This is a genomic window from Cyclobacterium sp. 10D3-21 (genome assembly GCF_055809755.1).
Genome location: NZ_CM147924.1, coordinates 1,153,431 through 1,268,773, shown reverse-complemented (window position 1 = coordinate 1,268,773; position 115,343 = coordinate 1,153,431). Strand labels below are relative to the sequence as shown.

88 protein-coding genes and 1 tRNA gene (2 of these 89 cut by a window edge) are annotated in these 115,343 nt (G+C 39.7%); 38 read left to right on the top strand and 51 right to left on the bottom strand.

Annotation, left to right across the window (positions count from 1 at the left end):
* From AC0L7T_RS05340 to AC0L7T_RS05325, 4 genes are all read right to left on the bottom strand, one after another.
* On the bottom strand, positions 1–280 hold the start of the coding sequence (locus AC0L7T_RS05340) for a Smr/MutS family protein (protein ID WP_473341451.1). The gene continues 683 nt to the left of window position 1, outside the view; only the first 280 of its 963 coding nucleotides appear in the window; it begins with the start codon at positions 278–280; the stop codon falls past the left edge of the window.
* 226 nt (positions 281–506) lie between these two features.
* Positions 507–3,281: a leucine--tRNA ligase gene (gene leuS / locus AC0L7T_RS05335; RefSeq protein ID WP_473341450.1), complete on the bottom strand. Its 2,775-nt coding sequence runs from the start codon at positions 3,279–3,281 to the stop codon at positions 507–509.
* A 126-nt stretch (positions 3,282–3,407) separates the two neighbouring features.
* Complete coding sequence (locus tag AC0L7T_RS05330; protein ID WP_473341449.1) at positions 3,408–4,352, bottom strand: hypothetical protein; 945 nt, start codon at positions 4,350–4,352, stop codon at positions 3,408–3,410.
* 85 nt (positions 4,353–4,437) lie between these two features.
* Complete coding sequence (locus AC0L7T_RS05325; protein WP_473341448.1) at positions 4,438–5,334, bottom strand: mechanosensitive ion channel family protein; 897 nt, start codon at positions 5,332–5,334, stop codon at positions 4,438–4,440.
* A 211-nt stretch (positions 5,335–5,545) separates the two neighbouring features.
* Here AC0L7T_RS05325 and AC0L7T_RS05320 point away from each other — a divergent pair, with 211 nt between their 5' ends.
* The 4 genes from AC0L7T_RS05320 to AC0L7T_RS05305 are packed head-to-tail and all read left to right on the top strand — an operon-like array spanning position 5,546 to position 10,162.
* Positions 5,546–7,087, top strand: a complete 1,542-nt coding sequence (locus tag AC0L7T_RS05320) for a GNAT family N-acetyltransferase (protein WP_473341447.1) — start codon at positions 5,546–5,548, stop codon at positions 7,085–7,087.
* Positions 7,069–7,632: a KdsC family phosphatase gene (locus AC0L7T_RS05315; protein ID WP_473341446.1), complete on the top strand. Its 564-nt coding sequence runs from the start codon at positions 7,069–7,071 to the stop codon at positions 7,630–7,632. The genes AC0L7T_RS05320 and AC0L7T_RS05315 overlap by 19 nt, the downstream gene beginning before the upstream one ends.
* A 23-nt stretch (positions 7,633–7,655) precedes the next feature.
* Positions 7,656–8,504, top strand: a complete 849-nt coding sequence (gene kdsA, locus AC0L7T_RS05310; protein ID WP_473341445.1) for a 3-deoxy-8-phosphooctulonate synthase — start codon at positions 7,656–7,658, stop codon at positions 8,502–8,504.
* Positions 8,501–10,162 (top strand): L,D-transpeptidase family protein, encoded by a 1,662-nt coding sequence (locus tag AC0L7T_RS05305; protein ID WP_473341444.1) that lies wholly within the window; start codon positions 8,501–8,503, stop codon positions 10,160–10,162. The genes kdsA and AC0L7T_RS05305 overlap by 4 nt, the downstream gene beginning before the upstream one ends.
* A 29-nt stretch (positions 10,163–10,191) precedes the next feature.
* On the opposite strand, the gene AC0L7T_RS05300 is transcribed toward AC0L7T_RS05305, so the two are convergent.
* Positions 10,192–10,914: a murein L,D-transpeptidase catalytic domain family protein gene (locus AC0L7T_RS05300; RefSeq protein ID WP_473341443.1), complete on the bottom strand. Its 723-nt coding sequence runs from the start codon at positions 10,912–10,914 to the stop codon at positions 10,192–10,194.
* 593 nt (positions 10,915–11,507) lie between these two features.
* On the opposite strand from AC0L7T_RS05300, the gene AC0L7T_RS05295 reads away from it, so the two are divergent.
* The 6 genes from AC0L7T_RS05295 (at position 11,508) to AC0L7T_RS05270 (ending at position 14,914) form a co-directional block, all read left to right on the top strand.
* Entirely contained in the window at positions 11,508–11,918 is a 411-nt protein-coding gene (locus AC0L7T_RS05295) for a 6-pyruvoyl trahydropterin synthase family protein (protein WP_473341442.1), read from the top strand.
* A complete protein-coding gene (gene folE, locus AC0L7T_RS05290) occupies positions 11,878–12,579 on the top strand; it encodes a GTP cyclohydrolase I FolE (RefSeq protein WP_473341441.1) in 702 nt (233 codons plus the stop codon). Before AC0L7T_RS05295 ends, folE begins: the two co-directional genes overlap by 41 nt.
* A 181-nt stretch (positions 12,580–12,760) precedes the next feature.
* A complete protein-coding gene (locus tag AC0L7T_RS05285; RefSeq protein ID WP_473341440.1) occupies positions 12,761–13,441 on the top strand; it encodes an SDR family NAD(P)-dependent oxidoreductase in 681 nt (226 codons plus the stop codon).
* Between the two features lie 103 nt (positions 13,442–13,544).
* Entirely contained in the window at positions 13,545–13,784 is a 240-nt protein-coding gene (locus AC0L7T_RS05280) for a hypothetical protein (RefSeq protein ID WP_473341439.1), read from the top strand.
* Positions 13,785–13,841: 57 nt separating this feature from the next.
* Entirely contained in the window at positions 13,842–14,285 is a 444-nt protein-coding gene (locus AC0L7T_RS05275) for a hypothetical protein (protein ID WP_473341438.1), read from the top strand.
* Positions 14,285–14,914 (top strand): flavin reductase family protein, encoded by a 630-nt coding sequence (locus AC0L7T_RS05270; RefSeq protein ID WP_473341437.1) that lies wholly within the window; start codon positions 14,285–14,287, stop codon positions 14,912–14,914. The genes AC0L7T_RS05275 and AC0L7T_RS05270 overlap by 1 nt, the downstream gene beginning before the upstream one ends.
* Before the next feature lie 92 nt (positions 14,915–15,006).
* Here AC0L7T_RS05270 and AC0L7T_RS05265 read toward each other — a convergent pair whose 3' ends face one another.
* Positions 15,007–16,467 (bottom strand): S1C family serine protease, encoded by a 1,461-nt coding sequence (locus tag AC0L7T_RS05265; protein ID WP_473341436.1) that lies wholly within the window; start codon positions 16,465–16,467, stop codon positions 15,007–15,009.
* A gap of 251 nt (positions 16,468–16,718) precedes the next feature.
* On the opposite strand from AC0L7T_RS05265, the gene AC0L7T_RS05260 reads away from it, so the two are divergent.
* The 4 genes from AC0L7T_RS05260 to hslU all read left to right on the top strand — a co-directional run bounded on the left by AC0L7T_RS05260 (position 16,719) and on the right by hslU (position 23,281).
* Positions 16,719–17,882, top strand: coding sequence for a 1-deoxy-D-xylulose-5-phosphate reductoisomerase (locus AC0L7T_RS05260; protein WP_473341435.1), 1,164 nt, complete (start codon positions 16,719–16,721; stop codon positions 17,880–17,882).
* Positions 17,883–17,885: 3 nt separating this feature from the next.
* A complete protein-coding gene (rseP, locus tag AC0L7T_RS05255; RefSeq protein ID WP_473341434.1) occupies positions 17,886–19,205 on the top strand; it encodes an RIP metalloprotease RseP in 1,320 nt (439 codons plus the stop codon).
* A gap of 194 nt (positions 19,206–19,399) precedes the next feature.
* Complete coding sequence (gene lon / locus AC0L7T_RS05250) at positions 19,400–21,886, top strand: endopeptidase La (RefSeq protein WP_473341433.1); 2,487 nt, start codon at positions 19,400–19,402, stop codon at positions 21,884–21,886.
* Between the two features lie 12 nt (positions 21,887–21,898).
* Positions 21,899–23,281, top strand: a complete 1,383-nt coding sequence (hslU, locus tag AC0L7T_RS05245) for an ATP-dependent protease ATPase subunit HslU (protein ID WP_473341432.1) — start codon at positions 21,899–21,901, stop codon at positions 23,279–23,281.
* 169 nt (positions 23,282–23,450) lie between these two features.
* Here hslU and AC0L7T_RS05240 read toward each other — a convergent pair whose 3' ends face one another.
* Together AC0L7T_RS05240 and AC0L7T_RS05235 are read right to left on the bottom strand one after the other, a co-directional pair.
* Positions 23,451–25,583, bottom strand: coding sequence for a xanthine dehydrogenase family protein molybdopterin-binding subunit (locus AC0L7T_RS05240; protein ID WP_473341431.1), 2,133 nt, complete (start codon positions 25,581–25,583; stop codon positions 23,451–23,453).
* Positions 25,580–26,041 carry a (2Fe-2S)-binding protein gene (locus AC0L7T_RS05235; RefSeq protein WP_473341430.1) on the bottom strand — a complete coding sequence of 154 codons (462 nt, stop codon included), beginning with the start codon at positions 26,039–26,041 and terminating at the stop codon, positions 25,580–25,582. The genes AC0L7T_RS05240 and AC0L7T_RS05235 overlap by 4 nt, the downstream gene beginning before the upstream one ends.
* A gap of 300 nt (positions 26,042–26,341) precedes the next feature.
* Here AC0L7T_RS05235 and AC0L7T_RS05230 point away from each other — a divergent pair, with 300 nt between their 5' ends.
* The 7 genes from AC0L7T_RS05230 (at position 26,342) to AC0L7T_RS05200 (ending at position 36,351) form a co-directional block, all read left to right on the top strand.
* Positions 26,342–27,343, top strand: coding sequence for a beta-ketoacyl-ACP synthase III (locus AC0L7T_RS05230; RefSeq protein ID WP_473341429.1), 1,002 nt, complete (start codon positions 26,342–26,344; stop codon positions 27,341–27,343).
* A gap of 17 nt (positions 27,344–27,360) precedes the next feature.
* Positions 27,361–27,924, top strand: a complete 564-nt coding sequence (gene efp, locus AC0L7T_RS05225) for an elongation factor P (RefSeq protein ID WP_473341428.1) — start codon at positions 27,361–27,363, stop codon at positions 27,922–27,924.
* Positions 27,925–28,037: 113 nt separating this feature from the next.
* Entirely contained in the window at positions 28,038–28,487 is a 450-nt protein-coding gene (gene accB / locus AC0L7T_RS05220; RefSeq protein ID WP_473341427.1) for an acetyl-CoA carboxylase biotin carboxyl carrier protein, read from the top strand.
* Between the two features lie 29 nt (positions 28,488–28,516).
* Complete coding sequence (accC, locus tag AC0L7T_RS05215) at positions 28,517–29,869, top strand: acetyl-CoA carboxylase biotin carboxylase subunit (protein ID WP_473341426.1); 1,353 nt, start codon at positions 28,517–28,519, stop codon at positions 29,867–29,869.
* A gap of 527 nt (positions 29,870–30,396) precedes the next feature.
* Positions 30,397–32,712 (top strand): PSD1 and planctomycete cytochrome C domain-containing protein, encoded by a 2,316-nt coding sequence (locus AC0L7T_RS05210; protein WP_473341425.1) that lies wholly within the window; start codon positions 30,397–30,399, stop codon positions 32,710–32,712.
* Between the two features lies 1 nt (position 32,713).
* Positions 32,714–34,171, top strand: coding sequence for a DUF1501 domain-containing protein (locus AC0L7T_RS05205; protein WP_473341424.1), 1,458 nt, complete (start codon positions 32,714–32,716; stop codon positions 34,169–34,171).
* A gap of 38 nt (positions 34,172–34,209) precedes the next feature.
* On the top strand, positions 34,210–36,351 hold the full coding sequence (locus tag AC0L7T_RS05200; RefSeq protein WP_473341423.1) for a c-type cytochrome domain-containing protein: 2,142 nt from the start codon (positions 34,210–34,212) through the stop codon (positions 36,349–36,351).
* 28 nt (positions 36,352–36,379) lie between these two features.
* Here the strand turns inward: AC0L7T_RS05200 and prfB are convergent.
* The 9 genes from prfB to AC0L7T_RS05155 all read right to left on the bottom strand — a co-directional run bounded on the left by prfB (position 36,380) and on the right by AC0L7T_RS05155 (position 46,051).
* Positions 36,380–37,484, bottom strand: a protein-coding gene (gene prfB, locus AC0L7T_RS05195; protein ID WP_473341422.1) for a peptide chain release factor 2 whose coding sequence is annotated in 2 segments (ribosomal slippage) — positions 36,380–37,423 and positions 37,425–37,484 — 1,104 coding nt in all. Because the reading frame shifts where the segments join, the coding sequence is not laid out codon by codon here.
* A 309-nt stretch (positions 37,485–37,793) separates the two neighbouring features.
* A complete protein-coding gene (locus AC0L7T_RS05190) occupies positions 37,794–38,309 on the bottom strand; it encodes a hypothetical protein (RefSeq protein WP_473341421.1) in 516 nt (171 codons plus the stop codon).
* A 43-nt stretch (positions 38,310–38,352) separates the two neighbouring features.
* Positions 38,353–39,420: a branched-chain amino acid aminotransferase gene (locus AC0L7T_RS05185; protein ID WP_473341420.1), complete on the bottom strand. Its 1,068-nt coding sequence runs from the start codon at positions 39,418–39,420 to the stop codon at positions 38,353–38,355.
* Between the two features lie 6 nt (positions 39,421–39,426).
* The gene (locus AC0L7T_RS05180) at positions 39,427–39,975 is read right to left on the bottom strand and encodes a cob(I)yrinic acid a,c-diamide adenosyltransferase (RefSeq protein WP_473341419.1); all 549 of its coding nucleotides are present in this window, start codon (positions 39,973–39,975) and stop codon (positions 39,427–39,429) included.
* Between the two features lie 6 nt (positions 39,976–39,981).
* Positions 39,982–40,698, bottom strand: a complete 717-nt coding sequence (locus AC0L7T_RS05175; RefSeq protein WP_473341418.1) for an ABC transporter ATP-binding protein — start codon at positions 40,696–40,698, stop codon at positions 39,982–39,984.
* A 78-nt stretch (positions 40,699–40,776) separates the two neighbouring features.
* On the bottom strand, positions 40,777–43,554 hold the full coding sequence (locus tag AC0L7T_RS05170; RefSeq protein ID WP_473341417.1) for a tetratricopeptide repeat protein: 2,778 nt from the start codon (positions 43,552–43,554) through the stop codon (positions 40,777–40,779).
* Positions 43,554–43,841 (bottom strand): Asp-tRNA(Asn)/Glu-tRNA(Gln) amidotransferase subunit GatC, encoded by a 288-nt coding sequence (gene gatC / locus AC0L7T_RS05165; RefSeq protein ID WP_473341416.1) that lies wholly within the window; start codon positions 43,839–43,841, stop codon positions 43,554–43,556. Before gatC ends, AC0L7T_RS05170 begins: the two co-directional genes overlap by 1 nt.
* Positions 43,838–44,593 carry a lysophospholipid acyltransferase family protein gene (locus tag AC0L7T_RS05160; protein ID WP_473341415.1) on the bottom strand — a complete coding sequence of 252 codons (756 nt, stop codon included), beginning with the start codon at positions 44,591–44,593 and terminating at the stop codon, positions 43,838–43,840. The genes gatC and AC0L7T_RS05160 overlap by 4 nt, the downstream gene beginning before the upstream one ends.
* Before the next feature lie 90 nt (positions 44,594–44,683).
* The gene (locus tag AC0L7T_RS05155; RefSeq protein ID WP_473341414.1) at positions 44,684–46,051 is read right to left on the bottom strand and encodes an NfeD family protein; all 1,368 of its coding nucleotides are present in this window, start codon (positions 46,049–46,051) and stop codon (positions 44,684–44,686) included.
* 146 nt (positions 46,052–46,197) lie between these two features.
* On the opposite strand from AC0L7T_RS05155, the gene AC0L7T_RS05150 reads away from it, so the two are divergent.
* From AC0L7T_RS05150 to rpmF, 4 genes are all read left to right on the top strand, one after another.
* The gene (locus tag AC0L7T_RS05150) at positions 46,198–47,343 is read left to right on the top strand and encodes a DPBB and LysM peptidoglycan-binding domain-containing protein (protein ID WP_473341413.1); all 1,146 of its coding nucleotides are present in this window, start codon (positions 46,198–46,200) and stop codon (positions 47,341–47,343) included.
* 194 nt (positions 47,344–47,537) lie between these two features.
* On the top strand, positions 47,538–48,557 hold the full coding sequence (gene pdxA / locus AC0L7T_RS05145) for a 4-hydroxythreonine-4-phosphate dehydrogenase PdxA (RefSeq protein WP_473341412.1): 1,020 nt from the start codon (positions 47,538–47,540) through the stop codon (positions 48,555–48,557).
* A 69-nt stretch (positions 48,558–48,626) separates the two neighbouring features.
* Complete coding sequence (locus AC0L7T_RS05140) at positions 48,627–49,184, top strand: YceD family protein (RefSeq protein ID WP_473341411.1); 558 nt, start codon at positions 48,627–48,629, stop codon at positions 49,182–49,184.
* An 18-nt stretch (positions 49,185–49,202) separates the two neighbouring features.
* Positions 49,203–49,394 (top strand): 50S ribosomal protein L32, encoded by a 192-nt coding sequence (gene rpmF, locus AC0L7T_RS05135; protein WP_020891741.1) that lies wholly within the window; start codon positions 49,203–49,205, stop codon positions 49,392–49,394.
* Between the two features lie 55 nt (positions 49,395–49,449).
* Here rpmF and AC0L7T_RS05130 read toward each other — a convergent pair whose 3' ends face one another.
* Positions 49,450–51,033 (bottom strand): hypothetical protein, encoded by a 1,584-nt coding sequence (locus AC0L7T_RS05130; protein ID WP_473341410.1) that lies wholly within the window; start codon positions 51,031–51,033, stop codon positions 49,450–49,452.
* A 139-nt stretch (positions 51,034–51,172) separates the two neighbouring features.
* Between AC0L7T_RS05130 and AC0L7T_RS05125 the strand changes: the two genes are divergently transcribed.
* From AC0L7T_RS05125 to AC0L7T_RS05115, 3 genes are all read left to right on the top strand, one after another.
* Positions 51,173–52,324, top strand: a complete 1,152-nt coding sequence (locus AC0L7T_RS05125) for a 2-isopropylmalate synthase (protein WP_473341409.1) — start codon at positions 51,173–51,175, stop codon at positions 52,322–52,324.
* 150 nt (positions 52,325–52,474) lie between these two features.
* Positions 52,475–53,749 carry an amidohydrolase/deacetylase family metallohydrolase gene (locus AC0L7T_RS05120; protein ID WP_473341408.1) on the top strand — a complete coding sequence of 425 codons (1,275 nt, stop codon included), beginning with the start codon at positions 52,475–52,477 and terminating at the stop codon, positions 53,747–53,749.
* A 14-nt stretch (positions 53,750–53,763) separates the two neighbouring features.
* A complete protein-coding gene (locus AC0L7T_RS05115) occupies positions 53,764–54,792 on the top strand; it encodes a metallophosphoesterase family protein (protein WP_473341407.1) in 1,029 nt (342 codons plus the stop codon).
* Positions 54,793–54,820: 28 nt separating this feature from the next.
* Here AC0L7T_RS05115 and AC0L7T_RS05110 read toward each other — a convergent pair whose 3' ends face one another.
* A complete protein-coding gene (locus AC0L7T_RS05110) occupies positions 54,821–55,135 on the bottom strand; it encodes an ArsC/Spx/MgsR family protein (protein ID WP_473341406.1) in 315 nt (104 codons plus the stop codon).
* Between the two features lie 574 nt (positions 55,136–55,709).
* Between AC0L7T_RS05110 and AC0L7T_RS05105 the strand changes: the two genes are divergently transcribed.
* Positions 55,710–58,829, top strand: coding sequence for a DUF5107 domain-containing protein (locus tag AC0L7T_RS05105; protein WP_473341405.1), 3,120 nt, complete (start codon positions 55,710–55,712; stop codon positions 58,827–58,829).
* Between the two features lie 58 nt (positions 58,830–58,887).
* Here the strand turns inward: AC0L7T_RS05105 and hemL are convergent, their stop codons facing one another.
* The 3 genes from hemL to guaA form a co-directional block, all read right to left on the bottom strand.
* Positions 58,888–60,174, bottom strand: coding sequence for a glutamate-1-semialdehyde 2,1-aminomutase (hemL, locus tag AC0L7T_RS05100; RefSeq protein ID WP_473341404.1), 1,287 nt, complete (start codon positions 60,172–60,174; stop codon positions 58,888–58,890).
* Positions 60,175–60,178: 4 nt separating this feature from the next.
* Positions 60,179–61,837, bottom strand: coding sequence for an ABC transporter substrate-binding protein (locus tag AC0L7T_RS05095; protein ID WP_473341402.1), 1,659 nt, complete (start codon positions 61,835–61,837; stop codon positions 60,179–60,181).
* 150 nt (positions 61,838–61,987) lie between these two features.
* A complete protein-coding gene (guaA, locus tag AC0L7T_RS05090) occupies positions 61,988–63,517 on the bottom strand; it encodes a glutamine-hydrolyzing GMP synthase (protein WP_473341401.1) in 1,530 nt (509 codons plus the stop codon).
* Between the two features lie 549 nt (positions 63,518–64,066).
* Here guaA and ltrA point away from each other — a divergent pair.
* Entirely contained in the window at positions 64,067–65,584 is a 1,518-nt protein-coding gene (gene ltrA / locus AC0L7T_RS05085) for a group II intron reverse transcriptase/maturase (RefSeq protein WP_473341400.1), read from the top strand.
* Between the two features lie 490 nt (positions 65,585–66,074).
* Here the strand turns inward: ltrA and AC0L7T_RS05080 are convergent, their stop codons facing one another.
* The 8 genes from AC0L7T_RS05080 to AC0L7T_RS05045 form a co-directional block, all read right to left on the bottom strand.
* Positions 66,075–66,746 (bottom strand): hypothetical protein, encoded by a 672-nt coding sequence (locus AC0L7T_RS05080; protein ID WP_473341399.1) that lies wholly within the window; start codon positions 66,744–66,746, stop codon positions 66,075–66,077.
* Positions 66,747–66,801: 55 nt separating this feature from the next.
* Positions 66,802–67,521 carry a hypothetical protein gene (locus AC0L7T_RS05075; RefSeq protein ID WP_473341398.1) on the bottom strand — a complete coding sequence of 240 codons (720 nt, stop codon included), beginning with the start codon at positions 67,519–67,521 and terminating at the stop codon, positions 66,802–66,804.
* A gap of 4,366 nt (positions 67,522–71,887) precedes the next feature.
* Positions 71,888–72,292 carry an HIT family protein gene (locus AC0L7T_RS05070; protein WP_473341397.1) on the bottom strand — a complete coding sequence of 135 codons (405 nt, stop codon included), beginning with the start codon at positions 72,290–72,292 and terminating at the stop codon, positions 71,888–71,890.
* 63 nt (positions 72,293–72,355) lie between these two features.
* The gene (greA, locus tag AC0L7T_RS05065) at positions 72,356–72,829 is read right to left on the bottom strand and encodes a transcription elongation factor GreA (RefSeq protein WP_020893299.1); all 474 of its coding nucleotides are present in this window, start codon (positions 72,827–72,829) and stop codon (positions 72,356–72,358) included.
* A gap of 141 nt (positions 72,830–72,970) precedes the next feature.
* Positions 72,971–73,903, bottom strand: coding sequence for a 2-hydroxyacid dehydrogenase (locus AC0L7T_RS05060; RefSeq protein ID WP_473341395.1), 933 nt, complete (start codon positions 73,901–73,903; stop codon positions 72,971–72,973).
* Positions 73,904–73,910: 7 nt separating this feature from the next.
* Positions 73,911–75,278, bottom strand: coding sequence for a magnesium transporter (gene mgtE, locus AC0L7T_RS05055; RefSeq protein WP_473341394.1), 1,368 nt, complete (start codon positions 75,276–75,278; stop codon positions 73,911–73,913).
* On the bottom strand, positions 75,266–76,048 hold the full coding sequence (gene rsmA, locus AC0L7T_RS05050; protein WP_473341393.1) for a 16S rRNA (adenine(1518)-N(6)/adenine(1519)-N(6))-dimethyltransferase RsmA: 783 nt from the start codon (positions 76,046–76,048) through the stop codon (positions 75,266–75,268). Before rsmA ends, mgtE begins: the two co-directional genes overlap by 13 nt.
* Before the next feature lie 364 nt (positions 76,049–76,412).
* Positions 76,413–76,931, bottom strand: coding sequence for a septal ring lytic transglycosylase RlpA family protein (locus tag AC0L7T_RS05045; protein ID WP_473341392.1), 519 nt, complete (start codon positions 76,929–76,931; stop codon positions 76,413–76,415).
* A gap of 508 nt (positions 76,932–77,439) precedes the next feature.
* On the opposite strand from AC0L7T_RS05045, the gene AC0L7T_RS05040 reads away from it, so the two are divergent.
* Together AC0L7T_RS05040 and AC0L7T_RS05035 are read left to right on the top strand one after the other, a co-directional pair.
* Positions 77,440–78,672, top strand: a complete 1,233-nt coding sequence (locus AC0L7T_RS05040; protein ID WP_473341391.1) for a metallophosphoesterase family protein — start codon at positions 77,440–77,442, stop codon at positions 78,670–78,672.
* Complete coding sequence (locus AC0L7T_RS05035) at positions 78,669–81,707, top strand: AAA family ATPase (protein ID WP_473341390.1); 3,039 nt, start codon at positions 78,669–78,671, stop codon at positions 81,705–81,707. The genes AC0L7T_RS05040 and AC0L7T_RS05035 overlap by 4 nt, the downstream gene beginning before the upstream one ends.
* A gap of 67 nt (positions 81,708–81,774) precedes the next feature.
* Here the strand turns inward: AC0L7T_RS05035 and AC0L7T_RS05030 are convergent, their stop codons facing one another.
* The 5 genes from AC0L7T_RS05030 to AC0L7T_RS05010 all read right to left on the bottom strand — a co-directional run bounded on the left by AC0L7T_RS05030 (position 81,775) and on the right by AC0L7T_RS05010 (position 88,244).
* The gene (locus AC0L7T_RS05030; RefSeq protein ID WP_473341389.1) at positions 81,775–82,977 is read right to left on the bottom strand and encodes a glycoside hydrolase family 57 protein; all 1,203 of its coding nucleotides are present in this window, start codon (positions 82,975–82,977) and stop codon (positions 81,775–81,777) included.
* Positions 82,978–82,980: 3 nt separating this feature from the next.
* Positions 82,981–84,261, bottom strand: coding sequence for a glycosyltransferase family 4 protein (locus AC0L7T_RS05025; RefSeq protein ID WP_473341388.1), 1,281 nt, complete (start codon positions 84,259–84,261; stop codon positions 82,981–82,983).
* A gap of 11 nt (positions 84,262–84,272) precedes the next feature.
* The gene (locus AC0L7T_RS05020) at positions 84,273–86,189 is read right to left on the bottom strand and encodes an amylo-alpha-1,6-glucosidase (RefSeq protein WP_473341387.1); all 1,917 of its coding nucleotides are present in this window, start codon (positions 86,187–86,189) and stop codon (positions 84,273–84,275) included.
* A gap of 555 nt (positions 86,190–86,744) precedes the next feature.
* Positions 86,745–86,821, bottom strand: a tRNA-His gene (locus AC0L7T_RS05015).
* A 79-nt stretch (positions 86,822–86,900) separates the two neighbouring features.
* Positions 86,901–88,244, bottom strand: coding sequence for a dihydroorotase (locus AC0L7T_RS05010; RefSeq protein WP_473341386.1), 1,344 nt, complete (start codon positions 88,242–88,244; stop codon positions 86,901–86,903).
* Positions 88,245–88,314: 70 nt separating this feature from the next.
* Between AC0L7T_RS05010 and AC0L7T_RS05005 the strand changes: the two genes are divergently transcribed.
* Positions 88,315–89,670, top strand: coding sequence for a DEAD/DEAH box helicase (locus tag AC0L7T_RS05005; protein ID WP_473341385.1), 1,356 nt, complete (start codon positions 88,315–88,317; stop codon positions 89,668–89,670).
* 78 nt (positions 89,671–89,748) lie between these two features.
* Here AC0L7T_RS05005 and AC0L7T_RS05000 read toward each other — a convergent pair whose 3' ends face one another.
* Positions 89,749–90,612: an alpha/beta hydrolase gene (locus tag AC0L7T_RS05000; RefSeq protein WP_473341384.1), complete on the bottom strand. Its 864-nt coding sequence runs from the start codon at positions 90,610–90,612 to the stop codon at positions 89,749–89,751.
* Positions 90,613–90,796: 184 nt separating this feature from the next.
* Between AC0L7T_RS05000 and AC0L7T_RS04995 the strand changes: the two genes are divergently transcribed.
* Complete coding sequence (locus AC0L7T_RS04995) at positions 90,797–91,753, top strand: sugar phosphate isomerase/epimerase family protein (protein ID WP_473341383.1); 957 nt, start codon at positions 90,797–90,799, stop codon at positions 91,751–91,753.
* Positions 91,754–91,794: 41 nt separating this feature from the next.
* On the opposite strand, the gene AC0L7T_RS04990 is transcribed toward AC0L7T_RS04995, so the two are convergent.
* The 3 genes from AC0L7T_RS04990 to AC0L7T_RS04980 form a co-directional block, all read right to left on the bottom strand.
* A complete protein-coding gene (locus AC0L7T_RS04990; RefSeq protein ID WP_473341382.1) occupies positions 91,795–92,250 on the bottom strand; it encodes a DinB family protein in 456 nt (151 codons plus the stop codon).
* A gap of 164 nt (positions 92,251–92,414) precedes the next feature.
* Positions 92,415–93,002, bottom strand: coding sequence for a hypothetical protein (locus AC0L7T_RS04985; RefSeq protein WP_473341381.1), 588 nt, complete (start codon positions 93,000–93,002; stop codon positions 92,415–92,417).
* A 315-nt stretch (positions 93,003–93,317) separates the two neighbouring features.
* Positions 93,318–94,817 carry a M28 family peptidase gene (locus AC0L7T_RS04980; protein WP_473341380.1) on the bottom strand — a complete coding sequence of 500 codons (1,500 nt, stop codon included), beginning with the start codon at positions 94,815–94,817 and terminating at the stop codon, positions 93,318–93,320.
* Between the two features lie 176 nt (positions 94,818–94,993).
* Between AC0L7T_RS04980 and gcvP the strand changes: the two genes are divergently transcribed.
* Positions 94,994–97,882: an aminomethyl-transferring glycine dehydrogenase gene (gcvP, locus tag AC0L7T_RS04975; protein ID WP_473341379.1), complete on the top strand. Its 2,889-nt coding sequence runs from the start codon at positions 94,994–94,996 to the stop codon at positions 97,880–97,882.
* Positions 97,883–97,952: 70 nt separating this feature from the next.
* Here gcvP and fumC read toward each other — a convergent pair whose 3' ends face one another.
* The 5 genes from fumC to AC0L7T_RS04950 form a co-directional block, all read right to left on the bottom strand.
* Positions 97,953–99,353, bottom strand: a complete 1,401-nt coding sequence (gene fumC, locus AC0L7T_RS04970; protein WP_473341378.1) for a class II fumarate hydratase — start codon at positions 99,351–99,353, stop codon at positions 97,953–97,955.
* 262 nt (positions 99,354–99,615) lie between these two features.
* Positions 99,616–100,098 carry a hypothetical protein gene (locus tag AC0L7T_RS04965; protein WP_473341377.1) on the bottom strand — a complete coding sequence of 161 codons (483 nt, stop codon included), beginning with the start codon at positions 100,096–100,098 and terminating at the stop codon, positions 99,616–99,618.
* 27 nt (positions 100,099–100,125) lie between these two features.
* Positions 100,126–100,506: a RidA family protein gene (locus tag AC0L7T_RS04960; RefSeq protein ID WP_473341376.1), complete on the bottom strand. Its 381-nt coding sequence runs from the start codon at positions 100,504–100,506 to the stop codon at positions 100,126–100,128.
* 76 nt (positions 100,507–100,582) lie between these two features.
* Positions 100,583–101,272 (bottom strand): response regulator transcription factor, encoded by a 690-nt coding sequence (locus AC0L7T_RS04955; protein ID WP_473341375.1) that lies wholly within the window; start codon positions 101,270–101,272, stop codon positions 100,583–100,585.
* On the bottom strand, positions 101,269–102,984 hold the full coding sequence (locus tag AC0L7T_RS04950) for a sensor histidine kinase (RefSeq protein ID WP_473341374.1): 1,716 nt from the start codon (positions 102,982–102,984) through the stop codon (positions 101,269–101,271). Before AC0L7T_RS04950 ends, AC0L7T_RS04955 begins: the two co-directional genes overlap by 4 nt.
* 196 nt (positions 102,985–103,180) lie before the next feature.
* On the opposite strand from AC0L7T_RS04950, the gene lysA reads away from it, so the two are divergent.
* Complete coding sequence (lysA, locus tag AC0L7T_RS04945; protein ID WP_473341373.1) at positions 103,181–104,413, top strand: diaminopimelate decarboxylase; 1,233 nt, start codon at positions 103,181–103,183, stop codon at positions 104,411–104,413.
* A gap of 380 nt (positions 104,414–104,793) precedes the next feature.
* Positions 104,794–105,033 carry a hypothetical protein gene (locus AC0L7T_RS04940; protein ID WP_473341371.1) on the top strand — a complete coding sequence of 80 codons (240 nt, stop codon included), beginning with the start codon at positions 104,794–104,796 and terminating at the stop codon, positions 105,031–105,033.
* A gap of 711 nt (positions 105,034–105,744) precedes the next feature.
* Here AC0L7T_RS04940 and AC0L7T_RS04935 read toward each other — a convergent pair.
* The 7 genes from AC0L7T_RS04935 to htpG all read right to left on the bottom strand — a co-directional run bounded on the left by AC0L7T_RS04935 (position 105,745) and on the right by htpG (position 114,120).
* A complete protein-coding gene (locus tag AC0L7T_RS04935; protein ID WP_473341370.1) occupies positions 105,745–106,167 on the bottom strand; it encodes an energy transducer TonB in 423 nt (140 codons plus the stop codon).
* Positions 106,168–107,289: 1,122 nt separating this feature from the next.
* A complete protein-coding gene (locus AC0L7T_RS04930) occupies positions 107,290–107,871 on the bottom strand; it encodes a precorrin-2 dehydrogenase/sirohydrochlorin ferrochelatase family protein (protein WP_473341369.1) in 582 nt (193 codons plus the stop codon).
* Between the two features lie 7 nt (positions 107,872–107,878).
* Positions 107,879–108,655 (bottom strand): uroporphyrinogen-III C-methyltransferase, encoded by a 777-nt coding sequence (cobA, locus tag AC0L7T_RS04925; RefSeq protein WP_473341368.1) that lies wholly within the window; start codon positions 108,653–108,655, stop codon positions 107,879–107,881.
* Positions 108,652–110,754: a nitrite reductase gene (locus AC0L7T_RS04920; protein ID WP_473341367.1), complete on the bottom strand. Its 2,103-nt coding sequence runs from the start codon at positions 110,752–110,754 to the stop codon at positions 108,652–108,654. Before AC0L7T_RS04920 ends, cobA begins: the two co-directional genes overlap by 4 nt.
* A gap of 36 nt (positions 110,755–110,790) precedes the next feature.
* Positions 110,791–111,516 (bottom strand): phosphoadenylyl-sulfate reductase, encoded by a 726-nt coding sequence (locus tag AC0L7T_RS04915; RefSeq protein ID WP_473341366.1) that lies wholly within the window; start codon positions 111,514–111,516, stop codon positions 110,791–110,793.
* A gap of 129 nt (positions 111,517–111,645) precedes the next feature.
* Positions 111,646–112,062, bottom strand: a complete 417-nt coding sequence (locus tag AC0L7T_RS04910; RefSeq protein WP_473341364.1) for an RrF2 family transcriptional regulator — start codon at positions 112,060–112,062, stop codon at positions 111,646–111,648.
* Positions 112,063–112,236: 174 nt separating this feature from the next.
* A complete protein-coding gene (htpG, locus tag AC0L7T_RS04905; protein WP_473341363.1) occupies positions 112,237–114,120 on the bottom strand; it encodes a molecular chaperone HtpG in 1,884 nt (627 codons plus the stop codon).
* A gap of 208 nt (positions 114,121–114,328) precedes the next feature.
* Between htpG and AC0L7T_RS04900 the strand changes: the two genes are divergently transcribed.
* Positions 114,329–115,343, top strand: the beginning of a protein-coding gene (locus tag AC0L7T_RS04900) for a glycoside hydrolase family 95 protein (RefSeq protein ID WP_473341362.1). Its footprint extends 1,406 nt past the window's final position; the window shows 1,015 of its 2,421 coding nt (coding positions 1–1,015); it begins with the start codon at positions 114,329–114,331; its stop codon lies off the right edge, out of view.

Here is a 115,343-nt window from a genome sequence, read left to right as displayed (position 1 = left end):
CATGCAACTGATCATTATAGGGAACATAGGCTAAATAAACCCCATCCACTACGTCAGAGACTTTATTTTTTGGAACGCTGGAAAGGAAAGCTTTGGCCTTTTTTGGCTTTGGATCAAAATAAGCTTCTTCTGCCTCGTTGATAAGAACCAACTCTGATTTTAACACAGGGATTCTAAACCCATCTTCAATTTCAATTTCAACCTGCCCACCAGAAGAAATCTTGGTAATTACACCTTCCTCCTTTCCATGCAGTAACCTAACCTTATCCCCTATGTTCATATTCCAAATTTACCAAATAGATTGGGGTATTCACAATTAATCCCTTTTGATTCCCCGAATTCATTTTATATCTATGTTTGAAAAAACATCCACATACTGTCTCAGGACTTTTCTCAGACAAAGAAAATTATGCATAAAAAAGCCCAATTCAGATTAAATTGGGCTTTTTGAAATTTTAAATTTGAACGAATCTTTAGCAATAGTAATCACTATTACCTATATCGACTTAAACTACAATGTTCACGATTTTACCAGGGACGACGATAACCTTTTTAGGTTTCTGACCTTTTGTCCATTTCTGGATATGTTCATCAGCAAGTGCTGCTGCTTCTATTTCTTGTTTTGATAGGCTCAATGACAATTCAATTTTCGCCCTCATTTTCCCATTGATAGACACTGGATATTGGTGGCTATCTTCTGTGAGGTATTTCTCCTCTGCTTGTGGAAACTGGGAATTAATAATTGAATCTTCATGCCCCAGACGTTCCCATAATTCTTCAGAAATATGAGGTGCATAAGGAGACAATACCACCAATAATGGTTCCAAAACATCCTTGTTATTGCACTTCAAGGCTGACAATTCATTTACACAAATCATAAATGAAGATACAGAGGTATTGAAAGCATGTCGTTCTATGTCTTCCTCCACCTTCTTCACGGTTTTATGCAGGGATTTCAAGGCCTCTTTGGAGGCAGGTTTGTCTGAAACATTCCACTCTCCATTTTGGTCATGAAAAAGTCTCCACAGTTTTTTCAAAAACTTAAACACCCCATCTATCCCGTTGGTATTCCAGGGTTTAAACTGTTCCAATGGGCCTAGGAACATTTCATAAAGCCTTAAAGTATCTGCACCATAGCTTTCAATGACATCATCTGGATTGACCACATTGTACTTGGACTTGGACATTTTTTCAACTTCTGCACCGCAATTGTACTTACCATCTTCAAGAATGAATTCAGCGTCTTTTAGGTCAGGTCTCCAGTTTCTAAAAGCATCCAGGTCCAGCTGATCGTTGTAAACGATGTTTACGTCCACATGCATAGGGCTTACTTCATGCTCCCCTATCAATCCATGACTAACAAAAATATTGGTACCTTTCTTACGGTAGACAAAATTGGACCTGCCTTGGATCATCCCCTGGTTTATCATTTTCTGAAAAGGCTCATCAATAGAGACTAAGCCTCTATCAAACAAAAACTTTGTCCAAAATCTTGAATAAAGCAGGTGACCTGTAGCATGTTCAGCACCTCCTATATACAAATCAACAGCGCCCCAATAATCCGCCGCAGTTTTACTAACAAAGGCCTCTTTATTATTGGCATCCATGTACCTGAAAAAATACCAACTTGAACCTGCCCAACCTGGCATGGTACTCATTTCTAATGGATAATTGCCGGTATCCGTTTTATAAGTCCAGTCTTTTGCCCTACCTAATGGTGGGGCCCCATCTTCAGTAGGTAAATATTTATCCACTTCAGGTAGCCTTAAAGGCAAATCACGCTCATCAATAAGATAAGGCAAATCATTTTTGAAATATACGGGAAGTGGCTCACCCCAGTACCGTTGTCTGGTAAAAATAGCATCCCGCATTTTATATTGGATTTTGCCTTTTCCTATTCCTTTTTCCTCAAGAAAAGAAATGGCTTTGTCCATAGCAGGCTGCATTTTCATTCCGCTTATAAAACCTGAGTTCATGATAGTCCCGCCTTTGCCAGGAAAGGAACCATTGGACATGTCCCCCTCTATAACCTGTCTTTTCTCTAAGCCAAAGTGATTGGCGAAATTAAAATCTCGTTCGTCATGAGAAGGTACAGCCATAACCGCCCCTGTACCATAACCAGCCAAAACATAATCAGCAATCCAGATTGGAATACTTTCTCCGTTGAATGGATTTTTTGCATAGCTACCAGTGAATGCACCTGAAATGGTTTTTACATCCGTCATTCTATCCCTCTCCGACCTGTTTTTTGCTTGGGCCACATAGTCAAGGGCGGTCTCTTTTTGATCCTCTGTAATCAACTTTGCTACCAACTCATGTTCAGGAGCAAGCGCCAGGTAGGTCACCCCATAAATGGTATCAATCCGGGTGGTAAAAACCTTAATTTTCTCATTTTGCCCTTCTACATCAAATACCATTTCGGCACCCAATGACCTGCCAATCCAATTTCTTTGCATTTCTTTGACAGGGTCCGGCCAGTCTAAGCCTTCCAATCCGTTGAGCAAACGTTCTGCGTAGGCAGTTATCCGCATGCTCCATTGGATCATGCGTTTTCTTTCTACCGGGTGCCCTCCTCTTTCAGAGAAGCCATCCTTGACTTCATCATTTGAAAGTACCGTACCCAAAGCACCACACCAGTTGACAGTAGTTTCAGCTAAATAAGTTAGCCTGTACCTTAATAGTATCTTTTGTTTCTCCTCGTCAGAATATTGATTCCAATCTTCCTTGCTGAAAAGCTCAGTATCATCATCGCAAGCTGCCTTAATGCTTCGATTTCCATCTTTCTCAAAAACGGAGATTAGATGACCTATCGATTGGGCTTTATTGGCCTCCAAATCATAATAGCTATCAAAAAGCTGCATAAAAATCCACTGCGTCCATCGATAGTATTCAGGATCTGAAGTCCTTACCTCTTTGCTCCAGTCAAAGGCAAAACCTATATTTTTAAGCTGCTCGGTATATCTTTTAATGTTCTCTTCCGTTGTTATTGCCGGATGTTGGCCAGTTTGTATTGCATATTGCTCAGCTGGTAGCCCAAAAGAATCATACCCCATTGGGTGCAATACATTAAAGCCTTTTAACCTTTTATAACGTGTAACGATATCAGAAGCTATATACCCCAATGGATGTCCTACATGTAATCCTGCTCCTGATGGATAGGGGAACATATCCAAAGAATAAAATTTTGGCTTATTTGTTACTGGGCTGGCATTGAAAAGTCCCGTTTTCTCCCAACGGTCCTGCCATTTTTTTTCAATGGTGCGAAAATTATATTCAGACATTTTCAGTAATTGTAAAATTATTGGTCATTTCAATTCCAAAAGTATAAAAAATATCCCTATTCATTTCGAATATGAATCACTATATGCGAATCCTTCAATAATAAACAAAAATAATCGGGGGTAATATTACCAAAACCTATATCCCCTGCCTCTATTACGGAAAATCCAGTTGTCCCAAATATCCGTGGAAAAATAAATTTCTACACCAACATTCAAGGTAAAGTAACCATCATACCTTGCATCAGGCTCATTAAGTCGAGGATCTCCACTGCCCCTTCGGGCACTTCCTCTGGTATTTCGGATTAATTCAATATTGGGCTCTCCATTTGGAAGCAAAAATCTGTCTTGACGGATAGAAAGACGCAACCTATCAGGGTCTATTCCCGATACGTAATCATCAATCAGCTCTTCATAAAATCCTGAAATATTGTAGGAACTGACATCATCAAGATAGTCAGAGAAGGTAAACCGGTAGTTACCTTCCATGAAAAAATCCATGTAAACATTCGCTTTGTACTTAAACCCAAACCCCATGGGAAAAATGGCTACTATGTCATCATAAAGTTCATTTTCAGTTCTTAAAGGGCGCAGATTTATCCATTCTCCCTTATAAAGTGTTTGTGGGTTATTGGTAGAAGCCCCTATACCAAAAAAAACATAAGGATTAAAAAACTCTCTGGTGATATTGTATACTTTTACCGGTTTCAGGTAATACTCAACCAATAACGCAGCTTCCCAGTTTCTACTCCGAAAATTCAAATTTCGGGGTATCCTCCCACTCACAGGATCTGCATGATCATCCTGTCCGGAAATCTGATAAAATCCAATATCCCCTCTGGCTTTTAAGTTTGTTCCAAAAACATACCTGGCACTAAAACTTGCATTATAATCTGGTTGAACCCCTTCTTTGTATTGCCACAAGGCATATAGGTCACCAAAATATTGAGAAGGGCCACCCTGAATAGAGAATGACCATGGTTCTTCAAACCTAAACCTAAAAATACTCTGGGCAAATGTTTGTGATGAAATTGTTATTAAAAAAAATGCTATAAAAAATATCCTCCTGGTCATCTTTCTCTCGTACCTTCTTATCCATTGCTATTAACCTATTGGCAATAACCCCCATAAAGGTAAATAGAATAGGGAAATAAAAAAATTAGTCAGGTGCAATTTTATCTAAACCCGACCGGATATGTAAATCTCTCTGAGGAAAGGGTATCTCTACGTTCTCCTCACCAAACTTTTTGAAAATCTCGTAATACAACTGACTTTTCAATACTCCTGGCCTATTAGTATACTCAGTTGTCCATACCCGGAGATTAAAATCTATACTGCTATCATTGTATTTATCAAAAAGGACATCAGGTTCTGGTTTTGTTAGCACACCTGAATTTCTTTTCACCACTTCCAGTAAAATCCCCTTTATTTTTTCAGGGTCTTCCCTATAAGACACCCCTACAGGTATGTTAAATCTGATATTGCTATCATTGTGCGACCAGTTGATCACTGGGTTATCGATAAATTGACTATTTGGTACTATAATTGAAATATTATCATTGGTAAGTATAGTGGTAGATCTTGCAGAAATTGTCACCACATCACCATATACATCATCCACCTCTATTCTGTCACCTATTTTTATTGGCCTTTCCAAAAGTATGACCAACCCACTTATAAAATTATTTGTAATATTCTGAAGCCCAAAACCAATACCCACACCAACAGCTCCAGCCAGAATACCAAGGGCACTTAAGTCTACATTGCTATTTTGCAAAATGGTCACTAAACCAATAATGATCAAAAGGTATTTAAAGATTGTTGCAATCGATTGGCGAATGCCAACTTCCAATTTGTACTTGGTTAAAACCTTATTGGCTATAAATTTTCGCGCCAATTCAGAAACGACGAATACCAGAATAATTGAAACTGTTAAGCCTAAAAACAAACCTATGGTTAATGTTGTTTCTCCAAACATTAATATTTTCAAATTGAGAAACTCGTTAATCTTCTCAAGGAAACCACCATTTTTCACATCTTGTAAGACTTCATTCATATAACGTTGATTAAACCGATTAGACCTGATAAAGCTACTTGTAAGCTACGGATAATTAAATAAAAATTCTTAATTGTTTATCCGTAAACTAACCCGCTTAGGAGCAAAAAGTTAAATTAAATTTATCGAAGGTTAAAATTCCATTTAAATTTTCTTATCTACTCCTTTAAAAGCGCGCAATTTAGGTACATTTGTTGCTAATTTTATTCCCATGAGTAAACAAAAGGAAGAACTCGAACATAGGCTTAAACTCAGAAACATCAAACATTCTGATTTTAATGATATCCGTGAAATAATGGTTTCTACTTATAAGACCCAGGCCATGTCCTGGACTAAGGAGGAATTCAAAAATCAACTTAATGCCTTTCCCGAAGGGCAAATTTGTTTGGAGGACAATGGAAAGGTGGTAGCCGTGGCAATGAGCCTTATAGTAGATTACGCCAAATATGGTGACAGCCATACTTATGGCCAAATCACTGGATTTGGAAAATTTGACACCCACGATTCAGAAGGAGACACCCTTTATGGTACGGATGTATTTGTAGATAGAGAATACAGAGGTTTGCGTCTGGGCAGAAGGCTTTATGATGCGAGGAAAGAACTTTGCGAAAACCTTAACCTCAGGTCTATCATCGCTGGTGGTAGAATTCCTGGTTACAGTAAATTTGCGGATCAAATGTCTCCCAGAAAATACATAGAATTGGTAAAGAACAAGGAAATATTTGACCCTGTCCTTTCCTTTCAACTGGCGAATGAATTTCACGTTAGGAAAGTCATCACCAAATACCTCCCTGAAGACACTGACTCCCGTGCCTACGCCACCTTATTGGAATGGATCAATATATATTATGAAAAAGACGAGAAATTAATTGGCAATAAAAAAACCATTGTAAGACTAGGACTGGTTCAATGGAAGATGAGACGATTCAATGATGTCGACGATTTGATGCAGCAAGTAGAGTTTTTTGTTGATACTGTTTCTGATTACCAGTCTGATTTCTGTTTATTTCCTGAATTTTTCAATGCACCGCTATTGGCTGGTTTCAATAAAATGGATGCTTCTGAGGCAATTAGAAACCTTGCCGATTACACAGAGGAAATTGTAAACCGAATGCGGGACCTGGCATTGTCTTATAATGTCAATATTATTGCTGGAAGTATGCCGGAATATGACGGGAAAAAACTCCGTAATGTAAGTTACCTCTGCAGAAGAGATGGCACCATGGACAAACAGTACAAACTACACATTACGCCTGATGAACAGTCCTACTGGGGTCTCCAGGGAGGCAATGGCATAAGGGTATTTGATACTGATGCCGGAAAAATAGGGATACTTATCTGTTATGATATAGAATTCCCTGAATTGGGGCGTATTTTGGCAGAGAAAGAAATGGACATTCTTTTCGTGCCATTTTGGACAGACACCAAAAACGCCTATTTAAGAGTAAGTACTTGTGCTAAAGCCAGGGCCATTGAAAATGAATGTTATGTCGCCATCACCGGTTCGGTTGGCAACCTGCCTCGTGTTGAGAACATGGACATTCAACACTCCCAGGCTGCCATCTACTCTCCTTCAGACTTTTCTTTTCCACATGATGCAATTATAGCAGAGGCCTCTCTCAATACGGAAACTACTATAGTAGCAGATGTGGATTTGGGACTATTGACCAAATTGCGTAAAACAGGTAGTGTCCGAAACCTTGAACAACGGAGGTTGGACTTGTATTCCATACAATGGAAAAACAAGAGATGACAGATTACTTTAATACGAATTTTGAAGACGTCCTTAATAAAGCCAAAAATATAAAACTTCTCGTAACAGATCTGGACGGCGTACTTACAGACGGAGGAATCCTATTGGATGACAATGGTATGGAGTACAAAAAATTTCAGGTGAAGGATGGACAAATCATACCCTTCCTACGCAAGTCTGGTATTAAAACTGGAATTATTACTGGTCGAAATGTATCCGTATCCAAAATCCGATGTGAGCAAATGGGGGTAGATTTCCACCTACATGGCATTCGGGAGAAGTGGCCAACTTTATCGGAAGTAATAGCAGAAATGGAATTAAATCCGGACCAAGTTGCCTATATTGGAGATGACATAATCGACCTGGAATTATTACTAAATGTTGGTTTTTCGGCTGCTCCTTCTGATGCAATACATTATGTTAAAGAAAAAGTAGATTATATCACCTTAAAAAAGGGAGGACAGGGAGCCTTTAGGGAATTGGCTGATTTAATCCTATTTTCTGGTGGGAACCTACCATCAGATGCATCCCAAGACCGTACATAATAACCCAATAATTAAAGTAAAAAATGAAAAGAAGTCAGCATACCATGGCCATAGGTAAAACGCTAAAATTAGGTGGAAATCAACCTATTTTATTTTCTGGTCCTTGTGCAGTCGAAAGCCTGGATATTTGCCTGGAAATAGGGAGCACTATTAAGAAGCTTGCGGAAAAACACGGTTTTGGATACGTCTTTAAAGCTTCATTTGACAAAGCCAATCGAACCTCTACTGATTCCTACAGGGGTATTGGCTTTGAAAAATCCTTGCAGGTTCTTCAAACAGTTGGCAATACGCTTAATGTACCTTTGGTGACAGATGTTCATGAAAGTAATCAGGTAGATGCAGTGGCCGATGTAGTCGATGTTTTGCAGATTCCTGCATTTCTATGTAGGCAGACAGATCTTTTACTAGCTGCCGGAAAAACCGGTAAAGCCATCAAAATAAAGAGAGGTCAGTTTATGGCTCCTGAAGACATGCAATATGCCGTGGATAAAGTTCGGTCTACTGGAAATAATAATGTAGCACTCACTGAAAGAGGCTTCTCACTTGGCTACCATAACCTTGTGGTAGACATGCGTGCACTTCCAATCATGCGGCAATTTGCTCCTGTAATATTTGATGTTACCCATAGCGTACAACAGCCGGGAGCCAATAAGGGAAGTAGTGGGGGGCAACGCCAAATGGCACCCTATCTCGCAAGAGCTGCCGGAGCAGCTGGAGTCGATGGCTTTTTTATCGAAACCCACCCAAACCCATCTGAAGCTTTGAGTGACGGCCCAAACATGGTCCCTCTTGATGACATGGACAACTTTCTTGCCATGCTTAAAAGTGCTTGGATACTCGGAGATCAATTTAAAAATTATTCGCTGTCATGAGAAAAGTAAAGTTCAGTTTCTATCTTCTGCTGGTATTCCAATTGGCTTTTCTAAGGACCGCTTTTTCTCAAAGCCAACTGGTGGCCAATGAAATCAGAACGATACTCGAAGGAGACAGCACTTTTTTGAACACACTTTTTGACGAAAGCCCCCTACATTCAAGAACAGAATTATTTACCTTTTATTCCGACAGGGCTTTTGAACCAGGATGGTCTGACGACCTAATATTGAACTGCAATGCCCTGGAATTGCGACTACTTATACATCATGCTGCATTTGAGGGATTAATCCCAGAAGACTACCACATTGATGCTATCAATGGCTTCTTTGAAAAATATTTCACAGGAACCCCCTTAACAACACACGAATTGGCCAAGGTAGATTTTTTGCTTAGTGATGCATTTATCGTTTATGCCAATCATATTTATGGAGGGAAAGTCAATCCGGAACATATTAATGATTCCTGGGAAATCATGCAAAAAGGAAATGCGCCTGAGGTTTTGGAAAAACTTAACCTTGCTGTTTCCCAAGACAATGTCAGGGAACAGCTATTTAGTCTCCAACCCAAGTTTGCCATTTACACCCGCATGAGGCAATCCATGATAAAGTACATAGAACTTCAAAAAAAACAAGCTGCTAAAGACTGGGAAATCCTAACAGTAAAGGAATCCATTGAGCTTGCACAGACAAGCCCGTTGGTGAAAATTATCAGGGAAAGATTATTGTTTTGGGGTGATTTAAAGGCTTCCGCCAATCAATCTGAAACTGAGGAAGTTTATGATTCTCTTTTATTGGCAGGTGTCAAGCTTTTCCAAGAAAGAAATGGCCTAAAGGCAGATGGGGTCCTGGGTAAAGCTACCATCGAGGCATTGAACAAGAGCCCTAAAGACCTCATCAAGCAGGTCGGTGTAAATATGGAACGCTTAAGGTGGCTTCCGGATACTACGGTTCAAGAAATGATACTTGTGAACATTGCCAATTACGCCATGGATTATATCAGTAAGACGGATACCTTGCTGCACACCAATGCTATTGTAGGTAAATCGTATAGAAAAACACCTGTCTTCAATGCCCCTATGTCCTATTTGGTATTTAGCCCTACTTGGACAGTACCTCCTACAATATTAAAAAATGATGTGCTTCCATCAATTAAGAAAAATCGGAATTATTTAGCGTCCAAAAACATGCGGATACTTGATTATTCAGGAAAGGAAATCAATCCCTCTGAAATCAACTGGAGTACCGTAAACAGCAAAAACTTCAAATACATCGTAAGGGAAGATCCCGGAGAGAGCAATTCTCTTGGGAAAGTGAAGTTTATGTTTCCAAATAAGCACAATGTTTACATTCACGATACTCCTGCAAGAACGCTTTTTTCCAAAGAGGAAAGGGCTTTGAGTTCGGGATGTATTCGTATCCAACAGCCATTTGAGTTGGCCAGGTTATTACTTGCAGACCAACCTTTATGGACAGATGAGCTAATAAAAAAGGCAATGGCAGCGAATAAAGAAAAATCTGTTACCCTTACAAGAAAAATCCCTGTCATTATCCTTTACCTTACTTTCTGGACAGACAGCAAAAATACCGACCAGGTTAGAAAAGATATTTACTCAAGAGATGATGAACTTTTCGATTTATTGCAGAAGCCTTTGAAGTAAACTTTTCAAGATCAAGTTGGCAATGGCATTTATCCTGCTGATAAATGCCCGATATAAGCAGATTGATTTTTATAGGTACCTTCGCTGGCATGAATAAACAGGCAGCTTTTATTTTTTATCAACTCAACGATTTCCTCAAAATTATCATCGGGTAGTGCAGGACAGCCCAAGCTTCTGCCCAGCCTACCATGAAGCTTAACAAATGAATTCTCCGCATAGTTGGCGGCATGCATTACTATTGCCCTAAGTCTAGCATTGTCATTGATTCCTTTTTCCATCCCATCCAGCCTTAAGGATTTGCCATGCTTTCCTATATAGGCTTCACCAGTAAGATAAAATCCAAGGCTACTCATATAACTTTCCGGAACATTCGAGAATTTTTTGGCATGAAGTTCACCGGAGTTTTTACCATGAGCCACCAAGGAAACATATTCCAAACCTTGATTTCGGATGTCTATTATCCAAAGCCTTTCCTCTGAGGAGGGCAAATCAAAATCAATAATTGTCAATGGTTTTCCTTCTTCAAGCAAGCCATCATTTACCATTTTTTGATAACCTTCGTAGGCCATCAACAACACCTCTTTTTTCAACGACTTTTGGTCCGACCGGATACTGTCCCAAATTTCTTCTATTGAAGACGCTACCTTATCTGATGCAGGTGCTGCTTTCTTAAAAAATTCATGTAACTGGGTGTCTTCGAAGGAGAAAACCGGAAATACAATAAGAAGGGTAAAAGCGATAATTTTAATCATAAATTAATTTATTGAAAAGAAAATTTACACACTATCTAATGTAAAATTGGAGAAACAATATTTGTGAATGAAAGGCTGAATTAAAATCTAAACCGTTCCGTGCAGAAACAAATTCTATTTCTTCTTATTTGTAACAGCACTAAACGTAGTAAAATTCCCGCTTTTTGGAAATAACCTAACCCTGAAAGATCAGGTATTCAAAGACTAAGCTACAAATCTTCCAAGATTACAACAGTTTTTCATGAAAAATATTTCACTTCTATTAAAAATTATTATTCGGCTTTATGGCTCCAATTTTTATTTAATTCAGGTGAAAAACTTTAACCTCAATTAATCTTTGCCACCCCTAAAACGGTCCCCTTGACCTCCCTTATCACCTGATTAAACTTAACCAATGGAATAACATTCCCCATAATTTAATTAATTTTGAACCGATAACCCCTAATTATTTGTTCTTTCGGTTGGAATAAAAAAAGGGGGGATTAAAGCGAGTTACAATACTTTTAACAAAAAAGCTACTTAACGTTTTTATTCCATTGGTGGTTGAATACTATCAAAACAAACAAAAATGCAGACCGTCTGTTAGAGAATTTATGAAAGTAGCCATCTACCGAAAGGAACATTTTAATGCTGCCCATAGGCTTCATAACCCAAAGTGGTCGGAGGAGAAAAACGATGCCGTTTTCGGGAAGTGCAACAATCCCAGCTATCATGGTCACAATTATGATTTAGTCGTAAAATTGTCAGGTCCTATTGACCCTGACACTGGCTATGTCTACGACATGAAAAAACTGAAGGATTTAATTAAGGAGCACATAACAAGTAAATTTGATCACAAAAACTTAAATTTAGATGTCGATGAATTCAAAAACCTTAATCCAACTGCAGAAAACATTGCTGTGGTTATTTGGAATATTTTGAGAGAAGAAATTGAATTAAAATACGACTTAACAATTCGATTATATGAAACAGAAAGAAACTTTGTTGAATTCAGCGGGGATTGATCTCAATCAAACCATTGACGACTTAGGAGACGAACATATTTCTTCCTCCCATGAGACACCATTGAGGGAAGATGCTTTTGAAATGGACGATGACCTAAAAATGGAATTGATTGAAAACCATTTTAAAGGAATCATGAATATCCTTGGGCTGGACCTCAAAGACGACAGTCTTAAGGGAACGCCCAGGAGAGTAGCGAAAATGTTTGTAAAAGAAGTTTTTTCTGGATTAGACCCTAAAAATAAGCCAGAGATAAAATTATTTCAGAATAAATACCGGTACAATGAAATGTTGGTAGAGAAAGACATAACCTTTTTCTCCCATTGCGAACATCATTTTGTACCCATTTATGGAAAGGCGCATGTAGCATATATTTCCAAAGGAAATGTAATCGGGTTGTCTAAAATCAATCGTATTGTCCAATACTTTGCTAAAAGGCCTCAAGTTCAGGAGAGGCTTACTGTGCAAATTGGCAATGAACTAAAAGACGCACTGGGAACAGATGACGTAGCAATAATACTGGATGCGGACCATATGTGTGTATCCAGTAGAGGAGTAAGGGATACTACGAGTAGTACCGTCACCTCATTTTATAGTGGTCAATTTGAAAATGATCCTCAAAAAAGAAATGAGTTTCTGAAATACATTTCAATGACAAGGTAATTTGTCATAAGCTACCCCAATAGCCTTCAACAAGCTTCATTAGCAAAGCTGCCACCCCTGGAAGATGGCAGCTTTTTTTGTACCCCTATTTTTTTTTTAGTGGTCTATTTACTTTTTTTAAGGAGATTATTAAACAATTTGATCATTAATTCATTCTTATAGGTAAACAATGAATGAATAGATGAAGGGAAAGAACATCGTAATTATTGGGGGAAACAGTGGTATTGGTGAAAAAGTCGCCGAAATTCTTGCCAGCGAAGGGGCCAATGTTTATTCCTATTCAAGATCTAAAACAGGTCCCAATCAATTGGATGTATTGGATGATTTTGAAGAAATACCGAATTTACCTGAGCTTGTACACGGCTTGGTATACTGCCCCGGCACAATCAACCTTAAACCTTTTAAGCGGCTCAAGATAACAGAATTCAGACAGGATATTGAGATTAATTATTTGGGAGCAATTAAAACACTTCAATGTTTAGAGGCCAGGTTAAAAAAAGTTAAAGCTGCCTCTGTAGTTCTATATAGCACTGTGGCAGTGCAGTCAGGCTTAGGTTTTCACAGCTCGGTGGCTGGAGCCAAGGGAGCCATAGAAGGGCTTACAAGATCTTTGGCTGCTGAGTGGGCAACTTCAGGGATTCGTGTAAACGCTATTGCTCCATCCCTTACTGACACTCCCCTAGCAAATGCTTTGCTTTCAACAGATGAAAAGAAAGAAGCTGCTGCTAAAAGACATCCTCTAGGAAGATATGGAACAGTGGAAGACATTGCCTCTTCAACCGCATTTTTATTGTCAGATAAATCATCCTGGATTACTGGTCAGGTATTAAAGGTAGATGGCGGTATGTCAGTAATTAAATAATTATTTAGTTCATTCTATTAATGGATCGATAAAAGTGAAGATAGTAAGGGATCGTCCCTAATACCAAAATAGCAGAGAAATGAGGACTCCACCGGAATCATATTTGATTTTTAAAGCAGAATTAAAAAAGGCAAAGCTTGAAAAAGAGCAATTAAGAAAAGAGTATGAAGAGAATTTGGCTGAGATTAACCGGGAGCTTTCACGACTAAAGGAACAAATTTTAGCTCAACAAGAATTGATGAAAACCACTATCAATTATGCAATAAAGCTGGAAGATGATCTAGGGAATTTCAAAAAGGAAGTTGAAAGCAATAAAAAAAATACTAAAAGCGCTTTTCATTAAATCTATTACTCATTTTAATCGTAGAACAATAGGTAACAGGCAAGCAATTAACCAATTATGACCGACACCTTAAATAAATCTGCACTGCAAAATTTTGAAGTATCTTTTGAAGAAAAGTACGCTCAGGTTTTAACGAATAAATCCAAGGGGATAATCATTTGTACACTATTGGTAGACTATGTCCCTATAGCCGATTTTAAAATAATTTTCCACCAAATTTCTTCATTAATTAAAAATGGTAACTATCATAAATTTATTTTTGACAAAAGAGCTTTAAGAGCATTTCACCAACCTAGTATGGAATGGTATTTTCTGGACTGGAAAACGGAAGTTTATCAATATGGAATCAAAACCCATAGAAAAATATTACCCAATGAAACCTGGTTTGTAAAAATGGTTATGATCGCAAAAAAACAAATTTTAGAGGATCATCCAGGAAACATAATCAATGATCTGGACATAAAATATTGTGATACTTTAGAAGAGGCAATCCTAAATTGATGAAACATTATACCAAAGAAGCACTGCTAGAGGCGGGAAAATCTTATAATCGAAATTTCGTAAATAGCTTAAGCGGGTATAAAAGTTTAAATTTAATAGGAAGCATCAACGAAGATAGTTCAGAAACCAACCTAGCGCCATTTAGTCAGGTTTTCCATGTTGGCGCCAATCCTCCAACGATAGGCATTTTATTTCGTCCACATTCAGTGGAACGGCATACCTTGGAAAACATCCTTCAAAACGGTCATTTCACGCTCAACCATGTATCGGAGTCTTTTTACAAAGAAGCACATCTTTGTAGTGCCAGGTGGAGTCAGTCTGAGTTTAAAGCAACAGGCCTTAAGGAAGCGTACTTGAACAATTTCAAAGCTCCTTTTGTGAAAGAAAGCCCATTAAAAATCGCTTGCTTATTGAAGGATAAGATCACATTGGCTGTAAACGAAACAATTTTAATTATCGGAACCATTGAAGAAGTGTGGGTAACGCCAAATGCCGTAGAAGAGGATGGTTTCATCGCGCTTGACAAACTGGGGACCATCACCATTTCAGGATTGGACAGCTACCATACTGTAAATAAACTAGGCAGATTGGCCTATGCCAAACCTTTTCAACCGACCAAAGAAATATGACAAATCCTTATCGGGGTTTAATTTTGATAACCTCGATAAGGATTTGAATTACATAGCTTTCAATTTATTAAGAGGAAGGGATAGCTTTATGATTACCTGACAGAATAAGATTGAGCAAAAGAACGACCTCCCGGAGTAAGCCCTTCCACTCTCAATTGTCCACTAAAATCTTCTAAAAACTTGCCAACAACTTCAGGGTCTTTTGCAGGTTCATCGTTAAGACTGGTAAGGATAAAACCTTCTCCAAATCCTAAATCTCTCAGGTATCCCCGAGTCATCGAGCTTAGTTTTATTCCATAAGGGATCCCATAACGATCCATTTCAATTGCATTGATGGTTTCTAGTTTGGCTCCTAAAAGTGGGGAGGAATAAAAAGATCTTTTGATCACACCAGTCCCCCCTAGGAGATTTTGTAAAGTAACCTGGACATTGTTCTGTTTCCCTCCTCTTAGGTAGCCAATTGTCACCTTATCACCAGGGTAATAATAAGACAAGGCCTCCTCAAAGCTTCCTTTACCAGATATTGCATTCCCACCAACCTCAACAATCACATCATTTACCTTGATTCCGGATTTCTCTGCCGCTCCGTTTCTGATAACGTGGGAAACTATAACGCCATCTAAAGATTTAAGGTCCATTTCGTCTGCACGATCCGGAGTAATGGTTGCGACTTCAACCCCTGGTATGGCTTTTTGAACTTCGCCAAACCGAATAAGGTCATTGGCGATTTTGGTAGCGATATCTACTGGGACGGCAAAGCCATACCCAGTATAAGAACCTGTTCTACTCAAAATTGCCGTATTAATCCCCACCAATTCACCTTTTATATTCACCAAGGCTCCTCCTGAATTCCCTGGGTTTATAGGGGCATCTGTCTGAATGAAGGATTCCAGAGGAAATTCCCCACCCATTATATTGATTTGTCTTTCTTTTGCAGAAACAATCCCTGCCGTCACTGTGGAAGTAAGGTTAAACGGGTTACCTACTGCCAAAACCCACTCTCCTATCTTCAAAGAACGACTGCTACCGATTTCAATGGCTTTAAGATTTTCTGCTTCAATCTTCAGCACCGCGATATCGGTATTGGCATCAGAGCCTATCAAACTTGCCTTATACGTTCTCTTTTTATGGATTACTTCTATGGTTTCGGCTTTATCTATTACATGGTTATTGGTAATAATATATCCATCGGCTGAAAAAATCACACCCGACCCCGTACTGACGGTTTGTTGCGACATTCCCTGACCGAAAAAATAATCAAAGACACTGTACCTTCGGGAATCTGTGCCTGAGAAATTTTTAATGAAAACGACTGAGTTGGTACTGTTTTCTGAGGCATCCACAAATGAATCCGGCATCAGGCTCATTTGTGACACCGAAGGTCCATTTGAATGAGCCAAATTGGTAAGTTTTGGGCTTGGGTTTTCCTGAATCGAAGTATAATTCTCAGTTTTATCAATTAACAAATCTTTACTTAAAATCTCTTGAAACACCCATGCACCTATTATCCCACTAATAAAGGCCACAAAAACTAATTGAACATTTTTTAACATAACTAAAAACATTGAGTCCATTACCAAATACGACTTTTCGCTTTTTTAAGTCAATTTATTTAACATTTTTTAAACAATTTAGGGTAAAAAAAATCAAGGCATACCCTTTTTCAAATTTGCATCAAAAAAACATCTTCTTTAAAAAGTATGAAAAAAACGGGAATACTGGTTTTACCTTGTAAATTTGTAGGTAGAAGATAACGTAAAGTGCCATGTTCAGCACTGTGCTTTTTTGAAAGTAAAAAATTTCCATGTCTACAAATAAACGTGTGGCCATCTTAGGCTCAACAGGTAGTATAGGTACCCAAGCTTTAGATGTAATTCAGCAACATTCTGATAAATTTCAAGTAGAAGTACTTACTGCTCAAAATAACAAAGACCTCCTAATTAAGCAAGCGATTGCTTTTCAACCAAATGTTGTAGTTATTGGCAATGAAATTCATTATCAAGAAGTAAAAGAAGCACTGAGTAATCATCCTATCAAAGTATATGCTGGCGAAAAAGCCATTGCATCGGTAGTAGAAATGGAAACGATTGACATTGTCCTGACAGCTTTGGTAGGCTATGCAGGATTGATGCCTACGATCAAAGCCATTGAAGCTGGTAAACCTATTGCCTTAGCCAATAAAGAAACTTTGGTAGTTGCAGGAGACCTTATCACTAAGCTTGCCAAAGAGAAAGCGGTTAATATCTACCCAGTGGATTCAGAGCATTCTGCCATCTTTCAGTGCCTAGTAGGGGAATTTCATAACCCAATCGAAAAAATCATACTTACTGCATCAGGCGGGCCTTTTAGGGGTAAAGGCCGTGATTTCTTAAAAAATGTCACCAAAGAGCAAGCCCTTAAACATCCGAATTGGGATATGGGTGCGAAAATCACAATAGATTCCGCATCTTTGATGAACAAAGGACTGGAAGTAATAGAGGCAAAGTGGCTTTTTGGATTAAAAGCAGATCAGATTGATGTAGTAGTTCACCCGCAATCAATCATTCATTCGCTGGTACAATTTGAAGACGGATCGATAAAAGCGCAACTTGGACTCCCGGATATGCGTATTCCTATTCAATTTGCCTTATCTTACCCTGATAGGATTAAATCTAATTTTCAGCGGTTTGATTTTATGGATTACCCAAGCCTTCAATTTGAAAAACCAGATAGGGAAACATTTAAAAACCTGGACCTGGCATTTGCAGCCTTAAAAAAAGAGGGAAATGCTGCTTGTTCTTTAAACGCTGCCAACGAAATAGCAGTGGCAGCATTTTTGCAAGACAAGATCAAATTCCTAGAAATGTCTGATCTTATTGAACAGACCATGGATAAAATTAGTTTTATTAAAAAACCAAGTTTGGACGACTTAATTGCGACCGACAGAGAAACAAGAATAATTTCAAAAGAATTAATTAGTAGAAAATAAAGAATGGATACATTAATAATGGTAGCGCAATTGCTACTCGGCTTGTCGATTTTAGTAGGCCTACATGAGTTGGGACACCTTCTAGCAGCAAAAATGTTTGGAATGAGGGTTGAAAAGTTCTCCATAGGATTTCCCCCAAAAATAATCGGTTTTCAATGGAAAGAAACTGAGTATTCAATAGGCGCAATTCCTTTGGGAGGCTTCGTCAAAATCTCCGGAATGGTAGATGAATCACTCGATGCAGAACAAATGTCTGCTGAACCTCAACCTTGGGAGTTTCGCTCCAAGCCTGCATGGCAGAGACTGGTAGTAATGCTGGGAGGTGTAATTGTAAATGTAATAACTGGAATTATCATTTTTGTATTTCTGGTATACAGTAAAGGTGAAACCTATTATTCCAGAGATCAGGTGATTGAACATGGTATTGTAGCTTATGATATCGGTGAGCAAATAGGATTTCAGGATGGAGACAAAATACTGGACATCAATGGACTACCTTATGAATCCTTAAACGACCTGAGTGGCGGAAATGCCTTGCTTAGCTCTGATGGCTATTATACGATCGAAAGGGATGGAGAGCGTATGAAAATTAATATCCCCCGAGGTTTTATAAATTCCTTTTCAAATGAGGAAAGCATGTCAAACTTCATTAGCATTCGTTTTCCTTTTACAATTCTAGAGGTGAATCCTAAAGGAACAGCTGTGAAAGCAGGAATTCAAAAGGGTGATAAAATAATTGCCGTCAATGATCAACCTATTCAATATTTCAATGAACTTCAAAAAGCGCTCGGGGAACATAAAGGCGAGTCTGTTGATTTGACATTGGTGAGAGATCAGCAGGAGATCATTACCAGTTTGGATGTTATGGAGGATGGAACTGTTGGTATTGCCGCAGACAACTTAATTGAACCGGTAGTTAAAAAATATACTTTTGCTCAATCCATTCCAATTGGAACAGAAAGAGCTTTTAGCGTGGTAATAATCAACGCAAAGGCCATGGGTAAAATGTTTACTGGTGAAGTATCTACAAAAAATGTCAGTGGACCAATAGGGATGGCTAAAATTTATGGTTCTACCTGGGACTGGACCAAATTCTGGTCCATTACAGGTTTGATTTCCATGATATTAGCCTTTATGAACTTGCTTCCTATTCCCGCATTAGATGGTGGTCATGTAATGTTTTTATTGTATGAAATGGTTTCTGGTAGAAGCCCCTCTGATAAATTTCTTGAAAATGCGCAAAAAATTGGAATGGTCCTTTTGTTAGCCATCATGGTATTTGCAATAGGTAATGATATTCTTAAGCTTTTCACAGGTAGCTAATAAGCAAATTTCTTTATTATGGGGAAATAAAATATCCCCATTTTTAATTTGCCCCTAATTTTTATTGCCTGCCAATTTGTAAAAGGAAATAAATTGGCATAGGCCTTGGACTAGGCTTATTTAATAACCTGTTTAATAGGGGTTTTTCTTATTTCAATAAAATAACATGACACATTATCTGTCATAATGTCTGTATGAACAATAACGACAATCAATTATATCATTCACTTATGTTGGGGGATTTTTCGGGAGAAGGAGATCTTATTCAGTTAATCACTGATGACGAAGATGAAAACAGCATAAAAGAAGAAAACTACGCAAAAGAAATACCCATACTCTCCGTAAGAAACACGGTATTGTTTCCTGGTGTAGTTATCCCGATCACTGTAGGAAGACAGCGATCCATAAAGCTTATAAAAAAAGCCCAAAAAGGGGATAAACTTATCGGGGTGTGCGCCCAAAGAAATCCCAATATTGAAGATCCCTCATGGGATGATATTTATCATGTTGGTACCCTTGCTAAAATTGTAAAAATGATCGTTCTTCCAGACGGAAATACCACCATCATTATACAAGGCAAAAAACGTTTTAAAATCGAGGAAGAGTTAACAGAAGACCCTTATTTTCAAGCAAGTGTAAGTTATTTAGATGAGACTTTCCCTAAGGATGACAAAAAAATAGAAGCCCTAGAGCAATCGCTTAAGGAGTCAGCATTTAAAATATTGCAGTTAAATCCTGAAATACCCAGAGAAGCTCAGGTAGCACTTGACAATATTGACAGCACTTCTTTTCTTACACATTTTCTTTCATCAAACATCAATGCACCAGTAGAATCAAAACAAAAACTGCTGGAAATAAATGATGGCATAGAACGGGCCACCCTATTGCTTGAGTTTATGATGAAAGACATTCAGATGCTCGAACTTAAAAATGAGATCCAAAAAAAGGTGCATACTGATATTGACCAGCAGCAGAGGGATTATTTTTTAAGGCAGCAGATGAAAGTCCTTCAAACAGAATTAGGAGATGAAGGGCCGGATAAAGAAGTAGAAGAACTAAGGCTTCGGGGCAAAAAGAAAAAATGGCCCAAAGATGTAGCTACTCAGTTCAACAAGGAACTGGATAAAATCATGAGGATGAATCCTGCTACTGCAGAATATCCCATTGCCATCAATTACGCTGAAGTATTGGTTGATCTTCCCTGGAATGAATTTACTACCGATAATTTTGATCTGAACAGAGCCAAGAAAATTCTAGACAGAGATCACTCTGGACTAGATAAGGTGAAAGACAGAATTATTGAATACCTCGCGGTGCTAAAATTAAAACAGGATCTTAAAGGTCCTATCTTATGCCTTTATGGCCCTCCAGGAGTTGGTAAGACTTCATTGGGCAAGTCTATCGCCAAAGCATTGGGGAGAAAATACGTGAGGATGTCTCTGGGTGGACTACATGACGAATCAGAAATAAGAGGGCATAGAAAAACGTATATTGGAGCCATGCCCGGCAAAATTATTCAAAACATGAAAAAGGGAAAATCCTCAAACCCTGTTTTTGTTTTGGATGAGATAGATAAAATAAGCACAGACTTTAGAGGAGATCCATCTTCCGCATTTTTGGAGGTTTTGGATCCTGAACAAAACAGTGCATTCGTGGACAATTACGTTGAAGTAGACTACGATTTATCCAAAGTACTCTTTATTGCCACTGCCAACACCCTTGAAAATCTTCAACCTGCTCTTAGAGACAGAATGGAGATCATAGAGGTTACAGGGTATACAATGGAAGAAAAGGTAGAGATTGCCAAAAAGCATTTGGTCCCCAAACAAAGAAGAGAACATGGTCTTAAATCTAAAGACATCTCTTTTTCCAATGACGCTTTAGTTAAAATCATAGAAGATTACACCAGAGAGTCTGGCGTTAGAAGCTTGGAAAGGCAGATCGGTAAAGTAATTCGAAACATCGCCAAATCTATAGCGATGGAGGAACCTTACCAAAAAAAGATAACCACTGCTTCTGTAAGGAAAATTCTTGGTGGAGAAATATTTGACAAAGAGATTTATCAGGACAATTCTATTGCTGGAGTAGTTACAGGACTGGCTTGGACTTCAGTAGGAGGAGAAATTCTATTTATTGAAGCAAGCATTAGCAGAGGTAAAGGTAAACTGACGCTTTCGGGTCAGTTGGGTGATGTCATGAAGGAATCAGCCATGACCGCCATATCTTATTTAAAATCCCATGCAGACATGCTGGACATAGATTATCGTGTATTTGATCAATATGACTTGCATATACACGTGCCCGCTGGTGCAGTACCGAAAGACGGGCCATCAGCAGGGATTACCATGCTTACAGCTATAGCCTCCATATACACCCAACGAAAAGTCAAACCCAAGTTGGCAATGACAGGTGAAATTACGCTAAGAGGTAAGGTAATGCCGGTAGGTGGTATTAAAGAAAAAATCCTAGCCGCAAAAAGGGCTGGAATTGAAGACATCATCCTTTGTAAAAGAAATCACAGAGACATTGAAGAAATCGATGATTCTTACCTAAAAGGGGTACAGTTTCATTTTGTCGATCAGGTAAATGAAGTTTTAGCTTTGGCTCTTCTCGACGAAAAAGTATCTAATCCTGTGAAGTTCACCTTTGATGATGGGGGAAAGAAATCTGAAGCATTGTAAAGAATTGAAAAAATGAATGATTTAACACCAAGGCAAATTGTTGCTGAACTGGATAAATATATCATTGGCCAAACGGAGGCCAAAAGGAATGTTGCCATTGCTTTAAGAAATCGGATTCGCCGACTAATGGTGAAATCTGATCTCCAAAAGGATATTGTGCCAAATAATATACTAATGATTGGCTCTACGGGTGTAGGTAAAACAGAAATTGCCCGAAGACTGGCTAAAATTGCCAATGCCCCATTCACAAAAGTGGAAGCTTCCAAATTTACTGAGGTTGGCTATGTAGGGAGAGATGTGGAGTCTATGGTTAGGGATTTGGTAGAACATGCTGTCACCCTTGTTAAAGAAGCTAAGAATGAAGAAGTAAAGGAAAAAGCGGCAATAATCGTGGAAGACATGCTTCTGGATATATTGATTCCTCCTGTTAGAGGCACGGGTTTCAGTACCTCTAATCAAAAGGAGGATTTCAACCCCGACAATGCCAGCGAACAGGAACTCAATGAAAAGACGAGGGAAAGGTTCAAGGAAAAATTAAAAAATGGAGAACTGGAAGAAAGAAAGATTGAAATCAACGTGAAACAATCTTCTCCAGCTGGTATTGGCATGGTAGGCAATGGCATGATGGACGAAGCCAGCATGGCTGGAATTCAGGACATGCTTAGCAATATGATGCCCAAACGTACGAAAAAAAGGAAAGTCACCATCTCTGAAGCCAGAAAAATCCTAATGGAAGAAGAGGCTGCCAAGCTGATTGACTTTGACGAGGTCAAGGAACAGGCAATACATCTAACTGAAAACAACGGCATAATATTTATTGATGAAATAGATAAAATAGCCTCCAGTTCAGGTAAATCCGGTGGCCCAGATGTAAGCAGAGAGGGTGTACAAAGAGATTTGTTACCAATAGTAGAAGGAAGTGCGGTCAATACTAAATACGGCTTGGTACATACAGACCATGTATTATTTATCGCAGCAGGTGCTTTTCATGTAAGCAAGCCATCTGACTTAATTCCTGAATTGCAAGGAAGGTTCCCTATTAGGGTTGAATTGACCAGCCTCACGCAGGAGGACTTTTATAAGATATTGAAAGATCCGAAAAACGCCCTAACGAAGCAATACCAAGCTTTGTTTGAGTCAGAAGAAGTCTACTTGGAATACACAGACGATGCTATTCAGGAGATTGCTGCCATAGCCTTTAGCATCAATGAAGAAGTAGAAAACATAGGCGCCAGAAGACTTCATACAGTTATGAGTCATTTATTAAATGACTACTTGTTTGATGTACCAGATAGTATTGGCCCAAATAGCAAGATCATGATTACAAAAGAGCTGGTCAATGAAAGACTAAATTCTTTGGTGAAAAACAGGGATCTTTCACAATACATATTGTAACAAAACTATTGTTCGGAATAGGCAATTGAGACCTTAAATGCTTGGACCTTTCACAAATAATGAAAAGACCCCTTGGTGCTATTATCAATTGATAGCTAGTCTCTAAGAGGCCTCATAAGGTAAGCGAACAGCTTTTCCTATTTCGGATGAACCATGTGGTAAATTGCCATCAGGTATTGTCAGGCACAATACCTGATGGCAACATTGGTAGCTTATAGAGCTTAACCCCCGATGCATCATCAATAGCATTGCGCAAAGCCGGGGCTATACACACTATGGGGGCCTCACCTGCTCCCGAAGAAGGCAAATCGGCTCGATTCAAGAGTACAACTTTCATTTTAGGGACATCTTTAAACCTGGGCACCCTGTAGGATGTCAGACTAGCATTGGTCAGGTTTCCGTCTTTATAATCCACCGCCTCAAAAAGAGCTCCACCTAATCCCTGCAGTACACAGCCAGTAACCTGGCTTTCCAAATGCCTGGGATTAATGATCACTCCGCACTCAAAAGCCGTCACCACCTCTCGAAGAATCAATTTCCTGGTTTTCTTTTCGACTTCAACCTCGACAAACGTAGCGACAAAGCCACCTTTAACGGTCCCACAGGCCATTCCATACCCAATATTGTCTTGTGCCTTTTGTCTTTCCCAATCAAAGGCTTGAGCAGCGGCTTTAACGACGGCTATTAACCTGGGATTTTCCAGATGTCTTAACCTAAATTGTAAGGGATCTTCACCTATTCCAATGGCCAGGTCATTTACAATGGACTCCATGGCAAAAACGTTAGCGGTAGAGGACAAAGCCCTGTAAGAGCCTTGCCTTAGAGGGGAAGAAGAGCGGTGAAATTCAAGATGTTCCTTAGTTCCTAAATAAGGGAAATCAATTCCAGCGGATCCCGAATTAAAGTTGTGAAACTCCCAGGAAGAAATTTTACCTTCGTTTAGTGATGCCCGGACTTGAATTAACCCAGCAGGTCTAAAATAAGCCCACTTAAATTCTTCCTCTCTGGTCCAACATACTTTCACTGGCTTTCCAACATGTTTGGCCAACCTGGCGGCCTCCAGTCCTACCTCACTTGTTTGTTTCCCTCCATACCCTGAACCTGTATCAGGCACGTAGACTCGAATGCTATCAACAGGCAAATCAAATGTTTTCTGTAAATCTTCATGTAGCCCAAATGGTCGTTGCGTTCCCGCCCATACTTCCAATTGTCCATTTTCCCAAGAAGCTAAACCTGCTCTGGTCTCTAAGGGTACATGGGCGATATAGTCTATCTCAAAACTTTTATCCAACTTAATCTCGGCGCTTTCATAGGCATCAACAACCGCTTCACTCACCATTTTCTTCTCCGCAGCAGTATTGACTAAATGTTCAAAGAGTTCTGACCGTCGTATAGGAGCGCTACGGTCCCAGGTACTCTCAATGGAGGCCAGAGCAACAGCGACTGTTAATGTATCCGCTGCTGTAACACCAATAAAATCACCTTCCCTTACTACATTGACCCCAGGGATTTTTTCAGCTGCGCTAGTATCCGCATCTAGTAGTTTCGCTCCATAGGCGGGTGGCCTTAGCACCCTGCCAAAAACCATATCCGGCAAAACCATATCAGAAACATAGCGGTGTTTCCCTGTTATAAAGTCCCTACCATTAATTTTGGGGATTGAGTGGCCTGCAACCTTCCATTCTTCTGGAGCTATTGTCTTTACATTTTTATTGACCTTACTCAAAAGTTGCTTTCCCTTCACCAAGTCCCCAAAAGACAAGCTCTTATTCGACATAGCATCGATGACCATCCCCTCTCTTAAGAATAGATTGGAAGGCCCAATTCTCCATGTCTTTTGCGCTTCTTCCAGTAATATCTCTCTAAGACTTGCTCCAGCCATTCTTAATATGGGAGAAATCTGGAGAGTGGTAAGGCTTCCGTAGGTTCCTCTGTCATATGGGGTCAGCGCAGTATCCCCCATGATCATATTTATAGCATCAGGGGCAACAAATAGTTCTTCTGCCACCACCTGACTTAGCGAAGTCCTTATATTTTGACCAATTTCTACCTTTCCGGTGAAAACGGTAATTTCACCTACGGGTGAAATATGAATCCAGGATGAAATAAGATCCTGGTCAGGAAAAGCAAATTGCTTTTCCTTGGCTTGCACAGCTGATGCGACAAAGACATCCGACCAAACGATGTAGGTGGCTATCCCTGTTCCCATATATTTAAAGAAACTTCTTCTGGTAATGCCACCAATAGACGGTGAGGGTTTATTGATTTCTTCGGATTGCTTTTTGTTTGCTTTAGATTTCATTGTCCACCCTCTTTTTGACTTAATTTTTCAAGTGCATTGATTATAGCCGGGTAAGTACAGCAGCGACAGATATTTCCGTTTAACCCATCTATTAATTCCTGAACCTTAGCGTTTGGTTGTTTTTTTAGCAAAGCGGCGGCAGTAATGATCATGCCCGGTGCGCAATAGCCACATTGAAAAACATCCTCTTCCAGAAAAGCTTTTTGTACTGGATGAAGTTCGCCATTCTCGGCCAAACCTTCTATGGTTATGACCTTTTTACCTGAAACTGATGTAACCGGCGTAATACATGAGGGAGTAGGAATGCCATTGACTAAAACTTTACAAGCGCCACAAGCCCCTTCGCCACAGCCATATTTGGTCCCTGTAAGGTCCAATTTATCTCTCAGGATTTCCAGTAGACTTGGGTTATTAATCACTTCTACCGAATATTCTTTATTATTTACACTTATTTTCATTATAAAATCTGGAATTATTGCAATGATTTATAATTTATGAAATTTTTCATACTATAACAACAAGCAGGTTATATCCGTTAAAATATTGATTCTCATTGTGATTTATTTTTCACATATCCTTGAATTCTTTGGTGGACAAGCACATTTTAAATAATTTTGGGATTCGAAATTTTAATACTGTACACATTTTCTAACAAAAACAGTATAATTTAACATGGGATTTGCCCTAAACTAATTTCAATAAAAAATCGCACGAAAGACAGGACAACCCGTTTCCAATGTGAGAATAGAACCAATCAGATGAAAAAAAGAGCTGTTATTACAGGAGTGCATGGCTGGGTACCCGATTATGTACTTGACAACAAAGAACTGGAAACCATGGTAGATACCAACGACGAATGGATCACCAGTCGTACAGGTATCAAGGAAAGGAGAATTTTGAAAGGGGAAAACCAAGGGACTTCAGTTATCGGTACAGCAGCAGTAAAGGGTTTATTAGAAAAAACCAATACCAACCCAGAAGATATCGATTTGATAATCTGTGCAACCGTAACTCCGGATATGCTATTTCCTGCGACAGCCAATATCATTGCACACAATGTAGGTGCGAAAAACTGTTACAGCTTTGATATTTCTGCTGCATGTTCAGGCTTTTTATATGCGCTGACTATGGGTAGCCAATTTATCGAAACTGGTGCACACAAAAAGGTCATCATCATAGGTGCCGATAAAATGTCCTCAATTGTTAACTACCAGGACAGGTCAACCTGTATTATTTTCGGTGATGGCGGTGGTGCCGTATTGTTAGAATCTACTGAAGAAGATCTTGGAATTATGGACTCTATGCTTCATACTGATGGATCAGGGGCCAATTACCTACGAATTGAAGCAGGTGGAAGTAAAAAACCAGCGACAATAGAATCAGTTACTGCCAGGGAGCACTTTGTTTTCCAGGAGGGTTCAACCGTGTTTAAATTTGCTGTAACCAATATGGCGGACGTAAGCGCTCAGATCATGAAGAAAAACAATTTGACGGCTGAGGACATCGCATGGCTTGTACCCCATCAGGCAAACAAAAGAATAATTGATGCTACCGCAAAAAGAATGGGCGTTGGTCCTGAGAAGGTTATGCTAAACATTGAAAAATATGGCAATACTACTGCGGGGACGCTTCCATTGTGTTTGTGGGATTACGAATCCAAATTAAAAAAAGGAGACAATCTTATTTTAGCTGCTTTTGGTGGTGGATTTACCTGGGGAGCAGTATATTTAAAGTGGGGATATGACCCTAAAAGCGTTTAATCAAAAACAAAGCAAATATGGCAAGTACTGCTGATTTTAAAAATGGCCTTTGTCTGGTGTTCAATCATGACATTATGACAATCGTTGATTTCCAACATGTAAAACCTGGGAAAGGGCCAGCATTTGTTAGGACAAAGCTAAAAAGTCTTACCAATGGAAAAGTCCTTGATAAAACTTTCAATTCAGGCGAGAAGGTCACAACAGCTCGTGTTGAAAAAAGACCCCATCAATACATTTACAGTGATGATATGGGTTATCACTTCATGGATACTACAACTTTCGAACAAATTCCAATTGAGGAAAAACTAATTGAAAGGCCAGAACTATTAAAGGAGGGGCAATTGGTAGATATTCTAATCCATGATGAAACAGAGACTCCTTTAGGCGTGGAGCTTCCAGCATTTGTAGAATTAATGGTGACCTATACAGAACCTGGCATCAAGGGTGACACAGCCACTAATACACTTAAACCTGCCACACTTGAAACCGGAGCAATAGTAATGGTTCCATTGTTTGTAGATCAGGACATTATGATCAAGGTAGACACCCGTGACGGATCCTATTCAGAAAGAGTGAAATAATACTCTTAACGTAAAAATTATTCATTAATTTACATAGTTTTACTTAAGTTAATAATCAAGTATATTTGAAACAGGGTTGCTAAACATTGGGCTACTCTCAAAGAAATAGATTTATGAAAGCAAAAGAGATACAAGAATTAATTGACTTTATTTCCAATTCCGGACTAGCAGAGGTCAAAATAGAGACGGACGAGTTCAAGCTTTCCATCAAAAAGAATTCGGATACTCCTGTAGTTAAAAACTCAGAAAACCATATCCCTCAATTCACCCAGGCAGCTCCTCCCGCCCCTGTAGAAACAATTAGTGCACCTGCAACAAACTATCTAGAAGTAAAGTCACCTATGATAGGTACCTTTTACAGGTCACCTAACCCTGATGCTGAATTCTTTGTGAATGTGGGTGACTCCATTCAAAAAGGGCAACCTGTTTGTATCATTGAAGCGATGAAACTATTTAATGAGGTAGAATCAGAAGTTTCAGGTAAAATCGTGAAGATTTTGGTGGATGATGCTTCCCCTGTAGAATATGACCAACCTCTGTTTTTGGTTGAACCTCAGAATTGATTGTTTTCTAACCAAATCGACTTTATATAGTGTTTAATAAAATATTAATAGCAAACAGAGGGGAAATTGCCTTAAGGATCATTCGTACCTGTAAGGAAATGGGAGTAAAGACTGTCGCTGTCTATTCCACTGCCGATAAAGACAGCTTACACGTACGCTTTGCAGATGAAGCGGTATGTATAGGTGCCCCCCCAAGCAAAGATTCCTATTTGAATATCCCCCGAATTATTGCTGCTGCAGAAATTACAAATGCCGATGCCATCCATCCTGGCTATGGTTTCCTTTCTGAAAATGCTGAATTTTCACGGATTTGTGAAGAATACAATATAAAATTTATTGGAGCCAGTCCTGATATGATCAATCAGATGGGGGATAAAGCTACCGCTAAAGCTACAATGGCTGCAGCGGGCGTACCTACTATCCCTGGTTCAGAAGGCTTATTAGAATCAGTAGAAAAAGGACTTCCTTTGGCCGAAAAAATTGGTTACCCTGTTATTCTCAAGGCCACAGCCGGTGGGGGTGGTAGAGGTATGCGAATTGTAAAGGATCCTTCTGGATTCAAAAAAGCATGGGATGATGCCAGACAGGAATCGGCAGCTGCATTTGGAAATGCCGGATTGTATCTTGAAAAATTTGTAGAAGAACCAAGACATATTGAAATTCAGATCATTGGTGACTCTTCAGGAAGAGCATGTCATTTGTCAGAAAGAGATTGCTCCATTCAAAGGCGCCACCAAAAGTTAGTGGAAGAAACACCTTCTCCTTTTATCACAGATGAATTGAGGGAAAAAATGGGCACAGCAGCAATCAAAGGTGCTGAGGCCATCGCTTATGAAGGTGCAGGTACTATAGAGTTTTTAGTAGATAAAAACAGGGACTTCTACTTTATGGAAATGAATACCAGAATACAGGTAGAACATCCGATAACTGAAGAAGTTACTGATTTTGATCTCATCAAGGAACAAATTAAAGTGGCTGCAGGAGAAAAAATTAGCGGAAAAAATTACTTCCCTAAATTATACGCAATGGAATGCCGGATAAATGCTGAAGATCCTGCAAATGGTTTCAGGCCAAGCCCTGGGAAAATTGTAAATCTTCACCTTCCAGGTGGCAAGGGAGTACGGATTGACAGTCATGTATATGCTGGATACGTTATCCCGCCGAACTACGACTCCATGATCGCCAAACTTATAGTAAGTGCTCAATCCAGACAGGAAGTTATTGTGAGGATGAAACGTGCTTTGGAAGAATTTGTGATTGATGGTATCAAAACCACTATTCCATTCCATTTGGCTTTACTGGAAGACCCTGAATTTATTGCAGGAAATTTCACAACCAAATTTCTGGAGGACTTTGATTTCTCTAAGATAAAAAAATCCTAACTGTATTAAAGTATTATAAGTCCTAGAAATCCATTGAAAAGGAGAAGTTTAAAACTTCTCCTTTTCTTATTTTACCAATTTTTATTTTTTTCAACCGAAAACACAATCATTCGAGGCTTAGCACCTCTGAATGGTCAAAACAATGAGCGTCTTCAATAAAGGAGAACTACCACACCTTTTCCACCGTCAGCAATTCTCAGGAAGGTATCGCAAGCTCGACTTAACTAATTTTGGCGAACTTCAATTCCACCCATGTAATGACCCTATATACTCCCCTGACTTATCACAGACAATCTATTAATCATTAGAAAACAAAATATTGGAGGAACTGAGCCCACTTTAAGGCTATATTAGTAATGATCGACTGAGTTTAATGCTATTCCCTGCCATTCCAGTTGATCCATTGCCTATTTTGATTAAAAAACCACTAATAAAACTCTGAGACACAATATTAAATATTGCTTGTATATTCAGCATTAAATTAGGAAATTGTTCATTATTAACAATTTAAGCAAGGCAGGATATATATGCTTAAGCACTTAACCCAAATATTACTAGTACCCATTGTAATTTTCACCTCTTGTTCAGAAAAAGAATCAGAAGCTGATGTATTGACAACTGGAGATCAAATCAGTTACAATTTTCACATCAGACCTATTTTATCTGACAATTGTTTTGCCTGTCATGGGCCAGATGAAAACAAAAGAGAGTCAGGTTTAAGGCTTGACAGTGAAGAAAGCGCTTATGCGGCTTTAAAAGAAAATCCTGGTGCACACGCAATCGTACCAGGAAAACCAGCACAATCAGAGGTAGTCTACAGGATTGAAACATCAGATGAGGCTGAAATGATGCCACCACCTGAATCAAACCTAAAACTCAGCAGCAGTGAAATTGAAACCATCAAAAAATGGATCAAACAAGGTGCTAAATACCAACCGCATTGGGCCTTCGTTCCTCCGTCCAAAACCAGCCTACCCAAAACTTCAGATACCGAATGGCCAAACAATGAGATTGACCATTTCATATTGGCCAAGCTCGATCACTTAGGTCTCAAACCAAATGATGCGGCGGAAAAAATGCTCCTATTAAAGAGGCTAAGTCTGGACATCACGGGCCTACTTCCAACATTGGAAGTAATGAAGGCGTATGAAACGGACAATTCGGAGGACGCAACTGAAAAGATCATAGACAAGCTACTAAATAGCCCATCCTTTGGAGAACGAATGGCTGTATTGTGGATGGACATTGCACGTTACTCAGACTCTTACGGCTATCAAGACGACAATATCAGGACACAATGGCCTTATAGGGATTGGGTCATTCACGCGTTTAACAAAAACCTTCCCTACGATACATTTATCACCTGGCAGTTAGCCGGTGACTTGCTGCCCAATCCGAATAAAGAGCAGATACTAGCGACCGCTTTTAATAGGAATCATAAATACACCGAAGAAGGAGGCGTAATACCTGAAGAATATAGGGTTGAATATATTCTGGACAAGACCAACACCTTCAGTAAGGCAATAATCGGAATGACCGTGGAATGTGCACAGTGCCATGACCATAAATTCGACCCAATTTCTCAAGCGAATTATTTCCAGATGTATGCTTTTTTCAATAATACGCCTGAACAAGGCTATGAAGGAGATGTGAGTGTTTCCAAACCTGCAAAACATCCCATCATGTGGGTAGAAAAAGAAGACTTGGATGGCATACTGGATTTTGTCAATCATCAAGATACCAGCAAAATTATGGTTTCTGTAATGGATGATTATAAGGACACCTTAAGGCATACTTATGTACTAGACAGGGGTGTTTATGATCAACCGACTACTGAAGTCTTCCCTTCCACCCCAGAAGCCATTCTTAAATTTGACGAGAACAAATATGCCAAAAACCGCTTGGGTTTAGCAGAGTGGACTTTTTCAGACGACAATCCATTAACCGCTAGAGTATTTGTCAACCTTATGTGGCAGGAGTTCTTTGGTGCAGGGATTGTGCGATCAGCAGGCGATTTTGGAATGCAGGGCAAATTACCTACGCATCCGGAATTGTTAGATTGGCTCGCGGTGGATTTCCGTGAAAGTGGTTGGGACGTAAAATACTTGATTAAAAAGATCGTGAGTTCGGCCACCTATCAGCAATCTGCTACGATAGAAAAAAAGAAAGCTGAGAAGGACCCCGACAATTTTTATCTGGCCAGATACCCAAGAATAAGGTTAAATGCCGAAAACATTCGTGACATGATTATCGCTAGCAGTGGCCTAATGTCTAAAGAAATCGGCGGACCTAGTGTCAAACCTTATCAACCCGAAGGCTTATGGGAAGCAGCCACCTCTGGCAGAGGAGAACTGGCAGAATACCGACAGGACAAAGGGGGTGACCTTTACAGAAGAGGGCTGTATACTTTCATCAAGCTGACCTCCCCGCCTCCTAAGCCTATAATTTTTGATGGTAGCAATAGGGATGTGTGCGAAGTAACTAGAAACAGGACCAACACACCATTGCAAGCATTGGCAATGCTAAATGACCCATTGGTACTTGAAGCATCACGTGTTCTTGCCAATAATTTGATAAGTGAAGGGAAAGAAAATGAAGCAGCGATAAAAGAAGCCTTTTTCAGAATTTTATGTCGTACGCCTAAAGAAGAGGAGATGGAGCTTTTACTTCAATACCATCAGGAGGAATTAAAAAGATTCAAACAAAAGCCTGAAACAATACTAGAAACAGTGAAAGCTGGAGAGTTCCCCTTGGATCAATTTAGTGACACACCCGAAACAGCCGCCCTAATGCAAGTAGTGGTAGCCATTTATAATGTAGAAGAAGCGATTACCAAAACCTGATATGGAAAAAGAAATTGTAGAAAACGGATTAAATGAAAATAGAAGGAAATTTCTATCCAAATTAAGCCTTGGCTTAGGCAGTGTTGCCTTGGGATCTCTATTAATCCCAGATCTCTTTACTGGAAATGCCCAATTAGACACCGATAAATTAATGGCCAGTATACCTCATTTTGCTCCAAAGGCGAAAAGAGTTATTTACATGTTTCAAAACGGAGCTCCAAGCCAATTGGAATCTTTCGATTACAAACCCATGCTTAACAAAAGAATTGGGGAAGAACTTCCCGATTCGATTCGACAAGGGCAGCGGCTAACCGGTATGACTGCCGGACAATCGTCCTTTCCTTTGGTAGGTTCTGCTTATGGATTCAATCAATATGGGAAATCAGGGGCTTGGGTGAGTGATCTTTTTCCTCATACTGCTAAAATTGTAGATGACATTTGCATCGTAAAGTCTATGCACACTGAAGCCATTAATCATGACCCTGCGCTTACCTTCTTTCAAACAGGGGCCCAGGTGGGAAACCGGCCAAGTATGGGCGCATGGCTAAGCTATGGACTTGGAAGTGAAAACAATAATTTACCGAGCTTCTGTGTACTCTTGTCAAGAGGAAAAGGAAACGGACAGGGGGTTTACTCTAAGTTATGGACCAATGGATTCCTGGAATCGGTCCATCAGGGGGTGCAATTTTCTAGTGGTGATGACCCAGTGCTATATCTCAATGATCCCGAAGGCATGAGCAAGGTAGACAGGAGAAGGATGCTGGATAAAATAGCAGCACTTAACCAAATTAACTACAAATCATTTGGAGATCCTGAAATTAGTGCTAAAATCCAACAGTATGAAATGGCATACAGGATGCAGACTGCAGTTCCTGAAGTCACAGATGTAAGCAAAGAGCCTGATAGCATTGTCAAACTTTATGGGCCTGAGTGCCTTGTTTCCGGCACCTATGCAGCCAACTGCCTACTGGCAAGAAAACTGTCTGAAAATGGTGTCCGATTTGTGCAGCTTTATCACCAGGGATGGGACCAGCATGGGAACCTACCAAATGAAATGGCAATGCAGGCTAAAGACACCGACCAGGCATCTGCCGCTTTGATTACCGATCTAAAGCAAAGGGGTTTACTGGATGAAACCCTGGTCATTTGGGGAGGCGAATTTGGAAGAACCAATTATTGCCAAGGGAGGTTTTCTGCAGATAACTACGGAAGAGACCATCACCCCAGGGCTTTTTCCATGTGGATGGCAGGTGGAGGAATAAAACCTGGGACCACTTATGGTGAAACAGATGAGTTTGGATACAATATTGCTAAAGATCCAGTACACGTTCATGATTTTCACGCAACCATGTTACACCTACTTGGAGTAGAACATGAAAAACTCACCTTTAGACATCAAGGAAGAAGGTACAGGCTTACTGATGTTGCCGGAAATTTAGTCAATGGCATCTTGGCCTAACAATTTAAAAGCTTGGTAAAAAATCTATTCACCCCTTTATGTTAACATCCAAATTGAAGGCCATACTGGGCCAGGTACTTTTTACAGTTAATATTTTTGTATTGTTCTTAGTGCTGGCAGACAACCATGTATTGATCCCTGACTGGCTCCACGTATTTGGCAGGATGCACCCTCTATTGTTGCATTTTCCAATAGTAATAATTTTATTGGCTATCTTACTAGTAGGGGTTCCTGACCTTTTATCGAAGAAAGAAGATAGCCAACTATACGGCACAGACTTATTATTGATAGGAGCGCTTACAGCCGGGTTTACAGTCATCGCTGGATTATTGCTCTCCCATGAAACAGGTTATGTGAAAGAAGCCCTTTTCTGGCACAAGTGGACAGGCCTGAGTATCTTCTGGGGATCCTCCCTACTATACTATTTTGTCGATAGTCAAAAACACCTGGTGATCAAAATATCAGCCGCATTTCTAGCGCTGATTGTCATCATATCGGGCCATTTAGGTGCCTCTATTACCCATGGTGAAAATTTCATTACTGCACCTATTGAAAACAATGAGGCGGTGATAGTTAGCCTGGAAGAAGCGGAGGTTTTCCCTCACCTGATCTACCCTATTATTGAAAACAAGTGCCTCAGTTGTCATAAAGCTTCCAAACAAAAAGGGGAGCTAAGAATGGATACTCCTGAAAACCTAATGAAAGGTGGTGAATCAGGACCGGCCGTTGAGCCTTTTGACCTGGAAAACAGCCTGATGTCCCATAGGATAAATCTTCCTGAAGAAGATGAGGATCATATGCCTCCAGAAGGCAAACCACAGCTTACCGAAGAAGAAATATCAATTTTAGACGCTTGGATTAGCTCAGGAGCTATCATTGACAAAAAGGTTTTGGAACTTTCAGACACAAGTAGTGTCTACAAATTGGCGGTTCAGAAATTTGCTGCTGCTCCAAAAGTCTATGAATTTGACGCAGTTTCTAATGAAAAATTAGACGCACTTAATAATTTCTACCGTAAGATCCAGCCTCTGGGAATTGAATCCCCAGCCCTATCTGTTAGTTATTTTGGAAGAGCGAACTTTGACCCTGCCTCTCTGAATGAGCTTTCTGAAGTCAAGGTGCAAACCATTTCCATTAATTTAAATAACATGCCGGTTAAGGATGAAGACTTGGCTACACTTAGTTCATTCCCTAATCTTGAAAAACTATATTTGAATTTCACAGAAATCAAAGGACCCGGTTTACAGGCACTCGTCGGCCTTGAAAACCTCTCGTTACTTTCACTATCCGGAAACAATTTAACGGAAGAAGCGATAGAACCCCTTTCCCAACTAAAGAATGTAAAAAAGCTCTTCCTTTGGAATACAGGCCTATCCAAAGAGTCGTTGGAAAAATTAATGACTGCATTGCCTCAAACCACCATTGAAATTGGCACTGAGGAGAAGTCAACGTTACTGATGTTAAATCCGCCAGTAATTCGTTTCGACAAAGCCTTTTTCAAGGATAAACTTGAGGTTAAACTCACCCACCCAATTGGCACTACAAGTATCTACTACACTTTGGATGGTACAGAGCCCGATAGTAGTAATTTTTTGCTTTATGAAAATCCTCTTGAAATTAAAGAAAATGTATCCATCAAAGCCAGGGCTTTTGCTGAAGGCTGGATTGGCAGTACTGTATCAGAAGCTGAATTTATCCGCGCTACAATCAGTCCTGCTTCCTATGAGATGATTACCCTTCCAGAGGACAGGTATAAGGGAGATGGAAAAGAAAGCCTCTTTGATAAAAAGAAAGCCATTCCCGATGTATGGAATCTAAATTGGTTGGGCTTTTTGAACAACCCACTAGAAGTGGAAATGGAATTTGAAGAACCCACAAATATTTCAGCCATGGCGATCTCACTTTGGCAAAACTTAGGGTCAAGGTTTTTCCCTCCTCAGGAAGTAGAGATATGGACAAGGCCTGATACAAACCAGGATTGGAAACTTTCAAAGACTTTTAGCCCTAAAGCACTTCAAAAAAATGACCCTAGTTACTTGCGACAGGTGCAAATACCCTATGCTGAAAAAGGAGTACAATACCTCAAAATCGTAGCTAAACCAATAGAGAAGCTACCCTCCTGGCACAGTTCTTCAGGAAGTAAAGCCTATCTTATGGTAGATGAAATTGTATTGAATTAAAAAAGGCCTGAAAATTCAGGCCTTTTGTTTAATCTTTGTCTTTTACTTCTTCCTCGCTTTGGGCCAAAAGGTAGGACTTGATAAATTCATTAAGGCCTCCATCTAACACCGCCTGAACATCTGAAGTCTCATGGCCAGTACGTGCATCTTTCACTAGTTTGTATGGGTGCAATACGTAGTTTCTGATTTGTGAACCGAAATCTATTCTCATTTTGCCAGATTCTACCTTGGCTCTTTCTGCATTTCTTTTTTCCATCTCCAGTTGGTACAACCGGGATTTCAACATCTGCATGGCCTTTTCTCTATTCGCCAACTGTGAGCGTTCAATTTGGCACACTACTACGATTCCCGTAGGCTTGTGGGTAAGTTGAACTTTGGTTTCTACCTTATTCACATTTTGCCCTCCGGCTCCACCAGAACGTGAGGTATGTAACTCTATGTCTGCAGGGCTGATATCAATGTTTATGGTATCATCTACTACAGGATACGTGTACACAGAGGCAAATGAAGTATGTCGTCTACCTCCACTATCAAAGGGAGAAATTCTCACCAATCGATGTACGCCACTTTCTGATTTTAAAAACCCGTAGGCAAGCGGCCCTTCAAATTCCAAAGTAGCAGATTTAATCCCTGCAACTTCACCTTCCTGGAGATCTACTTCTCTAACTTTATAGCCATTTTTCTCACCCCACATGATATACATGCGAAGGAGTATGGAGGCCCAATCATTGCTTTCCGTTCCTCCTGCACCTGGATTGATTTCCAACATTGCACTGAGTTGGTCCTCTTCACCACTGAGCATTTTTTTCAATTCCAGGTCCTCTACTAACTTGAGATTCTTGTCAAATTCAGCATCCAATTCTTCAGCCGAAACTTCCCCAGCATTATAAAACTCAAACAGCACCTCCATGTCCTGGATTCCTGTATCGATGGTTTCATATTGAGTTGTCCAGGCCTTTCGAGCCTGAATTTGTTTCATTACTTTTTCTGCTTCTTCAGTATCATCCCAAAAACCTGGTTGTGTTGAAATGGCTTCAAACTCTTCTATTTCTGATTTCTTACGATCGTAGTCAAAGATACCTCCTCAAGGCCGTTACTCGGGCCTTCAAATCTTTCAATTGATCTGATGTCATAATGATTACTTTATTTATTAATTAAATTAAAATGCAAATTTGCTCAATTACTCCTCAATAACCAATTTAAACGCGGATTTTGCAACAGCAATAATAGTGTAGGGCACAATCTTTAGAGCGTCAATAGGTTGTAACACGAAACAAACCTTACATGCATTGTCTAAGGAATAATTGGTAAAACAAGTCGGTTATCTCGGCGCTGAAAAACCTACACAAGGCCCATGAAAATCAGCATTTGAAAAACTGATTTATCCCTTGTAATTATTAACTCAATAGGATGAGAGGATGGGTAGCTGATTTTTTCATCCTTTACTCCAACTTCACATCAGTAATGACCATTAATTTTCTCCTTCCCCCTACTTTGAATTTCTTGTACCTAACGGATTTAAGTATAAGTCCTGCACCTATCAGTGCCGCAGAAGTTACCCAAACACCCGTGCTATAATGGATATTTCCATCATCGGCCAAACTATTAATCCCTCCTGCAAGCAACAATAATGTACCGCTGGCAATTGGAAGCACTGTTAAATTACCTAACGTTTGATTTCGCTCATCTTTATTTCTAATGTCTATTGCTTGTATTTGTTTTAAGCTCAGGACATTTTCCTTCAAGGCAATGTAATCTTTATTAATCTCAAGTATTACGTCCCGAATATAGTAGTCATTGCCCTCTTGCAAATAAATAAATGCATCCCCTACTTCGTAGGTGATACGTGATTTTTGATTGGATCCTTTTTGCAAGGCCAAATAATTCTGAGCGAATAAATCAGCTTGAATCAGATAAAACAAACCAATTAGGGTGATAACCCTAGTAAGGACAATCATAAGCTAAATAAAAATCAAAGGCCAATTAAAAGGTTGAGAATTTTTAGTACTTCATTATCCAGTTGAATTTATCTGGAACTATACCATACTTGATATTGTCCAACGCCTCCAAAATCTGAACTGAAAATGCATTGGGTGAAACTTCAGGTAAATCATAGTCCTTACCATGGATATTAATTAACCTGATAAAGGCTACCGTGGCTGCCGTACCTGTACCAAAAGCTTCTTCCAATTTCCCGGAATTAAGTGCTTCTTCGAGCTCTATCACCGTTAAAAATCGCTCTTCAACAGGCATTTCCATCTCATTAGCCAAGGTCAAAATACTGTCTCTAGTAATCCCTTTGAGAATGGTGCCAGTGGTAGTGGGCGCTGTTATTAATACTCCATCTATCACGAACATCACGTTCATGGTGCCACTTTCTTCGACATATTGATGGGTCTTCCCATCTGTCCACAAAAGTTGGTCATAGCCGTCTTTTTGAGCTTTGAGTGCTGGATAAAGTGACCCAGCATAATTCCCAGCTGCTTTGGCAGCACCTGTCCCTCCTTCTATTGCCCTGGCAAACCTGGTCTCCACCTTTACCGCTACAGGTTTTGCATAATACTTCCCTACGGGAGAAGCAAGGATCATGAATTTGTATTTCTTTGAAGGTCTGATCCCTAGGTAATCATCTGCTGCAAATACAAAAGGCCTAAGATAAAGAGAGCAGCCTGTTTGCTTGGGCACCCATTCTCTGTCCACCTTGAGTAATTCCCGCATTCCCTCCATAAAAAATTCCTTTGGAACTTCAGGAATACACATCCTTTTGGCAGATTCATTTAGTCTTTGTTGATTGGCATCACCTCTGAAAACCAAAATCTCACCTTTCTCATTCCTATAGGCTTTCAGTCCTTCAAAAACCGATTGTCCATAATGCAATGTGGCATTCGCAGGATTTAGCTGAAGCGGACCATAGGGTACTATTTTTGGATTTTGCCAAGCTCCGTCTATATAATCGGCCACAAACATGTGATCACTAATAATCTGTCCAAAAGCAAGCTCATCAAAATTGGTTGTATCCAATTTTGATGTTGAAGCCTTTGTTATATCTATATTTAATGTCTTCTCCATAGCTACTTACTCACTTGGATGCCAAGTGATTTCATTTACATTTAATTCCTTTGCCAACTGCCTTCCTAGTACAAACAGAAAATCAGATAGCCTATTGATATATTCCAGCAATATTTCATCCACCGGAGAACTTTCGGACAGCATAACCATTGCTCTTTCAGCCCTTCTGCATACTGTACGTGCAATATGAGCCGAAGAAACCACTGGATGCCCGCCTGGTATAATAAAATTTTTTAAGGGAGAAAGGTTTCCTTCCATTTCATCAATCTCCAATTCAAGAAAAAAAACATCCTCCTTCTTTATAAGAGGAAGCTTCCCCCCTTTTTTTTCAGGATCACAGGCCAAAATAGCACCAATGACAAAAAGTCTGTCCTGCACTTTGTACAGTACCTCTGAAATGGTTTCATTAGAAATCTGGTCTCTCAACAATCCAATATTTGCATTTAATTCATCGATGTTCCCATAGGCATCAATTCTTAAATGTGACTTTTTTACTCTGGTCCCTCCAAAAAGGGATGTTTTGCCTTTATCTCCCGTTTTGGTATAAATTTTCATTTGTTCTCACACAATGGTTTTATCTATAACAGTAGGATTGGGATTTTTTTCATCAGATTCTACGAGTCCATCTCTAAGCCGAATTACCCGATGTGCATAATGGGCAATATCATCCTCATGCGTAACCATAATAATGGTATTCCCTTTTTGATGCAAGACATGGAAAAGATCCATTATTTCATAGGAAGTTTTACTATCCAAATTACCCGTTGGTTCATCTGCCAGAATGATACTAGGGTCATTTACCAAAGCCCGGGCAATGGCTACCCGTTGTCTTTGCCCACCAGACAATTCATTTGGTTTGTGATGAATACGATCATCCAAGCCAACGCTTTTTATGGCAAGAAAAGCCTTTTCCTCCCTATCAGCCTTGTTATATCCAGCATATATTAATGGCAATGCCACATTTTCCAAACAAGTTGCACGTGGTAATAAATTGAAAGTTTGAAAAACAAAACCGATTTCCTTGTTCCTTATTTCTGCCAACTCATCTTCAGTCATGTCACTTACATCTTTGCTATTCAAGATGTATTGTCCCGCACTGGGAGTATCAAGACAACCAATGATATTCATCAAAGTAGACTTCCCTGAGCCAGAAGGACCCATAAAAGCCACATACTCTCCTCTGTCTACCTCAATGCTTACCGATTTCAGTGCTTGCACTTCCTCAGTCCCCATTCTGTAAACTTTACGTATTTCCTTGGTTCTAATAATTTCTGGCATAGATTGGGATTTAAAATGTGAAGATAGGGTATATTGCTCAAAAACAGGAATTCAACTTGTTAAATTATACCAAAGGGTTTATAGGAATTTCAACTGTAATTCAGTCAAGTCCTCTGGACTAATCCATTCACTCATAAGCCTTAGGTTAGCGCTTGCGTATTGATCTAATCCAATTATACGGCAATATTTAACTAACGTTATCCATAAAATTGGATCCTTGTTAAATTGGCAAGCTCCCTGTAGCATTTCATACCGCTTTTCATTGTCCTTCAATTGGTTGACTTTTGCCAGAACAAGAGGAGTTAAGTAGGGATTAAGCCCTTCTCCCCCAATGTTTTCAGTATCTTCCTCACTACCGACTTTTACAGCTTGTAGGAAACTTTCCAAGTAAAAATCCTGACCAGTGGCTTGCTCGTAACTTTTAGCCATTGTAAGCAACCTTTTGATCTCATCTTCATCAAGCCACTGTGATTTTTTTTGTAATATCTCTTTGGCAAGAATGCCTTTATTCATTTCATTTTTCAGGGAAGCCAGGGAAGGAAGTAATTCTTGACCAAGCATTTTGGGTAAAAACGCCAAGGTTTGGTAGAGCTTTACGGTATCATTGGGCAATAATTGCCCTGAATTATCAAAACCCATCCAATCTGGAAATTTCACGTTTTGAGTTCCAGAAATAAAAGTTGCTTCTTCTTTCATTCCCCCGAAGTACAAAAAGGGCAAATGGGCTGGAATAAATTTTGAATAACCCTTTAAGGATGCCTGTTTCCATTCAATTGCCGCTTTTTCAAAATCACCCTGCTCAGAAAGCACCCATCCTGCAAAGGCATGATAAAAGCCCGCATACTGGTTAAATCTAAAAGCCATGCCGTTTAAGTGTTCAAGCAATACCTTGATGTCCCCTGAGTTATATTTAAATATTAAGGCCGATTCTTTTAAATTTTGCTCTATAGAAAGCGGGAGATTTTCTTGCACTAACATGGAGTCTATTTGAGCGCTGAAAGCAAATCCAGTATTCCCATCTCTGGTATTGGTTAGGTAATTCCTTAGCAGTGACCTCCCTACCACATCATTTGCAAGGGAACGATTATCCAACTCAAGCTCAAAAACCGAAGTATTGCCCCCCTTATTATCCGCTGCCAAGAGGTTAATTTCATTCTTCAACCCTCTCATGAGGGTGTTTTCTTCCTTCAGGGGAACATCATGGGCAACCATTATCCCAGTAGCATTGAGTGTTCTAACTTCCTTAAACCCATCCATTTTATCCAGCGTATTTAAGGCCTCTTTCGGAAGATTCATTCTATGGTAAGTCAAAGCAAGATTATTGGCTAAGTAAGGGTTCCCTGGATAATACTTTAATCCTTCCTCCAGGTAAAAAACAGCTTCATTAGTCCTGGATCGCTTTTCTAACAACCAACTCAATAGCAAGATATCAGTTACCTGTGGGTTATGTTCAAAACTTCGCTCCAATGTTTTCAAGGCCAAAGTGGGTTGATTCTGCTCCAGGTAAATATTGCTTACTGCATAAAGTGCTTTGTCATTTGCCCGGTACCTATCGAAAGCATTTTCGTAAAGGACGGATGCTTCAACAGGCCTTTTAGTAGTATAATAATAATCAGCAGACAGCTGTGTAGACGAAGTGCTGAACTGTATAGCTATTATCCCTTGCGCATAAACCATCAAAATTAACACCGCCATAATTCCTCCTAGTCTCATGTGAAAATAAGGGAAAAAGGGAGGATTATACATTATTTTTTCAATGGCATTTCCACTGTTCATGATAGCCGAGAAATTTACCCAGATGTACAATGTAAACAACAGACCAAAACCCAATTGGCTATAGGCAAACACATGGTGTAAAAAATCAACCATGGGTGTATTAACTGAAAGTTCCGCTTTAAAAAGTACCAGTAGACAGATAGCAAAGCCCCCTAAATAAAAAGACTTGCCTATCCATGCTTCACTGAAAGTCTGGGGAGAATATTTGATTTTATAGTGCGTGTCAAAGAAGCCAATGACACCTATCAAAACGAGTAAAAGTTGAAAAGGAGGTAATGGCCATTTAATCCAATCACCCGTAACTTCCAGGAATACCAAGGCCATAAACCCCAAATATAGGCTTGAAATAATAGCAAAGTGCCACCCGATTTTGATACCAATATCACGATTCAACCTGGACAGAACCAAATAAGTCCCTGACACAAAAGAGTGCCCCGTATAGAGGATAAAAGCGCAGGCCATAACAAGGGCCATCAAAAATATATTTTCAGAAAATAAATAAGTTGGCGAGGGAGCTTGAGCAAAGTAAATCAAAACTGCCAAGCACATAATGCCCATCCCTAAAATCAAAACCATTCTGAACCTTAATGACAGATAATCGAAGAAGAGGTGGACAATAGCTGCTGGAGCCAAAAGAAAAAGCAAACAAATGGCCATGGCATAATTGGTGCCTACTCCCCCAATGTTCAAGCTATTCACGCCACTAATGCTTAACAATAAAATCAACAGCCCTGCTCCGATCAAAAAAGCCTGCCGTTTAAGCAATGTTATTAATACAATAAACAATATCAAAAGGGCCCACACACCAAGCCCCATCACCTGGGTTAAGACCGGAAAAGTAAGGGGGGGCACAGCCTGGAACTGATCAAAGAGAAGGAAATTCTGAACCTCCAATTCAATAAACCCAGAGGCCGAAAGGAACTTACCCAAAGGAACATCGACCCCCTCCGAGAGGGTTAAAAGTTCAATCGACTGAAAAGCACTCCCCGATGTAACTATCCAAAGCAGCCCAGCCCCTGAACCAATAAGTACAACCAGAAAGATAAAAAAAATTGAGCGCTGCCAAATCGAGCGCCGCATTATTCCATAACTTTTGGAACACGGAAATAATCAGAATCTCTTTGGGGAGCATTTTTCAATCCTTTTTCGTGTTCCAGGTGAGCTCCAACTTCATCCTTCCTCATGATGTTTTCTTCAGATGACATGGTAATCAAGGGCTCCACATTACTGGTATCCACCTCATTTAGTTTTTCAACCCAGTCCAAGATTTGAGTCATGTCAGCTGTCATTTTTTTCGCACTATTTTCGTCAAACTCAAGCCTGGCTAAGTGAGCAATTTTTTTAAGAGAATTGATATCTAGTTTCATGAATCGTCTTTTTTATTCGCTAATCGATTATTGTCTTTGTTAAGCTGTTCCTGTATAACACTGAAACACTGTCGCTTAAGCTCATTTACTTCTTTTGTCCCATATCCTTCAACGAGAATGGGCTCATGTAGGATTACTTTTATTGGCTTGCGGCGCAATAAAAACTTCCCATCGTCCGGCAAAATTAAGTGATTGTAAGATAAAGTGACAGGAATTATTGGAATTTGTTTGTCCAAAGCCAATTTAAAAGCCCCATCCTTAAACTTAGCCATTGTTGGAGGACGTTCACTATAAATACCCCCTTCAGGAAAAAAAACCACACTCGCACCCTCATCCAGTACTTTTCTAGCCTTCAATATCGATTCTCCCCTACTTCTTATACTGTCTCTATTCACTCCAATGTGTAGGTTTCGAAACATATAACCAAAAAGCGGTAGTTTATTAAGTGAACTTTTCCCAATAAATACCAGATCAAATGGGATTAAACCTAAAACAGGGATATCCAAATAAGAGAAGTGATTGGCAACGAAAATAAATTGGTCACTTTTCTTCAAATGATTTCGATTCTCAATTTCCACTTTAAAAAAAAGCATTCCAAAAAACAATTTGGACCAAATTCTATTGAGTTTTCTGCCTTGATTTTTTTTACCTGAAATCTCTATGGTATATATAAATATTGGCAACAATATGAGGAAAGCCATAATAAACCCGATAAAACCATAGATAGAATAAATCCTTCTAATAAATTTCATTCTGTAAAAGATGGTTTAGTTTCAGGGATTTTGTAAAATCAAGGGGCATGGGCAAAAAAGCAGGATTTTCCTCCCGAATAGATAGTAAGATTAAGCCTCTATTTTTTTTATTCTCAACGAGGTTCCCTCAGTACTTATCACCTTAATTTTTTCTCCCTTTTCAATAAATTCACCTCTGGAATAGGCATCATACAACTCATCATCTATGATCACTTTTCCACTGGGCATCAAACGAGTATGAGAGACCCCTACTTTCCCAAGCAAATCCTGACCATACGAAGTGGCCGTATACCCATCGGATTTCTGTTGGGTATCTGCTAATGAGATTCTGCTAAAACTTTCCCATTGATTGATTTTTGGCGTCAAGGTAAAAATCAATACGGTGGCAATTGTAGCTGCTAAAATCACCGTTAATAAAGCAGCGAATAGTTTCCCGGAACTAACGAAAGTAAAGTCAAACTGCTCATTTGGCAGCATTCCCATCGTTAATCCGGAAAGAATACAGACAATCCCCAGGATTCCAAAAACACCAAATCCTGGCACTACAAATATCTCCAAAGCCAACAAAACTATTCCCACAATAAAGACCACCAACTCCCAGTTACTGGCAAGCCCTGTAAGGTAATAGGGGATAAAATAAAGTATTATCGCTATTGCACTCGCTGCAAGTGGAAAACCTATACCTGGCGTTTGTATTTCAAAATAAATACCCGCAAATATGATCAGGATCAAAAATCCGCTTACGGCTGGGTTAAGAAAAAGCGAGATAATGTCTTCAGTTGCCGATGGAGAATATTCGTAAATTTCATAATCCTCAAACCCATACCGCTCCACAATTTGTTCAATTGAGGAGACTTCAGCCTCACAAAATCCATTCTCAATAGCCTCTGAAACTGAAAAGGTAATGACTTCACCCTCTTTAGACACTCCTTCCACCTCTATATTTTCATCGACCATGGCTTCCGCAATTTTAGGATCTCTGCCCCTTGCCTCGGCGGTACTCCGCATCATGGAGCGCATATAAGATTGGTATTTGTCCGGCGCTGCTTCACCCGATCCTCCCATCACCACGGTGGCTGCACCAATGCTTCCACCCTTTGCCATATAAATACTATCACATGCAATGGAAATCAAAGCGCCAGCGGATGCCGCATCTTTGTCTATAAAAGAAACGATGGGGATTTTTGATTCCAAAAAGAGTGTTCTAATATCATCAGCATCGTTTACTGCCCCTCCATAAGTATCCATATGAACGATAATCAATGCTGCTTTTTTCTCTGCAGCATCCTCCATAGCCATTCTTACTTTCCTGTTCATTCTAGGGTCTATATCGTCCTTCATTTCAAACACATATACTGTCTGAAGAGAGTCCTTAGATTGTTCAGATTGTGCCAGCGCAATGGGGGTTCCAATAAAATTGAATAATATATAGAGGAATAAACCGAAAGAGAGTTTCATTTATAATACCTGTTTAATATTTCTGTATGAATATACCAATAAAAATGGTCATCGCCCCTATTGGTATAAAATGGAGTTGCAATTGATAAAATAAATATCAAATTTGCATGATTATTAGAAATTTATTGTTAAAAACCGTTAGTAAAATGAAGTGCTGGATATTGATTATTGGGATGATTGGTGTTGCTGTCCCGTCTAAAGGAGCATTACTTGTGGAATCGGATTCTGTGGGGATAGAAAAAATAGGAGGTAAAACCTTTATTATTCACCAGGTAGACCCGCAAGAGACTTTGTTTGGGATTTCAAGAAGGTACAACACCCCAGTAAATGATCTCGTCCAAAACAATGACAATTTAAAGGATGGTCTGAAAATCGGGCAACGCATTAGGGTTCCTTATATTGAGGAAAAGATGATTCCGGAAGGTGCAAAAGTCCACCATGTAACACCAGGTGAGACCTTGTTTTCCATTGCCAAATCCTATAATATCGGCATGGATAAATTGATGGAAGCCAATGGACTGAAAGGAACTGACCTTAGTGTTGGACAAGCACTTATAATAGAAGGCGTTAAGGACACCCCAAAACCTATCGTAGAGGAAAAGGTAGAAGAAACGGCTGCTATAGCTGATCAAACAGTTGCTGTTGCCACAGAAAAAATAAATACCCCAAAAAAACAACCGAAGGAAAAAACTGAAAAAGCACATGTCCCTGTGGTCACGAGCCCATCAGTGCTGGCTTCTCCAACAGTCTCTACTACGGGCAATTGGATTTCTCATCAAGTGATACAGGGTGAAACATTGTTTGCCATAGCAAGGAAGTATGAAGCCAATGTAGCCGACATCATCAAGTGGAATGGACTCTCTTCTAACAATCTGTCCGTGGGACAAACCTTAAAAGTAAGTAGGGAGACCAATGCAAATATCCCCGTTACTCAATTACCAGGTAACAGCACATCTACCTCTGAACAGACCAAGACCGAAACTGCTTCAACACCACCAACAAATAACGTCAGCACATCCACCGCTTTCAAAAATGTTAGTGAAAGTGGTCAGGCAGAGGTGATCGAGGGAACAGGAAACCACAAGAAATTTCTGGTTCTGCATAGAAATGCACCAGTAGGAACTATCATGAGGGTTAGAAATGAAGAAAATGATGTGACAGTTTTCGCAAGGGTAGTTGGTGTATTACCTGAAACAGGTGATAACAGTAAATTACTGATCAAATTATCTAAAGCAGCTTTTGATCAGTTAAAAGCAGTGAACTCTCGCTTCAGAGTTGAGGTATCTTATTAATTATTTATTTTGTCTAATTAAACAAGAGGCTTAGTTAATTAATACTCACCTTGTCTAAGAAAGAAGGGAAGATCTATAGACGATCACCAGCCATTTGTATATGGACAAAGGTTCCAAATTGGTAAAACCTACTGTATTAGAATCAGGATTAAATTATCATATAATTTTGTCATTTAGCCAAAGATAAAAAGGCCATGAGCATAAAAAAGAATAAACCCGTAATAGGAATTAGCATAGGTGATATCAATGGAATTGGTGCAGAGGTTACCATGAAAGCTTTGTTGGACAACAGGCTTCAAAAAATGATTACACCTGTCATCTACGGCCATGGCAAGGCGCTTACCTATTATAGGAAAGCATTGGATATGAATGATTTTAATTTTATTCAAATCAAGAGTATTGAGGAGATCCACCATAGAAAAATCAATGTCATTAATGTTGTACAGGAATCACCTGAGGTCATGCCTGGTGTAGAAACCAGAGACGCGGGCACCATGGCGTTAGCCGCCATAGATCAAGCCATAGTGGACCTAAAAAGCGGTCAATTGGATGCTTTAGTTACTGCTCCTCTAAATAAAAACAACATAAACAGTACTGAAACTCCATTTGTGGGCCATACTGAGTACCTGACCAATGCATTTGACACTAAGGAAAGCATGATGTTTATGGTATCAGAAGACATGCGCATTGGATTGGTAACTGGACACATCCCTCTTAAGGACATCGCAAGTGGGATCACAGGTACAGCCATTAGGGCCAAATTGAAAATAATGATCCACTCGCTCAAGAATGATTTTGGCATTACAAAACCAAAAATTGCGGTCTTGGGCTTAAACCCGCATGCCGGAGAAGATGGACTTTTGGGAATGGAAGAACTAGAAACCATCCAACCTGTAGTGAAAAGTTTTAAAGAAGAAGGTGCTTTGGTTTTTGGTCCTTATCCCTCCGATGGTTTCTTTGGAATGATGCATCAGAAAAAGTTTGATGGCGTGTTGGCCATGTACCATGACCAAGGATTGATCCCATTTAAGACATTATGTTTCGATTCGGGTGTAAATTTCACTGCTGGTCTTCCAATAATCAGAACTAGTCCTGATCATGGAACTGCCTACAATATCGCTGGTAAAAACGATGCAAACGCAGGTTCTATGCGATCCGCAATTTTTCTTGCACATGATATGATTAAAAGAAAAGAAAACTTAACGACTACTTAGTGAAATTATTGAAGGGTAGATTTTATTAATCAGAAATATTTATCTAAATTTGCGGTCTTAATTCAGAAAATGAAATTCATAAGGAAATTCGATATTGACATTATCCCACTGAAAGAAGGGAAGCACAATTTCACTTTTGAAATTGACTCAGAGTTCCTGGATCATTTTGAAAACAGTGGTGACATCGTAAATGATGTGGCCATTAAAGTAGATTTAGAACTTGATAAAAGAATTAACTTAATTGAAGCTAATTTCAATCTGAAGGGGAAAGTAAATCTTACCTGTGACAGAAGTCTTGAGGATTTTGATCATCCTACTGACTTGTCTCATAAGATTCTTTACAAGTATGGGCAGGAAGAGGCAGAAATAGATGATGAGATCTTTTTCATAACCCATGACACCCAAAGCATCAATGTGATGCAATTGATCTATGAATTTATTTTGCTTGGCATCCCTGCAAAAAAAATTCATCCTGATCACCTGACAGAAGAGGATGAGGACGAAGAAGATGAGAACGAGGGCTGGATTGTCTATGAAGCAGGAGAAAGTGACTTAACAGAAGAACAAATGAAAGACGACCAAAATCCGTTTTGGAAAGCTTTGAAGAATTTTAAAAATAACGAATAATCAAAAAATTACATAGATATGGCACATCCTAAAAGGAAAATTTCCAAAACCAGAAGAGATAAAAGAAGAACGCATTATAAATTAAACGCACCTGGTTTGGCTCAGTGTCCTACCACAGGGGAGTTTCATTTGCCTCATAGAGCATTTTGGCTTGAGGATAAATTGTATTATAAAGGACAGGTAATTATGGAAAAGAAGGTTTTAGCCTAATTTTTCCAAATATCCTTGTAGGGCTGCCTGATTTGCTAAAGACCAGGCAGCTTTATTATATGTTGCTGTTGGATATTTTATATTTTTCCCGCTTAATTTTCTCTGAAAATTTTTGTCGGATAATTTCTTGTACAAGTCTGTTTTCTATTTTACTCTCCAGCCAGGAAATAATATCCAAATATAAAAACGCCCTTTTTTCAAAGGGATGGTTCTCGTACACAAGTAACTTTTCCCTTAGCTCTATGAACGCCCCTTTAAGTTCGTGGTCATAGATTCTACTAAGATTACGAATAAAGCGCATCATTTCTTTTTGGACTTGATGTAAATCATCCATCTTAATTAAGAACCGGTAGACATTCCTGATCTGTCCATCTAATTTCTCATCAATTCCAGCCTCATAGCTTGCAATTAATTTTAAGATATGGGCAAAACATTGCAAATCTTCCCTTAAACCTATTTGACTGTTCTGGATCACCTGATCCAGGTATACAATTGCCTTTTCATTGTCCCCGCTTCCAAAATAAAGGCAGGCTATTTTATAATGCAAAACCATAAGGTGATGCACATCAAGTTTTCGTTTGAGTGGCGCTATGTCCCTTAATAAATCAGGAACGATTTCTTTAACCCCCTTAGTAAAATCTCCTTTAAGGAAATAAAAGTTTATCATATTGGAATAGAGGTAAAGAAAGGAAAGAATCCTGCTATTCCCATCCAAAACAAAATCCTTTTGTTGCACACTCACCATGAATTCCCTCAACACCGTGGCAAAACGTTCATAATACCCCAAATAGAACAAGGTATCCAATAAATAATGGTAGGCTTTAAGGTAACTTCCTGTGGCCACTTTTATCATTTGAGGCTCAGAATGAAACAGGTCTACCCAATGTTGCGCTGCTCTATAACAAACAGGGAAATCTTGTATAATATGGAAATACCATACCTGGGCTTGAAATAGGTACATTTTTTCATAAAACCCAAGTGTCATAAAATCATACACAGGCATGTTCTTCTTGTAAAAATTCTCTAGCATTTCTCTGCCCTGCTGATCTTTGATATAACCTGTTTTTAAGTAGATCCCATACAATTGCAATGAAAGGCTTGAAAACCGATTCTTTAGGTCTACCCTTTTTGATAAGGCTGCCGCTTCCTGACTAAGAATATCCGCTCTGTTTTCAATGCTCCTGGTAATGTGTTGGGACTCGATAACTTTTTCCATTTCCACAACTCTAAGCATAATCGTGTCCAGACTGTACTGGCTTGCCACCTGCTTGGCTTTGTCTAACGTTTTTAGGCTTTGCATGTACAAGCCTTTATTGAACAAAATCCTCCCAAAATCTATTTGCTCATTCAACTGCAGTTCTATGTTCCTGTCGGCATACAATAGCCGAAGTGAAGTTAAAACCTGCTTGTATAAATGCGCTTTCATATTTGACAATTGCTTTTTGGTAACCGGGGCTTTTTCCAATAACTGGCGCTCATTATAAGTCCCCATCTTATCCAAAACATCAAAGAGCAGAAGAAATTTAGCTCCTTCATTGGAGGCAAGCCTCTTGGCAAACAATTTAAAATTCCTTTTTTCAGAAGGAGACAAGCTATTTATCAAGTCAAATAAAGAATCTTTTTTACTATTGGGTACCATAATTTAAATTCACTTAATCACCTCATTTACAACACATAACAAGACATTTTTAAACGTTAGGTGTCGGACATATAAAGTTAATCGAATTTATTGGCTTAATGGAAGGTTCTACTTTAGATTTTATTAAAATATTTAAGTTATGGATGAGAATCACGTATTGATCTTTGACACCACCCTACGAGATGGGGAACAAGTGCCCGGATGTAAATTAAACACCCCTCAAAAAATAGAAATAGCACAACAACTGGAGGCTTTAGGTGTAGATGTGATCGAAGCAGGTTTTCCTATTTCCAGCCCCGGAGATTTTAATTCCGTTATTGAAATATCAAAAAATATCACGGAGCCTATCATTTGCGGGCTTTCCAGGGGCGTAAAAAAAGACATAGAAGTGGCGGCCGAAGCGCTTAGATTTGCGCGGAGAGCCAGAATACATACTGGTATAGGAACATCTGACTATCATATCAAGCACAAGTTTAACAGCAATAGAGACAACATCCTTGAATGGGCTGCTGGAGCAGTTGCGCATGCAAAAGGTTTTGTAGAGGATGTAGAGTTTTATGCTGAAGATGCTGGAAGAACAGACAATGAATACCTCGCAAGGGTTTGTGAGGCAGTCATCAAAGCTGGAGCCACAGTTCTAAACATACCTGATACCACAGGCTACTGCCTCCCGGATGAATATGGCGCTAAAATAAAATATCTGGTCGACAATGTAAGGGGAATTGAGAATGTAATTATTTCCGCTCATTGCCACAATGACCTCGGGCTTGCCACTGCCAATTCTATCGCCGCTATAATGAATGGTGCACGCCAAATTGAGTGCACAATCAATGGAATAGGTGAAAGGGCCGGAAACACATCTTTGGAAGAGGTCACCATGATAATGAAGCAGCACCCAAGGCTAAACCTCACCAACAATATTAACTCTAGATTGCTTAATCCAATTAGTCGCCTTGTAGCAGATAGAATGGGAATGATGGTGCAGCCAAACAAAGCCATCGTTGGCTCCAATGCTTTTGCTCATTCTTCTGGCATCCATCAAGATGGTGTTATTAAGAATAGAGAGACCTATGAGATCATTGACCCATTGGAAGTTGGTGTGGATGAATCCATGATCGTTCTTACCGCAAGGTCAGGTAGAGCTGCACTTGCCTATCGCGCACACAAGGTGGGCCATTCCCTTTCCAAAGTGGAGTTGGACAAAGTCTACAATGTTTTCTTGAAACATGCTGATATGAAAAAGGAAATACTGGACGAAGACATTCACCAGATTATTTCTGAAGCGGTTTAAAGCTAAAAAGAATACCTAATAAAAAAACGGAGGACTTACATCCTCCATTTTTTTTCGCCATCCCCAAAAGCCGATTAGCAAAATTTGCTTGCTACTACGAAGCTAATGCGCTAAATTATCCCAAGAAATTAAAAAAATAAAAAATACCGCATGAACAGCATTAAAAAACTAGCCTCCAATTGGCTGAAATTAACCTTCATAATTATGCTACTGGGGACCGGATCCCTACAAGGCATCGCCCAACAATATGATCTATTGATCAAAGGGGGACATTTGATGGATGCAAAAAACAATATTGATGAACCTATGGATATTGCCATAAAAGGTGATAAAATAGCGCTGGTTCAAAAATCAATTGCTTCAGATTTGGCAGCAGAGGTAATAGATGCCACGGGATTGTACGTGAGTCCTGGTCTGGTTGACATTCATACGCATAATTTCTACGGTCTTGACCCAAAAGGGCAATACAGTAGTGGCTACAGTGCCATCCATCCTGATGGCTATACTTTACCTTTTGGAGTTACAACTGTAGTAGATACAGGTGGTTCCGGATGGAGAAATTTCGTACAGTTTAAGGAACAGGTTATCGATAGGGTAAGGACAAGAGTATTGGTAATGCTCAATATAGTAGGGCATGGAATGAAAGGCTCTCTATATGAACAAAACCTGGATGACATGGATCCTAAGATGACAGCTTTGATAGCCAAACAATTTCCAGATTATATTGTAGGGGTCAAGGTAGCCCACTTTTCAGGTCATCAATGGCAACAAATAGACCGACTGGTGAAAGCTGGTGAGATGGCAGACATCCCGGTAATGGTAGATTTCGGTGGGTCCAATCCTCCGCTGTCTTTAGAGACCCTATTCATGGAAAAACTTAGACCTGGTGACATCTATACCCATATTTTTGGTGGTGGTGGCCCAGGAAGAGAAGCCTTGGTAGATGATAAAGGAGAATTACGCCCATTCATTAAAGCTGCACAAGAAAGAGGTATTGTCTATGATGTGGGACATGGCGGATCAAGCTTTCAATTCAAACATGCCATTCCTTCCATTGAGCAAGGAATCAAACCCAACACAATCAGTACTGACAGCCACTTGAGTAGTATCATGAGTGGAATGAAGAACATGAACAATGTAATGTCCAAATTCCTTAACATTGGAATGAACTTACAAGAAGTAGTAACTGCCTCTACCTGGACACCTGCTCAAGTGATTAAGCGACCAGAATTGGGCCATTTAAGCCAAGGTGCTATTGCTGACATTGCTATTTTCAATGTTCTCGAAGGGAATTTCGGCTTCACCGAAAAAACAGGCATTGGTAAAATGACTGGCAAATACAAAATAGAAAATGAATTGACCGTTCGTTCTGGTAAAGTAGTATGGGACTTGAATGGCCTTACTGCTCCAATGTGGAATGAATAAAAAATAACCTATTTATGAAAAGACGACATTTCTTCCAAAATGCCGGAGCATTGTCTGCGGGACTAGCCTTGGGTGTAAGCGATGGCCTATTGGCTGCACAACCAAAAGCAGACTACAAAAAACATCCTTTTATAATAGGTGTAAATGGGCATAAAATCACCTATAATGTACCCAACCTGAGCCAAAAAGTTAAAATCATGCATGTCACTGACACGCATTTATGGCGGGATGATGAAAGAGGTGTTAAGTTCAGGGAGTATAGCGGAAGAATGGCGAAAGCTTACAATGAAACCAAACATTTTCTCACTGGAAAGGCTACCCATCCGGAGGAAGCTTTTGAAGCTACACTAGAAATTGCCAAGCAGGAAAATGCAGATGCAATCACACTGACAGGCGATTTATTTAGTTTCCCTTCAGAAGCAGCCATAGAATGGGCTTTTGACCGACTGGAAAAAACGGGCATCCCCTACTTCTATTCAAGTGGCAATCACGACTGGCATTATGAAGGAATGAAAGGGAGCTTACACCAATTGAGAGAAACCTGGATTAACGAACGGTTACTCCCCTTGTACAAGGGCCGTAATCCACTGATGTATGCGGTGGAAGTGAAGGGGATAAATGTGGTCAATATTGACAACAGTTACTATGAAATACTGCCCGAGCAACTGGCCTTTTATGAAGCAGAAGCCAAAAAAGGAAAACCCATGCTCCTAATGATGCATATTCCACTTTATGCACCAGGAAGAAGCATGGGTTATGGTTGTGGTCATCCTGACTACAATGCTCAAAATGACAGGAATTTTGAAATTGAGCGAAGGGAACGCTGGCCAGAGAACGGTCATAGTAGCACCACCATGGAATTTCACAAAGCGGTTTTCAATACCAACAACCTTTTGGGCGTATTTGCAGGACATATCCATCGCCAAACCATTGACTGGGCCAAGGGTATCCCTCAGTTTCTGACCAGCCCCAATGCCTCTGGAGGTTATTTGGATGTGGACTTTTTACCTATGGAGAATGCTGACAAAGTGAAATTTTCCTAAGAAAAAACATACAAACCGTTTTATCAAACTATTGGCATTTTGCTCGGATCAACTCTTCGTCAAATCCAGCTTGCATGCTTCCATCTTCAAACACCAAAATTGGACGTTTGATCATGCTGCTTTTTTCCTGTAATATGGGAATTGCTGTTGCCTTACTTTCCAATGCTAATTTGGTATCGTCATCCAGCTTTCTAAAAGTGGTGCCTTTTCTATTGACTACGGTATCTAATCCCAATGTCTCAATAAAGCTTTCTAAAAGCTCCTTGGCTGGTTGCTGCTTTTTATAATCGATAAATTCATATTCCTTGCCCAAGGTTTCAAACAAGGTAAAGGTCTTCTTCATCGTATTACAATTTTTTATCCCATAAATCTTTACACTCATGCTATTTTTTTATTGGTTCAAATAATTGTTTTTTCGGTAAGTTCCTCACAATACCTAAATAAATAGGATCGCAATAATCTCAAATAAAGGTAACAATAAAGCCCTAATTGGCCCCGGAAATAGTCGGAATAATTACTTTCCCAACCCTGATTTTTAAAGCGTCTATTGACACTTTAAATGAAAGAATACTCAAAATCATGAGGTAAACTTTAGCCATCATTTTTAAAAATGAAAATAAAACGAATCAATAAATAAGGTCTATTGTTAAACCATTTAGAAAGGCTTTTCATCTTCCATTTTGCTCCAAAAGAAACCCTTTATCAAAAATTGATTGCTTATTAATTTGTATTAAGGAAATTTTACTGAGGAATAAGCAAATAAACCTCGCACAAGTAGATTAAACCTATTGAAAATCAATCGGTTTCAATACTAACATCTAATACTGCGAAAAGCTTTTACGCCCGAATACCCCAAAATAGCTATTGCTTATCCCCATATTCAAACAAGATTATCTTATAAAAAAGACCTACTTAATATGAAATTAAAGATAGTAGTCCTCCTCGCTTCGATGTTGGCTTTGGTAAAATTTGGAATAGCTCAGGAAGCACAAATTTCCGAACAGCCAACCGTTTTTGAGACGTATCCTTTCTCAGACCCTAACCCAATTCCTTCACTTGCTCACAAGCCGGGAATTTATCCCTATTTTAATTTTGACGGTTTCAGTGTAAAACCTGAAAAAAAGGAATGGAATGTAATCACTCTTGAAAACGAATTTCTAAAAGTCACGGTGATGCCCGAGATAGGTGGCAGAGTCTGGGGCGCGATTGAAAAATCAACTTCAGAGGATTTTATATATGAAAATGAAGTCGTGAAATTTAGAAACATTGCCATGCGGGGTCCCTGGACTTCAGGAGGTATTGAATTTAATTTTGGCATCATAGGCCATTCTCCAGCTACAGCCAGTCCTGTTGATTACCTGTATTATGAAAATGAAGATGGCAGTGTCACCTGCGTGGTAGGCACCATTGATCTTCCTTCAAGAACACAGTGGAGAGTCAAAATCAACTTGCCCAAAGACAAGGCTTACTTTGAAACAGAGGCCGTTTGGTACAATCCTGAACCTCTGAGACAACCTTATTACAACTGGATGACTGCAGCCGCTCATGTGGCTAACGATCAGGAATTCTTTTACCCTGGGCACATTGCTTTGCAACACAGTGGAGAAGTAAAAGACTGGCCGGTTCAAAATGGCATTGCCCTCAACTTGTATAAAAACAATGATTTTGGAGGTAGCAAATCCCAACATATTGCCGGTTCATTTTTAAATCACTTTGGCGGATATTTCCACAAGAAAGGAATCGGTTTTGGCCATTTCTCAACTTACGATGATAGCCCCGGAAAAAAACTCTGGTTATGGGCATTGTCTAGAAACGGCGGGATCTGGGAAGACCTATTGACAGATAAAAACGGTCAATACATGGAATTCCAGGCTGGAAGGATGTTGAATCAATTTTCTCCCTCCAGAAATGTAGCAACCCCACTTACAAAGGCAGGCTTTGACCCTTACACAATCGATCAATGGTCGAACTATTGGTTTCCAGCCAAACAAATAGGAGGTATAAGTGACGTATCCAAAATTGGTGTCATTCACATAGAACGAGTAAACAACCTGGTAAAATTGGGCTTTAACCCCTTTCAGAAGGTTGATGGCGCGTTGGAAGTTAAGGTCAATGGGGAACTTGCGCAAACCTTTCCCGTTCAGGCTAATCCAATGGATGTAATCACCCATGAGTTTCAATTGGACGTACCCTTGCAAGAAATGGTGGTCTCCTATAAAGGTGAACAACTGTACAGGTGGACTGAAACGGATGACATGAAACTCACCCGTCCTTTTGATAAAGTGGCTGCGCCAACACTTTCTGCAGATCAAAAATTGTATTTCGAGGCCAGGCAGCATTACTACAGCAGAAGCTATAAAAAGGCAAAAGCCAGCTATGAAGAATTACTTGAGAATGCCCCAGGGCATCAACAGGGAAGAATCGATTATGCTGAATTGCTTTTGCGTTTTACGCAATATGACGAGGCTTTAGGGCACATTTATAAAGCTTTGGCTACCGATTATTTTGACCACCAGGCTAATTTCATAGCAGGTAGCATTTACTTGGCCAAAGGACAGTCCACACAGGCGCTTGAAGCCTTCGGTTGGGCGGCCAGATCTATGGAATTCAGGTCGTCCGCCTATGCGATCATGTCCGAAATATACCTGTCTGAGGGACAACTTAACCAGGCTAAAGATTTTGCAAAAAAAGCGCTACGTAATAACACCAGTAGTATCATGGCTTTACAACCATTGGCAGTAATCCAAAGGTTAAAGGGAGAAAAAGAATCAGCTGAGGCCACCTTGAATAAACTTTGGGAGATCGATCCACTCAATCATTTTATTCGATTTGAGCGGTACCTTACTGATAAATCTCCTGCCGCATTGGCCAAATTTAAGGCAACGATAAACAATGAATTCCCTTATCAAACTTATTTAGAATTGGCTGCTGTATATAAAAAATACAATCAGACAGAAGCAGCCATCCAAGTACTGCAAAACAGCCCTTCTCATGCCTTAGTGAATTTATGGCTGGCCTATCTGGATCCTGCGCAAAAAGAGGCCCAACTAAATCAAATGATGGATCAATCCACAGCATTTGTATTGCCTTTCCGAAAAGAAACCCTACCGATGCTTAAATGGGCTAAATCAGAAGTGTCTTCCTGGAAAGTTGATTATTACCTTGCCCTAAACCTTATGGCCATGGATCAGGAAGCTGAAGCTTACCAATTATTAGAAACAATTGGGCAATCTGCTGATGAGGCTACCTTTTACTTGAGCAGGGCAATGCTTCTGGACAACCAAAAAGGAGGAAATTCCTTGAAAGACCTAGAGAAAGCGCTGGAAATAGACAAAACAGAATGGAGAACCTATTTTCAACTCATCAAACATCATGTTGCAGCTGGTGACGATCAAAAAGCCATGGCTATTGCAAGAGAGGCTATAAAAGCTTTTTCTGGGAATTATGTCCTTGAGATGGAATTCATCAAACTACTCAATAAAAATGGTGAGTATAAAACTGCCATGAACCTATTGGATAAAATTGAAGTCCTACCACATGAAGGTGCTGGTGGTGGCAGGACGCTATATGAAAGTGTCTATCTAAATGCTGCGCTTCAAGACATTCAGGCTAAAAAATGGACCGCTGCAACTAATAAAATTGAAAAATCAAGGATTTGGCCTGAAAACCTGGGTGTAGGCAAGCCTTTTGATCCAAGAGAAATACTTCAAGATTATTTGGCCGCAATGGTGAACAAAGCAAGAAATAATCAACAGCAATTTTCAAAATACATGGAAGCTGTCATTTCTCAGGCTGACAAGTTGAGCACAAATAGCCAAGAGCAAGCACTTGTAATACTGGCCTTGAAAAATACTGGCCAAGAAGCTGATGCAAATAATTTGACAGAAAAAATCAAGAAGGAAGGATCCCCTTCTGCGGTAACCAAACTTGCGAATCTTCTAGATTACGCTTCAAATAATGGAGAAGCCGTATCGGATACCAAGAAAGACAATGGAATCGTAAATAAAATCATTGGAGCTACCCAATCCATCTATTAATAATAAAAAAGGGAGGCTTTCAAATATCGAAAGACTCCCTTTTTTTTCTTTACTTAACCTATAAACTTTTTAAAGTTTGCTCATTCGCATCTAAGATTTTATCAAGATGTGATTTTTCCAAGGCAGTTGAGAGAAACAAACTTTCATACTGAGAAGGAGCAAGGTAAATGCCTTTATCCAACATTCCCCTAAAGTATTTCCCAAATAAACCTGTATCACAAGTTTGGGCATCTGCAAAATTCTTTACTTTTTGATCTGTAAAGAAAAGCGTATACATGCTACCCAAATTGTTTATGGTATAAGGAAGTCCCAATCGGTTAAGTATCTCCTTTAAGCCTTCCACCAGCGTATCACCCGTTTTACTCAACTGGGTATACACCCATGGGTTTTCATTTAGGTAGTTTAGCATTGTTAGGCCAGCGGCCATGGCAATTGGGTTTCCAGAAAGCGTTCCCGCTTGATAAACAGGTCCTGATGGGGATACATAATCCATGATTTCAGCCTTGCCTCCATAGGCACCAACTGGCATGCCTCCACCGATAATCTTACCCATAGTGGTAAGGTCAGGCATGACATTCATCAGCTGCTGTGCTCCCCCAGGAGAAAGCCTGAAGCCAGTCATGACCTCATCAAATATTAATACGATGCTTTCATCATCACAAATTTTTCGCAATCCTTGTAAGAACCCAGGTTCAGGCAGTACACAGCCCATATTCCCTGCTACTGGTTCTAGAATAATGGCAGCAATTTCTCCTTTATTTGCGGCCACAACTTCTTTCACTTTTTCCAGGTCATTGAAAGGAGCCAGTAGAGTATCCTTTGCTGTCCCTTTGGTAACTCCTGGTGAATTTGGATTCCCCATGGTAATGGCACCAGAACCTGCAGCTATTAGAAAACTATCACCATGACCATGATAATTCCCCTCAAATTTTAAGAATTTCTCCCTTCCTGTATATCCTCTGGCCAGCCGAACTGCCGACATGGTGGCTTCGGTACCACTGTTAACCATTCTCACTTTCTCTACTGAAGGGACCATTTTTGTGATCAATTCTGCAATTTCAACCTCTAAGCCTGTTGGCGCTCCGAAGGAAGTGCCATTCTCCATGGCTTTAATTACAGCTTCACGCACCAATGGATGGTTGTGTCCAAGCACCATTGGCCCCCAACTGTTTATCGCTTCTATGTATTGATTTCCATCCACATCATAGATATAAGCGCCTTCGGCTTTGGCTATAAATATGGGATCACCCCCTACTGCCTTAAATGCCCTTACAGGTGAGTTTACTCCGCCAGGTATGAATTTCTTAGCCTTTTCAAAAAGTTGCTTGCTTTTGCTTGTCGTCATTTAATTATTCTTCAATAGTCAAAACGCCTTCTTCCAAACTTAATATTGGAACGTAATTATTAAATTTCACATGCGAGAAATTATATCCAAGGGTCAAATTCCCTTCGATGAAATTTCTTCTGTCAAGGTTTTTCTGAAAGTCAAACCCATTTTCTTCATTGATAACCTTTGTCACAAAATCTGCCAATTCATAACCCATATAAGCAAATGACGAAGGGTAAGCTTTATAAATATTCAGGTAGTTTACTCTGAATTCATCTAGCACTCCACTATTAAAATCTACGGTATTATTCCCAACAAAATGGAAGTTTTGGGCCTCCATCATGTCATAATTAGCAAAATCAAAATACAACCAGCTTTCCATAACCACTACTGGCATGCCCGCTCCTAACGATTCTACAAGACCAAAAGTAGGTGAGGCAATATTGGGGTCATCAGAAAAAATAACCATAATATCCGCCGTAGGTGTGCCACCTCCACTTAATTCAAGGCTCTCGAAAAAACCCTGCATGTCTCTAGTAGACACTTTTTGATTCTTTACTATTTGAAGCCCTCTATTTCTAGCCATATCTACAAAAGTAGCCGCCAATAATTCATCCCTACTTGTACCTGAATAAGCCAATGCTACTCTTCTTCCTTCAAACTTGCGACAATAGTCCATTACATTTTGGCTTAGTGCCTGAATGGAAGGCCTGAATAAGTAGGAATATTGAAACTCCTTAACATTGTCATCTATATTGGACAGTGGATTAATCTGTGGAATATGCTTTTGTTGTGCGAAATTGGCAACTAGCGCTGTCTCTTCAGGGTATAAAGGACCAATAATTATATCTGCTTTATGCAAGAATGGATCTTCAAGAATCCCCCTTACTTTGGCATCACTTCTCTCTGTGTCAAAAGTTTTAAAATTCAATTTCAAACCCTTTGATCTGGCTTGTTCAAGTGCAAGTATTATTCCTTGATGCAGTTGCAAAACAAAGTTATTTGAATTGAGAGACTGCACGCCAGATTTCCCGTCATAATTAAAAGGCAATACCACAGCTATATCCAAAACCTTGTCCTTAGCCTCAAAAATGGTATCTCCATCTCCCATTGAAAACGCCCTGTTTTTTATCGTCTCATATAAGCCTCTTTCGGTTGAGGACATTGAGCTTTGGGTCTCCAATCTTTCTTTTAAAGCCATGACTAAGCCATCGTTTTCAGGAAAAAGCCCATATTGGACAGCTAAAGAACTTGATGCACTTACCTTCAAGAAATTATAACTTGCCCGATACCCCTCTTTTTTCAAGGTTTCGTCAGTAATTTGATCAATTAATCGCAGGGCCTCATTTGGGGTCGAGAGCTGAAATTGACACAAAGCCAGTAAATAACGTACATCGTCCTTTTGAGCAAAATCTCTGGTTTCAAGAAGGGAATTCAGGGCTTCTTTCGCCAGTTCATATTGTCTGTTGCCATAGGCTGCTCTGGCAAAATGAAACCTTGCATAATCAGATAACGAACTGTATTTCTCTTTATCAAGATAAGGTCTCAGCAATTCCATTGCTTCTGTTTGGTTCCCCTGCTCTATTTGCTTTTTAGCTTGCTCAAATTGATCAAAACCCTCCTGCGAAAACACAGAGGATAAGGGAACAATAAGAAATAGAAAGTATAGTATTATTTTCATGTGGTGAAGAATTCTTTAATGGTGTAGTTTCAAACTTCGTACCTTTTTTCACAAAAAACCGTCATCCTACCAAAATTACGAAATTAAATTTTCCTTAGGCAATTTACATAAAAAAGCCTGATAGCTACATCAGGCTTTTCTGTTGTTTTTTTATTCCCACTCTATGGTTGCCGGTGGTTTAGAGCTGATATCATATACCACCCTGTTGACACCTTTCACTTTATTGATAATATCATTGGATACCTTTCCCAGGAAATCGTAGGGTAAATGAACCCAATCCGCGGTCATTCCATCTACAGAGGACACCGCTCTAAGCGCCACTACTCTTTCGTAAGTCCTTTCGTCACCCATTACCCCTACAGACTGTACTGGCAACAGCATGGATCCCGCCTGCCAGACTTCATCATATAAGCCTGCATCTTTCAGACCTTGAATGAATATATAGTCAACTTCCTGAAGCGTTTGCACCTTTTCTGGGGTCACATCACCCAAAATTCTAATCCCAAGTCCCGGACCTGGGAAAGGATGTCTGCCAATGATGGCATCTGAGATCCCTAAAGCTTTACCAACTTCCCTTACGCCATCTTTAAAAAGGGTATTTAGCGGCTCTACTACTTTAAGTTTCATGAAATCTGGAAGCCCACCTACATTGTGGTGAGATTTAATGGTTGCTGATGGGCCATTGACCGAAACGGATTCGATCACATCTGGATAGATGGTTCCTTGCCCCAACCACTTCACATCTTTAATTTTATGCGCTTCTTCGTCAAAAACTTCTATAAATGTTCTGCCAATGGCCTTTCTTTTCCCTTCAGGATCAGAAATACCCGCCAAGGCATCATAAAATTTCTTTTTGGAATCAACACCTATTACATTCAGCCCCATGCCTTTGTAAGACTCCAGCACCTCTTCATACTCATTCTTTCTCAAGAGACCGTTGTCCACAAAGACACAAGTCAATTGATCACCTATAGCTCTGTGTATTAAGGTGGCTGCTACTGATGAATCCACACCACCAGACAAGCCCATAACTACACGGTCTTTACCTATGCTTTCTTTAAGAGAAGCTATCGTTGCATCTATAAATACATCTGAGGTCCAATCCTGTGAACAATCACAAATCTGAACCACGAAATTTCTTAATAAATTCTTACCCTCTGTTGAATGGGTTACTTCGGGATGAAATTGAATACCATAGGTTTCTTCTCCCTGTATTTTATAAGCGGCTATTTTTACCGAGTGTGTACTTGCAATGGTTTCGAAACTTTCAGGTAAATCCTTAATGGTATCTCCATGAGACATCCAAACCTGAGAATCATGGGTCAATTCCCTAAAAAGCTTGGAATGGGTGTCCAGGTGAGAAATTTTGGCCCTTCCATATTCTCTAATTTCTGATGGGGTTACATTACCACCATATTTTTGAGCCATTAGCTGGGCACCATAACATATACCCAAAATTGGTAATTTACCGCGAAGTGCATCTAAATCCAGATCAGGAGAATCATTGTCTCTAACAGAGCAAGGACTGCCCGAAAGTATGATTCCTTTGATGTCTGAAGTAATTGGGGGGATTTTATTGAAGGGGTGAATTTCACAATATACATCCAGTTCTCTAACACGTCTGGCTATTAGCTGTGTGTATTGAGAACCAAAGTCTAGGATTAAAATCTGTTCTGCCATGCGCAAAGTTAATCAGCCCTTGTCAATTCCCGAAATAAAAAGGTGAATTTTCAAAAGAATATTTGGGGTTAATGGTTTGTGAAAATGCAGAAAACCAAAAAAGTAATAGCATATTTTAAAGTCTTGGCGAACTACTCAGATCAAAGACGTCCTAAAATGAATATTAAACAGCAACTGCATTTCACCTTCAAACGGTCCAAAAAAAGACCCAGAATGGGTCAAATATTTAGTGTGCCGGGCATGGCATTCTACTCAAGGGTGAGCAATCTCAATGGAGAGAGCAAGTCCCTAGGGGGCCCTCTGACGGGAACCCCATAGCTAAAGCCAAGGGTGTTCCGGGCGACCGGAAATCTGAAGGAAGGCGGCGGCAAACTCCAGATGTGGACGAACAGAAACTGAATAGTAGGCCAATAGATTTGGGGAAGCGCACTTTGCAGCGTCTAATCCCAATAGTCAGACAAAGGATCTATTGGTAAATTCAGCCGCATCGGATGAAAGTAGAAAGTCTTACCCCGGGAGGTCTGTGACTAGGGCAATTGCCGGAGGTACGTGCGAGTGCTGAAGGAATCCAAGTCAACAGAAGTCAGCAGAGGGCATAGTATCCTGACGATAAAAGTCAGGAGAAGGCCTGAATTTTCTAAACAAGGAAGTGAACTTAAAGTGAGTAAAAAGAACAAACTATCGAAAGAATGCAAACATGGCATACAGGGAGATCTGTTTGCCAAGGAACAGGATTCTGTGACCAAGAAGAGAGGAGGAACCTCTCGGAAAGAGCAGAAGATAGCGTTAATTTCTCGACTGGAAGAACAGCGAGCCTTGACCAGCAACACAGTAGACAAAATATCAGATCAGTTGCAGTTACTCCAAGCATTCCGAAGAGTGAAAAGCAACAATGGGACAGCCGGGATAGATGGAACAACGGTTGGAGAATACGAGCGTGAGTTATTAGCGAATATTAAACGACTACAAATCCAACTCAAGGCTGTAACCTATGAGCCAAATGCGGTAAGGGGAGTAGAGATAGAGAAACCGAACGGTGGTACACGCTTATTGGGTATACCGACCGTAGCAGACCGGTTAGTACAGCAAAGTATACAGACAGAACTGCAAATGGTATTCGACCCCTTCTTCAGTGAAAACAGCTATGGCTTTCGTCCGGGCCGTTCAGCCCATCAGGCAATAGAGCGTGCGAGCGAATGTGTAAAGGAAGGCAAGATATGGGTAGTGGACATAGACTTGAAAAGTTTCTTCGATGAAATCAACCATGACCGATTAATGAATCGGCTCAGGAATAGTATCTCGGACAAGAAACTATTGAAGTTAATCCACCAATTCCTTCGTGCCGGACTCATGCAAGGCGGGGTGGAGACACAACGAATAGCGGGAACGCCACAAGGAGGCCCACTATCGCCGCTGCTGTCCAACATAGTTTTAGACGAGCTGGATAAGGAGCTAGAAGTAAGGGATCTGAGCTTTGTACGATATGCGGACGACTGTAATATCTTTGTGGGAAGTGAAAGATCGGCCCACAGAGTGCTGGAATCCATCACGACCTATATCGAAAAGAAGCTCAAGCTAAAAGTGAACCTAGAGAAAAGCGGAGTCCGCAGATGTGATAAAGTCAAATTCTTGGGTCATACGATCATGGGAGATGACAAAATCCGGATAGCGGATAAAAGTATCTTGAGGTTCAAGGTAAAGATCAGGGAAGTTACAAAGCGCAATCGGGCGATACCGCTTAAGAGGCTTATAAAAGAACTTAACCTGATCATCCAAGGCTGGGCAATCTACTACCGTAAATGCAACACATGGCTGAGTTCATTAAGAGAAATGGACGGATGGATACGCAACCGACTCAGATGTTATGCGCTAAAACAACACGGGCGGAAATACGCAACCTACCGTTTTCTAAGGTCTCTTGGATTAGCAGAGGGTCAATCGTGGAACGCCGTGAGATTCTATGGTTGGTGGCCTATGGCCAACCTACCATATGTACGAAAGGGCATGGGCCTGGCATGGTTCGCAAACATTGGTCTTAGGTCTTTGGTCGCTGTACAGAAGGGTTAACCGTTAGAAGAAACCGCCATGGTACGTTAAAGCGTATGCCTGGTGGTGTGGGGGGGACGGCGGTAGAATACCGCCCACCCATCCCGATTAGCAATGGAATTTGTAAAGTTGATGCGACCCCGATGGGGTCGTATATTTTTCTATACATCAAAATGGCTAAAAACATGCAATCCTTTCAGGATTGAAACCTATATGAAAATTATAATGCCTTTAACGATGAGCTTTACCCATTGTTGGGAGATATCACTCATTCCGGGCTCTTAGTAAAGAAGCAAAAACCCAGACCTGAATGGTCTGAACAATAATAACCGTGGGTGGCAACCCACGGGATAGAAAAACACCCCTAAACCCAACACTGAAGGTGTTGAACAGCGACAAGTGATCCCAAACCCGAAAAATTAAATAAACAAGAGCTAATCAACCTATGAGCATGCCTATTTACCAATCTTGAATAATAAGTAAGTGTTATTACAAGCAGATTAAACATCCATCAAAACATGTAGTTAAGAAAAATCCCGGTATAAGGCTGAAAGCGCAGACCATTTAGTTTCAGTGTATAACCTTCAGTAGATTGAATTTGATTTTGACTTCCTTCTTCCTTCGCTCTTATGGATATACGCTCTGTATATTGCTGTTCTCCCATATAACCTGACAATCTAAATTCTGTACTAAGCAACAATCTTGGATTGAGTCTAAAACGCAGGCCTGCCAATGGAGAAACCAAAAGCCTGATTTCCCGGTCATACTGGTCCTGAATTTCAAAATATTCCTCCTCCGGATCTGTGTCAGGTTGCTCAAAAATCGATCTTCTATCCATCTTACGTCCTTCCAGTTCCATTCCATAATATCCCTCCCATTTTTTGGTCAGGGGTTTGATCCATTCATAACCTATTGCCAGGCCAAAATTCCCGATGCGATCTATATTGGTAAATTCTCCCTCTATTTTCTTAGCCCTGCTAATCATCCCAAAGACCCGCAATCTTATTCTATTTTGGTCATGAATCTTTTTCCTTAGCATCAATTCCAATGGTGCCCGCTGGTTTTGATCCATCAACTGATCAAAAGAAAAATTAGTATTGAGACCGATTTCAAACCGGCTTGTGGAATCTAATAGACTCCATATTGAAGGAGCGTTTTGAGCTGAAGCGGCTGTATATTCCATTATGAAAAAAAGAAGCAAAAGTATTTTGCACTGTATCATTCTTGATTTCATCGTTCTAAAATTTAAGGTTAATAAAAATTCCGGAATAAGGCTGAAAATCAAAAATCCAGGCCTTAGCATCATGTCCTCCAATGGAATGTGATTCCGACCCATCAGGGTTAGCGGAGGATTTTGCAAAGCCATCCTTTCTTGATTTCGTATTGTTATAGAATAATTCTATCCGCATTTCGTAGGAAACAAAAAAGTAGGGCATCGGGGAATAGGTAAAGCCAACAATAGGAACCAAACCTAAGGATTGTGTAGTAATAAAATCATATCTCCTTACTTTAACGCTCCCGTAAGTCTCGGAGTAATAGGAATAATTTCTCGATGTATTGTGAATTTCCCAACCTTTCTCCAAATCGGCTCCAAAGTAATAACCGAGTTTGTTATTGATGGGATGGTGCCATTCATGACCCAGAGCAATGGCAAAGTGGGATTGCTGAATTTTTAGGTTCTCTTCCCCTTCTATTTTATTGGTATTCTCCACCCAGCCCCTGGCCCTTAACCTAAGGCTGCGGTCACCCGGCAGTCCCCTGCGTAACAAAAACTCAATGGGCGCTAATGTCCCCGGATCCAAAAACCCATCGATGGCAAATTGGCTGTTTATACCCAGGCTATAGGCTTTATCAGGCAGAAAAACTGGCGTTTTCTCCGCAGCTGGTATTTCTCGTTGACCCATAGCCAGACCATAAAGTCCGGTCATTAAAAGGCCCGTAATAAAAAGTTTGATCATACTGTTTTTTTTTCGAAAAGTATAATAAAAATCAATTTGAACCTAATGATTTAATAAACGGTTTTTAGACTATTTTTTTAAATAATATTTATAAAGTAGCTTTAGTTGTATTGCCAATCTTTACTTTTAATAACAAGAGAATTGTCAAAGCCTTTCCCTACTCAGTCCAATCAAATTACACCAGGTTAGCCTTAAAAGGCCTTTTGCTGCAACTCCCCCTTAATCTAAGGGGGCAAGTGGGATTTTAACGAAAATGGAATAGCTGAATTGTCCCAAATTAGGTTTACCAATTATTATTCAAATACTACTTTAGGTTTACATTTCACGAAAAAAATCCCCCTTTGTCCCCCTTTAAAGGGGGATTTGTACAGTTCGTATTAGCGGATACATATTTACATTTCACTTTCCCAGCCCAATCTAAAAGCCTAGGGCTTTATAAAAAATTTTGGCACCTATCTGTGAGGAAAGCAATGAGATCTATCCCAAATAGGGGTACTTTACAAGTACCCCCATCCACTTAAATAGTCACCTCCCCCACTTCGCAAATAGGTAGGTGGACTTAAAACTGACAAGCTTGAGGTTCTGAACTCAAACGCTGGAGTTCAGAAGTGGGGCTTTTATCCTCAAAACTGGAAATTTCCACTATAAAATGACAAGATTTTGATTAAAATATAAAAAGGCTGACATTTTTACCGGAAAATGCTGATTTCCAAAACGATTTGGGGTACTTCGGAAGTGGGTAAGGGGACTTCGAAACTCCTCCTGTCAGGTTTTTATATGGAAGCAAGCAGTTCGAAAGTAGGGAATTGAAGTTAATAAGTGGAAATTTTCGGCTTTTTGGTTAAATATTGGTGCTTTTAGGTTCAGCTTTGTAGTAAAAACTGACAAGGATGAAGGAAATAAACACAAGAGCGAAGTAAAAAAATGCTAGAACTTGTTCTCGAAGTGAAGCGTTGACAAAAAACATAGTTTTTTCCTAGCAAAACCGTACAAAAAATAAGGTACAGCCTGAACTTTATTCAGGACGGGTCAGATTACCGGACCCTGAGCGGAAGCGAAGGGGTAGTCGGCATACGTCACCATATGGCTTCGGCTCCGCTCAGCCACCGGGAAGTTGTTTACCTTTTTGAGCGAATGGCTTCCCAATTACGATCCGATTGGAAGGAATCTAGTAAGAAAACGATCCACTTTCCTAAAAAAAAACAGACCTGAAGGGTCTGAACTATAATAACCGTGGGTGGCAACCCACGGGATAGGCAAACACACCTACACTCAACACTGAAGGTGTTGAACAGCGACATGTGATTCCCAGCCGAATGAACTACAGGGGCGAAAAGGTAGGTTTGACGTTTGCATTACTCTATATACTTTGACACCGCTCAGCCCAGGGATAGAGGCAGGTTTTTCGATTTATTATTTACGATTGATTTACAGTTTGCAGTAAAAAATCCCCCTTTGTCCCCCTTTGTTGAAAGGGGGATTTTGATTTTTCAAAATAGTTTATTGCATTACTAATTTAATATTGAGTCAGTCCAAAAAGCGAATCCAAAAAGGTTGGTATTAAGATAACCGGACCCTGCTAAGCTCCTCACAAAAAGGCTTCCCAATTACGATCCGGTTGGAAGGTATATAGTAAGAAAACGATCCACTTTACTAAAAAAAACAGACCTGAAGGGTCTGAACTATAATAACCGTGGGTGGCAACCCACGGGATAGGCAAACACACCTACACTCAACACTGAAGGTGTTGAACAGCGACATATGATTCCCAGCCGAATGAACTACAGGGGCGAAAAGGTAGGTTTGACGTTTGCATTACTCTATATACTTTGACACCGCTCAGCCGCCGGGAAAGGAGTAGGTTCTTCCATTTATTATTTACGATTGATTTACAGTTTGCGGTAAAAATCCCCCTTTGTCCCCCTTTGTTGAAGGGGGATTTTGATTTTTCAAAATAGCTTAATGCATTACTAATTTAATATTGAGTCAGCCCAATAAGCGAATCCAAAAACGTTGGTATTAAGATAACCGGACCCTGCTAAGCTCCTCACAAAAAGGCTTCCCAATTACGATTCGATTGGAATGGTTATAGTAATTAAACGATTACCATTCTAAAAAAACAGACCTGAAGGGTCTGAACTATAATAACCGTGGGTGGCAACCCACGGGATAGGCAAACACACCTACACTCAACACTGAAGGTGTTGAACAGCGACATGTGATTCCCAGCCGAATGAACTACAGGGGCGAAAAGGTAGGTTTGACGTTCGCATTACACTATATACTTTGACACCGCTCAGCCGCCGGAAAAGGGGTAGGTTCTTCTATTTATTATTTACGATTGATTTACAGTTTGCGGTAAAAATCCCCCTTTGTCCCCCTTTGTTGAAAGGGGGATTTTGACTCTTCAAAATAGCTTAATGCATTACTAATTTAATATTGAGTCAGCCCAATAAGCGAATCCAAAAACGTTGGTATTAAGATAACCGGACCCTGCTAAGCTCCTCACAAAAAGGCTTCCCAATTACGATCCGGTTGGAAGGTATATAGTAAGAAAACGATCCACTTTACTAAAAAAAAACAGACCTGAAGGGTCTGAACTATAATAACCGTGGGTGGCAACCCACGGGATAGGCAAACACACCTACACTCAACACTGAAGGTGTTGAACAGCGACATATGATTCCCAGCCGAATGAACTACAGGGGCGAAAAGGTAGGTTTGACGTTCGCATTACACTATATACTTTGACACCGCTCAGCCGCCGGAAAAGGAGTAGGTTCTTCCATTTATTATTAACGATTGATTTACAGTTTGCGGTAAAAATCCCCCTTTGTCCCCCTTTGTTGAAGGGGGATTTTGATTTTTCAAAATAGCTTAATGCATTACTAATTTAATATTGAGTCAGCCCAATAAGCGAATCCAAAAACGTTGGTATTAAGATAACCGGACCCTGCTAAGCCCCTTACAAAATGGCTTCCCAATTACGATTCGATTGGAAGGTATATAGTAAGAAAACGATCCACTTTACTAAAAAAAACAGACCTGAAGGGTCTGAACTATAATAACCGTGGGTGGCAACCCACGGGATAGGCAAATACACCTACACTCAACACTGAAGGTGTTGAACAGCGACATATGATTCCCAGCCGAATGAACTACAGGGGCGAAAAGGTAGGTTTGACGTTCGCATTACACTATATACTTTGACACCGCTCAGCCGCCGGGAAAGGAGTAGGTTCTTCCATTTATTATTTACGATTGATTTACAGTTTGCGGTAAAAATCCCCCTTTGTCCCCCTTTGTTGAAAGGGGGATTTTGATTTTTCAAAATAGTTTATTGCATTACTAATTTAATATTGAGTCAGTCCAAAAAGCGAATCCAAAAAGGTTGGTATTAAGATAACCGGACCCTGCTAAGCCCCTTACAAAATGGCTTCCCAATTACGATCCGGTTGGAAGGTATATAGTAAGAAAACGATCCACTTTACTAAAAAAAAACAGACCTGAAGGGTCTGAACTATAATAACCGTGGGTGGCAACCCACGGGATAGGCAAATACACCTACACTCAACACTGAAGGTGTTGAACAGCGACATGTGATTCCCAGCCGAATGAACTACAGGGGCGAAAAGGTAGGTTTGACGTTAGCATTACACTATATACTTTGACACCGCTCAGCCGCCGGAAAAGGGGTAGGTTCTTCTATTTATTATTTACGATTGATTTACAGTTTGCGGTAAAAATCCCCCTTTGTCCCCCTTTGTTGAAAGGGGGATTTTGACTCTTCAAAATAGCTTATTGCATTACTAATTTAATATTGAGTCAGCCCAATAAGCGAATCCAAAAACGTTGGTATTAAGATAACCGGACCCTGCTAAGCTCCTCACAAAAAGGCTTCCCAATTACGATCCGGTTGGAAGGTATATAGTAAGAAAACGATCCACTTTACTAAAAAAAAAACAGACCTGAAGGGTCTGAACTATAATAACCGTGGGTGGCAACCCACGGGATAGGCAAACACACCTACACTCAACACTGAAGGTGTTGAACAGCGACATATGATTTCCAGCCGAATGAACTACAGAGCTGAATGGGTAGGTATTTCGGAGTCGTCACCCTATTACTTCGGCTTCGCTCAGCCGCCGGGAAAGGAGTAGGTTCTTCCATTTATTATTTACGATTGATTTACAGTTTGCGGTAAAAATCCCTCTTTGTCCCCCTTTGTTGAAAGGGGGATTTTGATTTTTCAAAATAGTTTATTGCATTACTAATTTAATATTGAGTCAGTCCAAAAAGCGAATCCAAAAAGGTTGGTATTAAGATAACCGGACCCTGAGCGGAGCCGAAGGGAAAGGGGAAGGTTTTAATTCCCTTGATCGAAAGCTAGTTTAATTTTTGAGGCAATTTCTTCCATTTCCTCTTTTGCCAACTTTAGTTTTGGACGACTAAAATTAATGTCATCCATACTTCTAAGTGGCACCAAATGAATATGTACATGAGGTACCTCCAAGCCAATTACGGCGACACCTATTCGGGTACAAGTGATGACCGACTCCTGGGCTTTGGCGACTTTCTTGGCAAAAAGGTGAAGGCTCGTGTACAACTCATCCTCCAGGTCATAGATATAATCGACTTCTGCCTTAGGGACCACCAATACATGGCCTTTTACCAAGGGCATAATATCTAAAAAAGCAATATGTTGATCATCCTCAGCAACGATATGTGCTGGGATTTCTCTGTTGATTATCTTTGTGAAAATAGAAGGCATAAGTAAGGAAGTTAATTATGTATCACAAAAAAATCCCGATGCATCGCAACCGGGATTAAAAAATTATAAGCTGATTTCTAACACTTCAAATTCAACCAAACCTGCGGGGGCTTGAATTTGAGCAATTTCACCAACTTTCTTACCTAAAAGGCCTTTTCCAAAAGGAGATGCCGATGAGATTTTATTGGCTTTCAAGTCTGCCTCTTCTTCAGAAACAAGCATGTAGGAGACGGTCATCCCGTTTTTTACATTTTTTATCTTCACTGTGCAAAGAATCCCTACTTTAGAGTTGTCCATTTTGGAGTTATCCAATACCCTGGCATTACCAACGACATTCTCAAGTTTGGCAATCTTCAATTCCAAATGCCCCTGTGCATCTTTGGCTGCATCATATTCAGCATTCTCACTTAGATCACCTTTATCTCTTGCTTCAGCAATCTGTTTAGCAATGTCTGTTCTGCCTTTGGTTTTCAGGAACTGAAGCTCTTCTTTGAGCTTCCGTAACCCTTCTTCTGTATAATATTGTATGCTTCCCATATCAATTAATTGTTAACCTCTTATATAAATAAAATAACGGCCTCAACATTGAGACCGTTTCCTTATGCTTCCTTTATTTTGTACTGGCAAAGATAAAATAAGAATTCATATTTTACAATTTAACTATCTTTTATTAAGCCATTAACCATGCCACTGACCCGCTATTTTGGCCACTAGCACTTCATTTATTTTGTAGTAAGACTCTTTGGTCCACCCTGCTACATGAGGTGAAAACAGTACCTGTTTGAAACTCGTTAGTTGCTCAAACGACTTTTTCTCAGCAACAGTTAGCTTCTGGAGTTTTTCTTTTTCCAACACATCCAATGCAGCCCCTTTTAATTTCCCATTCTGGAGGCCCTCATTCAGGGTTTCAAAACTAACGACTTCTCCACGCGCTGTATTGATCAGGTAAAAGGGTTTGTTAAACCCGTTGATAATTTCGGTGGTGAAAAACCCTTTTGTTTCTTCCGTCAGTGGCACATGAATACTTAAAACATCTGCTTTTTCCTGAATGTCTTCAAAGCTACATTCCTCAACAAATTCATTGCCAAAACCCTTTTTGTATTTGTCATACGCCAGTACTTTAACACCAAAGCCTTGAAGCCGCTTTGCAAAAGCAGCTCCCATGTTCCCAAAACCAAAAATACCTACGGTTTTACCACATAACTCTTCTCCTCTATTCCCCTCTCTGTCCCAAACACCACGCCTTACCTGACTATCGGACTGTACAAAGTGATTAAATAGTGCCAAAAGCATTCCTACAGCATGTTCTGCTACCGCATCTCTATTGCCTTCTGGGGCAGCATAAAGGGCAATATCATTTTGCTCCAGGTATTCCAAATCAATATTGTCTAAGCCTGCTCCTGCCCGGGCCACAAACTTTAAATTAATTCCTTTTACCAATAATTCCCTGTCAATGGGCGTTTTAGAACGAATAACAAGCCCTTCATAATCGGATAATATTTGAAGAATACCCGCTCTATCTATGTCAGGCCTATAATGTGCCTCGTAACCCATTTCTTCCAACAACGAGACGATGCTTTCATGCATCTGGTCAATGATTAAAATTTTCATGCGCAAATTAAAGATTCAATAACAAAGTGGCTACCATAAAATACACACCCAATCCCAACAAATCATTGGCGGTAGTGATAAAGGGCCCTGAAGCCATAGCAGGATTGATCCCCAATTTATCTAAAACAATAGGTGTCAATGTCCCCATAAAAGAAGCCAGCAAAACCACACTGAATAAGGCGATGCTTACAACCAAACCGAACTTGACCTCCTTGTCGTAAAGGAATACCACTGTGGCCATCACAAACATAGAAAGTACCAGCCCATTTAAAATGGCAACTAAAAGCACTTTGAGCAATCTCTTGGTCAAACTATCTGCAAATACAGACCTATTTGCCAAACTTTGTACGACCAATGTAGAAGACTGAATGCCTACATTTCCCCCTGTAGCAGTTATCAATGGAATAAAAAAAGCCAGCGCCGTTACGGCATTTAGCCCCTCTTCAAAGAAACCTATAAACCCAGCTCCCAAAAGCCCGCCTACCATACCAATCAAAAGCCAAGGCAATCTGGCCCTTGAAAGTCTATATACCGAGTCGGATTCTTCTACATCATCCGAGATACCTGTCATTGCCTGAATATCTTCCTCCGCCTGTTCTCTTATCAAGTCCAGAATATCATCCACGGTGATTCTTCCTACAAGCTTGTTTTTAACATTCACTACTGGTACCGCCTCCAAATCATACTTCCGCATGATTTCAGCTACTTCTTCGCCTTCCATATAGGTAGGCACAGAAATCAGGTTGTCTTCGTAGAGGTCTGCCACTTTGGTATCCGAAGAGGCTAGGATTAGCTTTTTCAAGGCTACGCGGCCTAGCAATTGTTCCTTATTGTCAACAACGTAAATGCTAAAAATCTTCTCTACACTTTCAGCCTGTCTTCTTATTTCATCGATAGTTTGCACCACCGTCCAGTTCAGGTTGGCTTTAATGATCTCTTTGGCCATCAATCCACCAGCACTGTCTTCATCGTAACGAAGAAGCTCAATAATATGAAGCGACTTTTCTTTGGCTGCAAGATGGCTGATAACGGCTTCCCGGTCATTTACCACCAATTGATTCAACACGTCTACCGCATCATCGGAATCCATATGATCTATTAGCGTAGCCAACTCTTCTGGCGGCATCGCTTTGATCACTTTGTATTGCGTGTCCTCATCCAGCTCAATCAATATGTCCGCAGAAAAATCCGGATCAAGGGCCCTTAAAACAAAAAGGGCTTCCATCATGTCCAGCTCATCCAATAAGGCAGCTACATCTGCTTTATTGGCATCCTGCATAGATTCCTGGATGGATGCTATATGCTCGCCAGTAATATTCTCTTTTAGTGCCTCCAAGTATTCCCTGGACAGCTCAAATGCTGTTATTCTTTCCAATCTTCTTCAAGTTTTTGGGTCAACAAAACAAATTCAGCTACCCCAAGCTGTTCGGCTCTCAAATCCAAAACGGGATCTGCTTTGAATTCCTCAGAGAGCCCCATAGGTTTAAGTGCATTTCTAAGTGTTTTTCTTCTTGTACTGAAGGCTTGCTTCACAAGTCTAAAGAACAACTTCTCGTCACAATCCAACTTCTCTACATTATTGCGCTTGATGCGGATCACACCACTGTTGACTTTTGGTGGTGGATCAAAAACTTCAGGTGGCACCGTAAATAAATACTCCACGTCATAATAAGCTTGAAGCAATACACTTAAAATACCATAGGTTTTATTGCCTTTCTTAGAAGTCATACGTTCCGCCACTTCCTTTTGCAGCATCCCAACTACCTCAGTTACAAGATGCCTTTTCTCCAACACCTTAAAGAAAATCTGGCTGGAAATATTATACGGGAAATTCCCCACGATCGCATGGGTACCGGTTAACTTTTCCCTGAAATCAAAATTCAAGAAATCACCTTCCATGAGAGTAAGCTTGTCTGATCCGTATTTATTATTGAGGTAGGTTATGGACTCTTTATCGATCTCAATAAGGTTTAAATCCCAGTTTTTTTCTATTAGGAAATCAGTGAGCACACCCATCCCCGGCCCAATCTCCAACACCACATGGTTGTCCATATGGCCAGTAAGCGACCCTGCTATCTTCTCGGCTATATTCAAGTCTTTCAGGAAATGCTGACCCAAATGTTTTTTAGCTCTCACTTTGCTCATAATACTGATCTATTTAGGGGGATTTTAAGTCATCAAAAGTAAGCAATATAATGTAACGAGCATAACATAAAACAATGGGCTTACTAAATTAAAAAGGGCTTATTTAATGTCTTTTCGCGTCTAAAAAAAATAAATTCTCCTTTATAAAACTACTGATTTAAACCTCGTTAACAAGACAATCCAGCTGACCGTTCTATCCCAAGGTAAAGAGATAGACCAAGCAAAACGCTGACAATAATAAAGCTAAAAACGAAACATTAACTGCTGAATTATTCGCTTTCATTTATTTGCCTTGAATGCCACTCGGTTGGTGAGCCTTTTTCTAATAGCTTTTAAAAAGAAAATTATTTGTAAGCTACTTAGGTCAGAAGGCCTTTTTCTCAAGCTTCATTATTTCCGAATCATCCTTTTGAAAGGCAATTACGGGCTGAAAACTTCTTAGACGAATATCTTTCGGGACTTTCTTATATTGCCCCCTCACCCATTCTACAGCCTGTTCGCTCAAAAGTGAAAGTTTGACTTGGACAATGCCATCGTTCACCATTTCCAATTGTTCTGCCACTCCTTTAGAAAGGTCTATTATACGCCTCGAGCTCTTGGGCAAACGATCATTGATCCGGACAATTGCCTCCAATCCATTTTGTTGGTTTGTCACTTTCAACAAAGTACCAAAAGGCAGATGTTTGTGTGCTGCAGTGTATTCCCACATGTCATACACTTCGCCGTTGGCTGTTTTGCGTTTATGAAATCGTGTTCCGTAGAAACTAGCCACTCCCTCTTGAATAATCAAAAGTGAATCTGGGGAGGAGAAAGGCGATTGCGCCATTAGAGTATTTTCAAAAACCAAGGCAAGCAATAGGCCTAAAGCCAAAATTCTTTTCATAATACGTTTACTCACAATAATTATTCCAATTGGTTCATAGTGACTGATTTTCAATAGCTTCAGTAGAAACATTCACCAAAACCATACAGTGATTCAAAATCCATATGGAAATAAAAACACATTAAAGGGCATCAAATCACTTGAAAACTGAGAATCCTGACTCTTGAGCACCCGACTTTATTCACAAATCCAGGAAAATAAATTTTATGTTCCTTGTACAAACACTTAAAATAAACGCAATCCCTTATTTCTGTATAGAATTTACCTCAAAAATAAGGGAATACCCTTGTCCTCGTCTGTCTTTAACGTAAATTTAACCATGCTTAACTCGGGTTATTTACCTACGGTCGCAATAAGTGCTGGAAGCCCTAGATTATCAGGGGAATTGATCCTGCCAAAGCTTTGGCGATAAGGCACCAGCAAACATTGACTGTTTTTGACCTGATACCAACACAAAATTAGATATTTTGGCCTTAATTATCAATTTTCATTATAGCTTTTCATAATAATGCAAATCAAAATATTACATACTGCCGACTGGCATTTGGGAAAAAGGCTTCAGGAAGCCTCAAGACTGGAAGAGCAAAAACTTGTGCTAGAGGAAATCACAGCCATTGCAGATGCAGAAGCCGTCGATTTGGTTTTGATTGCTGGGGATATTTTCGATGGGTTTAATCCCAGCCATGAAGCCATTGAATTACTTTATAAAACCCTTCGAAAGCTGTCCAAAAATGGGCAAAGGCCTATAGTAGCCATATCAGGAAACCATGACAGCACCCAGTTTATAGAAGCTCCAGATCCACTGGCAAGAGAAATGGGTATATTCTTTTACAGCAGGTACGATACCATAATTCCCACCGGAAAACTTGATAGTGGAATTGAAGTGGTCGCTTCCGACAGGGGTTTCCTTTCGCTGCAATTACCTGAGTGGGATTTCCCTGTACGCATCCTTTTGGCTCCCTATGCCAACGAAGTATCCTTACGCACCTACCTTGGCGAGGGCGACAGAGAAAATGAATTGAGAAATGTATTGGAAGAAAAATGGACAGCTCTCGCTGACCAATACTGTGACCCATTAGGTTTAAATTTATTCATTGGCCATTTTTTCTTTGTCAAAGAAGGATCAAAACCAGAAGAGGAACCTGAAAGTGAGCGCCCGATACTTCATGTGGGGGGCACTCAAGCCTTGTACACTTCCAATATCCCACACCAAATCCAATATGCAGCTTTGGGTCATTTGCACCGCTACCATGCCACAAGTAAAAGTCCTATCCCTGTAGTGTATTCCAGTTCTCCGCTGGCCTATTCTTTTAGCGAAGCTGGACAGGAAAAACAAGTTGTAATCATTAATGGTGAGCCGGGAAAACCAGTAAGTTATAGACCTATTCCATTGAAGCAAGGCAGAAAATTGGAGCGTAAAAAATTCAGCGAACTAAAAGCAGCCGTACAATGGCTGGAGGAAAACCCCAATTGCTTTGTGGAATTGACCTACGAAACAAATAATTCCATAGATGCGGCCACCAGGAAAAGCATTCTGCAAGCGCACGATGGGATCATCAACCTTATCCCTCAAATCAAAAACCTCGGTGAGGAGACAAATAACCAATTACAGGTAGAAGATTTAGAAAAAGACATGACCAGCTTGTTTAACATGTATTATAAAAGTGAAAAAGGTCAATTACCTAACGAGGAACTAATGTCCGTTTTTAAAGAGATCCTTAGTCAAGACAATAAATTATGATTCCGTTAAAGCTTACAATACGAGGATTATACTCCTACAAAGAAGAGCAAACCATAGATTTTGAGAAACTTACTGCGGCAGGGATGTTTGGTATTTTTGGAGCAGTTGGTAGTGGTAAATCTTCCATTTTAGAGGCCATTCTTCTGGCCTTGTACGGCAGTACCGAAAGGCTTTCCGACAGGGGAGAAAAAAACAGTATGGTCAACCTCCAGAGCAGCCATTTATTGATCAGCTTTGAATTCAGGGCTGGGAAAAACAATAGTCAGCATTATTTGGCGAGGTATTCGGTAAAAAGGAATGCCAAAAACTTTGATGAAATCAAACCTGCTGAACACACATTTTACATAAAGGAAAAAGGGGAAATTACGCCTATTCAGCAAAATGCCGAAGCGATCATCGGTATGAAAAAGGAACATTTCAAACAAACAGTAATTATCCCACAAGGTAAATTCAGAGAATTCATAGACCTGACGCCAGGCCCAAGAGCAGAAATGATGAAGGAGCTGTTTGGCTTGGAGAGGTTTGACCTGTCTGCCAAAACAGGGAGCTTATTGAAAACTGTAAAAAACGAACTGATTCGACTGGAAACCCAATTGGAAGGATTAGGTGATACTTCTGAGGAAGTTTTAAAAGAGAAGGCGCAAATAAGAAAAGACCTCTTAGATACTGTCAAAAATGCTGAAGAAAGTCTGGAAAAAGCTAGCTTAAAGCTACAGTCACTTGAGGCTTTAAAAAAGAAGCACACGCAGCTTCTGGATTTCAAGTCACAATGGGCACACCTTCAAAGCCGCGAAAATGAAATCGAAGACAAAAAGAAAGAGCTGAAAGCCTTCATTCAAGCGAATAGCCATCTACGTCCTATCTGGAATCAGATAAAAGATTGGCAACTGGAATTGGAAAAGGCGACAACAGGAACGGTCAATTGCAATAGGTTTAAAGAGGCATATACTGATGATATCCACAAACTAGAACTTCAGGAAGGAGAACTAAGAGAAAAAGCTGAAAAAAGACCATTACGAGAGGCCAAAATCCGAGATCTAAAAAAGGTGTTGGAGATTCAAGCCATTAAAAAGAAACTTATTGAAGCCCAAAATAAGGTATCCTCCCTTCAGCCTCGAATAGGTGAAGACCTGGAAAAGCAAAAAAACCTGGAAAAACAACTTTCTTCACTTGATCAGGAATTGGACAATAGCAGAAGTCAGGCAACAAGCACTCAACTGGCAAAACTCTCTGGTGACATTAAGGATTGGAATACTTATACAGAAAATAAAAGCAACCTAGAGCATGCTTTAAGCCAAATCAAAACGGAGATTGAGACGATAAAAGGCAGGGAGAATAAAATCTCAGCAACTGTTCCAGACAAATTTAATGACCTGGACAGCTGGGCTGATTGGGAAAATGACAAACTCAAATCAATCGCAACAGCCAAAGAACAGTTGATCGAAAACAAGGCCTTACAAGCCCATGTGAAAAACTTAAAAGAAGGTGAACCTTGCCCTCTATGCGGCTCGGTACACCATCCCATCCCACTTTCGACCGATCAGACTGAGGAGCAGGTAGCCGCATATAACCAGCAGCTTGATGATTCCCGGCAGACATTGGAAAAAATCCAACAACTTTCTCGTCAGCTGTATGACCAAAACCTTCAACGAACCAATCAAACAAAGCTATACACTGATAAGGAGCAAGAATTAAAAACCTTGAACCTTCAGTTTTCAAAATTGCAAAACAGCCTGAAGGATGAGGGCGTAAATACACTTGATGATTTAAAATTAAAACGCAAGAACCTTACTGATCAAATACAAAAAGAAGAATCCATTCGTAAAACGGCCAGAGAATACAGAGCACAGCTGGAGAAACTCCGGCTACAAATTGAAAGTGGGCAGCAGCAATTGAGAGTGGAAGAGCAGAAGACAATAGAACAGAGCAGCACCCTAAAAGCAAAGGAGGAAGAAGTAAGCGACAAAAGTTTCAGCAATGGATACATGCAATCTTCTACCGAAACCATCCAGCAAACGATAAATACTGTTCTAAAAGACATTGAAGACACTGCCAATTTGCTCGATGGGAAACAAAAAGTTTTGAAGGAAAAACGCAATGATGCGGCGACTAACCTGGCAAATCTGGAAAACTTCAAAAAGAACAAGGAAGAGGCTGGGCTTAAATTGGAAGGTTTAACAAAAAATTACAATGAATTAAAAATCAAGTTGGGTCAAACTGATCAAGAGCTGTTGGAAAAACTTTTTAACAGCAACCTAGACGAGGATAAATTTGACAGTGAGATTAGAGACTACGAAAAAGAATGCTCTATTGTTAAGTCTCATTTGGCAGCTTTAGAAGCCGAAGAGGGCATTAATAACTTTGACCAAAACCATTTTGATTCACTTAGGGAAGAGAATGAATTCAAAAAAACGGAACTGGAAAGCGTTAAAAAGAAGAAAATCAACCTGGACCGGGACATCTCAGACCTTCGGGAAAAACTAGAGACTAAGAAAGGTTTGAGCAAGCTGCTTGACACTATGGAGAACAGGGCTACAAATTTAAAAGAATTGGAGCAACTGTTTAAGGGCAGTGGCTTTGTGAAATATGTAAGCAGTATTTACCTCAAAGAATTGTGCAATACCGCGAATAAACGATTCACGCAACTGACCAAAAATAGTCTCCGGCTAGAAATAGATGCCAACAATACTTTTTGGGTGATTGATTATTTGAATGAGGGTAAAAAGAGGTTGCTAAAGACTTTGTCTGGAGGCCAAACTTTTCAAGCATCCTTATGTCTGGCTTTGGCTTTGGCAGAAAAAGTAAAATCGCTCAACCAAGCGGATCAAAGTTTTTTCTTTCTTGATGAGGGCTTTGGTGCATTGGACAAAAAATCGCTCCGCATAGTTTTCGAAACCTTAAAGGCGCTTCGGCATGAAAATAGAATCGTGGGTATTATAAGTCACGTTGAGGATTTGCAACAGGAAATCGAAGTTTTCGCCAATATTGTATTGGACCCTGAAAAAGGGAGTCAGGTGTCGTACAGTTTTGAATGAAAGCAAAAAGCATCCCTGTATTCCAGGGATGCTTACAATTATATTCAAGGGTATATTATATAATAAGTTACACCTTGGCTTTTTCTGCTATTTTCAGTCTCAGGATAAAATCACTAAGTACATTCATATAATTTATAAATGCTTCATAGGGACTTTCGTAAGGGCTAAAGTAAGCGTGAATGTCTCCATCGGAGAAAAACTTGGTACACATATAATAGAAATGATCACTTGTCTGCAAGTAACGCCAATCTTTATTAATGTCAGGATCATCTAAGCTTTTCACTTGTTTTTCCAACTCAAAAAGCCTGTCGAAAGCCTCATCCTGAAGGTCATTCCCAAGCCAAGCGGTAAGGTCACGCTCTTCATCTGCCCACGAAATAGGAGTTGGAACGTTTATTTGTCCTACAGGAGATCCATTCGCAATCACTTCCGATGGCGTAGAAAAATTGAAGTTTGTTTGATGGAGTATTGCATCAGGAAGATTTCTCATGAATTCGAAAATCCCCGTTTCTTTCCATTGGTGTTCACCGAAGGTTTCATAATCCATAAACAGATTGATGACTTCATCTTCTTGCGGCACCTTGTTCAGCCAGCCTATAAATTTATCGGTGGTAAGCGGATATTCGTTCCATGCTTTTTCCCCAAATCTAAAAGCGATGTCATCACTTAACCTGAAATTTTTAAGCAACACCTTCAGTTTTGGTTCTATGGCATTTACATAAACAAAATTGGGACTTTTCCAGCCAAGGACATGTTTGGCTCCTTCAGACAGGATGCCTTCAAAACCCATTTTGGCTACCATTTCTCCGATATCATCAGAATAAATCAACTCAGTGTTCCTGAAAACTTTAGGTTTGTAGCCATTAAAGTGATGTTGAATTTTTTCCTGGTGTAGGCTTACCATGTCTTGAAATTCAGTTTCACTTTTGAGTGCACAAAGGGAGTGCCCATAGGTTTCGTTGAGCAATTCAACATGGCCAGTAGCTACCAATTCCTGGAAGCTATGTAGTACTTCAGGCGCATATGCCTCCATCTGGTCGAGAACAGTACCAGACAGGGAAAAGCATACCTTAAACTTACCATCATGCTTCTTGATTAATTCCAACAAAAGTTGGTTCATCGGCAAGTAGCACTTTTTGGCTACCTTGTTCATGATGTTTCTGTTCGAGTAGTCATCCCAATAATCATGATCATCCCCAATCTCAAAAAAGCGATAAGGTTTTAATCTGAAGGGTTGGTGTACTTGAAAATAAAAACAAATGGTTCTCATATTCTATTGGTTAACGGTTTGCTTATAAATCCCAATTACCTTTTCGGCAACGTGCTCCCATTTGAGCCTTTTTAGTTCTTCTCTTCCCATTTCTTGAAACATTTTGGAAATTCCATTGTAATGTAAAAGCGCAAAAATAGCATCCGCCATCGCATCAATGTCCCAAAAATCTACCTTTACTGCATTTTGCAGCACCTCTGCTACTCCCGACTGCTTGGAAATGATCACTGGTGTATTATGTCTTACAGCTTCCAAGGGTGAAATCCCGAAGGGTTCCGATACAGAAGGCATAACATATACATCACTCAAAGCAAACATTTTGTCTACATCATCTCCCTTAAGAAATCCGGTAAAATGAAATTTTGTACCTATCCTTAACTCCGCCACTCTTTGAATCATCCGATTCAGTAGATCTCCTGATCCTGCCATCACAAACCTGACATTTTCATCCTTCTGAAGCACCTTTGCAGCGGCTTCTACGAAATATTCAGGCCCTTTCTGGAAGGTTATTCTGCCTAAAAATGTCACTATTTTTTCAGGCACTTTCTTAACTACATTTGACTTAATTATACTTGTATCCAATACTGCATTGTGAACAACAGTAACCTTGTCTTCCGGGATGCCATATTTGGAAACAATTGTATTTTTTGTGAGTTGACTTACAGCGATAATTTTATCAGCCGCTTCCATTCCCGCCTTCTCAATATCATATACTCTCTGGTTCACCGTCTGGCCTGATCGATCAAACTCTGTTGCGTGAACATGTGCTATCATTGGTTTACCACTTATCTTCTTGGCGGCTATACCTGCAGGAAATGAAAGCCAGTCATGGGCATGAATCAGGTCGAATTTTTTATCCTTCGCAATCTGTGCAGCTACCAAAGCATAACGTGACACTTCTAAAATCAGGTCCTTGCCATATTTTCCACTAAAATTAAATTTATTGGCAAGCACACCAGTTTCGAGTTCGTCCTGGTCTTTTAGTAGACGTTCGGTATGGTTACTGTATTCCTCAGGGCTTAAATAAGGCACGAGGAAAGAACTCACTTCTAGATAAGTAAGGCTTTTCCAAATGTCCCGAAAGCGGCGCTCCCTATAATCAATTTCAATATCACTAGCATTTACAAACTCCGCCAATGGATCTTCATCTCCCCATAACTTTGGGACAACAAAAATAACATCTTGTTTGTGGTGTTCCATTCCCTTCACTAAACCGTAACAGGCAGTACCTAAGCCACCGGAAATATGAGGAGGGAATTCCCAACCAAACATTAATACTTTCATATGTGGTCCCTTTACAAGTTGTTGACTAAATATTTCATCCTTAACAATTCACCTACACTCCAAGCCTGTGATATGGCTCCTTTTGGCCTGTGAGGGGGGTCTCCTTCATAAATTTCAGCTATGGTACCTATCCCATATTGGGTCATTACCTCATCAAAGCTACTGATCATGGTTTCCACGAGTTTCTTTCCTTGCTTGCCATGTAATTTCAAATAACCTTCAGCAAAATGTCCCAATAACCAAGGCCAGGCAGTCCCCTGATGGTAGGCATTGTCTCTTTCGTATTGATCACCTTTGTAGTAGCCCCTGTACCTTGGATCACTAGGTGCCAAAGTCCTTAGGCCACGATTGGTAAATAAATTGGTCTTTACTACTTCTAAAATCTTGTCCTTTTGCTCGTTGGTTAATGGGCTATAAGGCAAAGATGTTGCAAACACCATATTTGGCCGTATGGACCAATCTTTTTCTTCATTGTCTATTACATCCGCCAGGTAGCCTTTCTTCTCAGACCAAAATCCTTCCACAAAGGATTCTGCCACTTTATCCGCTAACTCTTTAACTTCCTCATCACCAGTCATTTCATGGTAAAAGCACAAAGCATTGTACCACAAGGCATTGATTTCTACAGGACTACCTATTCTTGGAGTAACCGGTCCATCCTTTGTTACGGCATCCATCCAGGTCAAACCTACCCCTTCAACTCCTCCACTAATAAGGCCATTTTCCTGTACATGAATTTTAAATACTGTTCCTTTTTTAAAACCATCGATGATGCCTTTACATTTTTCTATGTATTTGGCCAGAATGGTTTCTTTGTCCCCAGTGAAAATAATATATTGTTGCAATGTCCAGAAATACCATAATGGAGCATCTATTGAGTTCATATTTGTCAATACCCCACTCCCTACATTTGGAAACATCGCTCCCTGCAAATCTTTGGACATGGAGTCCATGACATCCAGGAATGTTTTGTTATTCCCCATGGTTAAGGTAATTCCGGGCAATGCGATAAAGGTATCTCTTCCCCACCAGCCAAACCAGGGGTATCCTGCTATTACGCGTGTTTCACCATCTCGTCTGCAAATAAACTGTCCTGCCGAATTTTTTAAGCAGTTTTCAAAATTATCTCTGGGAATCCTTCGTTTTATTTCTTCGTTAAACTTATTATGCAGTTCATCTGTTTCAGCTATTTTCAACCCAGCAGCAAAAATAACACTTTCCCCTTTTTCCATTTCAAACTCAAAATATCCCGGGACATATAAATCTTCCTGATAATCATATCCGCGTTCAATTTCTCTGATGTATTCTATATTATAGAACCAATCTGGCACGGGCACGAATTCATTGACCATTGAAATCTGAAGGGATAAGGGATCATAGGCATCATAGAGCTGAACCTGTACGCCATTCTTGATTTTTTTGGTTTTTTTATTTACATAAGTATTGGCTTTGGAAAGAGTATGATAACCCCTAAAAGCAAGAAATGGGTTAATCCTTAATTTAGTGGGGATAACTGCATCCACCAAAGTATACCTAATCATGACCCTGTCCTCAGTAGAGTCTAGAATAATCTCTTTTTCTAAAACAACTCCTCCCACTCTATAGGTAAGCTTGGGGATTGGCTCAGAATCAAAATCCTCAAGGTATTTGTGTCCCCTTGGAGAATAATTACCTGGATATTTATTGATACCCAAATTAAAGACAGCATCTTTTTGTACAATGGTTTCGTGAACATTGGAAAGAAGCACGTGTAGCTGTCCGTCTATTTGAGGTTGTGGGGCAACCAAGAGTCCGTGATATTTCCTGGTATTGCAGCCGATAATCGTTGTACTCGTATAGCAACCCAAGGGGTTGGATCGTATGATCTCCTTATCCAAGGAGTAATTAAGGTTGATGAGTTGAGTCTTATCGAAGTGTATATAGCTCATTTAAACAAAAGTTTGAGGTTTTCATAAAAATACTTTAATACTTCGTAAAGAAAAATATTTGACATAAAAACTAAAGTAAATAAGTGAAATGATAGAGGTACGCTTAATTTTTGGGCAAAAAAAAGAACTCAACTAGAGTTCTCTCGGAATTAAATATTTTCATTTTCGTATCAAGCGCTTTCCTTTTGAATTTTCTCAAAATTCCTGATTGATTCCTCAAACTTTATCATATACATCTGAACCTGATTTATATTAACATATCTGATTTTGGGGATTTTTTTCGAAGGCTGAAGTAACTTAAACATGATCTACTAAAATTAAATGAATTCTATTACGGACGCTTATCAAATAACATGCCATATATTGAGGATAGCATCACCAACGGGAGCGGTCAGTAAAAACTCTTCTTAAACACCCCCTAACTTACTGATTTTCAACCCATCAACAAGCAAAAGAGTGCGGGACACCCCATTGATATGAATTAAAGATTGAAGACAATTGAATAACAATTAGCAACTATAAAAAAAACAACCCTCCCTATAAATAGGGAGGGTTTGGGGTGAAAGACCGGTTTCGAACCGGCGACCTCTGGATCCACAAACCAGCGCTCTAACCAGCTGAGCTACAATCACCATTTTTAATCCTTTTCTGATTCTTTTATCAGATGGGAATGCAAAGGTAATATGCTTTTTTCAGTCACGCAATACTTACCTACACATTTCTTGAAAATTTAAGCCTTTCTCCCATTTTTTCTTCATTAAAGGCGCCATTCTCATAAGCTAAATGTCCGGACACAATGGTATGGGTGACTTTGGATCGGAATTTTTGCCTCTCAAAAGGAGACCAGCCACATTTAGAATGTACATTTTCCCTATTGACTTCCCATTCATCATCCAAATCTACCAAAACTAAATCCGCAAAATATCCTGCTCTCAAATAACCACGCTTCTCAATTTCAAACAAAATGGCTACGTTATGACTCGTTTTTTCTACAATTTTTTCTAAACTTATCTTACCATCATGATACATCTCCAATAAAACCACCAAGCCGTGCTGCAAAAGAGGTCCTCCCGAAGGTGCTTTGAGATAAGATTGCTCTTTCTCCGCAATCGTATGTGGAGCATGATCCGTGGCAATGACATCTATATTACCGTCCAGGACTCCTTTCAAAATGGTCTCTCTGTCCTCCGCTGTCTTGATCGCAGGATTCCATTTGATGAAATTTCCTTTTGTAGCATAGTCTTCTTCAGAAAACCACAAATGGTGGATACAAGCTTCTGCCGTGATTCTTTTTTCAGCCAGCGGAAGGGTATTGTCAAACAAACCAACCTCTTTCCCGGTACTAATATGCAATACGTGTAGTTTGGTACCATACATACGCGCCATGTCCACAACTATTTTCGAAGCGTCATAGCAGGCCTCTTCAGTACGGATTTTGGGATGAAGTTCGACAGGAACATTTTCCCCATACTCCTTCTTAAACCTCTCCAAGTTTGCCTTGATGATATTGTCATTCTCACTGTGAGTAGCGATTAAAATAGGGCATTCTCTGAATATAGCTTCCAGACTCTTGGGATTATCTACCAACATATTGCCTGTAGAGGAGCCTTGAAAAACCTTCACCCCGCAAATATTTTTGGCATCTACACTTTTTATGGTTTCAATATTGTCATTGGTAGCACCTAAATAAAAGGAATAATTCGCTAGTGACTTCCCGGCTGCAATTGCATACTTTTCTTCCAGTAGCTCATGGGTTGTACTTTGAGGGATCGTGTTTGGCATTTCCATAAAACTGGTAACGCCACCCGATACAGCCGTTTTACTTTCAGTATAAATCTCGGCTTTATGGGTCAGTCCAGGCTCTCTAAAGTGAACCTGATCATCAATTAGGCCTGGAAATAAGTACTTCCCACTGGCATCTATGTCTATATCCGCTTCGTAACCAGACAAGTCACCACCTACTGAAAAAATCAACCCCTCCTTTATATACACGTCACCTCGTATAATCTTACCTTCATTTACTATATTTGCATTACGGATTAGTATTCTTTTCATAGCATTTATTTTTAATGGGTAGGTGCATGGGTCGAAACACCTCTCAATATTTTCCTAAATTTATAAAATCATGTCCGATCAGCTACCATCTTTTGATAATTTTAAGCTCAATAACCAACTTTTAAATGCTGTGAAGGAAATGGGTTATGAAAAACCGTCTCCTATCCAGGAAAAAGCAATACCATTGGCACTGGCTGGTCATGATATTTTGGGAATTGCGCAAACAGGGACCGGCAAAACTGCAGCCTATGTCTTGCCTCTACTTTTTAAAGTAAAGTATGCACAAGGACACCACCCCAGAGCATTAATCATGGCCCCCACCAGGGAGTTGGTCATACAGATTGAAGAAGCCATTAGGGAGTTTGGTAAATACACTGACCTTAGGTACGTATGCCTTTATGGAGGCCTTGGCCCTAAGCCACAGATAGAAAAGCTTCAAGAAGGTGTCGATATCATAATTGCCACTCCGGGCAGGTTCTATGACCTTTATCAAAAAGGCGAAATTTATACCAGAGACATCAAGACGATGGTTTTGGACGAAGCCGACAAAATGCTGGACATGGGCTTTCTCCCCCAAATCAAAGCCATATTGGAAGTCATCCCCGTTAAAAGACAAAATCTACTTTTCTCGGCTACTTTTAGCCAACGGGTAGAAAACCTCTCCTTTGATTTTCTGGAATTCCCTGAAAGAGTAGAGGTCGCTCTTCAAGCAACAACTGCGGAAACAATCGAACAGATAAAATATTTTGTTCCCAATATTAAAACGAAATTAAGTCTGCTGGAAAAACTTGTAATGGAGGAGGATTTTGAAAGAGGCATCATCTTTACCAAATCTCGTATCAATGCAGACACTGTCTATAAATACCTCCAAAATCATCATTCAGGAAGTATACGGGTGATTCACGCCAATAAAGGTCAGAATACGAGGATCAACAGCATGGATGACTTCAAAAAAGGAGAGGTGAAAATACTTGTAGCTACCGACGTAGCAGCAAGGGGGCTAGATGTAAGTATGGTAAGCCATGTGATCAATTTTGACGTACCCTTGATTTATGAAGATTATGTCCACCGTATAGGCCGAACAGGAAGGGCTGAAAATGAGGGCAAAGCAGCTACCTTTATAAATCCTGCTGAAGCTTTCCACTTCGAAAAGATAGAGACCATCATAAGAATGATTGTAACTGAGCAGCCAATACCTAGAGACATTACCTTACACGAAACTCCTTTTGAAGAAAAGCAGGCATACGAAAGAGAAATAGACAAACAAAAACGAGGGAACGATCCTGATTTTAAGGGCGCTTTTCATGAAAAGAAAGGCCCGCCAAATGCTTATAAGGAAAAAGAGGAAAAGCGAGGAGATAAAAACAGCAAAGCCAAAAGGAACAGGAACCAAATGAAGAAAAAAAGCAAGCATAAAAACAAATAGGTAATTTAATCACCTATTTGTTTTTATGCTTGGATCCAATTTTTAAAGTCTATACTGAATAAATTCGCGCCTACCTTTTTATTGGTGGAAAGTTTTTGAAATAAATGCAAGAACTACCGGAAGGGAATCTCTCCAGTAAGTCCAGTTATGGGCCCCATCACGAATCCTAAATTCATGAGGCACTTCCATTTTCCGCATCGCAATATGTACCAGACTATTTCCTTCATAAAGGAAATCATCATCCCCACAATCAAAAAACCATTTTACTGATTTAATGGCTTCAGGATCATTCAATTCAAGTTGTCTTAAGGCCTGGTGCTTGTCAAAATAGGTCTGGAGTGCAGCTTTATCTTTCACCTCCACCTTGTTTTTAACCATTCTTTCCTCGAAATCCTCGAAACTGCTATTTCTCAAAGAAGCACTTAATGGACAAGCTGAAGAAAACAAATCCGGTCGATGCATGGCGTAGAAATAGGTGCCACCACCACCCATGGACAGACCAGATATGGCCCTGTACTTTTTCACACTTTTGATGCGGTATTGAGACTCTACATACGGCATTAATTCTTCGAAGAAAAAGTCTTCATAGCGCCAATCATTCGTGATATCATTAAAATAACCTCTTTGACCAGTATTGGCATCTGGCATGACGATGATCATTGGGGTGGCAGTACCATCTTTGAACGCCTGGTCAGCAATTCGCTGTACTTCCCCAAATTGAACCCATCCAGTTTGGTCATCTCCTGCCCCATGCAGCAAGTAAAGCACAGGATAAGAGCGCTGTGAATACTCATAACCTGGCGGCAGGTAAACGGCAAACTTCCTTTCCATGTCAAGAATCTTACTATCCATGGTCAAAGCATCAAATACCCTACTCTCCTGAGCGATCAGGCCCGAAAGTGTCATGAAAAACAAAGGCAAAAGAATACGTATAATTTTCATTGTTGTTAAGGTTTATGTTTGGGTAGGGAAAGTAAAGAATTATTCCTGCTTATCTATTTATTTTCGGGCAAATTATCACATGGACTCGTGAAAACGAACCTTAATTTATAATTTATCCAATTATCCAATGGCTAAATTTTACTACTTTGTCATAAGAAACAAAACTTACTTATTCCTTTTTGCTATGAATCGAAGAAAGTTTTTAACCACAACCTCACTTGCTGTATTGACCTCAGGCTCTTTTGGTTATACTAATTCACACCCTAAAACAAAGCAAGTAAGAAAATTTAAAATAGCTCTCAATCCAGGAATCATCGGCGTCAAAGCAAATCTTGAGCAAACACTGGATTATGCCATTGCCTATGGATATGAAAGCATCAGCCCATTCGTCAATGAAGTGATGGACCATTACTCCCAGTACCAATTATCAGCATTGACGGAGAAAATGAAGCGACATAATATTGGTTATGGTTCAACCAATATCCCTGTGGAATTCAGAAAGGACAAACGTAGGTTTCATGAGGACTTTAAAGCGTTAGGGAAATTTTGTGAGGCCATGGAAAAACAAGGGGCTACCCGCATCAATACCTGGATCATTTCTTCCGATGAACACCTTTCGTACAGTGAGAACATGAAGCAACATGCTTATCGCCTTGGTGAATGCGCACGTGTGATGAAGGATCATGGCATTCGTCTGGGCCTGGAATACCTTGGAACAAGACCCTTGGTTACGCTTTACCGATACCCATTTATATCCTCAATGAAAGAAGGAAAAGAACTCATAGCGGCAACCGGCCAAAGCAATGTTGGTTTTGTACTGGACTCTTTTCATTGGTACACTGCCAATGACAGTAAGGAAGACATCCTCCAGCTAAAGCCCGAGGACATTGTGGTAGTGGATATCAATGATGCCAGAATTGGATTCAGCAGGGAAACCCAGGTAGACGGCAAACGTGAGCTGCCACTAGCAACCGGGGTAATCAACCTTAAATCATTTTTGGAAGGCTTGGTAACCATCGGTTATGATGGTCCTGTCAGAACTGAACCCTTCAATCAGGCACTAGATGAAATGGAAAATGATGCCGCATTGATAAAAAACAAAGCCGCAATCAATAAGGCACTCGAATTGGTAGGTATGTAACCTCCATGCGTTTTGAAATTAACCAGAAAAGGCAATCGCGTTTAAACGAATTTTCGAATACTCATCATATAGCCCAAATGCAGGCCTTCGTGGAAATTATTGAAAACAATAGCATCTTCAACAGAGCTCAGATGAAAACCTGTTTTGGTGGTTTTTTCATGGAAAGAAGTAAATGTTCCACTATTATAATCTGATTCAGTTTGCGCTATTAAACCGATTAAAAGCGATTTCAATTCTTCTTGTTCAGCAGCTGTCACTGGCTCATTGGGCTTGGTTCCAATTCCGTATTTCCTGAACAACTCATCAGACACATGTCCTTGCAAACCTGCACCTTTATAAACAAGCCCCTGCTGGGCCACGATAACATGCCCAATATTCCAAATAAGGTTGTTGTTAAATCCCTGAGGTATTCTGTTTAACTGATCTAAGGTGTAGCCTTCAAGAAATTGGAGGTAGATACCTCTACTGGTCTTCCAGGTTTTAAATGTAGCTTTCATTCGAAATTTAAAATGGTTAGAAAAGCCATATCCTTTCCGGATAAACCAGACGGCCCTACTATTTCAATTGATATTTATAAGTCATGGGTTTAAATCCTCAGAACCCAGAGGATAAAAACAGAATAGCACTTCAATATCTATATTGATGTTGGCTTGATATTGGCCTATTCCTTGGGAGGACTGATCATAATATGGGCGCGGTGAGTGCCAGGGTTCATAATCCACGGCATTCCTGGAACATCAGGTTTTAAAGCCAAGCCTGTGCTTTCTTGAGTAGCCCAAGGGATATAGACCACATAACGAAGATATGTTTTGTCTACCTTTCCATTGGAAGCATCAAAGTCAGCTTTATCCGCAGTCAAGACATAAAGAGATGCCGGAGCATCAGGCATTTTCAATTCTCCGCTTTTGGCTTCCTCTTCACGTGTATCAAATATCTGCTTAAAATTCTTACCTTCTTTTTTAAGGGTTCTGCCTCGCTCCATAAAAGGCTCAAGGTCTTTGTGATAGCAAGAAACACTGAATCCATCTGCATTGGGATCATCCGTTATACAGATCATTTCATTATTTCCTTCCCTCAAAACTGCCCATTCCCCACTGGCATCATAACCATAAACTTTGGCCCCTTTCTTAAAATCCTCTGGAGCAGCCATGACTGCCATCTTTATTTGAATCGATTTATCAGGAACTTGCTGCGCATTTACCTTACCTATTAGGCAAACTACAAAAAGACTTAGGAATATTTTTTTCATGGTTATCGCTAGTGTATCAGGATATAAATAATTAATCAATATACTCAATCTTTTTATTTCATTGAAAAATTATCCCTAAAACCTTTCAACAGCAGGAATTGATTAACGCTCACCTTGCCAAAGAAGCATTTCCCGCTTAAATTTCACCCTTTACTATCAATGGGCAAATAAATTGAGGGAAACTGCATCAGGAAAACCCAGCGCATTGAATTCAAATCCTATTGAAAAGACATTTTTTGAAAATGGTGAGACCATAAAAAAAGGGCTGGAACTATAGCCCAACCCTTTTTAAATCTCACTAATTGGTGACAAATATTATCTTTCATTTCGGTTATTGACGCGATCCACAGGCGTTCTGTGTGCTCTATTGGCCAAATCCCAGGCAGTATGAAATATCAACCTGGCCCGCTTTTCCATCAATTCAAATTCGATCTTATCCACGGTATCTGTTGGCTGGTGATAATCATCATGGACCCCGTTAAAAAAGAAAATCACAGGAATATTATGCTTGGCAAAATTGTAATGATCAGAACGATAATAAAACCTATTGGGATCATCCTCAGCGTCATACCTGTAATCCAAAATCAAATTGGTATAAGTAATGTTGTTGTATTCATTGACAATTTTAAGTTGGGAGGACAACATCTCAGAACCTATTACATAAATATAATCCTGATTTTCTGCATCCTGGTATTCATAATCAATCCTGCCTACCATGTCAATATTGATATTGTTCACGGTGTTTTTCAGAGGGAAAATTGGGTTTTCTGAATAATATTCAGACCCAAGTAAGCCTTTCTCTTCACCAGTAACATTTAAAAACAGGATGCTTCTCCTTGGCCTGTATCCATCTTTTGCCGCTTGTGAAAAAGCTTCTGCAATCTCCATCACGGAAACTGTACCAGATCCGTCATCATCCGCGCCATTGTATATCTCACCCGTACTACCCACACCTACATGATCATAATGAGAAGAAATCACGAGAACCTCTTCCTTTTTATCCGTTCCCTCCAGAAAGGCCATCACATTTTCAGTATTTACTAAATCTTTCTGTTTTATCACTTGATACACGACTTTCTGAACCGGAATCACTGAAGGATCATTTTTCGCTGCTTCTTTCAAATCCCCCACTGCCGTTTCGAAGATTTCCCCCATCTTTATTGAACTCACCATAAATACTGGTTTTTGCTCTGTAGGCTTATCAAACCCCATTCTCCCCTTTCCAGACAAAGTTTTGTACCTGTTGGCCATCCTATCAAAGTTCGCTTGCCCTTCCATGGTTACGATGATGGCGCCGGCCGCGCCGGCTTCCATTACCTTAGCTACTGCTTCACCTAAACTTTCTCCAATGGCCCATAAGCCTACCAATTTCCCTTCTACATCTACCCTTGAAAGGTTTTCGTCAGTCGCCAGACCTAAAAAAACCAATTCTGACTTCTTTTTTTTCTTCATATCGGCATCCCCAACAAAAACAAAATCCTCATTCAAGGTTAATTTGTTCTTGCCTACTTTGAGGGATACTTCCTTCCAACTAACACTAGACAATTGGAAAGGCTGTAGATAGCTTCCATCAACCGGGCCTTTTAGGTTTTTGTCCTTATAAAAATTAATCAGGTACTCTGCGGCTGTTTTTTGTCCCTCTTTACCTGTGTCCCGTCCTTTCAGTTCGTCCGACGCTAAATAAGTCAGGTGTTTTTTTAAATCACTCCCCTGTATCGTTGAAGCATATTTTAAGGAGAGGTCTACTTGCCCAAAAATCGGAAAGGAAAAGGCGACAATAAGCAATACAGCAACAAAAGTTGATTTATTTTTCATTTTATATATTTAAGTGATTACTAAATAGTACAATCTGCTAAGCCCAGTAAATTTCAAAAGGTTAATAAGAAGATATTTAAGCATCAATTAAACACCTAAATCAGCTAATATTTTTACCTTTGCGAATCGTTACAAGATATATTGGCTGGCCAAAATTAATCATATTTTATCTTTTTATGAAAATCAATCTCTCTTCATCCGAAAAATTTAGAAATAGGCATATTTCACCCTCTGAAAATGATCTTCAGGAAATGCTTAAAACCATAGGGGTGGACTCCCTGGAAACTTTAATAGATGAAACTATCCCAAAAAACATCCGGTTAAAGCAACCCTTACAATTACCCCCTCCTCTTTCAGAAAATCTATTTCTAAAAACTTTTAAGGCCACCGTAAGTAAAAACCAAATTTTCAAATCTTATATTGGATTGGGTTATTATGATACTTTGGTGCCTGCTGTCATCCAGCGAAACATCCTGGAAAACCCAGGATGGTACACGGCATATACGCCTTATCAGGCTGAAATAGCTCAGGGCCGATTGGAAGCTTTGATTAATTTCCAGACCATGGTCAGTGAACTTACAGGAATGAAGTTGGCCAATGCCTCGCTACTGGATGAAGGAACTGCCGCAGCGGAAGCCATGGCGATGCTGAACGCAAGCAAAGGAAAAAGCAAGAAAAAAGCCAAGACCTTCTTTATAGATGAAAAGGTTTTTGAACAGACAAAAGAGGTACTAAAAACCAGGGCCAGCCCAATAGGTATATCCTTGAAAATCGGTCCCTTATCAGATCTTGACCTGACTGACCCAGATATTTTTGGGGTTTTAATACAATATCCAAATTCCGATGGTGAGGTTATCGATTACAGTACCCTTGTAGCTTCAGCCATTGAAAATGAAGTTTCCACTGCCTTTAGCACAGATCTTTTGAGTCTCACCTTACTTAAGCCTCCGGGAGAAATGGGCGCAGATGTGGTCATTGGAAGCACCCAGCGTTTTGGTGTTCCTATGGGATTTGGAGGGCCTCATGCGGCATTTTTCGCTACCAAGGAAGCTTTTAAAAGACAAATGCCGGGTAGAATAATAGGCGTTTCGGTAGACAATTCAGGACGCAATGCTTACCGAATGGCTTTACAGACCAGGGAACAACATATCAAAAGGGAAAGAGCTACTTCCAATATCTGTACTGCTCAGGTTTTATTGGCCGTGATGGCTGGCATGTACGCGGTATACCATGGCCCTAAAGGACTAAAAGCCATTGCTTCACGTACGCATGGTTTGGCTGTAATGACATCGGAATGGCTTGGTAAACTTGGCTTTGAGCAAATAAATGAAGCTTATTTTGACACCATTCGTTTCAAAGTAGATGAAGTACAGAAAGAAAAAATTAGTGCTTTTGCCCTGTCTAAAAAGCTAAATTTCAGGTATGAAGGTGAACATATTTTATTGAGCTTTGACCAAGCAAAAACCAGGCAAGATGTCGTTGAGATCTTTGAGGTATTTGCTAAATCCACCAATAAACTTCAACCGGAAATCCCTGAAATCCCTAGTCAAATTGAGGCAACTATACCCTCTTCCCTAGAACGTGAATCCACTTACCTGGAACATGAGGTATTCCAAAAATACCATTCGGAGCATGAAATGTTGCGTTATTTAAAAAGACTAGAGAACAAGGACCTTTCATTGGTGCATTCCATGATTTCATTAGGCTCATGTACAATGAAGCTTAATGCAACAACCGAAATGATTCCTGTTACCTGGCCAGAAATTGGCCAATTACACCCTTTTGCTCCACAGAATCAGGCAGCGGGATATTATGAAATGTTTCAAGATCTTCGGAATTGGTTGAGCGAAATCACTGGATTTGCTGACACTTCCCTGCAGCCCAACTCGGGAGCCCAAGGTGAATATGCAGGACTTATGGTGATAAGAGCATACCATCAAAGCAGAGAAGAAGATTTTAGGAACGTAGTATTAATCCCTTCCTCAGCCCACGGGACCAACCCTGCATCAGCAGTGATGGCGGGCATGAAGGTAGTAATCATTCCTTGTGATGAAAAAGGGAATATAGATGTAGACGCTTTTAAGGAAAAAGCAGCTGCCCATAAGGACCAACTTTCAGCCTTAATGGTTACTTACCCTTCTACGCATGGCGTCTTTGAAGCAGCCATACAAGAAATCTGCGAACTTGTCCACGAATATGGTGGTCAGGTATACATGGACGGCGCCAATATGAACGCTCAAGTGGGGCTTACAAGTCCCGGAATGATTGGCGCTGATGTTTGTCACCTGAACCTCCACAAGACCTTCTGCATCCCTCATGGAGGAGGCGGACCAGGCATGGGACCTATTTGTGTGGCCAAGCATTTGGTTCCTTTCTTACCAGGAAATCCTTATGTCAAAACAGGAGGAGTAGCAGCCATTACCCCTATATCATCAGCTCCTTTTGGTAGCGCAAGTATATTGCCTATTCCTTATGCTTATATTGCCATGATGGGTGAAGAAGGTTTATCCAAAGCCACGAGAATCGCCATTCTGAACACCAATTATATTAAATCACGTCTGGAGTCGGATTACCCAATCTTGTATACAGGTACCAATGGACGGGCGGCTCATGAAATGATCCTCGATTGTAGGGCATTTAAAGAAGCCAGTGTGGAAGTAGAGGACATTGCGAAACGACTAATGGATTATGGCTTTCATGCCCCTACTGTTTCTTTCCCGGTACCGGGAACCCTTATGGTGGAACCTACTGAATCAGAATCCAAAGAGGAACTGGATAGGTTTTGCGATGCAATGATCTCCATTCGTCAAGAAATCAGAGAGGTTGAAGAAGGAATAGCAGACAAAGTATCTAACGTTCTGAAAAATGCTCCTCATACAGCAGCTGTTGTCATTTCAGACACCTGGGAACTCCCTTACAGTAGAGAAAAAGCTGCTTACCCTTTGCCTTTTGTCAGAGAGCGCAAGTTTTGGCCATCTGTTGGAAGAATTGATGCTGCCTATGGAGACCGCAACCTGATGTGTAGTTGTATTCCTACATCAGAATTCGCAACTGAAGAAGCATAATCCCTAAGGGGCTAAAACAAACAAACCCCAATTTGCTAACGCGAATTGGGGTTTGTCTTTCTACAGTCAGTTATTTTAAACTTCCTGTCATATTTTCGGGTCGTACCCATTCGTCAAATTGTTCATTTGTCAATAACTTAAGGTCAAGAGCAGCCTCTCTTAGGCTTGTCCCTTCTTTATGGGCCTTCTTCGCTATTTTAGCCGCATTTTCATAACCGATATGTGGGTTAAGCGCAGTGACTAGCATCAAACTATTTTCAAGATGTCTTTTTATAAATGGAATATTTGGCTCTATACCCACCACGCAATTGTCGGTAAATGACACGCAAACGTCTCCTAAAAGCCTGGCGGAGGTTAGCAAATTATTCACCATCATTGGCTTGAATACATTGAGTTCAAATTGACCACTCATCCCTCCCACAGAAACGGCTACGTCGTTGCCCATGACCTGGGCACATACCATGGTCATCGCTTCTACTTGTGTAGGATTAACTTTCCCTGGCATAATGGAAGATCCTGGTTCATTTTCCGGGATAAGGATTTCACCTATTCCAGACCTTGGGCCAGAAGATAACATACGGATATCATTGGCAATTTTCATCAGGCTTACGGCCAATTGCTTTAAAGAACCGTGGGTCTCAACCATAGCATCGTGTGCAGCCAAAGACTCAAATTTATTGGGGGCAGTTATGAAGGGATTGCCGGAAAAATGTGCGATTTTCTCTGCGACCAATGTTGCATAGCCATTTGGTGTATTCAGCCCTGTACCTACTGCAGTACCTCCAAGTGCCAACTCTGATAAATGGGGAAGGGTATTTTCAATGGCCCTTATGGCATGATCCAACTGCGCAACATATCCTGAAAACTCTTGCCCCAATGTCAATGGAGTAGCATCCATAAAGTGTGTTCTTCCGATTTTGACCACGCCCATGAATGCCTCAGACTTGGCTTTAAGGGTATCCCTAAGTTTTCTCACCCCTGTGAGGGTAGTATCTGTCACCATTTTATAGGCGGCAATATGCATTGCAGTGGGGAAAGTATCATTAGACGATTGCGACTTGTTCACATCATCGTTGGGGTGAATTTTCTTTTTTTCATCCTGCAAACTTCCGCCTAAAAGCACGTGAGAGCGGTAGGCCACAACTTCATTCACGTTCATATTGGACTGCGTTCCTGACCCTGTCTGCCATACTACGAGCGGGAATTGATCGTCTAGCTTGCCATCAAGTATCTCATCACAGGTTTGACTAATTATGTCCGCTTTGGCTTGATCCAAAACTCCCAATTCCGCATTGGTATGTGCAGCAGATTTCTTCAGAATGGCAAAAGCATGAATGATCTCCAAAGGCATCTGGTGTTTTAGACCACCAATTTTGAAATTATTAATAGATCTTTGGGTTTGGGCACCCCAGTATTTATCAGCAGGAACCTCTACTGGACCCATGGTATCTTTCTCTATCCTGTATTCCATTATGTTATATATTGATAATTTATAAATTGACTAATTATTCTGCTAAAATACGACAGGTCAGGCATAATCCATAAAGCAGAATGAAATTCTTATATTCTTGGCCCTATTTTAAGCCATTGAGCCTTTAACTCAGGCTATGCAAAAGGATTCCAATCCCTTCTCAGGAGATGTTGTATTCGCAAGAAACAGCAAGGAGCAGACTAATTTTGTCCGCCAAATTGGATCCATACGTAGTAATAGCTGGTCTATCCCCTATTTGAGGCTATAGCTTCATCTGCTCGTGGAAAAGCGCCTTGCTTTCCTTCACTTTTCTCTTAAAATGGGACCAGGCAAAGCCATAATTCCCCAACCCAATTGAAAAACATAAAAGGGCCAATTTCCAATCCTGCACTACTGAAAGGAACAAAACCGTCAAACCAAATGAAACAACGGCCCAAAAACCCAGGAAAAACGAAGCTCCTGGAAAAAACGAATAATTCAATGAGACAAGACACCCTTTAGGGAGTGGTGATATCTTACCTTTAATTAAAGGCAAGAAACTATCTGCTTTATCAATGATTTTTGAAATTCTGAAGCTGTTTTCTCCAATCTTACCATTAAAAAAAACGGACTTGCTACTGGGCAAATACCTGGTTTCATCAAGGTAATCCACACTTTTGGTGATCAACTCAAGTCTGTCCAACACCTCTTTACTTCTCAGGGTGCACACAAAAGTTTCACTATAATCGGGAACCAGTCGCACCATATTGCAACAAATTAGATAGGTGAGGTTTTACAGAACAGCTATACAGGAGATTTCCACCTGTACATCCTTTGGCAAGCGACTTACTTCCACTGTCTCTCTTGCAGGAGGGTTTGTTTTAAAATATTGCCCATAGGCTTCATTGATGGTAGCAAAGTCGCCCATGTTTTTGACAAAAATACTGCACTTGACGACATTGGAAAAAGTAAGTCCTGAAGCCCTAAGTATTGCTTCAAGATTTTTCATGACGGCATGCGTTTCCTCGGTAATATTTGAATTAAGTAATTCTCCTGAATCCGCATCAAGAGCAATTTGACCAGAGACAAATACCATACCATTGGCTTTTACTGCCTGGCTATAAGGGCCTATAGGTGCCGGAGCCTCCAGAGAATTGATTATTTCTTTTGCCATAATATTTTAAAGGGTTTAATTGACTACAAATTAAACTTTATTCATTTAAATAATCAATTAACTAGAGAAAAAGCAATTAGTTGGCGACTAGCTTAAATCCCTCCCCGTGAAGCGTAATGATCTGTACACTGTCATCCGTTTTAAGCAACTTCCGGATTTTACTTAAGTAGACGTCCATACTGCGGGCATTAAAATAGCTGTCATCTCCCCAGATTTGCTTTAATGCAAAAGAGCGGCTCACATTTTCATTCAATGAAGAAGCCAATAAGCGGAGCAGCTCATTTTCTTTTGAGGTAAGTTTATTGGTTCCCTGGGGTCCCTCCAGTAACTGCTTGTCATAGTGCAGTGTAAAATTACCAAATTGATAAGCTTTCAAAACTGTCTTTTCTCCTTGGTGGTTCGTTCTCCTTAATATGGCATTGATTCTCATTAACAACTCCTCCATACTAAAAGGCTTGGTGATATAATCATCTGCTCCAATCCGGAAGCCCTGAATAACATCTTCTTTCATGTTTTTAGCTGTAAGGTAAATGATGGGAATATTTTCCTCCACCTTCCTTATCTCCTTGCCCAAAGTAAAGCCATCTTTTATAGGCATCATCACATCCAGCAAACACAACTGATAATAATTCTTTTTATACTTGTCCCAACCCTCTTCACCATCCCTACATAAAATAACCTCATAGCCTTTCACACCCAAGTACTCTTTTAATATATCCCCTAGATTCGGGTCATCTTCTACCAGTAAAATTTTGATCTTGCTCATTTATTTTTGGGTAAGTTTATAGTAAATACGCTTCCTTGTCCTGGTTCACTGTCTAATTTTATAGTTCCTTTTTGTGCTTCCACCATGGTTTTGACATAAGAAAGTCCTAAACCAAAACCTTTGACATCATGTAAATTGCCTGTAGGCACTCTATAAAATTTATCAAATATTTTTTTCTGGGCTTCCTTACTGATGCCAATGCCCTGATCCTTTATAGAAATCGTAAAGTCATTTTCAGTTTCATTAACGGTAATTCTTATTTGAGGGGCACTTTTTGAGTACTTGGTTGCATTGTCCAGTAGATTATTGAAGATATTATTTAAATGAAAGACATCTGCATCTATCTGCCCCGTAATCAGTGAGTACTCACTACTTATTGTCCCCCCTCTATTTTCCACTATTAACTCAAAATGCTTTTTGGTGGATTCGATAAGTTCCTTTAAATCAATTTTTTCAATTTTAAGGTTAAAATCTTTCTTTTCAAGCGCTGCGGCATGAAGGACTTGTTCAACTTGTTTACCAAGTCTAATATTTTCGTCTTTGATAATATTTAAATACCGTTTGCGTAACGCTTCTTCTCCAAATAGATCGGGGTCTTGTAAGGCCTCTACAGCCAAACTAACTGTGGATATTGGGGTTTTAAATTCATGCGTCATATTGTTAATAAAGTCATTTTTTATGTCAGAGATTTTTTTCTGACGTATAATGACCTTAATGGCATAGACAAAACAAATAATGATAATACACAAAAAAACCAATGAACTTGCCAAAGGTAAAAAAACCTGCCTCACTAGGAAATTTTGTTTTTGAGGAAAATAAATCACCAAGAAGTTCTCTATTCCCAATAAATCGCTAGGAAAAAGCTCCGCTTTTATACCATGTTCTTTCAAGAATTTTAAATCTGCTACGGGGCCTATTCCAATTATTTCATTTCTATTATCTACAATCCCCAGTTCGAAGGGCTGATCAATATTTCTATTGATTAACTGATCCCTTACTTCCATTCTAACTACACTTGTATCCAGCCTGTTGAGGATATTCTGGTTTCCCTGTGACAACAGTTGATGGATCACTACCTCCACAAGCTCAATTTTCATGTTGGCTTTAACAATGCTTTCTGCCACATTCCGAGACACATTAAGTTCTTCTATAATATAATTTTGTCGTCTATTGGCATACTGACGCTTGCTCAATTTTTGATCCTGCTCACTCAAAAATTGAAGGTGCCGCTCTTTTTCAGCAAGCAAAATGGCCAATTCATCTGGGGTAAAGAGACTGGAAGCCACTTTAGGAGACATGTTAAAATATTTTTCTATCTGACTAAAGCTTTTAAGATCCCCTTCCCTGGTAGCAATTAATTTTCGGAAAGTTGGTGAAATCTGCGGAATTGGCTGGTCAAATAGCGAATCTAGCACGGACGGTCTATTGATGGCTACTTTTCTCCTTCTGACTTGCACTTGTATGGGCTCAATTGGTTCCAATAAAGCCTTTTGGAAAATGGTGTCTCTTGCGAGGGAACTTAATAGAATATCACTTGCTTCCCCTTTTTCGATCCGGTCGGAAGTAGAAGATAGTGCTTGAAATACATTTTGCTCAAAACGCTCCTCATTGATTTTAAGCACATTGCCAACCCAATAGAACTGAAAGCTTATTAAGCCCAAACTAGCCAGGGACATTAAAAAGACAATGATCTTTATACTCGTTTTTGACATATTACAAATCTAAATGATATCCTCCTCTAAATCATCTCCTTAACTTTTTTTAACACTAACCATTCAAGATAATCTTGTTACCATGCTCTTTAATAACCCAAATAAATACTCTAAAATTCCTTTTCCCAATGACTTATCTGTTTTGGATTTTAACTTTAACATGCTTTATATATCTTTGCCTGCTAAATCAAAAGCGATGGAAATCAAAAATCAACAATATTGCATAGGGGAAATCCCTCTACTGGATATCGCCCAAAAATACGGAAGTCCTGTTTATGTATATGATGGGGCCAAAATCCTACATCAGATAGATGCTTTGAAACAAGCTTTTTCTGATGTAAAGATGAAAATAAAATATGCTACAAAAGCCCTTTCAAACATCAATATTCTAAAATTGATGAAGCAGGCTGGCACTGGTGTCGATGCCGTTTCCGTGGAGGAAATAAAACTTTGTCTACATGTAGGGTTCTCTCCAGAAGAAATCATGTACACACCAAACTGTGTGGATTTTGATGAAATCAAGCAGGCGGTTGCGTTTGGTGTAATGGTCAATATTGACAGTATTCCTATGCTGGAGCATTTTGGAACTGAATATGGCACTACTGTCCCTATTTGCATTCGTTTAAACCCACATATACTAGCTGGAGGAAATGCCAAAATATCGGTAGGCCATATTGACAGTAAATTTGGCATTTCCATTTTGCAATTAAAGCATGTGCTAAAGGTCGTCCAGGCTTATGAGCTTAATGTCATCGGCCTTCATGTACATACAGGATCGGACATTCTAGATGCCGATGTTTTCCTTAAGGGAGCTGAGATTCTTTTCGATGCCGCCAGGGAATTTCAGGATTTGTCCTTTCTGGATTTTGGAGGAGGATTTAAAGTAGCTTATAAGGAAGGGGATATCACCACAGATATTCAAGATGTAGGCAAGAAAGTTTCGGCTGCTTTTAAAGAGTTTTGTAAAGATTATGGCCGAGAGTTAGAAATATGGTTTGAACCAGGGAAATTTTTGGTCAGCGAGTGTGGCTATTTACTCACAAAAGCCAATGTGGTAAAGCCTACGCCAGCCACCACCTTTGTAGGAGTAAATTCCGGACTCAATCATTTATTAAGACCTATGATGTATGACGCCTACCATAGCGTTATAAATATTTCAAAACTTGATGGCCCGGAAAGAGTCTATACAATAGTCGGTTATATTTGTGAAACAGATACCATCGCAGCTGATCGAAAAATAAAAGAGGTAAAAGAAGGCGATATTATCGCAATAAAAAATGCTGGAGCTTACGGTTATAGCATGGCTTCAAATTATAATTCCAGGTTTAGACCTGCCGAAGTATTAATTATAAATGGTAAAGATCACCTTATACGAAAGAGGGAAACCATGGACGATATACTCAGAAATCAAATTTCTGTAGATTTTTAATAAAAGGGGCGAAAATATTTTGCCCCTTTTATTTTGCCCTTTTTTGTTATCTTTTCCAAAATACATGATAGTAAATTCATTTTTAAATCCACCAAATAAAACTTGGAGAAATCTCTAAATTCTTCTAATAAATTATTCCTTTCCACAATTTGCATATACGGAAATTAATCTATTATTTATTAAAACATAACAGCTAATAAGGATATCATTTAACTGTATTTTAATCACATAAAATAATATTTCAAAACTTGAATTACATTAAATGGCATCTATAAAACAAAATTCATTGTATAAAATGGTGATTTTGACAAACTTTTAGAAATACTATTATTCTTATAAACAATGAAAACTAAACTTAACTAACTTTTAAATTTAAAACAATGATGGCATCCAAAACGAAGGCAATAATGCAGGTCCACCTGGATCAGCAAAACAATGGGGGAATAGGCGAAGACCTATTAGAATACGCAGAAACAATGAGTGAAGCGTTGGGTATGGATACCGCGAGCATCCACAAAGAAATGCAGAATGGCGATTTAAACCATTTAATAGCGACCTTCAACAGGTATTTTGGCGAGTATATTGAATTACTTGATTCGGATCATACTATAGGTTTATGATCATCAATTTTGTAGGGCAACTTATAGCGTTTTAATCACAGCAAGATAATTCCATTGCGATAAAATTATTTTTTAATATTAATTAGGGGTAACAGCAACCCAATTGTTTAAAATAATTCATTCTTTTAACTCTCCCATATGGTGATAGAAAAGTAAAATCTGTAAACAGCAAAAGCAATACTTTTAAAAACTAAATTGTTTATTAAACATAAGCCATAAAGTGATTCTATAGGAATTTAAATTCCTTTTAAGAATTGTTTTATGGCTTATGTTTTATACCTCTTTTAACCCGAAAAAAGCAAATCTGTGTGCACAAAATGCAGGATGCTTTACTTAGAAATTCAAAACCCAAACCTTCTCACAAGGTCAGGAAAAAATTAGAAACAACCTTAATCTTCACCAAGCTGACCCACAAGCTGGCACCTCCCTAAAACAGTCTTAATAGACTGTTTATTTACGGTCGGTCCTTTGATATAATCTTTCATGGGCCCGATTTGAGCCGTTCTCGTATGCAGCGGCTGTCATTTGAGTACCTGTCCCGAAAGTGAAACAACAGGTATAACAACAATAAGTACAATTTTTTTACTTGTCAATACTTGATGTGATTTGTTAGTGTTAAGTGAAGAATTAAATTTATCTTCTTTTTCCGAACAATTTGAAAATACCTTTCTCGAAAATAAAGCAGATAGTACTTCACCCTATATTCCATCCTCAAAACCTGAAATTATAAGTAAGTCTTACATCTACTTTTTCATTACTTATTTCACCAGGTTTCCAATTTGGCATTCTTTTCAGAACTTTGACAATAGATTTATTTAGCCTTTTATCTTTTCCTTTAACAACCTGAACATCTTTAATACAGCCATCTTTACCAATAATAAAACTTACATAGGACCTACTCTTTTCACTCCTTTTTAAGTACCTAGAGCCAATATTTTCCTGAACAAATGAGTAAACCGCAACATTTCCCCCTTTAAACTCAGGCATTTTATCGGCAGTTAAATAGGTGCCAATAGAATCAACTTCATGATTAATACTGTTATACACTACAGAGTTGGAGTCAACTATTTGACCTGATAAGTCTCCGACTATCAATAAGTATATCGAAATAAGAATTACTATTTTAAAAGCCATTGTATAAACTCGGTTGGAATCTTATAACTGATATCTCAATGCAATAAGGTTTTCTATGCAATAAAACCCTCAAGTTAAAATGCATCTTTAATCCTCTTATTTTGTAGGAGTAGAATACCTAGCTTCTCCGGGCATCTATTTTTCTATTTATTCGTTGAAAATATCTTTATGAAAATAATCTAAAATAACGGTATCGCCAATTTCGTGACTTTGAATTTTCGATTAGCTATCCGCAAATCAACTCACTGATTTATGGAAATAAGAGCATTGAGGTGCGTTGCCAGAATCTGGCCCACATCAACCATAAGGAACTAAATTAGCTCAATATTTTGTTTACATTGTAATATATGAATAGCATGATTCTACAAAACAAATCAATCTTTAATTTCTTGCCATAGGCTTGCTCCTTTGCATTGAATCTTTTAATCTTATCGTCAGGGGCAATTTAATTATCCTCATAATTCGATAAACCAATCAGAATATTAAGGATCCTAACTGAAATTACGCAATTCTCTTTACTCATTGTCTAATGAAATGGTTGCTGCGGCCCATTAATTATCCAATGTTTGCTGAGATCACCTCTACCCGAAGTGTTTATCCCCAGCAAAACGAGACTGCCACACCTTTTCTCGTGTTAGTGAACCCGAAAAAGGGTTCGCAATGACGATTTAATCTGTTAAGATGATTTTAACCCGGACGCAGGTTCTTCCTTGATGGGACCACTATAAAATCAATCATTCCGTTCCTGTTTCCGACTCTCCCTGACAGTAGACAGGCTCACCAAAGCGGCGTTATGTTGACTAGGGGACTTTGATAAAATGACCTTTAATTGATTTAGGATTTCTTTGGTTTTAAGTGAAAAAACAAAATTAGCATGCTTGATTGCATTTTAGAAGATATTGTCGTTATAAAAAAACCATATGATTATGGTATAGTAATCAAAAAAAATATTATATTTAATTCTACAAATAACCAACAAAACAATGTATAGGAACAATAACAGGCTCTTACAGTCTGATTTAAGACTGAGCGAAGATGAAAAATTAAAATTATTAAAATACTACATCAACGATCTCAAAAATGAACAAATAAAAAGGGGCTAAACACCCCTTTTTTATTTGTTCATTTTTTACCTTTTTTCATCAGCCCAACTGTTAGCTTATTCAAAGCATCTACTTTTTCCTCAAAATCGCCCTTTAAAGTATCCCGGTATTTATTAATATTCTCTACCATTTCATTGATGTCATCAGGAATAACCTCTTCGAATAGCTGCCGTAACCTTTTAGCGGTGGTAGGGCTTTTTCCATTGGTGCTAATTCCGATTTTAATATTCCCCTTGGTCACTATCCCTCCGAGATAAAAATCGCAATAATCTGGTGTATCTGCTACATTTACCAACAGGTACCGTTTTTTCGCATCATGGTAAACCATTTTGTTTACTTCTTTGTCATCCGTAGCGGCGATCACGAGGTGTTTCTCGTTCAGGTAGCTGTCATTGTAAGCATTTTGTACCAATTTGATATTGGGATTGGCTTTTGCTATGGTATTTATATCTTCCAGAAAATCTTTGGAAACAACCGTTACCTTGGCATTGGGACTTGATTTTAATAGAAAGGTCAATTTTTCCAAGCCAACATTCCCGGCACCAACCAATAACGTTTCCAACTGATGTACTTTTAGGAAAACCGGGTACAGTTCATTCATTCTCTATTTAATTCAATTTATTCTCATAAACTACAGCCTCAAAAACAGCCTTTAATTTAGGACTTTCGCGGACCACATCTCCTATGATGATAATGGCAGGTGCGCCAACCTGGTCTTCATGTGCTTTTTTCTCAATATCAGCCATGGTTCCTGCCACAATTTTTTCATCACGAGTGGTTCCACGTTCTATAATGGCGATGGCTTTATCAGAAAAACCCTGCCCCTCATAGATCCGGACAATCTCCTCAAGCTTTCTAGTGCCCATTAGAAGCACAACAGTAGCTTTGGATTGACTAGCCAACAAAAGATCTCTGGACAGTTCACCACTAGAAGTAGTGCCAGTAATTACCCAATAACTTTCTGAGACGCCCCTTTTAGTCACAGGAATACCTGCAGCAGCTGGAACAGCCACTGTAGAAGAAATCCCAGGAACCACCTCTGCCTTGATACCAAACTGCTCAATATAATCGAGTTCCTCTGCCCCTCTACCAAACACAAAAGGATCGCCTCCTTTGAGCCTTACTACATGCCCAAACTTTTTGGCATAGTATACACACATCCTGTTGGTCTCTTCCTGTGGATTTTGACGGCTTCCATTACGTTTACCGACATATATCTTTAAGGCTTTATCAGGCGCATGATTAAGCAGGGAGACATCTATTAACGCATCATAAAGGACAACATCTGCCTTATTTAATGCCAAGACGCCTTTTAAGGTTATCAATTCCGGATCACCGGGACCAGCACCTACCAGGGTTACTCTTGGTCTAATCTCATTCATCATGCATGTACTTCTTTTGCTCGGTATTCGCTGATTGCTTCAAACACTTGTTCAGCAATTTTAAAATAAGCCAAAGCAAATGCTTCTGACGGTTGATTCTCTTTAAGTTGGTATACCAATTCTGAAAAAGAAGCTGAAAGATTGATCTTCTTCGTTTCGGTTAAATGCTTGTCAAATTCAATTACAAGATTGGCAAAGCTATTGGTATTGACGCCTTCTGCAGTAAGAATTGCTTTTCCAGCGTTCATCATACTTGTATAGGTTTGATAAATTCCATCAGACCATTTACCTGCTTTCAAACTGTCTTCTGCATCAGCCAATTTCTCTCTGGCTTCCAACAGCAAGGTAGACACCAAATCAATAACCACCCCAGCACATTCACCAACACCTATTGCTTTGACATACGCCTCGTCATTACCCCAATCTACAAAATCACTTTCCGTAATATTATCTGTTCCAGCAAATGGCTTTAATATTTCATAAAAATACATCTGTCCTTTGCGTTCATAATAGGCCGCATAGTTTTCTTCTTTCTCTGCACCAGATTTGAAATCATCAAGAAGCGCACGCAAAGTTTGCGGCCCTCTTTTACTAGGTACCTTGATCACCTTATCGGCAAATTTTCCTTTACCATCACCAAAAGTGGCTCCCCCTAGCAATACTTGTAGCGCAGGCAAAACAGCCTTACCTACTTTCATTGACATCCCCTGAAAGCCTATAGACGCCATATTGTGCTGACCACAGGCATTCATACATCCGGAGATCTTAATGTTTAGGTCCTTATTAAACAAAAATTCAGGATATTCATCTATAATCACTTTCTCCATCACCACTGCAGCACCAGTACTACTGGCGATACCCAGGTTACAAGTATCTGTTCCTGGGCAGGCAGTGATGTCTCCAACGGAATTGTATCCGTAATCAACCATGCCTAACTTCTTCAATTCCTGATAAAAGAAAGGAATCAATTCTTCTTTTACATCTCTAATCAAAAGATTTTGACGAAGCGTAAAGCGTATCTCGTCACTGGCATATTTTTTAACCAATTCGGCAAGTTGACGGGCTTCTTTGATATAAAAGTCTCCAAGGTGAACTTTGACACCAATAGAGAAATAACCTTTTTGCTTTTGATCCAATACATTAGTCAATTTCCAACGTCTGTAATCCTCATCTGTAGGAACTGTAAATTCAGGTACAACAGGATTAGGCAAATCTCTGACAGCATCACTGGCCGTCGCATCTATTGGATAACTCTGGAATGGAAGCGCAAGCTTTTCCTCCGCTACCAATTTCAAGAATTCTTCCACACCAAGGTTATTGATAAGGAATTTCATCCTTGCCTTCATCCTTTTGGCTCTTTCTCCATGTCTGTCAAAAACCCTAACTACTCCCTCTATAAAAGGAATAATTTGATCAGTAGGCAAGAACTCATGCACCACATCGGCATGTCTTGGTTGAGAACCTAATCCGCCTCCCAATAGCACTTTGAATCCTCTTATTTCCTTATCCCCTTCTTTTTTGACTTTGGCAATAAATCCAAGATCATGAAGATAAGAAAGTGCTGTATCCTCATCACTTGATGAAAAGCTAATTTTAAATTTCCTTCCCATTTCCTGACTAATAGGATTTCTCAGCATGTGCCTAAAAGTGGCATCAGCATATGGGGTGACATCAAACGGTTCTTTAGGATCAATTCCCGCTGTTTCTGAAGCAGTGACATTCCTCACGGTATTACCACACGCTTCTCTAAGGGTAACATCATCCTTGTCCAATTCTGCCCAAAGTTCTGGAGTATTGTCCAGACTTACATAGTGGATTTGAATATCCTGTCTAGTAGTGATATGTAACCTACCGGTAGAGTATTTTTCTGATACATCACAAATTCTGTTCAGTTTCCCAGAAGTCACCCTCCCATAAGGCAATTTAATCCGAATCATCTGAACGCCTTCCTGGCGCTGACCGTATACACCTCGTGCTAAACGAAGGCTTCTGAATTTTTCTTCATCAATTTTCCCGTTGCGAAACAGGGATATTTTATTTTCCAGTTCTAGAATTTCTTTTTCTACTACCGGGTTTTCTATTTCAGTTCTGAAACTTTGCATCTTAAATATTTTTCAATTGTAGCTTTAACTATTTTGTTAGGATTTATTGGCTGTCACACCCTGCTCATGCAATCCACATTCTTTTTGGGAAGATTCCCACCACCACCTTCCGGCACGGGCATCTTCGCCCGGTGCTATGGCACGTGTACACGGTGCACATCCAATACTTACAAAACCCTTGTCATGAAGCGTATTATAAGGTATACTTTTTTCCTTAATATAGGCCAACATTTCCTCCATTGTCCAATGTAATAGAGGGTTGTACTTCAAAATCTGGTTCCCTTCATCCCATTCCAATATTTGCATGTTTTGACGATTAGGGCTCTGCTCTGACCGAAGGCCAGTTATCCAAACCTTTTTCCCATACAAAGCACGCTTTAATGGCTCTACCTTTCTAACGTAGCAACATGATTTCCTGTTCTCTACGGATTGATAAAATCCATTGATGCCATTACTGCTGACAAGTTCTTCTACAGAAGCAGTTTGTGGATAATAAGGATTGATCGACAGACCATACTTCACTATGGTTCTAGACCAAAGGTCATAGGTCTCATAGAAAAGCCTTCCAGTATCCAGTGTAAAAACCTCAACAGGAAGCTTATTGGCGGCTATCTTCTGAGTAATAACCTGGTCTTCTTGCCCAAAAGAGGTAGAGAAAATAATTTCTCCAGGAAATAGGTCAACCAAAAGACCCATAGCATCCTCCATGGATAGTTTATTTATCCTTTGGGTAAGCTCTTTAATTTCATTTTCTTGAATCATATTGCTTCATTTTTCTGGAGGTAGCAGTGGATTAGAAAACTACCTTTGATCCAGGACTGTCAAACACAGCCAACTGGAACCACAAAAGTACACAAAACCTACAAATATTATAGAGTAAATGGAAAAAAATTATTTTCTCTCCAAAATATCCTGTAAGGTTTTCATTTCTAATATCTTAAGGGTCTCATCTCTCACCTCTGCCATTACCATATTCAGGCCGCATTTTTCCTGACTGGCACATTCCTCACAAGGCTCGTAGTAATTTAAACTTACACAAGGCAAGAGGGCAATAGGCCCGTCAAGCAAACGGATAATTTTAGACAATCGAATTTCATTGGGCAATTTAATTAGGTAGTATCCTCCACCTTTGCCTTTTTTACTCCCCAGGAGACCAGCTTTTTTCAATTCAAGCAAGATATTCTCTAAAAATTTATGCGAAATATTGTGGTGGGCTGAAATTTCCTGAATAGGTACTGCTCCCTGATCTTTATGTTTACCCAAATAGGTCAAAGCATGAAAGGCATATTTTGTTTTTTTAGATAGCATGGGCAATTGTAAAAGTTTTCTTCGAAATAAAGATAATCACTTTCCAACAGAAATTTAATTTCCCAGGTCGGTTTATGCCTATTCGAAAAAAAAATACAAGAATAAAATAAAAAAACAAGAGCCTGATATTCATCAAACTCTTGTTTCCTCAATGTAATTTTTACAAATAACTAGTTAAATCAAATCAACACTTCTCTTAACAAAAGCTGTCAACGCTTTTCCTTTTAATAAGCCTTGAGAAACCAAGGCAAGGTCAAATGCCTGCTTGGCCAGTTTCAACTGGACTTCCTCATCTTCTGTTTTTAAGATTTTATCAATCAACGGATGATTGCCATTGATTCCTACTTTATAGTTGTCAGGCATCGCTCCGTAGAAGCTCATTCCTCCACCATTTTGCGCCATGTCTTTCATCCTACGCATAAATTCATCCATAGTAATCGTCACTGGCATTTCCTCTGGGCTTGCACCTTCTATCTCTACAGCGTAAGCCTTATTGGCTATTGATTTTTCAAAAACCTCTTTAACCTTTTTAGATTGATCTTCAGAGAGCAGACTTTCATAGCCTCCCTCTTTATCTATCAATTTATCCACTACATCAGCATCTACCCTTTTCAAACTGGCGTTTTCCAACTTGCTTTCCAGGTTTTGGATAAAATGACTGTCTATTGGAGAATCCATCAACAACACATCATAGTCCTTTTTATTGGCAGATTGAATGAAAGCATCCTGGCTGTCAGCATCAGTGGCGTATAGATACACTATCTTGTCGTCTTTACCTGTCTGGAATGGTTTTACCTTTTCCTGGTATTCGTCAAGGGTAAAATACTCTCCATTGGTATTGGTAAGCAAGACAAAATCCTTGGCTTTATCATAGAATTTGTCTTCAGAGATCATCCCATATTTTACAAACAAGCCAATGTCTTTCCACTTGGACTCATAAACTTTTCTGTCTTTTTTAAAGAGTTCTCCCAGTTTATCCGCCACCTTTTTGGTGATGTAGTTGTTGATTTTCTTAACATTGCTGTCTGCCTGTAAGAAACTTCTTGATACATTTAGTGGTATGTCTGGTGAATCGATCACACCATGAAGTAACATTAAAAATTCAGGGACAATGTCTTTCACTTCATCCGTAATAAATACCTGACGGCTGAAGAGTTTTATTTTGTTTTTTTGAAGTTCAAATTCATTTTTAACCTTCGGGAAATACAATACACCTGTAAGGTTAAAAGGGTAATCCACATTCAGGTGAATCCAGAAAAGTGGGTCTTCACTCATTGGATACAGCTCCTTGTAGAACTTTAAGTAGTCCTCATCTGTAAGATCATTTGGTGAAAGTGTCCAAATAGGGTTGGTTTCATTGATGATATTATCAACCTCAACAGATTTCCATTTCTTTTCTCCCTTGTCATCTACGCCATCTTCAACGTTCTCTGATTTGGTACCAAATCGAATAGGAACTGGAAGAAACTTAGCATATTTATCTAGTATACCCTGGAGTTTAAACTTATCAAGAAACTCTTCAGATTCACTGTTGATATTAAGTGTGATTTCGGTTCCTCTCTCTGTCCTTTCCCCAGGACCGATTTCAAACTCAGTACTTCCATCGCAAGTCCACTTGGCAGGCTCAGCACCTTCTTGATAGGACAAAGAATCGATCACAACTGTATCTGCCACCATAAAGGCAGAATAAAAACCTAAACCAAATTTTCCAATAATTTCATTGGCATCCTTGGCATCTTTAAATTTCTCAACAAATTCGGAAGCACCAGAAAAGGCAATTTGGTTGATGTATTTTTTGATTTCCTCCGAAGTCATGCCTAGTCCACGATCGGTGATTTTAATCCATTTGTTGTCTTTATCAAAGCTAACATCAATGGTTAAGTCGCCCAAATCTCCTTTGTACTGACCTAAAGTAGCCAGTCTCTTGATTTTCTGTGTAGCATCCACTCCATTGGATACTAACTCTCTTAGAAAGATTTCATTATCAGAATACAAAAATTTCTTGATAATGGGGAAGATATTTTCGGTATGAATCGAAATTGTACCTTTTTCCTGCATGGTATTTTTTATTTTTATTTAAACAAAGTCAATTATTATGAAATTGCTTAAATCAAGACTTGTTCCAAACTCATTTTAATGTCAAATTGTCAGTGTCGCTTTAAATCATAGAGGAAGAGTCAATAAATTTTCGTGAAATTTCCCACCTGCTTATTTAAAGGCACCGTTTACAGTGTTTTTCGAAAAGGAATTAAAATATTTTAGTATTATGCCTGTCCATCAAATCCACCATCGAATGCGCCCCCTTATCCTACCCTTCCTTACGTTCCTGACATTGTTACTTGGAGCTTGTCAAAGTGATACCAATAAAACAAACGATTCAAAAAAAATGCAGCTTTGGTACACTTCCCCCGCCAATGAATGGCTGGAAGCACTGCCAATAGGCAACGGGAGATTAGGCGCCATGATTTTTGGAGGAGTAAAGGAAGATCAAATCCAGCTAAATGAGGAAAGCCTTTGGGCAGGTATGCCGGAAGATCCTTACCCCGAAGATGTCCGCAAGCATTATGCTGCCTTTCAGGAATTGAATATGGAAGGTAAATACGAAGAAGCCTTAAATTATGGCATGGAACATTTGGCCGTATCGCCTACTTCCATTCGGTCCTATGAACCCCTTGGAGAATTGCACATTACTTTTGACCATCAAAAATCTCCTGAAAATTACCGAAGGACGCTAGACATGGAAACGGGCATGGTCACTTCAACCTACACTATTGATGGGAAAAGATACCTGCGGGAAGCATTTTCTTCCGACAAATACGACGTGATCTTTTATCGTTTTGAGAGTTTGGATGGAGAGCCGGTAAACAGTACTATTCGTTTTGATCGGGAAAAAGACATTGTTCAAAGCATAGGTGAAGGTGAGATACTTATTGTAGATGGTCAGGTATTTGACGACCCTGACGGCTATGATGACAATGTCGACGGCTCAGGTGAAACCGGATTACACATGAAATTCGCTTCCCAAATAACGGCTACTTTGGACGATGGCAGCATCAGTGGAAATGAGAATACCCTCAAGATCAAAAACAGCACAGGGTATACCGTTATTGTCAGTGCAGCGACGGATTATAATTTAGCCAAGCTGAACTTTGACAGAAACATTGATGCAAAAGACAAGTCTTTAAAATCATTAAAAGGAGCCCTGGAAACAGCTTATAAAACAGCTAAAAAGGCACATACTGCAGCCCACAGTGCAATGTTTAACCGGGTAGCGCTATCTT

What these genes read in the sequence shown, in the direction of transcription:
- leuS (WP_473341450.1), bottom strand. Translation starts at nt 3,281, where the DNA reads ATGTCTGAATATAATTTTCGCACCATTGAAAAAAAATGGCAGGACCGT.
- AC0L7T_RS05330 (WP_473341449.1), bottom strand. Translation starts at nt 4,352, where the DNA reads ATGACCAGGAGGATATTTTTTATAGCATTTTTTTTAATAACAATTTCA.
- AC0L7T_RS05325 (WP_473341448.1), bottom strand. Translation starts at nt 5,334, where the DNA reads ATGAATGAAGTCTTACAAGATGTGAAAAATGGTGGTTTCCTTGAGAAG.
- AC0L7T_RS05320 (WP_473341447.1), top strand. Translation starts at nt 5,546, where the DNA reads ATGAGTAAACAAAAGGAAGAACTCGAACATAGGCTTAAACTCAGAAAC.
- AC0L7T_RS05315 (WP_473341446.1), top strand. Translation starts at nt 7,069, where the DNA reads ATGGAAAAACAAGAGATGACAGATTACTTTAATACGAATTTTGAAGAC.
- kdsA (WP_473341445.1), top strand. Translation starts at nt 7,656, where the DNA reads ATGAAAAGAAGTCAGCATACCATGGCCATAGGTAAAACGCTAAAATTA.
- AC0L7T_RS05305 (WP_473341444.1), top strand. Translation starts at nt 8,501, where the DNA reads ATGAGAAAAGTAAAGTTCAGTTTCTATCTTCTGCTGGTATTCCAATTG.
- AC0L7T_RS05300 (WP_473341443.1), bottom strand. Translation starts at nt 10,914, where the DNA reads ATGATTAAAATTATCGCTTTTACCCTTCTTATTGTATTTCCGGTTTTC.
- AC0L7T_RS05295 (WP_473341442.1), top strand. Translation starts at nt 11,508, where the DNA reads ATGAAAGTAGCCATCTACCGAAAGGAACATTTTAATGCTGCCCATAGG.
- folE (WP_473341441.1), top strand. Translation starts at nt 11,878, where the DNA reads ATGAAACAGAAAGAAACTTTGTTGAATTCAGCGGGGATTGATCTCAAT.
- AC0L7T_RS05285 (WP_473341440.1), top strand. Translation starts at nt 12,761, where the DNA reads ATGAAGGGAAAGAACATCGTAATTATTGGGGGAAACAGTGGTATTGGT.
- AC0L7T_RS05275 (WP_473341438.1), top strand. Translation starts at nt 13,842, where the DNA reads ATGACCGACACCTTAAATAAATCTGCACTGCAAAATTTTGAAGTATCT.
- AC0L7T_RS05270 (WP_473341437.1), top strand. Translation starts at nt 14,285, where the DNA reads ATGAAACATTATACCAAAGAAGCACTGCTAGAGGCGGGAAAATCTTAT.
- AC0L7T_RS05265 (WP_473341436.1), bottom strand. Translation starts at nt 16,467, where the DNA reads ATGTTAAAAAATGTTCAATTAGTTTTTGTGGCCTTTATTAGTGGGATA.
- AC0L7T_RS05260 (WP_473341435.1), top strand. Translation starts at nt 16,719, where the DNA reads ATGTCTACAAATAAACGTGTGGCCATCTTAGGCTCAACAGGTAGTATA.
- rseP (WP_473341434.1), top strand. Translation starts at nt 17,886, where the DNA reads ATGGATACATTAATAATGGTAGCGCAATTGCTACTCGGCTTGTCGATT.
- lon (WP_473341433.1), top strand. Translation starts at nt 19,400, where the DNA reads ATGAACAATAACGACAATCAATTATATCATTCACTTATGTTGGGGGAT.
- hslU (WP_473341432.1), top strand. Translation starts at nt 21,899, where the DNA reads ATGAATGATTTAACACCAAGGCAAATTGTTGCTGAACTGGATAAATAT.
- AC0L7T_RS05240 (WP_473341431.1), bottom strand. Translation starts at nt 25,583, where the DNA reads ATGAAATCTAAAGCAAACAAAAAGCAATCCGAAGAAATCAATAAACCC.
- AC0L7T_RS05235 (WP_473341430.1), bottom strand. Translation starts at nt 26,041, where the DNA reads ATGAAAATAAGTGTAAATAATAAAGAATATTCGGTAGAAGTGATTAAT.
- AC0L7T_RS05230 (WP_473341429.1), top strand. Translation starts at nt 26,342, where the DNA reads ATGAAAAAAAGAGCTGTTATTACAGGAGTGCATGGCTGGGTACCCGAT.
- efp (WP_473341428.1), top strand. Translation starts at nt 27,361, where the DNA reads ATGGCAAGTACTGCTGATTTTAAAAATGGCCTTTGTCTGGTGTTCAAT.
- accB (WP_473341427.1), top strand. Translation starts at nt 28,038, where the DNA reads ATGAAAGCAAAAGAGATACAAGAATTAATTGACTTTATTTCCAATTCC.
- AC0L7T_RS05210 (WP_473341425.1), top strand. Translation starts at nt 30,397, where the DNA reads ATGCTTAAGCACTTAACCCAAATATTACTAGTACCCATTGTAATTTTC.
- AC0L7T_RS05205 (WP_473341424.1), top strand. Translation starts at nt 32,714, where the DNA reads ATGGAAAAAGAAATTGTAGAAAACGGATTAAATGAAAATAGAAGGAAA.
- AC0L7T_RS05200 (WP_473341423.1), top strand. Translation starts at nt 34,210, where the DNA reads ATGTTAACATCCAAATTGAAGGCCATACTGGGCCAGGTACTTTTTACA.
- AC0L7T_RS05190 (WP_473341421.1), bottom strand. Translation starts at nt 38,309, where the DNA reads ATGATTGTCCTTACTAGGGTTATCACCCTAATTGGTTTGTTTTATCTG.
- AC0L7T_RS05185 (WP_473341420.1), bottom strand. Translation starts at nt 39,420, where the DNA reads ATGGAGAAGACATTAAATATAGATATAACAAAGGCTTCAACATCAAAA.
- AC0L7T_RS05180 (WP_473341419.1), bottom strand. Translation starts at nt 39,975, where the DNA reads ATGAAAATTTATACCAAAACGGGAGATAAAGGCAAAACATCCCTTTTT.
- AC0L7T_RS05175 (WP_473341418.1), bottom strand. Translation starts at nt 40,698, where the DNA reads ATGCCAGAAATTATTAGAACCAAGGAAATACGTAAAGTTTACAGAATG.
- AC0L7T_RS05170 (WP_473341417.1), bottom strand. Translation starts at nt 43,554, where the DNA reads ATGCGGCGCTCGATTTGGCAGCGCTCAATTTTTTTTATCTTTCTGGTT.
- gatC (WP_473341416.1), bottom strand. Translation starts at nt 43,841, where the DNA reads ATGAAACTAGATATCAATTCTCTTAAAAAAATTGCTCACTTAGCCAGG.
- AC0L7T_RS05160 (WP_473341415.1), bottom strand. Translation starts at nt 44,593, where the DNA reads ATGAAATTTATTAGAAGGATTTATTCTATCTATGGTTTTATCGGGTTT.
- AC0L7T_RS05155 (WP_473341414.1), bottom strand. Translation starts at nt 46,051, where the DNA reads ATGAAACTCTCTTTCGGTTTATTCCTCTATATATTATTCAATTTTATT.
- AC0L7T_RS05150 (WP_473341413.1), top strand. Translation starts at nt 46,198, where the DNA reads ATGAAGTGCTGGATATTGATTATTGGGATGATTGGTGTTGCTGTCCCG.
- pdxA (WP_473341412.1), top strand. Translation starts at nt 47,538, where the DNA reads ATGAGCATAAAAAAGAATAAACCCGTAATAGGAATTAGCATAGGTGAT.
- AC0L7T_RS05140 (WP_473341411.1), top strand. Translation starts at nt 48,627, where the DNA reads ATGAAATTCATAAGGAAATTCGATATTGACATTATCCCACTGAAAGAA.
- rpmF (WP_020891741.1), top strand. Translation starts at nt 49,203, where the DNA reads ATGGCACATCCTAAAAGGAAAATTTCCAAAACCAGAAGAGATAAAAGA.
- AC0L7T_RS05130 (WP_473341410.1), bottom strand. Translation starts at nt 51,033, where the DNA reads ATGGTACCCAATAGTAAAAAAGATTCTTTATTTGACTTGATAAATAGC.
- AC0L7T_RS05125 (WP_473341409.1), top strand. Translation starts at nt 51,173, where the DNA reads ATGGATGAGAATCACGTATTGATCTTTGACACCACCCTACGAGATGGG.
- AC0L7T_RS05120 (WP_473341408.1), top strand. Translation starts at nt 52,475, where the DNA reads ATGAACAGCATTAAAAAACTAGCCTCCAATTGGCTGAAATTAACCTTC.
- AC0L7T_RS05115 (WP_473341407.1), top strand. Translation starts at nt 53,764, where the DNA reads ATGAAAAGACGACATTTCTTCCAAAATGCCGGAGCATTGTCTGCGGGA.
- AC0L7T_RS05110 (WP_473341406.1), bottom strand. Translation starts at nt 55,135, where the DNA reads ATGAAGAAGACCTTTACCTTGTTTGAAACCTTGGGCAAGGAATATGAA.
- AC0L7T_RS05105 (WP_473341405.1), top strand. Translation starts at nt 55,710, where the DNA reads ATGAAATTAAAGATAGTAGTCCTCCTCGCTTCGATGTTGGCTTTGGTA.
- hemL (WP_473341404.1), bottom strand. Translation starts at nt 60,174, where the DNA reads ATGACGACAAGCAAAAGCAAGCAACTTTTTGAAAAGGCTAAGAAATTC.
- AC0L7T_RS05095 (WP_473341402.1), bottom strand. Translation starts at nt 61,837, where the DNA reads ATGAAAATAATACTATACTTTCTATTTCTTATTGTTCCCTTATCCTCT.
- guaA (WP_473341401.1), bottom strand. Translation starts at nt 63,517, where the DNA reads ATGGCAGAACAGATTTTAATCCTAGACTTTGGTTCTCAATACACACAG.
- AC0L7T_RS05080 (WP_473341399.1), bottom strand. Translation starts at nt 66,746, where the DNA reads ATGGAATATACAGCCGCTTCAGCTCAAAACGCTCCTTCAATATGGAGT.
- AC0L7T_RS05075 (WP_473341398.1), bottom strand. Translation starts at nt 67,521, where the DNA reads ATGATCAAACTTTTTATTACGGGCCTTTTAATGACCGGACTTTATGGT.
- AC0L7T_RS05070 (WP_473341397.1), bottom strand. Translation starts at nt 72,292, where the DNA reads ATGCCTTCTATTTTCACAAAGATAATCAACAGAGAAATCCCAGCACAT.
- greA (WP_020893299.1), bottom strand. Translation starts at nt 72,829, where the DNA reads ATGGGAAGCATACAATATTATACAGAAGAAGGGTTACGGAAGCTCAAA.
- AC0L7T_RS05060 (WP_473341395.1), bottom strand. Translation starts at nt 73,903, where the DNA reads ATGAAAATTTTAATCATTGACCAGATGCATGAAAGCATCGTCTCGTTG.
- rsmA (WP_473341393.1), bottom strand. Translation starts at nt 76,048, where the DNA reads ATGAGCAAAGTGAGAGCTAAAAAACATTTGGGTCAGCATTTCCTGAAA.
- AC0L7T_RS05045 (WP_473341392.1), bottom strand. Translation starts at nt 76,931, where the DNA reads ATGAAAAGAATTTTGGCTTTAGGCCTATTGCTTGCCTTGGTTTTTGAA.
- AC0L7T_RS05040 (WP_473341391.1), top strand. Translation starts at nt 77,440, where the DNA reads ATGCAAATCAAAATATTACATACTGCCGACTGGCATTTGGGAAAAAGG.
- AC0L7T_RS05035 (WP_473341390.1), top strand. Translation starts at nt 78,669, where the DNA reads ATGATTCCGTTAAAGCTTACAATACGAGGATTATACTCCTACAAAGAA.
- AC0L7T_RS05030 (WP_473341389.1), bottom strand. Translation starts at nt 82,977, where the DNA reads ATGAGAACCATTTGTTTTTATTTTCAAGTACACCAACCCTTCAGATTA.
- AC0L7T_RS05025 (WP_473341388.1), bottom strand. Translation starts at nt 84,261, where the DNA reads ATGAAAGTATTAATGTTTGGTTGGGAATTCCCTCCTCATATTTCCGGT.
- AC0L7T_RS05020 (WP_473341387.1), bottom strand. Translation starts at nt 86,189, where the DNA reads ATGAGCTATATACACTTCGATAAGACTCAACTCATCAACCTTAATTAC.
- AC0L7T_RS05010 (WP_473341386.1), bottom strand. Translation starts at nt 88,244, where the DNA reads ATGAAAAGAATACTAATCCGTAATGCAAATATAGTAAATGAAGGTAAG.
- AC0L7T_RS05005 (WP_473341385.1), top strand. Translation starts at nt 88,315, where the DNA reads ATGTCCGATCAGCTACCATCTTTTGATAATTTTAAGCTCAATAACCAA.
- AC0L7T_RS05000 (WP_473341384.1), bottom strand. Translation starts at nt 90,612, where the DNA reads ATGAAAATTATACGTATTCTTTTGCCTTTGTTTTTCATGACACTTTCG.
- AC0L7T_RS04995 (WP_473341383.1), top strand. Translation starts at nt 90,797, where the DNA reads ATGAATCGAAGAAAGTTTTTAACCACAACCTCACTTGCTGTATTGACC.
- AC0L7T_RS04990 (WP_473341382.1), bottom strand. Translation starts at nt 92,250, where the DNA reads ATGAAAGCTACATTTAAAACCTGGAAGACCAGTAGAGGTATCTACCTC.
- AC0L7T_RS04985 (WP_473341381.1), bottom strand. Translation starts at nt 93,002, where the DNA reads ATGAAAAAAATATTCCTAAGTCTTTTTGTAGTTTGCCTAATAGGTAAG.
- AC0L7T_RS04980 (WP_473341380.1), bottom strand. Translation starts at nt 94,817, where the DNA reads ATGAAAAATAAATCAACTTTTGTTGCTGTATTGCTTATTGTCGCCTTT.
- gcvP (WP_473341379.1), top strand. Translation starts at nt 94,994, where the DNA reads ATGAAAATCAATCTCTCTTCATCCGAAAAATTTAGAAATAGGCATATT.
- fumC (WP_473341378.1), bottom strand. Translation starts at nt 99,353, where the DNA reads ATGGAATACAGGATAGAGAAAGATACCATGGGTCCAGTAGAGGTTCCT.
- AC0L7T_RS04965 (WP_473341377.1), bottom strand. Translation starts at nt 100,098, where the DNA reads ATGGTGCGACTGGTTCCCGATTATAGTGAAACTTTTGTGTGCACCCTG.
- AC0L7T_RS04960 (WP_473341376.1), bottom strand. Translation starts at nt 100,506, where the DNA reads ATGGCAAAAGAAATAATCAATTCTCTGGAGGCTCCGGCACCTATAGGC.
- AC0L7T_RS04955 (WP_473341375.1), bottom strand. Translation starts at nt 101,272, where the DNA reads ATGAGCAAGATCAAAATTTTACTGGTAGAAGATGACCCGAATCTAGGG.
- AC0L7T_RS04950 (WP_473341374.1), bottom strand. Translation starts at nt 102,984, where the DNA reads ATGTCAAAAACGAGTATAAAGATCATTGTCTTTTTAATGTCCCTGGCT.
- lysA (WP_473341373.1), top strand. Translation starts at nt 103,181, where the DNA reads ATGGAAATCAAAAATCAACAATATTGCATAGGGGAAATCCCTCTACTG.
- AC0L7T_RS04940 (WP_473341371.1), top strand. Translation starts at nt 104,794, where the DNA reads ATGATGGCATCCAAAACGAAGGCAATAATGCAGGTCCACCTGGATCAG.
- AC0L7T_RS04935 (WP_473341370.1), bottom strand. Translation starts at nt 106,167, where the DNA reads ATGGCTTTTAAAATAGTAATTCTTATTTCGATATACTTATTGATAGTC.
- AC0L7T_RS04930 (WP_473341369.1), bottom strand. Translation starts at nt 107,871, where the DNA reads ATGAATGAACTGTACCCGGTTTTCCTAAAAGTACATCAGTTGGAAACG.
- cobA (WP_473341368.1), bottom strand. Translation starts at nt 108,655, where the DNA reads ATGATGAATGAGATTAGACCAAGAGTAACCCTGGTAGGTGCTGGTCCC.
- AC0L7T_RS04920 (WP_473341367.1), bottom strand. Translation starts at nt 110,754, where the DNA reads ATGCAAAGTTTCAGAACTGAAATAGAAAACCCGGTAGTAGAAAAAGAA.
- AC0L7T_RS04915 (WP_473341366.1), bottom strand. Translation starts at nt 111,516, where the DNA reads ATGATTCAAGAAAATGAAATTAAAGAGCTTACCCAAAGGATAAATAAA.
- AC0L7T_RS04910 (WP_473341364.1), bottom strand. Translation starts at nt 112,062, where the DNA reads ATGCTATCTAAAAAAACAAAATATGCCTTTCATGCTTTGACCTATTTG.
- htpG (WP_473341363.1), bottom strand. Translation starts at nt 114,120, where the DNA reads ATGCAGGAAAAAGGTACAATTTCGATTCATACCGAAAATATCTTCCCC.